The organism is Halorhabdus amylolytica, assembly GCF_004944975.1.
Lineage (GTDB): Archaea > Halobacteriota > Halobacteria > Halobacteriales > Haloarculaceae > Halorhabdus > Halorhabdus amylolytica.
In genome coordinates, this window is sequence record NZ_SPQG01000003.1 from 154592 (window position 1) to 269934 (window position 115343).

Sequence of the window (115343 nt, forward strand, 5' to 3'; positions counted from 1 at the left end):
CTCCGTATCAGTCGATCGCCGATCTTTGGTCCGGTCGGGGGAAGCCCTTTCATCGCCGACCGGATACCGATGGTATGAACTTTTTCGAAAGCGCTCGCGCCGTCGCGGACGCCTCAGGGACGGGCCCCATCGACTGGGATGCGGCAGCCGAGGCGGCGACGGCCGCGACGGATCCCGGAGACCTCTCGCTCACCGAAACCGAGGGGGAAGCCTACGCGGCGGACGTTCGGGCTGCCACCGAGGCGGTCGGCGACGTTACCGACGTCAGTTTCGAAGTCCCCAAATCGATCCAGATTCTCAACCGCCACCACTGGATCGAGGCCAACGTCGAGACCTTCGAGCGCGTCATGGCCCCGGTCGAAGCAGAGGCCCAGACGATCCCGGGGATCGCCCGGACGCTGAACACCGGCACGATGGCCGTGACGCTCTCCTTTCTCGGTCGGAACGTCCTCGGGCAGTACGACCCCGTCTTGCTCGCAGAGGACCCACACGAACTGTACTTCGTCCATCCGAACATCGTCCGTGTCGCCGACGAACTCGACGTGCCGATCGCGCGGTTCCGTCGCTGGATCGCCTTCCACGAAGTTACCCACGCTGCCGAGTTCGGTGCTGCACCCTGGTTGCCGGACTATCTCGAATCCCGACTCGAAGGCACCGTCGAGGATCTCTCGGCGGGGAAACTAAACCGAGAGGCGTTCCGGGAACTCGACGCCGCGATGACTGTCGTCGAGGGATACGCCGAACTCCTGATGGATCGCGCGTTCGACCGTCCGCATGCGGATCTGCGGAATGCCCTCGACCGACGACGACAGAATCGGGGGCCGATCGCCCAGGCGATGGTCCGGCTACTCGGACTCGGTCTGAAACGCCGTCAGTACGAGCGCGGCAAGGCGTTCTTCGAAGCCGTCGAGGCGGATCGGGGGATCGAGGGTGCAAGCGCCGTCTGGGAGGACCCCTCTAATCTTCCAACCGACGAGGAGCTCGATAGGCCTTCACAGTGGCTCGGACGTGTCGAGCTCTAAGCTCACGCCAATCGCTCAGTAAAAACCACGTTCGACGTTGTCGTCGATCAGGTCCTCAAGTTCGGCGTCCAGCAACTCCTCGGCCTCCTCGAAGGTGTCGGTGAGGTCGTCCATCGCGTCTGGACGGCCGTGCGTGTCGAACTCCATCGGACCGTAGGCCGGGCTGTCCAGGGCGTCCATCATGTCCTCGAAAAGCGCGCCCGGCGTCGTCGGTGCCTCGGCGTGGGCTTTGACGACTTCTTCGAGTTCGCTGGCCTTCTGCTCGGCCTCGCTCTCGTCCTCGAGGGGTTGCTGAACACCGAACAGTCCCGACCCGTCCTCGGGGAACAGCGGCTCGATCTCGTCGTCGAGTTTGCGAGCGACCTCCGTGCCGACACCCTGCACCTCGAAGGGGTTTTTCGCGTAAGTCTTGAGCTGATAGACGCCTACCGAGGGGTGGCCCAGATAGAGATCCTCGCCGATCCCGCCGGTGCGATCGCCGCCGACGGCACGCCACCCGTCGGGATCCCTGTCGTTCTCGACCACGTCCGCGAGGATGTCCTGCCAGTCTCGAACGCGCATAGATGTGGCTAGTCGGTTCGTCAGGATGAACGTGACGGTCTGGCGTGAGCGACGGTGTATAACTCTGTAGTATTAGTAGATTATAAGGCGATCGAGTCCCACGTCTCTCCCATGGCTTTCACCGACGATTTGGAACCGATCGCCGACGAGTACTGGGGGGCGATCGTCGACCATCCGATGGTCGCACGGCTGGGCGATGGGACCCTTGACGAGGAGCCATTCGAGTACTGGGTCCGCCAGGATTACGTCTACCTGATCGAGTACGGGCGGGTGTTCGCGCTTGGGGCCGCGAAGGCATCCTCGATCGCACGGATGGGACAGTTCGCCGAGTTGCTCGACGCGACGATCAACACCGAAATGGATCTCCACCGGGAGTACGCCGCCGAGGTCGGGATCAGTGAGGCCGAACTCGAAACGACCGAGCCATCCCCCACGACCCGCGGATATACGGACTTCCTCGTGCGGACGGCCTCCATCGGGACGTTCGGCGACACGGTCGCCGCGCTATTGCCGTGCATGTGGGGCTTCAACGAGACAGCGAAACGGCTAGACGTACGAGGCCGCCCCGACGAGGAGCGGTACGCGGCCTGGATCGATACCTACGCCGGCGAGGAATTCACGGACCTCACGGAGTGGTGTCTCGATCTGATGGACGAAGTGGCTGTTGAGTCGACGACCGAGGAGCGCGAGCGGTATCAGGAACTGTTCGAGACGTCCGCGCGCTACGAGTACCGGTTCTGGGATGCCGCCTGGCGACAGGAGGCGTGGTCGATATGAACGACACCGACTCCGCTGGCGAGGTTCCGGACACCTTCGAGGCATACGTGGCCGGTCGCTCCGACGCGCGGTTCACCGACTGGCTCCGCGCCCGGGCCCAACCCGACTGGTCTTCGGCGGTCGAACACCGGTTCGTCGAGGAACTCGCGGCAGGGACACTCGAGGACGCCATCTTCCGACGCTACCTCCTGGGGGATTACGCCTTCCTCGATTCGCTGACCGGGGCGTTCGGCCACGCGGTCGGCGACGCGCCGGACATGGCGGCCCGCTCGAGGCTCGTCGATTTCCTCGCCGTGCTGACCGACGACGAGGACGATTACTTCGAACGGTCCTTCGAAGCGCTCGATGTGCCCGCGTCGGCGTATACCGACCCCGAGCAGACCGATACCACGCGGGCCTTCGAGGATCTGCTCGGACGCGCGGCTCACGAGGGTAGCTACGCCGAGACGCTGGCCGTCCTCGTCCCGGCTGAGTGGATCTACCTTTCGTGGGCCGACCAGCACGCCGACTCCGAGCCCGGAACGTTCTACCTGCGGGAGTGGATCGATCTCCACGCCAACGACGAGTTCCGGTCGTTCGTCGGGTGGCTACGCGAGGAACTCGATCGTGAGGGGGCGGCCGCCTCGCCACAGCGCCGGGAGCGTCTCGACGAACTGTTCCGGCGGACGGTCGAACTCGAAGTCGAATTCTTCGAGACGGCCTACACGGACGGTTCCGAGCAGTCCTCGGGTGGTGAGGACGCGTGGTGAGCACCGCGCTCGCGCTCGGGCTTACGGTCCTGACGCTGGTCGCCTTCTCAGGACTGGGCATGTGGCACTCCCGGGGTCGAGTTGGGTCCGTTGAGGATCTGATCACGGCCCGCGATTCCGTCGGCCGCGGGCGGATGACGGCCACGCTCGTCGCCTCGGTGATGGGCGTCTGGATCCTGCTGTCGGCCCCCGAGGCAGGCGCAAGTTTCGGGATCGCTGCCGTCGTGGGCTACGCTGTCGGCGAGGCGCTCCCGATGCTGGCTTACGCGAAGATCGGTCCGCGCGTCCGGAAGGTCATCCCCGACGGCCATTCGTTGACGGAGTACGCCCAGGCCCGCTACGGGCCGGCGATGTACGCCTTTGTCCTCGTCGTGAGTGCGCTGTACATGTTCGTCTTTCTCGCGGCCGAGTTGACGGGTATCTCCCGGGCGCTCGCGATGATCGCCGAGGTTCCCCAGTGGCAGACTGCCGTCCTCGTCGGTGGTTTCGTCCTCCTCTATACGGGCTATGGCGGCCTCCGAGCGAGTATCTTTACCGACACAGTGCAGGCGATCGTGGTCCTGCCACTCTTGGTCCTCGCGGCGGCCGGCGCGATATTCGCCCTTGGCGGCCCCGGTGCGGTCTACGACGGGATCGCGTCAACGAATCCCGCGCTGCTCGATCCAGGCTTCTGGCCGGGACTGCAGTTCGGTCTCGCGCTCGCCTTCGCCGTCCTCGGGGCCGAACTCATCAACCAGACGTGGTGGCAACGAATATACGCCGGCGAGGACGGCGAAACCGTCGCCGGTGGCTTCCGAAGGGCCTCGCTTTTGAACGGGTTGATCGTCTTCCTCGCGGCGCTGTTCGGCGTCGTCGCCGCGGGTCACGCGAACGTGGTCACCGACGCCGCGAGTGCGAACTACAACGCCGACGTCGCCTTTTTCCTGCTCCTGGGCGAGGCGTTCCCCGAGTGGCTCGTCCTGGCTGTCGTCCTCCTGGCACTGTTGTTGGTGATGAGTTCCGTCGACACGCTCTTCAACGCCCTCTCGAGTCTCGTGACTGCTGACCTGCCGCGCCTGCTCGACGATCCCGACGATCGGACGCTGGCACTCGGTGCGCGGGCCTTCACTGTTGTGGTCGCCGTGGCGGCGATCTACGTGAGTCTCCGGGCCCGGAGTGTTCTCCGGTTGTTCTTCTTCGCGGACCTGCTCGGGGCAGCCGTGGCGTTCCCGCTCGTCTACGGACTGTACTCCCGGCGACTTACGGGCATCGGGGCTCTGATCAGCAGCCTTCTTGGCCTGACGTTCGGCCTGGCGTACTTTCCCGATCTCCGGGAGTACATCACTGCGGTCCCGATCGTCGGCGACGCCCTCCCGGCGGCCGATCCGCTGTATCTGACGTCCTTCGGCGGCGCGTTCGTCCTCTCGACAGTACTGACACTGGTGGCTGCCGGACTGTCCCGCCCCTCGTTCGATCACGACAACCTCGGGGGCGCCGTCCGCCGGATGGACGGCGAAGACGTGGCCGACTGACTGGCGTCTGCCGCTGTGACGACGATTGATAAGCGTAGTTATACGTCGAGTCCGTCCCACATGGACACGGAAACGACTCGGAGATTCCACTATCGTCGGCTATTGACTCCGATAACTGTACTATATATTAATGTGTCTCGGCGATCGATGTATAATCATGCGTGGGGTTACCAGGCAGGCGGTTCTGGGACTCGGTGGCGCGACGATCGCGACGCTTGCCGGCTGTAGCGGGGGATCAGGGTCGCCAACCGAGACGGCCACGGCAACGGGAACGGAGACGACCACGATGGCCACCCAGCCGTCATCGCTGTCGATCGAGAACGTTCACTTCTGTAGGGAACAGCCGACAGGCTACCGTCAGTACACAGAGCAACCAGGGGCGACGTACGAACCGGGAGATATCGTCTGGGTATACTTCGAACCGTCTACCGTGGGAACTGAACCCGCGGGTGAGGGCGAGCGCCGCTTCTCCTACGAGCTGACATGGACGGTTCGCGGTCCAGAGGGTGAGGAGATCGACACGATCACGCGGACGATAGACCAGACCGCCCTTGAGTCGGCCGATTTTTCGGACGTGTTCTTGACGCTAAGCTTCGACCCACCGATGGACTTCGCTCCGGGTACCCATCGGATGGAGATCGACATTCGGGACGCGATCGCCGGGACCGAAGCGTCGACGGCTGTCGAGTTCGCGGTCGAGCGGGAACTGAGCCGGACGGACGGCTCGTTTGGCATCCCCGAAATCGTCTTCACGACCGACGAAGCGAACGGGTACGACGACTACACGCGCCAGCCGGACGCCGAATACGGACCGACCGAGTCTGGTATTACTACGAGATCGACGGAGTCCACTACGAGAAGACCGACGGCGCACTTCTGACGGATATCTCTGTCACCGAGACACTGACCGGCCCCGACGGGGAGGTCTGGAACGAGGCTGACATTCCGATCAGCAATCAGTATTCGCCAGAGATCAACCTCTCGACGCTGTTCGTGACCGATCACGTGGCCCCGACTGCGGAGTGGCTCCCCGGACCGTATACGATCTCCCTCGAAGTGACTGACGGCTATACTGACGAGACGGCCAAGCAGACAGGAACGTTCACCGTCGTCGAGTGACGTGGTGCCGTCCCGGCGACGCTACGCCCCATCCAGCGCGGCCGCGATCGTCTCGAGTTCACCTTTCCGGAACGCCCGTTCGTGATTGCGCTCGTCGTCGAGACCGTCGATCTGCTGGGTGATCCCCGCCCGCATGTCGGCTTTGGACGGGAGTCGTCCCGTCTCAATCTCGTGGCCGACGCTCCCGCTGATCGCCGCGAGACTCTCCTTGGTGAAACCGGTCGATCCCCGGCGTTCGAACCGATCGACTGCCAGTCGGATCTCGTTGCGGAGTTCGTCGACAGTTTTCGCCATGTCCGGGGAGAAGTTCGGCCCTGTCCTGTAGATTGCGGTCGTCAGTTTGACTCACCACTCGGTTCCGAACCGTCGCCCACCGACAGCGTTTTTCCCGCCGCCGCCCAGTCACCGGTGTGCATCTCCGCGGGCCAGTCCTCGAAGTGAGCGAGACGAAAACCGTCAGCACGCAATACGGCGAGCGCGATCTCACTGAGGTCACGATGGGCCCTGAGGACGGCCACGCGGACTCAGTCACCGTCACGCTGTGGGGCAAGTGGACCGAGACAGCTGACGTGCTGGCAGCCGGGATGGAACTCGCTGTCTACGATGCCGAACAGCGCGACTATCGTGGCGAGACGCAGTACACGACCGGCGAGGACACGATGGTCGTCGTCGAACCCGAGTTCATCGTCGATGTGACCGACGTCCGCTCGTGGGTACAGTGCCCTCGCATGTACTACCTGAACAAACTCTCGGGGACGCCGCTGGCCTATCCGGTCGTCAAAGGGACGATCGTCCACGAGGTCTTCGGCGACCTGTTGCGCGGACGTGACGTCGCGGACGCCGTCGCCGAACGCGTCGAGGAGGTCGGTCTCGAACTCGGCCTGCTTGAACGGGACGCCGAAACAGTTCGCGAGGACGCGCTCGATCACGCAAGCGCGATCGAAGGCTGGCTCCAGCAGGGCCACCTGACCGACGGTGGACAGACGACCTTCGGCCCCACCGAGAGCGAGTGGCGATCAGAACAGACGCTCATCAGCCAGCGCTACGGCCTGAAGGGGCGGGCTGACGCCGTCCGGCGAGGCATGCCCGTCGAACTCAAGACCGGCAAGAACACGAACCGGGAACCCCGATTCCAGGACAAGATCCAGGCCGCCGCCTACGCCCTCATTCTGGGCGAACACGGCGACGAACCCCCCAACACCGGGACGCTCCTCTATACCAAGAACGCTGCCGTCGAACGCACTGAGGAGGGAGGGGATCTCTCGCCGGCCAAGGAGTTCTCGATCGGCTCGGGCCTGCTCGAATTTGTCCTCCGGACGCGCAACGAGATCGCCGCGATGGAACACGGCATGGATGTCCCGACTGGCTACGAGGCTGACGCCAAATGTGAGTACTGCTTCGAGCAGGACACGTGCATGGCCGTTTCCGGTCGACTCGACCAGGAATCGAAGGCCGGCCAGGTCGGGAGTCCGATCCCCACGGACGAACGCGATTATTTCGAGCGCAACTATCGGGCGATCGAGGCCGAACGTCGGGCCGCCCACCGAGAGTACGCCAAACTCTGGCGCCAGGACAAAGAGGAGCGGGCCGACGACGACCGTGCGCTGATCGACCTCGAACCGGTTGGTCAGCGGGAACTGGCGGACGGCGGCTGGGAGTTGCGAGCCAAAGCGACCGGCGCGACCTCGAAAATCCGCGAGGGTGACGTCGTATTGGCGAGTGACGGCGACCCGATCGAGGGTGACGCGGAACTCGCTCGGGTCCAGCGTATTGCCGATGAGATCGTCGTTACAGCCGACGAACCGGTCGAAATTCGGCGCCTCGACATCTATCCGTCGGAACTCTCGACCGACCGGATGCTGACCGCTATCCACGACGCGCTCCTCCGGCAGTCAAGCGAGGAGAAAGCCGTCCTTTTCGGTCGGCAGGAACCCGAATTCCGCGAGATCGAGGAGACGTTCGTCGAGAACAACCCCGCCCAGGACCGGGCCGTCAGGTGGGCCGTCGGCGCGGAGGATTTCGCGCTGATTCACGGCCCGCCAGGGACCGGCAAGACCTACACGCTTGCGATGCTCGTTCGGGAACTGGTCGAACGCGGCGAGCGCGTCCTCCTGTCGGCGTTCACCAATCGCGCCGTGGACAACGCCGTCGAGGCGATCCTCGATCAGGAATTCGAGGGCATCGTCCGGATGGGGACCGAGACTGGCGTCCGTGAGGATCTCGCTCACGTCAGGCTCGACCCGGCGGGCGATCCCGACGAGCGGGCGGCCGAACTGACGGACGCGTCCGTGGTCGCTGCGACGACCGCAACCTGCGGATCCCGAGTCATGCGCGAGCAAGCCTTCGACGTGGCCGTCATCGACGAGGCCGGACAGTTGACCGAACCCGGCGCGCTCGCGGCGGTTGCCAGGGCCGACAGGTTCGTTCTCGTCGGCGACCACCAGCAACTTCCGCCGGTCGTGCGTAGCGAGGACGACATCGCCGACCGGGAGAGGGCCGCCGACCTCTCACAATCGCTGTTCGAGCGTCTGATCGACGCCCATCCCGACGCTGGCGTGTTGCTCGACCGGCAGTACCGGATGGCCCAGCGAATCCAGGCCTACTCCTCGCGGGAGTTCTACGACGGGCAACTCCGTCCCGCCAGCGGCGCGGTCGCGGGCCAGACGCTCGGTGATCTCGACGGCGTCGACCCGGACGTCTTGCCTGATCATCTCAAAGGCCGGGTGACCTTCGTCGATCCGGACGGCCAGGCATCGGGGAATACGAATCCCACGGAGGCCGCGACCGTCGCCGAGACTGTCGAGTCGTATCTGAGCGCGGGCGTCGATCCGGGCGACGTGGGCGTCATCGCTCCGTATCGGGCGCAGGTCGCCGAAATCGGAAAGCGCGTCCCCGACGGCGTGACTGTCGACACCGTCGATCGCTTTCAGGGATCGAGCAAGGAGGTCGTCGTGGTCTCGTTCGTCGCGACGGGGAATCTCGACGGCCCGATCTTCGAGGACTACCGGCGGATCAACGTTGCACTGACGCGGGCGAAGCGTGCCCTGGTGCTGATCGGGGATGCCGATACGCTCTCCACGGACGACCGTTATCGGCGGATGGTCGAGTGGGCGCGCTGAAGAGGATCGATACCGAGAAGGTCCATCCGGCGCAATCGCCCCTCGTGTCACCTGCCACAGACGGACCGACGGTCGCCGGCAAGTGCGAACCCGAACCCGACGCGCTTACAGCCGCGGCCGATCGCGGGTTCGATGTCGTCGAACTCTATCTCGAACGCGAACATCTCGATGATTTCGAGCGGACTGTCGAAACCGTTCGGGACGCGACCGTCTCGGCCGCCTCAGTCCACACGCCACACGTCACGCCCGAAGAGCGCGAGTACTATGAACTGACCGACCGCCTCGCGGTCGCCCTCGACGCCTATCTCGTTTTGCACTCGAAGTACGTCATGCACGCCTTTGCTCCCGATGTGGCGGCGATCGGCTTTGACGCGTCCCACGGCCACGAGAACAACACCGGCGCGAGCATCCTCCACTTAGAGGAGATGATCCTCGCGCGTGACAACGATCTGGTGCTGGATACGGCCCACCTCTATACGGCGGAGCGGGACTATCACGACGCGCTCGAATACCTCCTTTCGACGTACCCGGATCAGATCGGACTGATCCATCTCACTGACAGCACCCGACGGAACGACGGGCTGCCCTTTGGCGACGGCGAGATCGACCTGAGGGCGACGGTCGAGACGATCCGAGAGTCCGCGTTCGACGGACCGATCGTCCTTGAAGTCATGCCCGACGCACAGGCGGACGCACGGCAGGCGTTCGAACGGTACTGGGCGGATTGATGGCGACATCGTGTGTTGACTCCATATTTTTCAGAACTTCATTCGGGTGATCACCCCGAACACTGTTGATCACCGACCGTTTCGCGGTCCCAGAGGGAACCTCTTTGGGGCTTGCCGTCCTTCGTTTCGGAACGAATGACGTTCAACGTTCCACGCGGCGAGGGATACGTAGAAGTAGATCTCCCGGATTGCGACGTGACGATCGCCGAGTTGCCCGGCGGCGAGCCGGTCGACGTCCGCGAGGCGGCACAGGAGGCGGTCGCCGATCCCCACGGTCCACCGCTTTCCGAACGCGCCGGTCCCGACGACGAGGTCGCTATCGTCGTGACCGATGTAACTCGCGACGCCCCGGACGGTGTCATGGTCGACGTGCTCTTCGAGGAACTCGAAGCGGCGGGCGTCGACCGCGAGCAGGTCCGAATCGTCCTCGGGCTGGGCCTCCATCGCCCGATGGACGACGACGAGATCGAAGCTGAACTCGGCGAATACGCCGACCTCGCGGAGAATCACGACCCCGACGAGACAGTGACTGTCGGCAAAGTCAACGACGTGCCGATCGAAATCTATCGACCCGTCGCCGAGGCCGATCTGGTACTCACGACCGGCCAGAGCGAACCCCACCAGTACGCGGGCTTTTCCGGCGGCGCCAAGACGGTCGTTATCGGTGCCGGTGGCGAGTCGTTCATCAAGTACACCCACGGCCCGGAGATGCTCAGCCAGGATGAGGTCAAACTCGGCAAGATCGACGGCAATCCCTTCCGCGAGGCCGTCGAGGAAGCGGGCGAGATGCTCGGCCTCGATTTCTGCCTGAACGTCACACCCGGCCCGAACGGCTTTCTCGACGCTGCAGCGGGTGACTCGGGTGCTGTCGTCCGCGACCTCGCCGAGACCGCCCGCGAGGCGCTGGCCTTCGAGGTCGACGGCGAGTACGACGCCGTGGTGTCCGGTGTCGGCGCACCGAAGGACGCCCAACTGTACCAGACGACGCGGGGGATCACCTACGTCGTCCTCTCTGACGGCGCGCCCGTCAAGGAGGGCGGCCGCGTCGTCGTCCCCGCAGTCCTCGACGAGGGCTACGGTGCGGGACGCGGCGAGGAACGTTTCTACGAGTGGCTCAGTGGCGCAGAGGACGCCGAGTCCTGCTACCAGGCGATGCTGGAAGGCTACGAGCCAGGGGCCCAGCGCGGGTTCGTCACGGTTCGGTCGCTTCGTCATGCCGACGCCTACGTCACGAATAGCGAGGACCCCGAACTCGTCGAGGAGTGTCTGATGCACGCCGCCGAGACCGTCGAGGATGCGATCGAACCCGGCAGCGACGTGCTCGTGGTGCCGAAAGCACCCAAGACGCTATTAGTGTGACTCGGCAACGCTGACTCTGATCACTCCGCCACAAACGCTTCCTCGGCCAGTTCGTCGTCGATCGCCTCCTGGACCCGATCGTGGAATTCCTTGAGAACGGCCGATTCGTCCTCCGCCAGGACGACGTCGCTTGCCATCAGAGTCGCCAGGCCGAAGGCCCGCGGCGTCGGCGAGTCGACGCGGGTGGAAACGACCTCAACCTCGCCGGCCCGGATCGCGCCGAGCACGTCCTCGATCGCATCGACGTTGAGTTTGTCTTCGGTGATCTCCCGGTAGGTCTCTTCGATCACCGCGAAGTCCTCCAGGTCCTGGGCGAAGCCCAGCAACATCTCGCTGTTGACCTGCTGTTCGCTGGCGGATTTCTCGTAGCCCTTGTAGCGTTTGAGGATCATCAGCGAGCGCGTCGCGTTGATCCGGAAATAACGGTCGAGCAAGTCTGTTCCCTCGAGGCTGGCTCGCAAGTCCGCCCGCACGTCGGCCGGATCGATCGATTCGAGAATGCCCAACACGTCGACTTTCCGGTTGAGCGGCATCGAGAGGGTAAAGCCGTGATCCGCGACGGCAACCTGGACGTTCGCGGTGGCTTCCTGGGCGACGCGATAGGCCAGCAGTCGAGAGAGACCGTCGTTGAATCGCCGGCCGTAGTTCGAGTGGACGTAGTATCGCCGTTCGTACTCTTCCCGGTCGCGCTCCTCCTCGATGACGAGGCGCTCGTCGGTGCTGACGCTGTCGGGGCCCGCGTAGCGCAACTGCCGGTCGAACATCCCGACGATTGCACGAACGCTGTTCTCGTCGAGGGGGAACTCCCGCAGCCACAGCCGGGCCGCCGACTGGCCGCCCCGCTCCAGCGTTTCCAGCAACTCTCCCTGGAAGGCCAGGATCTCCCGACCGAGGTCGTAGCTAAGGGGCAACCGTTCGGAGTACCAGGAGGGAACGGTCGGCCTGGCGCTCGTCAGATCGACGTAGACCTTCGACCCTCGTCGATAGCGATACTCGTACCGGTCGCCGCCAAGGACGAACACGTCACCCGATTCCAGGGTATCGAGATACGACTCGTCGAGTTGTCCGACCCATTCACTGTCGCCGCGAGTGAGCACATCACACGTGAAGGAGTCGGGAATCGTCCCGATGTTGGTCATGTAGATGACCCGCGCCAGCCGGCCGCGCTTACCGATCAGCGTCTCGCCGACGGGGTATTCTTCGTAGTGGTACTCGCCGTCGGGCGGATCGTTCGTGTCCCGCCAGATCTTCGCGTAGACGTTCTCCTCTTCCATGCCGGGATAGTCGGCAGTGAGATAGCGGACGAGTCCCTCCCAGTCGTCGTCAGTGTAGTTGCGGTAGGGATACGCTCGACGGAGGATGCCCGTGATCTCGGATTCGGGACGGATATCGTTGATCGCCATGCCGTACACCTGCTGGGCAGCCACGTCCTGTGCGTTCTCGGGGACGAACACCCGGTCGACGAACCCCTCTTCGGCCTTCTTCAGCATGACCGCACACTCGACCAGCTCGTCGCGATCGAGCGCGATGACCCGGCCGGCGACAGTCTCGCCGAGCTGGTGGCCGGCCCGCCCCACACGCTGGAGTAAGGCCGCCACGGACTTGGGCGAGCCCACCTGTACGACCAGATCGATGTGGGGCATGTCGATCCCGAGTTCGAGGCTCGTCGAGGTCGTCACCACGTCGATGTCGCCGGATTTGAGATCCGATTCGATGGCCTCGCGTTTGTCCTTCGAGAGGCTCCCGTGGTGACACCCCGAGTTGGCCTCGTCGTAGTCGTCGAACCGTTCCCGGAGGTTGTGCAGAACGCGCTCGGCACCGGAACGCGTGTTCGTGAACACCAGCGTATTGGTGTGATCCTGAATCAGGTCGTGTAACTGGTCGTAGAAGCGGTCATTGATCGTCGACTGGGGCGTGTGAATGAGGTCGTCAGTCGGCGTCGTGAGTTCGATGTCGAACTCGCGGGCGAAACGGGCGTCGACGAGTTCGTATTCGCGGGGATCGCCACCCGGCTGTTCGCGCCCGACCAAAAACTCCGCCATCGTCGCCAGGGGTTCGACGGTCGCCGAACAGCCGATCCGTATCGGGGAGGTCTCGGCCATCGCTTCCAGGCGCTCTAAGGAGACCGAGAGATGGGTTCCCCGTTTGTTCGCCGCGAGGCTGTGAATCTCGTCGACGATGACGTACTCGACGGTTTCCAGCTTCTTCCGAAATTTCGGGGAGTTCAGCAGGATCGCAAGAGTCTCCGGCGTCGTGTTGAGGATGTGGGGTGTCTCTTCGAGCATCGCCTGGCGATCGCTGTCTGACGTGTCGCCGTGACGGATCGCGTGGCGGATCTCGACGTCCTCGTTGCGCTGTTCCAGTTTCGTGGTGATCTCCGAGAGCGGAACTTCGAGGTTGCGGTGGATGTCGTTGGCGAGGCTCTTCAGCGGCGAGACGTACAGGCAGTAGACGGAGTTCTCCAGTCCCTCCTCGCGATCCCGGCGGAACAGTTCGTTGACGATCGCGGCGAAACTGGCCTGGGTCTTGCCCGAGCCCGTCGGTGCGGCGATCAGCGCGTTCTCGCCCTCGTGGATGTGTGGGATGGCTTCCTTCTGTGGCGGCGTGAAGAAGCCGCCGTTGTCAGGGACGTACGGCCCGAATTCTTCGACCCACCACTCGCGAACGACCGGCTCGAAAAGCTCCAGGATGTTGCCGTCGTCGATCGCCACGGTCTCGGGATCAAATCCGAGATCCACGTCCGCATCCGTGAGCAATTGCCGTCCTCCCATGGGCTACCCGGAGCAACGTGCCGGATCGTCTTGTGTACTCGGGTCGTCGCTGGCGATCAGGCGAGTGTCACCTGAACGACCGCGAACGCGAACAGCGCCAGCGAGATCGCAGCGAGCCCCGTCAACACGAACGTCGTCACGCCGGTGATCGTCCAGGGGCGGTCGCGGTTGACGGCGCCAGCGAGTCCGACGGGAAGGATCGTCGCGACGAACGGGACAGCCCGGTCGACGCTCGCCCCGTCGAGGACGAACGCCATCGGGGCGTAGGCGACGCCGATGACGGCGCCGACGTGGACGTGTCGGCGGGGATCGATCCCAAGAGCCGTGACACCGACCAGCAGTCCGAACCAGATGACCGCCAGTTCCGTCCCGAACGCAAGCAAGAGGTTTGCCGTCGGGTCCGCGAACGGTTCGACGCGGTTCGCGATCGGCATGATGTCCAGCGGGGCAAGGAAGGCGGGGGGCTCGCCGGTCAGCAGGTCCGTGAACGGGTGGACGAGAAGTCCGAGCAGGGCGGCTCCGCCGATCGCGCGCGCCGGGAGTCCGATCTCGTCGGCGACCGTCGCAACGATCACGCCGCCGGTCGCGAACAGTACCATCACGGCGCCGGCAACTACCCCGTCCGTTACCGCGGCCAGCAGAACGATCCCGGAGAGGGCCAGCCAACCTGCCCATCGTCGGCGAACCCACAGCACGAACCCGAGGCTCCCGAGAACGGCCACGACAAGTGAGTGGGTCGTCGTTCGGTGGCGGTCGTCCGTCGCCGCCCAGAAGTGATCGAACGCCGTCGAGTCACCGGGGAGCGAGACGACCTGGAACGCGGCATGGACGACGTCGACGTCCGGCAAAGAGGCAAACAGCGCCGCTGCCAGCCCGACCCCGACGGCGTATCTGAGTGCGATCCTGCCGGAAAGTATCGACGGGCTGTCGGTGGGTCCGAAGCGTCTCGCGAGGAGCGTCGCGAGCCCGAACGCGAGGAATGCGTGTCCGACGAACACGACACAGCTTGGCGACCGGCGTATATGAACGTCACTCTCCCGGCGGGTCGGAACCCGTCTGGACTCCAACTGCATCGAGGATCTGCGTGACGAAGTCGTTGAGATAGACTGTCCCCCACGTCGCGACGATTGCAGCCCCGATCGTGTTGAAGATCAGGTCTTTCATCGTGTCTTCGAGACCGTACTGGGTCAACACCGGCGACCCGCCGATAGCGGTGGCGGCGGCGCTCGTCGTGAACTCGATGATCTCCCAGACCACACCGAAAGCGAGCACGAACATGAGGATGAACACGAAGACGAATCGATCGGGTAGCTGGACGTCGTCCCAGTGTTCGTCAAGCGCGCGGATCGTCGCATAGCCGACTCCGGCGACGACCGACGCCGACAGTGCGTGTGTCAGGTGATCGTATCCGGGGATCGATCGGTAGAACCCTTCCCCACCCGGAACGCCGACGGTGCCAAGCGAGTGGAGGAAGACGGCGGTCGTGATCCACAGAGTCAGGCGCGGATCCATCGAAACGCTGTAGTCCCGTTCGAGCAATGGGGGGATCTGTAACACGATCAGGCCGATCGCTGCATTGATCGAGATGCCGAGCGACCGGCGTTCGAACCCGATAAACAGCAGCCCGATCAGGATGAACTCCATTACCCATGTGAGTTGCTGCTGGCGGTACTCGCTGAGACGGATGCGTTCGCGGAGGCTCACATCTGTTCACCTCCCGCTTCGGGAACACCCGCATACCGACGCACGTACAGTTCGAAGACGCCCCCGGCGAGCAGCCCGGCGACGGCCGAGGCGATGAACTCCCACATGAGGTGTTCCTCGATCACTTCCTCCTCGAGGGCGGGATCGAGCAGCAGCGTCGTTCCGAGATAGATGTCCGACAGCCATCGAGAGACGGCCCACAACCCGGCGAAGGCCAGCGTCGAGACGACGACGAACAGCAGCGCGAACTGGTAGTTCATCTCCACGCTCGTGAACAGTTGGAGTTCCACGGCGACGATCAACGCGAGCGCAGCCACCGAGAGGTACGTTGCGACCTCCCGGAAGGCGACGTTCACCCCGAAGGTATAGCCCAGCAGCGGCAACGCGGCGAGGACGAACACCTCCCAGGGGATCATCACGAGCGGATCGCGGTGGGCGACCGGCGGCAGGATCGCCAGCCCGCCGACAATCGCCGCGAAGCCCGCCCACAGCGGGTTCCCGAGAACGACGTTCCCCACGGCCGTCAGCGCGATCACGCCGGTCAGAAGCCAGCCAATGGCAGCATTGAGCCGGGAGGTCCGCAATAGCGTCACCAGATCCGAAGCGGTCGATGCCATATGTTGTCTCTCGGCTCCGGACGGGGAAAAACTAGTCCCGTTGCTGTCCATGGGGCCCACGAGTAACGGACGACGTCCCGTCGTTCACTCCCGGACGTTGTTCAGTCGGTCAGCCAGATCGAGGTCGGCGTCGGTGATCCCGCCCGCGTCGTGGGTGGTCAGCCGGACCTGGACTTCCCGCCAGCCGATCGTCATCTCCGGGTGGTGAAACGCTTCCTGAGCGAGTCCACCCGCAGCGGCCGCGAAGCCGACCCCGTCGAGGTAAGCGTCGAACTCGAAGGTTTTGACGATCTCGTCACCCTTTCGCTCCCAGCCCGCCGGAAGCCGCTCGTCGATCTCTGTATCACTCAGTAACTCTGTCATGCGTGGACACACGCCATTCCGCCGGAAGAACGTTCTGACCGGGGCGAAAGCGCCCGGATCGTCGGTACGGTCGACAGTCGGCACTCGCAGTCGTCAGTCGTCGTCGGCCATCGCCGAGAGGCGAGCCTGGATCTCCTTCTCGGCGGGGATCGAATCGGGTGTGTCTTCATTGCCGAAGTCGGGATCGAACAGTCGCAAGGCGGTGTCGATGGTCGTCCAGTCGTCTTCTTCGGCGGCGTTCCGGAGGGACTCGGTCGGTGCCGCAAGCAACTGATTGACCAGCGAATCGGCCATCGCCTCGAGGACCTCCTGTTCGTCGGCGTCGAGGTCTAGCTTTCCGAAAGCGTCCTGCAACTCTCGGGCTTTGATCCGCTCGGCACCCTCGTACATACTCGAGATCACGTCGTCAGCCCGGGCACGCTTGTATCGGGTGAGAAGATGTTCGAACTCCGTCTCGATGATGGCCTCGACCTCCTCGGCGGCCACCTTGCGGCTGGCTCGCGTCTCGGCCGTCACGGCCTCGAGGTCGTCGAGGTCGAAAACGTCGACCCCGTTGAAGCCGTCTGCTTCCCGGGGAACGTCCCGCGGCTGGCCGATGTCGACGACGACCGTTTCTCCGGTGTCGTCGAAGACATCGATATCGACGATCGGGTCGGGGCTTGCAGTCGCTGAGACGAGTAGATCGACCCGGTCGACGGCCGACGGGAGGCTGTCCAGCGCGATCGATTCGGCCGGGACTTCCACCATCGAGGCCACGTGCTCGGCGTGTGGGACAGTCCGGTTGGCAACCAGAAGCTGGTCGATATCGGTACGGGCGTCCAATGCTTTGGCGGCCAGCGTGGCGATTTCACCCGCGCCGACGATCAGCGCCCGCCCGCCGTCCAGTCTACACTCCCTGTCAGCGAGTTCGACGGCCGCACTCCCCAGCGAGACGACGCCCTCGTTGATGGCTGTCTCGGTGCGAGCGCGTTCGCCGACGTGGATCGCCTTCGTCACAGCCTCTTCGAGGACTGGCCCGAGCCCGTCGGCGTTACGAGCGTCTTCGTAGGCATCCCGGACCTGACCGAGGATCTGATCTTCGCCCGGCACGAGCGATTCCAGTCCCGCAGCGACACGCAGGAGATGTCGCAGGCTCTCCTCGTGGCCCATCTCGACGATCGACGACGCCGGGGCGTCCGGCGTCGCCCTAGCGAGTGCCGCCCGGCCCGCCTCGGGCTCCTCAGTGACGACGTATCGCTCGGCGCGGTTGCACGTCTGGAGGACGAACGCTTCGGCGACGTTCGACTGCTCGAGTAACTGTTCGACCGCCTCGCCCTGGCTGTCGGCAGACACTGCGTCGATTTCCTCGACGATGGCGTGCTGGTGGGCGACGCTCAGTCCCGAGACGACGGCTGGCTCTCGCGTCACGCTGTATCACCGATCACGTCAGAGATCACGCTCACTGCTCTCTCCCGTGGGTTGGATCCGCTGGTATCTAAAGCCTTCCAAACCCCCTCCGTCTTGACGACGTCCCGGAGTACTTCACGGCGGGTCGCCGGATCGATACCTCGGTCACGCAACTCCGTCCGTAGCTCACTGGACAACTCGGCCATCGCACCGGCGCTGTCGACACGCGGGTCGTCTTCGAGGTGTTCTCTGAGTACGCGACTCAGTGCCGGACTCGTTGCCCCGGTTGCAATCGCGATCGTGACCGGATCGCGCCGGATGGTCGCCGGGACGACGACGCTTCCCGCGTCGCGTTCGCCGCTTTCATCGGCCCGATTGATCAGAATTTCCCGGTCGCGGGCCGCCGATTCGATCGCGTCGTTGAGTCCCTCGTCGTCGGTGGCGGCGACGACCAAGACCGGATCGACTCGATCGAGCCAGTCTTCGACGGCTTCCGGTCCGGGCCGGGCCCGCACCACGTCCGCACCGCCGAATTTGGTGTCTGCAAACTCCGGACTGATGACCGTCACGTCGGCCTCACGGGCGAACCGTCTGGCTTTCCGGGCACCGACGCTGCCGCCGCCGAAAATCACTACGCGTTCGTTCCTGAAGTCGTGAAAGAGTGGAATCATCGATTCGTCGCGTTTCAGTTACTCTCGTCTCTTCGTCGGCGTTCGACCCCTATAAGCGTCGCCCCGAACGTCTCAGGGTGCCTCGACGTCTACAACTTCGTAATCCGAGCCATCGAGGTCCTCGAGGATCGCCCCGGTGTCGGCGCTGTCCTCGTAGTAGAAGACGACGTCGAAGGTCCCCTCGCGGAGCAATTGCTGGCACTCCCAGACGAACTCGTCGCCCTCGATCGTCAGGCCCTGGTGCTGGTTGAGTCCAAACTCGGGATCGTCGGTACCGGAGTAGACGTACGTGTCGGCGTCAGTCTCGGCGTGTTCGGCGATGGTTTCGCCGACCTCGATGGTTACCCGATTGAGTTCCGCCTCCTGATCGTTCTTCAGGTCTGTGTGGACGACTACCCCCCGGAGTTCGATATCGCCGGGCTCCAGCAACTGTCGGGTCTGTTCGTAGATGTCCTCACCGGTCGCGTCCATACGTTCCCGTTTCTCCGGGGAGTAATACGACTCACGGTCGACGTCCGGCCGACGAAGCGTTCGCTTGACGGGTCAGCACCGTCCGAGGGCGGAGCAGTCGCTGATCGACGTCGAGAGCGGAAGAAGACGGGCGGGTCCCGCCGTCAACCGTGATTACTCGTGAGAACCGTCCCGACTGCGTTTACAGTCGCGTGAGGTTCTTCGCACGCGGGCCTTTCTCGGCTTCTTCGATCTCGAACTCGACTTCCTGACCCTCTTCGAGATCAGGGCCACCGACGTCTTCCATGTGGAAGAACACGTCCTCGTCGGCATCGTCGGTCTCGATGAAGCCGTAACCACCCGTGTCGTTGAAGAAGTCCACGGTGCCTGTCGCCATGCTTACAGCCTCGTGAGATTCTTCGCGCGCGGGCCCTTCTCGGCCTGCTCGATCTCGAACTCAACCTCTTGGCCTTCCTCGAGGTCAGGACCGCCGACGTCTTCCATGTGGAAGAACACGTCTTCGTCCGCGTCCTCAGTCTCGATGAAACCGTAACCGCCAGTGTCGTTGAAGAAATCAACCGTACCGGTCGCCATTGCACGTTGGCAGTGTAGGCCTACGTATTAAAACCCTGCGGGTCGGTCACTGTCCGCTCGAACAGAAGACTCATGCGCGCCCGGAGTGTCCGCTCAGGTGATGCGTTCGTGGTTCCGTCGTCACGCGACACGCGCGTACGAGCAACTCCTGAAGCGGGAGCTGGATGGCACGCCGACCCACGTCGCCGTCATCCAGGATGGCAACCGTCGATACGCCCGCAAGCAGGGTGGCGACGCCGCCGACGGCCATCGGGCGGGGGCCGAGACCACGGAGTCGGTCCTGGAGTGGTGTGACGAACTGGGAATCGAGGAATTGACGCTGTATACCTTCTCGACGGAGAACTTCGACCGGCCGGCGGATCAGCGTGCGGTCCTGTTCGACCTCATCGAGGACAAGCTCTATGACTTCGCAGATACCGATCGTGTCCACGAGTCGGAGGTGCGTATCCGGGCGATCGGTGAGACCGCGCGCCTCCCCCAGCGCGTCCGCGACGCTATCGAGTACGCCGAAGGACGTACCGAGGGATACGAGCGTTTTCACCTCAACATCGCGCTCGCGTACGGCGGTCGGGCGGAACTGCTTGGGGCTGCAAGGGAGATCGCGAGCGAGGTCGAACGCGGTGATCTCGATTCAGACGCCATCGACGTCGAAACGGTCGAGAACAGGCTCTACGAGGGTCCGACCCGGGACGTGGACCTGATAATCCGGACAGGGGGAGACGAGCGAACCTCGAACTTCCTCCCCTGGCACGCCAACGGCAACGAAGCGGCGGCGTACTTCTGTGCACCGTACTGGCCCGAGTTCCGCAAGATAGACTTCCTGCGGGCCATCCGCACCTACCAGCACCGCGAGGAATCCTGGCGGCGCAAGCGCGCGCGTCGTGCACTCGCGCTCGTCCGGGCAGTCAGCGGACAGGAACTGAGCGACGCCCGTCGGATCCTGGATCGGTTCCGGGGCTCGCTCAGCGCCCGGGAACTCGAGAACGTCGAGTTGCCCGCCGAGACGGACCACGAACCGGGCGGCGACTGAAACCGTTCCCGTTCAGGCGCTTGCCGACTGTATCCGCTCGTGGGTCTCCTCGAGCAGGGAGATGATCTCTAAGTGCTGTGGACAGGCCGGTTCGCACTCCCCACAGGCAACGCAGGCGTCGGCCCTGGCGGATTCGTCCATATCTTCGTATTCCGCGACGATCGCGTTCGGATCGTCCCCCATCTCGATGCGGTTGTACAGATCGAAGTTACGCGGGATCTCGACGCCAGTCGGACACGGCGTACAGTAATCACAGCCGGTGCAGTCGACGGCCATCAACTCCTCGAATCGCTCGCGGGCACGCTCGACGATCGTGTGATCGTCGGTGGAGAACTGCCCGACGCCCGAATTCGCCGCGATCTCGACGTTCTCTCGGACCTGCTCCAGCGTGGACATGCCCGAAAGTACCGTCGAGACCTCCGGCTGATCCCAGAGCCACTGCAGAGCCCATTCGACGGGGGACCGATCGGCGTCGGCGGCTTCGAAGGCTTCCCGGACGGGATCGGGGAGATCTGTCGCAAGCATGCCGCCACGGAGGGGTTCCATGATCACGACGCCCAGCCCCCGCTCGGCGGCGTACTCCAGGCCGGCGCGACCCGCCTGATACTCCTGGTCGAGGTAGTTATACTGGATCTGGCAGAAGTCCCAGTCGTAAGCGTCGACGATCTCCTCGAACAGATCGCGATCATCGTGAAAGGAGAACCCGATGTGATCGATATCGCCCGCCGCCTGTCGGTCCTCGATCCATTCGAAAATGTCTATTCCCTGGTAGGTTTCCCAGTACTCGTGGTTCAACGCGTGGAGCAGGTAGCACTCGACGTGGTCCGTCCCGAGTCGGTCGAGTTGTTTCTCGAAGTACTCGTCGAGGTCGGCTCGCGTCTCGAGTTCCCAGGATGGCATCTTCGTCGCCAGGTTGACCTGGTCGCGGTAGCCGTCATCGAGCGCCTCACCGACAACACGCTCGCTCTCGCCGTCGTGATACGGCCATGCGGTATCGACGTAGTTGACGCCCCGATCGATCGCCGTCCGGATCATCCGGATAGTCCGCTCCCGGTCGACATCGCCGTCGTCGGTGGGCAAACGCATCGCGCCGAACCCGAGCGCCGAGGGGCCCCAGTCGATCGACGTCCCGAACTCTCGGTATTCCATGTCACCAAATACTGACGCAAGTATCGGTAATTATTGTTTGGTTACGTTCTTCTTCACGAAATTCAAGACGCGATGACGTGACGCCCCGTCAGGTCTGTCGGCTGGTTCGATCGCCTCCGAAACCGACAACGGGAACGCAATAACGGTACCGCGATCAGATGTCCTGGCCGATGCTTCGACGGACGCGATCGTACATTTCGTCGGGCGGATCTACTTCTTCGGTAACGTCTGCGCCGTCGAAGTCCGAGACGCGAAGCAGAGTCGGCCCGCCCGCGCCGATCTGCCAGTAGAACGTATACCGCTTGGTGCGGGTCTTGACGGCCTTATCCGGTGTTTCCTCCGTCGAGATCTCGTGTGTCGTGAACGACGTCGTTGACGGGTTCGAGCATGACGATTTGCAGCTCATATTTCTAAGTGAAACTAAACAGTTCCAGACTTATAAATACCTAGATCCGAACAGTATTTGCTGTCGTGTCACCATTGACCATGGTAGTGATTACACCGGGTATAACGGCGATGATAGCGAGAGATTTACCGTGAAGGATTGTCAAAGATTTCCCAGGCGTCATAAAAACATATGAAAACAATCAAATTCAGAAGACGGTTATAGACATTTTTCTTATGCTAATAACAGAGTAATTTTCTGGAGAAGTCGTGGGCAGGGTTCGAGACGCTCGTGGGTGACGGGATGTAAGCGAGAGTCGGTCGAGACATCGTGGTTAGGCGTCGAACCGACAGTCATTTTAATCCCCCTACGGAACTATGAGGTGCGAGTTAATCGCAGGAAGCGCGTGGGTAGCCAAGCCAGGCCAACGGCGCAGCGTTGAGGGCGCTGTCCCGTAGGGGTCCGCCGGTTCGAATCCGGTCCCACGCATCTTCTGAACGAGTGGACACAAGTGAAGAGATGCATCTCGAGCGGATTCGAACCCTACGAGGAACGCGCAGCGACCACCGGGAGCGAGCATTTCTCGGTCCGGTTCGAATCCGGTCCCACGCATTTTTGTCACGAGCAAACTCGCGAATGACAAAGTCGTGTTAAATATTCGAAATGGGGAGGAGACGCGCACAGCGACCATCGGGAGCGAGCATATCTCGGGCTCGTTCGAGTCCAGCTCCATGCGGCTGACCTTCGGAACGATCAGTCACTCATCGATTATTCGACTGCCGCCGGGTGGAAGGAACTCCTGGATCAGGTCGGGGCTGGCGACCTTCCGGACGAAGGTGTCGTCGGCAAAGCGGGACTTGAATTCGCGGTAGAGTTTCTTGGCGATGTCGTTCTGTGCGAAGCGGCCGGGTTCGACTTCGATCGCCGTCTCCGCACGGTCGACGATAGCGCTCGGTGGGCCGCCGATCACGCGCGTCTCGGGTTCGCAGGTGATCCCGACGGCGACGCCGACTGGCGTGTCCTCGTCGTAGGTGCGATCGCCACGGATGGCAAAACTCCCTTTCTGTAAGTACTCGCCGCTCTCGGGGGTTTTCGTCACCTGGTCGGATTCGACGTAATAGACGTCCCCGGCGTACTTACCTTCCTTCCAGAGCGTCGAGTAGGAAATCGCGAACTGGGCGGCCTCTTCGCGGCTCGTTTCGGGGATCGTCAGGTCGTCGGGCGTGGCCTCGCTGGGATCGCTGGCCTTCAGAATCGTCGCCGGAGCACCGTGGGCCTGCGTGTGGAAGAACAGGTCGCCGCGATCGAGGTACTTCTTGACGAGTTCCTCGTTCTGGTCGGCGTTCCGGCCGCCGATCACGAGGAAGTCATCGCTCGTGTGGAACCACCGAAAGCGATCGTACCACTTCTCGCCCGATCGAACCGGGATCGACTCCCGTTTGAGCCAGTCGACGTCCTCCTGTTCGTCATCCTCGTCTTGTGCCTCACTGTCGTCGGCCTCCCACTGTTCGCGGCGTTGCTTGACGGCTTCGAGTTGTTCGCGCGTGTCCGCGATGGCTTCCTCGGCGCCCGCCTTCTTCTCTTCGATGCGCTTTGCTTCCTGGTAGAGTCGATCAGCATTCTTCTCGACGCCCGTGTCGGCTTCGAGTTCGATCCGGTGATCATCGATTTCGACCGTGACCGTCCCCTCGCTTCCGTCGACGTCCCGGACTGCGTCGGCGGCCGGGATCCCTTGGTCTTTGCCGGCCGCAAGCGTCGATTCGATCTCCTCCCAGGGGGTGTCGGCCGCCCGGGCGTCCTGAATTGTCGAGAGGACCTCGTCGACGAGGTCGTAGTTTGCATACAGGAGTTCGGCCTTCTCGCGTTCCCGTTCGGCGTCGGCCTCGAAGTCCTCGATAGCCTGTTCTTGCTGGGCGATGATCCGTTTCTGTTTTTCTATCTCCGCCTCGAAGTCCGGTCGATTGGAACCGGTCTCTTCCTCGTCAGGTTCCTGTTCTAAGCTGTGGAAGTACTCAGCCAGCGCATCGTTGAAGCTGTCGAAGGACTCGCTCGGCCGGTCCTCGTACTCGACCAGCGGGACTGGCGTCACATCGAGGACTGTCTCGCGGTCCTCGGTCTCGTAATAGAGTCGCGGATCGAGGTCGCCGTCGCGAAGCCGCGTCGAGAGATCGTTGACCGCGTCGTACAGTGCCTCGAACTCCGCGTCGGTGGTCTCCTCGATGGCCTGGTTGTAGGGCACATCGGCTCGCGAGCAGAGTTCCTCGCCGTAGAGCCCGCCGAAGTTGAGTTGCGTTGCCAGCGTCCGCACTACGTCGGCGTCCGATTGGGCCATTCGTTCGACGAACGTCTCGTACTCGACGGTTAGCGGGTTGAACCGTGCGGAGGGGAATTCGTAGCGCGACCCCGGCGTGACAGTGCGGGATTGCAGGCGAACAGTCGAAAGCGAGTCGATGACGGTCTCGGTCTCGTCGAGCACGGCGAGATTGCCGTCACCGAACAACTCGGCGACAATCGTCGTGTGGTCGTCGCTCCGCTCGAAGCGGAACTGGAGGATGCGGTCGAACTCGAACTGCTCGACGCTCGCCAGTTGTGCGCCCTCCAGGCGGTTGCGCAGCATCATCGCGAAGTTCGGCGGCCGTTCTGGCGCATCAGGGACGCGTTCGGGGGCGACCGTGTGTACGCGCTTGGGATTATCGACCTCGATCAGCAGTTCGAGCCGACCGAAGTTCGGGCCGCTCAACTTCAGGCGAAGCAAATCGTCGTCGTAGAGATAGGATTTCTCGTGGTACGCGCCGACGTACTCGCCCAGTTCCCCGGCGAGTGCAGCACAGTCGACGCTCGTCAGTTCCCGCTTGCGATCCATGTCGGGACTGGTCGGGGCCGCGTGGTAAGCGTGTCGCTCGCGTACTAGCCGGTTGCGCCGAGGCTCGACGCCTCGCCGCAGGTCGTGTCCGTCTCCTGTCCGTCGACGAAGATCCCGGTCTGTAGATTGCAGGTGTAGCCAGCTGGCTTCTCTTCGGGCACATCGACGGTGAAATCGCCGACGCTGAACACCAGCTGCAGTTCCGTTCGAACCTCGGTCCGCTCGTCTTGTCTGACGTGACTCCGGAACCACTCGTCGATGCGGTCGTTGTCCATCTCGACGGCGTAGACTGCCTCTGTGGTCTCCCCGGGCATGAGGACCCGTCGATCGATGGACTCGCGGAGCGTGAAGTCTCCGGGATTCGCGAGTGACGTATCAGCTCCCCGAGCGGAGAACATCTCGACGTCGTTCATCGCGATGTCCACGCCCAGGTTCTCCGGCTCGGCGGGAACCGGGACAGTCTCGCTCGGGTTGTGCAACTGGAAGTGAAGGCGCAGCGTGGTCGTGTTCTCCGCGACGTCACCCCAGGTCGCCCAGCCGCGCCTGATCTCGTACCCGACAGTCGTGGACCCGTCCGAACCGGGGAGTACTCCATTGGCGTCCAGCAGTCCCGACCCAACCAGCGAATCCCGTTGGCTACTCGTGAGATCACTCAGCGTGTACTGCCCTTCGAGACCACTGGCGACCTTCGAGAATGACGTGACGATCGGCGTCGAATCCGACAGTCCCGTCGTCTCGTAGCTCGGGAGGTCGGCCGCGGTCGAGACCAGCCCGTCGATCCGTACCGTCGGCTCGGCACGGATATCGATCGTCTCGTTGTTCTCTACGAACGCCACCCACCACGCCGACAGTTGCTCGTTGTGGATGGACGTCGACGCCTCGATAGTGTTGTTGCCCGGTCGGACGTTGATTCCCTGTGTCGTTCCTTCGGCCAGTTCGACATCGTTCATTTGCAGGCGATAGTCAACTGCCACCGAATCGCCCAGCGACAATCCGATCGGGTTCGGGTTCTCTACCCACAGCGTCGTGATCACTTCCGTCCGTTCCTCGGTGACCGTTCCCCAGTCGCCGACGTCCTCGATCCCCGCCGATGGGGCGCCGAGCAGTCCCGTCACGAGTGCCAGCGCGATCGCAGCGACGAACACGACGAGCACGGCGACCGCTTTCAGGACGGCCCGGCGGCGTGACATACACCGGACAATCGGAGCGGTAGGCAAAACTGTTCTGGCCACGGTAGCCGGTCGGAATTGCTTGGGCGCATGGAGACGACCCGCCAGCTGTAGTCGTCACCGGCCCGATCGCTACCGGCTGGATCGAGCGACCGCACCCGACGGTCAGGCGGCGTCGATCACTCGGAGAGGCGCGCCATGGCATCCCAGGCGGGATCGCTCCTCGGCGGCTCGACCTGCTCGCCGTCGAGGTGGACGGCTCCCTCGCCGTCGGTCGCTTCGACCGTCCCGATGATCCCAGCCGGCGTCCCGCTCGCTTCCATCGCCTCAACGATTGCCGTCGCTTCCTCCGGAGGTGCCGTCAGCAGGAGACTCCCCGCGCTGGAGACGGTCCAGGGATCGACCCCGACGGCCCCACAGACAGCCCAGACGCCCGGCTGGATCGGCGCGGGGTCGCGCTCGACGACGAACCGGACGCCCGCCCCCGTCGCCATCTCGGCAAGTCCACCCACCACCCCGCCCTCGGTCGCGTCGTGCATCGCGTGTAAGGTTCCGGCCTCGTTGGCTCGTTTGGCGTCGGCGACGCCGAGAATATCCTCGACCCGTTCTTGTGCCGTCGCGACGGTCGTCGCCGACAGATCGAGCGCGTCCGGGAACAGCGTCGCGAACAGCCCGGTCGTCTCCGCGCCGGGGCCGGTCGTGAGGACGATAGCGTCGCCCGGCTGTGCGCCGTCCGGCCGGACGATATCCGCCGGGTCGCCGACGCCAAGAGCGGTCCCGCCACCGACCCACGAGTAATCAATCCCCTCGTATCGTGCCGTGTGACCGGCGACGACGCTCACGCCCAGCGACTCGGCATGCGTGGCCATGCCGTTCCAGGCCAGGGCGAGTTCGTCGTCGGTCATCTCCGTCGGCAACGAGAGACTGACAGTCACGTGCGTCGGGGCGATCCCCGAGACGGCCACGTCCGTCAGAACGATATCGAGCGCCATGCGCCCGGCCCGCTCGAAGCCCAGCGCCGGGAGGATCGAGATCGGATCGGTCGCCGTTACGATTGCGTGTTCGTCGACGGATAGCACACCGAAGTCGACGCCGTGTTGTGGCCCGAGCGCCACGTCCTCGCGTTCGGCGCCAAGCCTGGGTGCGATGACCTCCTCGAAAGTCGCGTCGTCGATCTTTCCGCGATCGGGCATTAGCTCCAGTAAGTCCGTCGCCGTCATATCGTCGGCGCTTTCGACGGACTGCTGTGGGTCTCCACTTCCGACGTGTTCGGAAGTGTCACTCGGACCTAACGACAGTCACGTCCGTGGCGTCGAACCCGAGTGTGACGTTTTCGCCCTCGGGCGCACGCTGGGTCCTGGCCCGGATCGAACGGCCGTTCCACGCACAGTGGACGCGGTAGGCGTCCCCGAGAAACTCGACGTGTTCGACGGTCGCCGAAAGGGCGGTCTCGCCGGGCCCAAAGTGGACGTCCTCGGGACGAACACAGACAGTCAACTCGCCGCGCTCGGGCAGCGATTGTGGGAGTTCGATCGTTTCGTCATCGATCGAGACAATCGTGTCGTCGCCGATCGTCAGGGTTCGGCCGTCGCCGTCGACCCGCGCGTCGAAGACGTTGTTCTCGCCGACGAACTCCGCAACGAAACGCGTCGCGGGGTCACGATAGACGTCCTCTGGCGTTCCGATCTGTTCGATCCGGCCATCGTTCATGACGGCGATCCGGTCGCTGATCGCCAGCGCCTCTGCCTGGTCGTGGGTGACGTAGATCGTCGTGATCCCCAGTTCGCGCTGGATCTCCCGGACCTCGACCCGCAGCTGTTCGCGCAGTCGCGCATCCAGCGCCGAGAGCGGTTCGTCGAGCAAGAGGACGTCCGGGCCGGGCGCGAGTGCGCGGGCGAGCGCAGCGCGTTGTTGTTGTCCGCCGGACAGCGACTCCGGCCGTCGATCCGTCAGGTCGGCCATGTCGACGAGTTCGAGGAGGTCGGCGACGCGCTCGTCGGGGCCGACGTCGCCCGGCGGCGACCGGTACCGGAGGCCGTAGGCGACGTTCTCTTCGACGGTCATGTGCGGGAACAGCGCGTAGTTCTGGAAGACGATCCCCACGTCGCGTTGCTCGGGCGGAAGGCCGGCGACGTCGCGGCCGCCGATCCGGACCGACCCACTCGTGGGCGTCTCGAACCCGGCGACGGTCCGGAGCGTCGTCGTCTTGCCACACCCGGAGGGGCCGACGAGCGTGAAGAACTCACCTTCGGCGACCGACAGCGTCACGTCCGACAACGCGGGGACGTCACCGAAGGTCACGGAGACGTCTTCGAGTCCCACGCCCCCCTCAGTCGACTCACCTCTTGTATCGCCCCCGATGCTCGACTCACCCATCGTATCGTCCCCCGCTGCTCGACTCACCCATCGTATCGTCCCCCGACGCGATCGATGACCACGAAACTGGCGGCTGTCACCGCGAGCACAACGGACCCCATCGCTGTGGCGGGGCCAAGACTCGGCCCGATCGAGCGGTTACCGACGTAGCGTTCGAGCGCGACCGGCATCGTGTGACTCGCCCCGCCCTCCGCGAGCAGGACAGTCGAATCGAACTCGCCGATACTGATCGCGAAAGCGAAGGCCGCCCCGGCCACCAGCGGGGCGGCGATCAGCGGAACCGTTACCGTCAGCAGGGCTCGCAGCCGCGAGGCCCCCAGCGACCGCGCCGCGTCGACGACCCGGTCGTCGATGCCAGCCAGGGCGGGAGTTACGTTGCGCGTCACGAACGGGTAGGCTGCGACGGCGTGGGCGGCCACGACTGCGAGCCAGCCGGTCACGGTGAGCCGGTAGCCGAACACTTCGACGCCGAAGACGAGCGTCTCTAACAGTCCCAGGCCGACGACGATGCCACTGACGGCGAGCGGCGCGGACAGGAGTGCCTCCGCGAGGCGACTGCCCCGGCCCCCGCGGGTCGCGACCAGCGAGACGATCACGCCCATCGGGACGGCGACGGCCAGCGTTCCCAGGGCGAACAAAAGCGAGTTGCGGATCGCCGTGAGGGGTGCGATCGTCCCGACCGCGGTGGACGCCTGCCTGGCGAGCAGGAACTCGTAATACGCCATCGTCAAGGCCCCATCCGGCCCCGTGATGCTTTCGATCAGTAGACTGAGGACCGGCCCGAGGAAGACGACACCCGCGACCACCCCGTAGGCGAGCACTGCCAGGCGACGGGGATCGCTCACCGTCCGCCACCCGGCAAGTAGCGATCGTCGCGCCCGGGATAGTCTGCCGGAACGTGAGGCGATCTGCCCCGACTCGTACCGGAGATAGAGGTACATGAGGCCGAGCGAGAGTATCGATTCCAGCACGGCAAGCCCAGCGGCCGCTTCCAGTTCCAGTGACTGCACCTTCGCGTAGAGCCACACCTCGACTGTCTGTAATTCCAGGCCGCCCAGCGCCAGCACGATCGGGAAGGACATGAACGAGAACACGAACGCCAATAGCGTCGCCGAGAGCAACGATGGCAGCAACTTGGGAACGACGACGTCACGGAACGCACGAACCGGCGTCGCACCCATTGCCCGGGCGGACTCGATTTCGCGGGCGTCGACCCCCTCCCAGGCACCCGTCACGAAGCGGGTGACCAGCGGCGCGTTGTAGAACGCGTGGGCGATCACGATCGCCGGCAGCGTGTAGAGTACTTCGATCGGTCCCAGGCCGACGACCGCAAGGAGATCGTTCAACAGTCCGGTTCGTCCGAACATCGCCTGAAAGCCGACCGCCACGAGAATCGACGGGAGCACGAACGGGACGATCGTCAGCGACGTGAGCGTTCGTCGTCCCCAAAAATCGTAGCGAGCGAGGACGTATGCGCCGGGAAGGCCAAGCGCGACACTTGCAAGTGCTGACAGCGCCGCCTGGTAGGCCGTAAAGCCGAACAACCCGAACTCGAAAGCGCCGAGCGGTGCCCCGTCGGCCAGCCACGCGAGAACTCCCGCGGGTACACTCGCAGGATTGGTGAAGACGTGGTGAGCGACGCCGACGTAGAACGGATCTGCGAGTACGTCCCCGATCGGTGCCAGCGGGGACCCGGCGGGATCGATCGCGGCCAGGAGCACGCGACCGACGGGGTAGTAAAAGACGACGACCAGTACCAGCAGTGTGGCCAGGAGCCCGACCGGGAAGACGATCCGATCCGACGACGGCCATCTCATCCTCACGCGCTGACTTCGCGGGCCCAGTCCTCTATCCATCCATCGACGTTGCCTGCCAGTTCGTCGTAGGTGAACGTGACGGGTTCGTCGGGCTCGTAGGCGTACTTCGAGAAGGCTTCGCCGGGATCGACGCCCGCGACCGCGGGGAACTGGACGTTCCGGACCGCGATCTCGGCCTGGGCCTCCGGCGAGAGCACGAAGTCCATGAACTCCCGGCCCAGTTCCGGCGCGTCGGCGTCGGCGAACAGCCCCATCATCTCAGGGTTGGCGTAGCCCTGATCGTTGATGAAGCCGACCTGATGGCGCGACATGTCGACACCCTCGCCGTGGTAGTAGACCTGATCGGTCGAGTAGGAGACGACCATCGGAGCCTCCTCGTTCTGGTAGGCCTGGTAGGCCGGTTCCCAGTCCGAGAGTATCTTCACGTCGTTGTCGAGCAGATCACGCCAGTACTCCAGGTAGCCGTCCGGCCCCTTCGCGGCGATTGTCCAGAGGAGAAACGCCCGGCCGGGATCGGACTGCTGGGCGTTCTGGGCGATCAGATCGCCACGGTACGGGTCGGTCGTGAGCGCGTCGAACGTCGCCGGGTTCTCGACCTCGTTCTCGTCATAGACCAGGGCGATGTACCCGGTGTCGTAGGGAATCGTTCGTCCCTCCGGGTCCGTCTGAAGCCCGTCTTTGACGTTTCCGGCACGCTCCAGGTCGGGCACCGCAAACAGCGACTCCTCAAGTTCCTGGTCAGCCCGCACGAGTTCGCTCGTGTTCAGCCCCACGTAAGCGTCGACGTCCAGCGGCGCTCCCTGCTGGCGACGGAGGATATACTGGTTGAGTCCACTCTCCGGTGTGACGAACTCGACGGTTACACCGTCGTGGGCCGACTCGAAGGCGGACTTCAGCCAGTTCCCGGCGGTGTCTTCCCCGGTGAACGAGGAATACGTCGCCACCCGGAGCGTCCGCTCGGACGTACTCGTCCCGGTTGTCGTTCCCGTCCGGGTATCGGTGTTCGTCTCGGTTGTCGTGTCTGTTTCAGCCCCGGTCGGCGAGGACCCATCGTCTGTCTGTTCTGCGTCCGTACAGCCCGCAAGCGCCGTCGCACCGACGACGCTGACGCCGGCCGTGCGAAGGAACGTGCGTCGTTTCACCACCTGGTTGTTTGACTGGGTGGTGATGTTCCTTGTGGTTTCGGCCGCGGGTGCCGCTGTTCGACTGTCGAGACACCAGTGTTCGACCGAACAACTCGGGTTCGCCAGGCCGTGGAGAAGGTGCGTCTCCGATCACGACTGCTCGTCGCTTGTAGTCAGAGTCGTTTGCTCACGTACGGTCCGTCTTGACGATAGCCCAGTTGCTCGCGGTAATACTCTCGCGCGCCGATTCCGCTGAGGACGGCGATCTTCCCGTAGCCGGCGTCAGCGGCGAGTTCCTCGGCGCGTTCGATCAGTCGGCGACCGTAGCCCTGGTGTTGCCAGTCGTCGCCGTCCTCCCCGATCGGGATCTCGCTGCCGTAGACGTGCAATTCCCGCACGACTGCGGCGTCTTCGAGTTCGGAGCGGACAACTTCACCCGGGAAGCGCAGTCGCGAGAATCCGACCAGCAGGTCCCGATCGCGGTCCTCGAAGCTGATGAAGTGCTCAGTCCCGCCCGCGACCTCGTAGGTCTCGATGTCGAGAGTGACGTTCTCGGGTTCCTCGTCGCGATGGCCGACTTCCCGGCATCGGATACAGGCACACGACTCACCGCGGGATTCCATGCGCTGTCGGGCGAGCTGGCGGAGATTGGATTTCTGGACGCCGGCCTCGATCAACGGGGCGGGGATGTCACGTTGGACGCGCTGGAGACGCGTGTAGCGCGGGATCTCGGGCTTGACGTCGGCGACGAGATCGGCGGCTTCCTCGCTCGTGAGTGGTTCGAACTCTCCGCGGCGGTGCATGTCGTAGGTGACGGTCCCGCCGACGACGAGAGTGGGGTAGATCTTGAGGTAGTCCGGCCGCCACTCGGGGCGCTCGAACAGCCGACGGAAATCCTCCCGGACCATTTCCTCGGACATGCCTGGCTGGCCGGGCATCATGTGGAAGCCGACCTTGAAGCCCGCATCGCGCAGGCGACGGTTGGCCTCGATGCTGGCGTCGACGCCGTGCCCACGGTGCATCTCGCGGTTGATCGCCTCGAAGGTGGTCTGGACGCCGACCTCGACCTTCGTCCCGCCGAGCCGGAGCATCCGGTCGACCTGTTCCGGTCCGCACCAGTCGGGTTTGGTCTCGAAGGTGGTCGCGACGTTCCGGATCGATCCACTCTCGTTCTCGGCGATGACGTCCTCCAGGTAGCGAAAGTCGTACTCTTCTGGATCCTGTGCGAAACTCTCGGTCTCGGAAGGCTGGGGATCACAGTCCGGATCGTACTCGTTCATCGCCTGCAGTGCACGCTTGACGAACCACTCCTGGTAGTCGTGGCTGCGGGCGGTCATTGTCCCGCCCATCAGGATCAGTTCGACCTTCCCGATCGGGTGGCCGATCTGTCTGAGCTGATGAAGTCGGAGTGTTACCTGTCCGTAGGGGTCGTAGTCGTTCTGGACGCCCCTGGCGGCTGCGGGTTCCTGGCCGGTGTAGCTCTGTGAACTCTCGAACTCCGAGTCGGGGCCGCCGGGACAGTACAGACACTTCCCGTGGGGACAGTTCTCAGGCGAGGTCATGATCGCGACCGGTGAGACGCCCGAGGCCGTCCGCATCGGTTTCCGGCGGACGACGGCAGCCAACTCCTCACGGCGACCGTCGGGCGCACGGTCGAGCAGATCCGAATTCTTGGGCACCTTTCGTGCGCCGTACTCCGAACAGACATCCCGCTTTGCGGCCTCCAGACCGTCCCGGTCGAGGTTCCCCTCGAGGATACGCTCGATCAACTCAACGCATGCATCCTCGAAGGCGTCGGTCGCGTCCGTGGCGTCAGCACTCATCAGGTTGTCTCAAATCGCCGTCTCGGGCGAATAAGCGTGTCGTTCGTGGCAGCGTGTGTGAATGCAACGACGGCTTCGCGGCAGGGGACTTATAACGACGCGGCGAGCGCTTCGAGGACGGCCTCGCGGACCCCCTCGCGCTGGCCAGCGAGGAACTCGACGCGGTGGCTACGCGTGCTCAGCGCCTCGAGGTCCGCATTCTCGACGGCCTCGTTGGCCGAATCCGCGAGATCCCGAACGTCCACACGGTGCTTGCTCCGGACGTGGAGTTCGTCGGAGTCGAGTCCGACGATCGCGTCCAGTTCCTCTCCCAGTTGACGATAGAGTTCGTCGAGCAACAGCGTCGCGGGTGGGAAGTCGTAGCCGTGGGTAAACTGTTCGAGGTCCAGCACGCCGATGGTCGTCCCGTCGACGGGACGACGCTCGAGGTTCGCCTCGGCAGTCTCGACGGCCACGTCGACGTTCTCGCGGAACTGCTCGCTGACGTGACTCGCGAGCCCGCGGATGTCCTCGTCGGTCACGTCCCGCTCGCCGAACAGCAGGTCCGCGACGAGTTCGCGCTTGTCCTCGTAAGACTGGTAGTACGCACCCAGCGCGATCGCTTCGCGGATCTCCCCGATCGTCGTGGCGTCGTATCCCGCGTCGGCGGCCGCTTCCGCGTAGGATTCCGGAACCTCGCCCCAATAGCTCACTGCGGGGAGGTGGACGAGGTCCTCGCGGACGTCCGAGACGTGGGCGGCGACTGTCGCGGCCATGACCGTCGCTGTCGGTCCGCGTGTCGTCCCGTCTGCGATGTCGATGGCCGTCGCGTCCGCGGTCGGTGCAAGTGCCGTCTCGACGACGTCGGCGACGGCTGGCTCGACGACCGTGTCGATCACTATTCGCGGGGCGTCATAGACGTCAAGCAGTTCGAACCCGTCGGCGGATTCGGCAGTGCCACCGGCGGCAACGAACACGAGCAATGGAAGCTTCTCGTCGTGGCGCTCGCGGTCGGATAGCATCCGCGTGACGTCGGTGGTCGCGTCATCGAGACCGTAGACATCGCCCTCGATCGGCCGGCGGTCAATGTAGTGATACTCGGCGTCGTCGCGGTCGTGGCGCTCGCGAACCAGTGGGAGGACGGCACGCTCGATCGCCGCACCGCCGACGTAGCCGTCGGCCGTGGCGCTATGGCGGACGATTACCGGTCGATCTTCGAGGATGGCCCGGCGGATCTCCTCGACGGCATCCGCAATCGTTTCGCCCTCGGCCGTGACTGCCTCGTCGTCGACCAGCGGTTCGATCTCCTCGGGGCGAGCCCGTTCCCGGATCGCCGTTTCGATCTCTTCGAGAACGCTTTCACGCTCGTCGTCTTCCAGTAACGTCAGCGCCTCGGTCTCGACCTGAAGGTCGCCGCGTCGTTCCCGGACCTCACCGTCAATCTCGACGACTGCGCCCTCGTCGACGCTCGGATAAGCGCGGACGCCAGCCTCGACGAACGCGGCGCAGTCGACCGATCCGGTCCCGTCACGGAGTTCGAAGACAGTCGGGCCGCTGGTCTGGCGCGCGACGACGATCTCGCCAGTCACGCGAACGTTCTCGCCGATCCAGTCGTTGAGATCGCCGACGTCGACGGCAGGTGGTTCGGGCTCCCGTTCGGCTTCGGCCGAGTCAGTCGTAGCGACGTCAGTTTCGTCGGTCTCCTCGGGCGCGATCTCGTCGGTATCCCCGACGGTACCGACAGTCGCGTCCGATTCCGATCGCGTGCGGACCGACCCGGTTGTCGGTCGATCGGACGTCTCGGCAGTCGCTTCCTCGGCTTCGGCAGCCCCGGACGCTTCGGCAGGTTGGTCGTCGGACGACGGCCGGTCGTCCGCAGTTTCGTCACCCTCGTCGGTCTCCTCGGGGAGCAACTCGTGGTCGGCGTCGGGATCGTCGATCAACACGCCGCGGAACTCCTCGTCGGCCTGGCGGATCGACCAGCTGAGATCGACGTTGCCGTTGTCCCGGACGTTCGTGACGCGCACGTATACTGTATCGCCCGGTTGCCAGTCGAGGCTCTCGAGGCGGCTGTCCAGTTCGCTCTGGTGGAGCAATCCCGTCACCTCTTTGCCGATGTCGACGAACACGCCGAACTCCGCGAACCCGTCTACCGAACCGCGATAGTACCGCCCCGGCGTGAGTTGCTCGGGGGAGTCACCGCGGAACTCGAAGACGGCGTCCTCTTCGTGGACGTCACAGATGTGCCCGTCGACAGACGTACCGCAAATGATACACGAACCCATTGGGTGAAGCAAGCGGGTCCCGCCTAAAACGGTTGTCGAATCATTGCTGTGGAGCGACCCCCCGCCGATCGCTCACAGGAATGCACCGGCGGCCTCGAACCCGCGGAACGCGACGCCGAAAAGCAACACTCCCGGGATCACCCCGGCGATCGCCCCCTCGTGGTATTCGAGGTCGTGGACCGTCGAGAGACCGATCGTCAGCAAGATGGAGCCATAGACTGCACAGGCGACTTTCACACCTGCCACTGGGACGCCGGCGAAGACACACGGCGCGGTCGCGTACGCGAGCACCTGAACAGTCTCGCTCACGCCGGCCCGGTCCTCGGTGATCGGCCATAGGAGGATCGTCTGGATGGCTGCAAGCAGGTGCAGGCCGATCGGAGCTACCAGGACAACGGTCAAAAGCAGGACGAACGCGACTGTCGCTATGGGTCGGCCGTCGAAGACGGGCGCCGCTCCATCGACGAGAGCGTACCGACTGACTTCCTCGATTCCGACGACGACAGCCAGAAAGACCAGTCCAGGGGCCTGATCGCCGGGTGCCACGGCCGAACGGAAGAACTGTCGCGGTGCGAACAGGACGGCCAGCCACGCTCTGACGAGACCGACTAGGCCGCGCGCGCGTCCCTTCCCGGCCGGCTCAACCCATTGCGTCACGATCGTCAGTTCGCGTGCCGGCGGCTTGTCGGTTTGGAAAGCAGTTATCCGCGCGAAAGCGGTGGAACTCGCTGACGCCGGCCCGACCTCGATGTCCGGCCACAGGAGGATCGGGGGATGATCAGTCGTCGGCACCGACGTTCTCGGCGCTCTCGAAGGACGCGGGATCCGGTTCGATGTGGGCGTACTGGACGGCTTCCCTGCCGAGGACCTCGATCATCTCCCGGAGTTCCTCGTCGACCAACTCCCCGCCCTCGTAGGCGCTCGACGCCCGCGGGATCGCCACCTGGTGGGGGATGACCCAGGCGTCGAGCGAGCGCCCGACGGTCCGGAGCTGTTCGAGGGCAGTGATCGGGAAACGTCCGCCAGCGACCGCGAGCAACCCGATCGTCGTCTGTTCGAATTCGTCGAAACCACAGTAGTCCAGGGCGTTCTTCAGCGGCGCGCTGAACGAGCCGTGATAGACCGGTGTCCCCAGAAGAACGGAATCCGCCGCCCGGACGCGCTCGCGGAACAACTCGGCGTCGCCCGCACTGTCGTCGTCGGCGTCGTAGACAGGTAGTTCCCACTCACGGAGATCGAGTAGTTCGGTACTCGCGCCGGCGTCCGCGGCGGCGTCGAGGGCGATTCTGAGGGATCTCCGGGTGTAACTACCGTCTCTCAGGCTCCCACAGATTGCGATGACGTGCGTCTCGGTCATGGGGAGGTACACTGACGCGCGGATGAAAGGTTTCGCGGTTATCGCACACGGTCGTCGAACTGGGTCGCCGGAGTCGTTATCGGACGAGAACAGAGATCATGATCACCTCACGGGCGTGAACCATTCTTCGTGTTCGTCGATCGGCCGGACGTAACACGACGCGAGGTCCTGGCGTCGAATCAGGTCCAGTGTCGCCGCCGTCAACTCCTCGCGATCGTCTTCGATCCCCAGGTCGTAGACGGCTGCCGAGTCGTAGAGACGATCCAGGTGGGCGCCCCACCGGAACAGCGCCGGGCCGTCGTTCGTCTCGTAACAGCGGACGCCCTCGAAGACACTCGTCCCGTAGTGTAGCGCGTGGGAGAGAACGTGAATCGTCGCCTCCTCCCAGGGCCGGAACTCCCCATCCATCCAGACAGTGTCCAGTCCGTCGAACGCCTCACGCTTCGCCTCGAACCCTGCCGAAACTGTTTTCTCGGCCATACTCGGCCCGAACCCTGAAGGGGTGAAAATAATTCCGGCTATTTACACATATTGGGTAGATATGAATAGAATGTACCGGGAATAACCGATCAATATCCCGAAATCGACGAGACTATCTGTTCGAATTGAAAAGATAGACGTATGCCGGCAGCGATCGACGACGAGACGCGCAGCGAGATCGTCTTTCGGGCAGCGCAGGGATATACTCGTTCGGAGATCGCAAAGACGGTCGGCATCTCCCGGACGACCGTCCGAAAGTATCTCGAAAAGACAATTGAGGTCACGGAGGACAGCGATCGTCCACGCGAGACACTCTGTGCGATCATCCAGAATGACTACGACTGGGATCGTACGGAGGGAAAGACCGACCTCGACATCGACGGCGTCGACTTCATGTCCATGTAGGCACACTCGATACCGGCCGTCAGTCAGCTGCTCGCTCGTGATCCATGGGTGAGGCGTCGCGAAAGCGTTAACGGGGATCTGCTCCGAATCCGGTGCGTATCTCCGTCCCAGAATGAGCACAGACGACCACGTCGACATCGAGTACATCGAACGGTATCGTGACACGGTCGAGCGACCGCTGTGGCAGCTGTTCCAGCGCTACGGCCACGGCAGTCGCCGGTGGTTTCTCCTCGGCATTCTGGCATCGATCGGCTCCCGGTTCGCATCGCTCGTGCCGCCCGTCCTGCTCGGCGTGGCGATCGATGCCATCTTCGGGGACCAACCCTTCGAACTCCCGCTGGTCCCGGACGCGTAGCTGCCGAGTGACGGGGCCGAGCAGTTCTGGTTCGTGATCGGCCTGATGGCCGTGTTCATGATCGGCCAGTCCGTTCTCAACTTCGTCCGGCAGTCCTCGCTGAACCTCTTCTCCCATCGCGTCAAACACGAGGTTCGGACGGCCACCTACCAACGGATGCAGCGTCTGGACATGGACTTCTTCAACGAAGTCCAGACCGGCGAGTTGATGTCGATTCTTTCGAACGACACCAACCGCTTAGAGCGGTTCCTCGACAACATGTTCGGGGAGTCGATCCAGCTTGGCGTCCTCATCGTCGGCATCTCAGTGATCCTCTTCTGGTTCAACCCGCAACTCGCCGTGATCACACTCGGGGTCATCCCGGTGGCGGCCGTGTTCACTTACTGGTTCATGCGACTGGCCGAGGAACGCTACACTGACGTCCGCCAGTCGGTAGGCGACCTCAACAGTCGCTTGGAGAACAACCTCAACGGCATCGAGGTCATCAAGTCCGCCAACACCGACGATTACGAGGACGAGCGCGTCCGCGAACACTCCTATACGTACTTCCGGCTCGACTGGCTCGCGTTGCGGTTGAACTTCATCTACCGGCCCGGGCTCCAGGCGCTGACCTCCATCTCGTTCATCGCGACGTTCGTCATCGCTCACCGCCTCTCGACGGTCTGGGACGCCGATACGATCCTCGTCGTCGAGGACGGCCGGATCGTCGAGCGCGGTACCCACGACGACCTGATCGACGCGAACGGCCTCTATGCCAACCTCTGGCGGGTGCAGGCCGGCGAGATCGGCGCGCTCCCCGAGGAGTTCCTCGAGGAAGCCAGTCAGCGCGTCGCCCAGCAGGGGCTGGACGGGGAGTGATCGGAGCCGATCGTTTCAGTCGTCAGGCGTCGTCCGACAGATCACTGAGCCGGCTATCGGAGTCGAGCGATCGGTTGATCGTTCCCTTCCTTGATCTCGACGAGTCCGTCGTCCGTCAGGTCCTCGAGGAGGTCCCGGAGCCACTCCCGATCAGCCTCGCCGTCGCCCTCCGGCGCGTAGTCTACCCGCACTTTCGGGCCGAGGTCGTCGATCGCCAGGTGATCGTGTTCCCTCAGCGCGCCGATCACGCGCCCGCGCATCTGGCGGCGACTGCCCTCGAAGGTCGTCTGTTCGGGCACGTCGGGCGCCGAGAAGTCGCCGCTCGCGTAGGCGTCACACCACTCCCGCCAGGGACAGCCCGCCACGTCACACCGGGGCGTCTTCTCGCAGGCCACGCCGCCGAGTTCCATGATCGCGTTGTTCCAGACCCGGGACTCCCCGTCGGGCATGAGTACCTTCGCGGTGTCTTCGAAGGCCGCGTCCTCGTCGGGGATGGAGAAGGCCCGATACAGCACGCGCTTGACGTTGGTGTCCACGACGGCCTCGCCGTTGTTGAATGCGAAACTCGCGACCGCGTTGGCAGTGTAGGGACCGACGCCCATGAGTTCGGATAATTCGTCGGGCGACTCCGGGAACTCACCGTCGTATTCGGAGACGACCTGGGTCGCTGCCTCGTGGAGGTACTTCGCGCGGTTGTTGTACCCGAGGCTGTGGGCCGACCAGAAGGAGACGACGTCGGCCCGGTCGGCTCCCGCGAGGTCCTCGACCGTCGGCCATCGATCGAGGAAGTCCGCCCAGGCGTCGACGACGCGTTCGAGTTGGGTCTGCTGGCTCATCACCTCCGAGACGAGGATCGCATAGGGATCGTCGGTCTCGCGCCAGGGATACTCGCGGTGATCGACCTCGTACCACTCTATCAGGGCCGACCTGATCGCGTCGAGATCGTCGGGGAGATCGACGACGGCCTCGTTCATCGTCGCGCCGTAGGCTCGTCGAGAGTTTATCTTTGGCGTCCCCGACAGCGACCGACGTAGTTCTGCCTCGGTCATCGCTCGTCGATATCTGCCTGTCGCTGGTGCCGAGTCGAAAGGAGTTTGCGCTCCGATCGTCAGTTTTCGATATGGGACTCGATGCACTATCCGAAGACGTAACCGAGTCGTACGGTGCGCTCGGAGAGGAACTGACAGTGGCTCTCGATCGGGAGACGCGAAACGAACTCGCGATGCTCGAAGCGACACTGGACCCGGAGACGACTGACGAACTCCTTCGACGCGGGATCCACCTGCTCTTTCAACGGACGGTCGAAACGGGATCGCTCGACTTTCACCTCAGAAACGAGTACGACGTTACCTACGACGAATATCTTTCGGGGATGACCTTCGACGAGATGACCGGCGGCGGACAGTATCAGAGTAGCGGCGATCCGGACGACCGACGCTACCAGTTTTGATCGATAGAAGGGGCCAACCTAGAGGTCGACGTACTGTTCTTCCCAGTCGCGACGCGCCTCGATCTCCCGACGCCCCCGTCGAGTCAGACTGTAATAGTTCGTCCGGCGATCCCGCTGGCCCTTCTCGACGAGACCCTTGTCGACGAGTGTATCCAGGTTCGGATACAGACGGCCGTGATGGATCTCCTTCTCGTAGTAATCTTCGAGCTCTTCTTTGATTGCCAGACCGTGCGGTTCCTCCTCGCCAGCGATGACATATAGGAGGTCTCGCTGAAATCCTGTCAGGTCGTACATCGGTAATGTCCATGTAAGGGTTATTATCCAAATATCTTAAACATGTCGACTCGGGACCGCGAGGATTCCGCGAACAACGCGCTGTGGCCTGTGAGCGAGGTCCACGAAAGATATCCCCTAGTGAGGGGTGTGGCGTGGATGTCCGGGAGGTGGTACGTCGGATCGTCGATTCTCAATCGAGAGTGGTAATTTTCGTTTGCATAGAGTGTCGCTCGGCGTATCACGTCGTTTGAACGGGGTTGAACTGGAACAGCACGGTCGTCGATCGGATCGAACTAAACGGATCAGACGCCCCTCAGAGTGCGTGTGTGGACGAAGCCATTGCTCCGAACACTGAACGTGTCACGACAGACCTACCGGTGAGGGATTCGTTATCGAAAGAGTGGAAAGCGGTTCACGCGGGAAACCCGCGTGAACGCTTGCCGCCCTGAATTGGTCCCCGCTGACGCTTCGGCCCTCCAAGCGAAGCGTCATCAGAATATCGATGGTGGTTTCACTTAAACTTACCGGCCTCTTTCCTTCACACTGCTCGACCGGTCAATCGCCCGAAAGAGGAACGGCGCGAGGATGGGCCGTCCGGAATGGGGCATATGGGTTAAAAGCGTTCGCCCGCTCACCCTGGATATGAAGATACGCGGCGAGCGCGAGTGCAAGGACTGTGGCGCCAGGTGGTCGTATTACGAGACGGAGTCGGTCGTGTGTCCGGATTGCGGGAGCCTCCACAGCGTCGGCGTCGCCGACCGTCAGTTGCACACTGCAAGCCCGGTCGAGCTGGATCTGACGGCCGCCAGAGCCGATCTGGGCTCGGAGCCCCTCGGCATCGTCGCGCGACGTGCGAGCGAGACGGCGGCGGCGTTCGTCCGCGAACACGGCTTCGTCCACGCCGGCGAGTTGCAACCGCTCGACGCGCCGTTCGTCGCGGCGACGGAGCTGTGGCACGCGGGAGCGGAACTCGCCCGCTCGCTCCGGATCGACGACGTGGAGGAGGCCTACCTGCTGGCGCTGCTCGACGGCGCCGAGTCCGGGCAGCGACCGTCACCCGATGACATCCCGGAGTCGATGGCCGCAGTACGGGGACTGGCCGCGGCCTCGTCTGTCGCGGACTACCATCGTGATGTTCGGCGATATCTCGCAGATAATCCCGACGCGGACGCCCGGAGAATCCTTGGACGGATCGAGGACCATCGCACCCGCGTCGAGGCGCTCGACGGGGCGGTCCCGCCCGAGATGGCCGACGCGCTCGTCGAGGGGGTCCAGGCCGTCGGGACCTATCTGATCGAGGATAGCGCGACCCTCGAAGCCGCTCGCGAGCGACTGGACGAGTTGGATCTGGACGGTCCCTGAGGGACAAAAACGGACGTCGCGGGAGTCAAGGGAGGGAGACGTCCACGTCGTGTTTGCTGGCGGCGGCCTTGACAGTGTTGTACAGGAGCATGGCGCGAGTCATCGGGCCGACGCCACCCGGGACAGGCGTGATGGCGCCTGCCTTCTCTCTGGCGCTCTCGAAGTCGACGTCACCGACCAGTTCGTATCCCTTCTCGGTGTCGGCATCGACGCGGTTGATCCCCACGTCGATCACGACTACGCCTTCGCTCAACATCTCGCCGTCGATCATTTCCGGGACGCCCGCGGCCGCGACGACGATGTCCGCCTCGCGGGTCTGCCCTGCGAGGTCCTCAGTTCGGGAGTGACAGACGGTCACGGTCGCGTTGCCGCCCTCGGCTTTTTGCATGAGAAGGTTCGCCATCGGCTTGCCGACGATGTCCGACCGCCCGACGATCACGGCGTCTTTCCCCTCGGGGTCGACGCCCGCATCTTCGAGTAACTTCTGGATACCGTGGGGCGTACAGGGCTTGTAGCGCGGGTCGCCCGCGACGAGTCGGCCGACGTTCTCGGGGTGGAACCCGTCGACATCCTTCTCGGGGTCGATCCGCCGTAGAACCGACTGTTTCTCGACGTGCTCGGGGACCGGCATCTGGACGAGGATTCCGTCGACGTTCGAGTCGGCGTTCAGGCGATCGATCTCGTCGAACAGTTCCCGGGCAGGCGCGTCGGGTTCGATCTCGACGTCGAGTGCCTCGATACCCACCTCCGCACAGTCGTCCTGTTTCATCGAGACGTACGTCTCGCTGGCCGGATCCGTACTCATCAGCACGGTCGCCAGGGTCGGGGTAACACCTTTGGCTTCGAGCGCCGAGATGGCGTCGCCGAGGTCGTCCCGTATGGCCGCCGCGACCGCGTTGCCGTCGATGATCTCGGTCATAAGTGAATCGACGGGACCACGTCCCTTCAACGTCCCGGAACGGGCGTCCTACCCGGCGCTCCTACGGCCCGGTCGCGACGAGTCCCGCCGTCGCCTCCAGGTGAGGAAACACCAGAATGGTCATCTGGAAGAGCGCGATCGTCACTACCGGAATCCAGACTGATCGTGTCCGCTCGTGTCCCCACGCGGCAATCGCGAAGACGACGAACCAGGTGCCGGCAGTCAGTAGTTCTCCCGCCGTCGTCGCCCCCGAAAGCACGTCGACCGCGACTGTGAACGAGAGAAAGATGGCGAAGACGAGCGCGACCGCACTCGTCGGTGAGACGGCGTCGCGTATCGATACGGCGTCGCGCATCCGGGACAGTTCGACGACGGCGAGTGTCGTCCCGACGACGAAGACGAGTGCGATCACCAGAAGGGCGTTCGAGCGGGCGAGGCGCCAGATCGGGTCGACGAACCAGTGATACAGTCCCGCGAGTGCAGTGATGGCGAGCCACACCTCCCGGGACTCAAACGTCTCCCGGAGCCCGCCCCAGATTGCCCCGTAGAACAGAACTCCGTATCCGAGACCGACCAGTGTACCGGGCACGACGGCGTTCCACCAGAGGAAGCCGAGCGAGAGGTCCGGGATCGCAGCCCACGACCCGGCGTCGGCAACCGAGGTCCCGATGGCCTGAACCACGAGGAAGTATCCGGCGGCCACGAGCAGGGGGCCGACGACAGCGACGCTGGCGGTACCGACGTCGTCGCGGCCCGGTAGCGTGATCCGGATGGGAAGATCGTCCACCGCGGCGTATCCGGCACCGACGACGACCATTCCGACCGCAAGCCAGAACCACGACCGACCCACGACGGTCCCCTGGGAAGGGCCGGGCAGCCAGGACGGTACCAGATTCTGCGCGTGAAAGGCGATCTCCGGGGCAATCAGGTCCAACAGCGGCATCGTCGCGAGGACGACGAACGTCACGCCGAATTCGATCACCTCGCGATGACGGTCGAACGTCCTGTTCAGGGCAGACCGACGGAGGGACATATCCGTCCTATTCCACCGACGGGCAAAATAATAGTTCGGAACAATCCCGAGGAACAATCCCGTCCTCAGAGGACCCCGTGTGACTCCTGCACGTCGCGGTAGAGGTCGAGATACGCCTCCAGGATCTGACGGTGGTCGAAGCGAGCGAAGTCCTCGTCGATCGTGCGCCGCTCCAGATCGCCCGACTCGACGATCGCATCGGCCAATTCCTGGGGATCGGTGACGCGAAAACTCCGGCGGTGGTTCTCGATGAGTTCGTGGGCGCTGGACTCGGCCTGATACTCGACGATACCGACACAGCCCGCGGCGAGCGCTCGAAGCAACTCGCGGGCGAAGTACTCCCGATAGGCCGTCTGGACGAAGGTGTGGGCACCGCGATAGATGGCGATGCGCTCTTGCTGGCTGCATTCCCCGGCGAATGTGATGCGGTCGTCGATCCGGAGATCGGCGGCCTGTCGTTCGTAGTCGGGCCGGAGCGGCCCGTCACCGACGACTGTCACCGACCAGTCCCGGCCGCGCAACTCCGCCAGCGCCAGCAGGAGGCTGTCGAGGTTGGCCGCCTCGTCGAGCGGATGGGCGAAGGCGACTTCGATCTCCTCGCCGGGTTCGGTATCCTCGATCAGCGAGAAGTCGATCCCGTCGGGGATCTCGTGGGACCGTTCGTCCGCGACGTCTCGCTCGCGGACCTGCGTCCTGACCATCTCCGAGGGCGTGACCACGGCGGTCGCTTCCCGGAGGAGGAGTCTCACAGTCCGTGAGTCGGCCAACTCCTCGTCGCCGTACCATTCGAGGACGAGCGGCGCGCGCGCGAGCGTCCCTCCGGAACTGGCTGCGAAGACGGCTCGCGGCGGACGGGGTCGGACGTGGATCACGTCCGGCCGGTAGCGAGCCAGCAGGACGGGGAGTCGTGCCGCGAAGGAAGTCGGTGCTGGCGAGACGGTCACGCCGTGATAGGTGACACCCTCGATCGTCCGTTTGTCGCGGTAGTCGTCCCACCAGGCCGCACAGAAGACGGTGACATCGTGGCCCCGGTCGGCGAGCTGGTGGGCGAGGCGTTCCAGTCGTCGGTTTCCCTCGGTGTCCCGATGACGGGTCGTGGTCATCGACACGAAGGCGACCCGCATACGTCCGCCGAGTAGGGCCGGTGGCAAAAAGCCCCCGTCTTCGGTGGCTTCATCTACACAGCGTTTCGAAACCGTACTCGATTCAGCTGAACGACCGCCGTACGAAGTCGTCGGCCGCCGAAGACGGCTCGGTACCGGCCCCGGGTTCAGATCACGCCGGTGACCGCGGCTGCCTCGCGGGCGGCCGGTTCGTTCATTCCGTTGCCAAGTATCGTGTAGCGATCACGGATCTCGTGAGCGGTCGTCAACGCCTCGATCACCGTCGTTTCGTCGATCCCGAGTTCCGCGGCCGTCGTCGGCGCGCCGATGGCCCCAAGGGCGTCCCGGATGTCGCGCCACTCGCCGTTCTCCCCGCTGTGAAGGTATTCGACCATGATGGCCCCGACGCCGACCTGATGGCCGTGTAACGCCTGGCCGGGCACCAACCGGTCGAGCTGGTGAGAGAAGAGGTGTTCGGCGCCGGAGGCCGGTCGGGAGCTCCCGGCGATCGACATGGCAACCCCGGAGGAGACCAGGGCCTTCACGACCATCCATGCCGACTCTTCCAGCCCCTGTTTGATCGAACTCGCGTGCTCGACGAGGAGTTCGGCCGTCATCCGCGAGAGTGCGCCGCCGTATTCGGAGTAGGTGACGTCCTGTAGGCGGCGTGCGAGTTCCCAGTCCTTGACTGCCGTGTAATTCGAGATGATGTCGGCACAGCCGGCCGTGGTGAGACGCCAGGGGGCGTCGGCGATGATCCCCGTGTCGGCGACGACCGCCACCGGCGGGTTGGCGGCGACGCTGTGACGCGTGTCCTCTTCCGGGACCGATGCCCGGCCGCTGACGATCCCGTCGTGGCTGGCGGCCGTCGGGACCGAGACGAACCCGACGCCGAGTTCGTCGGCGGCCATCTTCGTGATGTCGATCGGCTTGCCGCCGCCGACGCCGATCAGATAATCCGCGTCTGCGTCCTCGGCCGCGTCGATCACCCGCTGGACCGCCTCGAAACTCGCCTCGTCGACGAGCGTCTCGGCCGGATCGTGACCCCAGTTCTCGAACTGTTCGCGAACGGCGTTGCCCGCCACCTCTCTGGGGATCTCGCCGGTCACGATCAGCGGCCGGCCGGTGAGGTGGAGTTCTTCGACGGCGGCGACGGTCTCGTCGAGGACGTTGTGGCCCACCAGCACGTTCCGGGGCAACCGGATCCACGTCGACTTCTCGAACATGTCCCGACACTCGCCGCCGCCGTTCATAATCCTTTCCGGCAGCCAAACCCGGACCCCTCTGTCAAAGCGTTCTGTCTTTCCGACCCACATTTCCGGAGCCGAACCGGTTCGCCGACACGCTTTCCGGTGGGAGCGCCCGATCATCGGTATGATCGACGCGGAAAGCGCTGACGCCGAGTCCCGGCCGGTTGCGGATACCGTTCACGAGAACTCGTGGTCGGCGAACCTCGAACTGGAGGCACACGCCGACGATCGCGACCGGATCGTCGAGGACGCGCTCTCGGCGATCGAACACACTGCATCCGGGTATCACGTCAACCTCGTCACCCACGCCACCCACGGTCATCCGGAAACCTATCTCTATGACGTCCTCGAACGAGAGTACGACGACCTGACGTGGGAGTACGTTTCTCAGTGTGGCTGTGGAGGACACGTTCTCCGGGTTCACATCCCCTGACTGACGCGTCACGCGCGACGTCTCGATCCGACCAGACGACGGCCAGCCCGAACCGATCTGGAGGCGAACGAGTTCGGGACAGGATGAATACAGGGCACAGACCAAACGAGGCCATGGAGAAACAGGCCGAGGCGTACGAATCGACGCTCGACGCACGGGAGATCGACGGCGAACCGTTCGGCGACATCATGTCCGCACTCGAAGAACTTTCCGCCGACGGATCGTTACTGCTGATCAATAGTTTCGAACCCGAACCGCTGTACGACGTCCTCGAGACGCGTGGATTCACCCACGAGACCGAACAAATCAGTCCCGAGGAGTACCACGTCGAGATCCGGCGGACCTGACCGAACCGTCGAAGGGTTTCTGAGGGGACGGGACCGACTGCACCTATGGCCACGATCGAACGACTCTGCGTGTATCCGCTGAAGGGTCTCGACGGCATTGACGTTGTGAGTGTCCGCGTTCTCGACGGCGGCACATTCGAACACGACCGTGAGTTCGCCCTCTTCGACGCCGACGGTGACGTGCTCAACGGCAAGCGGACCGATCGGGTCCACGAGTTGGATACCGACTTCGATCCGGAAGATGGCGTGTTGACAGTCGAGCCACCGGACGGCGACAGGACAGTGTTCGACCTCGACGCGGAGTCGGACCGTCGGCGGGCGGAGACGTGGTTCGGCGAGTTCTTCGGGAAGAATCTGCGATTACGTCGGGACGAGTCCCTCGGGTTCGTCGACCGCCGGGAGATGGGGCCGTCGGTCGTCAGCACGGCGACGCTTTCGGAAGTCGCGTCGTGGTTCGACGAACTGACTGTCGACGGCGTCCGTCGACGCATCCGGGCGAACGTCGAGGTCTCGGGTGTGCCTGCGTTCTGGGAGGATCGTTTCGTCGGCGAAGGTGCCCCAGCCTTCGAGGTTGACGGCGTCCGCTTCGAGGGCGTGACCCCTTGCGGGCGGTGTGTCGTTCCGGAGCGCGATCCTGACACCGGTGAACCGACGCCGGAGTTCCGCGAGCGGTTCGTCGAGATGCGCGAGAAGACGTTCCCTGAATGGGCCGAGGAGGGGGCGTTCGATCACTACTACACGGTGATGCTCATCGCGTCGATCCCGGAGTCCGACAGAGGACGGGAGGTCGTAGATGGCGATCCCGTCGAGGTCGTCGAGTGACCCCGAGCAATTGATTGGGAGAACATATTCGGGAGAACCTCTTCACAGGCATATCCCTGACCGACAGATATGCCAGCAACGACACTGGATCTCAGGGACGTCCCGCCACCGGAACGCCATCCGAAGATTCACGACGCCTTCGAGGACCTGGAAAGCGGCGAAGCGCTCGAAATTGTCAACGACCACGAACCCAAACCGCTGTTCTACGAGTTCCAGGCGGAAGTCGAGTCCTTCGACGCTGACAACTATGACGTCGAACGCCGCGGCGACGGCGAATTCGTCGCGACGCTACCCAAAACGTAGCGGCCCCGTTTTTGATACGGCAGACCCTGAGCCGAGGCATGTGAATGGAGGCGCGCCCGCGCCATCGTGATAGTCAATCATACCGAACGTATCGGCAATGTGTGACGTGCGTCCGGATCGTCAGGTTGACGCCGGCGACCCTCCCCCTTGCCCGGCGCTCCGTCGGCCGTCCTAACGTAGGTTTCACGACTCCGGCACGGGCCCGCAAGGTCACGGAGGGATGTGGCGACGAAGCGTATATTCGGCCGAAGGTTTAGAGGGATCGCGATCCTGTAACTATCCGGTATGGTATCTTCAGGCGACACCGCACCGACGTTCGAAGCGACGTACAGGGGCAGCGATCACGAGACGTTCGATCTGGCGGAGCATCTCGGGGACGGCCCTGTCGTCCTGGCGTTCTTCCCGGGCGCGTTCACCCCGCCGTGTTCGAACGAGATGGTCGCACTCCAGGATCACTACGACCGTTTCGAGGAGGCAGGGGCGACACTGTTCGGCATCAGCGCGGACTCCGCGTTCTCTCAGGGCGCGTTCGCCGAGGAATACGACCTCGAATTCGACCTCGTCAGCGACATGGCCGGTGACGCAATCGAGGCCTACGGTCTCTCGATCGACATCCCCGAGCTCGGACTCCACGGGATCGCGAACCGTGCCGTCTTCGTCCTCGACGACGAGGGCGTCGTCACCTACGCGTGGGTGGCTGACGATCCGACGAACGAACCCGACTACGACGAACTTCTCGACGCCGTCGAAGCTGCGGCGTAAGGTTGCCGGCAACGGATCGTCGAGTAATCCCAGTGGCCGAATGAACCGGTCCGGGATGCCCTCGTAGCGAGTACTGCTCTCGGTGTTTTTCAGTCGTCGCTCAGGACCCCTTCCGCGACGGCCATGTCCTCGACGTCGGGATCATCGGATGACTTCCGGAGGACGAACCGTTTGCGGAGAAGGTCGGCCGCGTAGATCACTGTTCCGAGGATGATGAGCGTGTCACCGGGCAGGCGCGCCCAGAACAGGTTCTGGATCAGTGGCTGGTTGTAGAACGCAAGACTTCGTCCGGCGGCGTACGTTCCAGTGAAGATTTCCTCAAGCTGAATAAATCCGACTGGCAGGACCGAGACGAACACCATCAGCGCCAGTCCAATGTTCCAGCACCAGAAGGCCGCTCGTAACCACGAGCCGTCCCAGCGCTCCGGTTCGATCGACAGCTGGAGCATGTACGTGACCATCCCCAGCGCGAGGAGCCCGAACGCGCCGAACATTGCGGCGTGAGCGTGGCCGACCGTGAGGTACGTACCGTGTTCGTAGTAATTGATCAGCGGGAGGTTGATGAAGAAGCCCAGCACGCCGGCCCCGACGAAGTTCCAGACGCCGCTGGCGACAATGAACGTGAACGGGAGTTTGTACGGGAATGCGGCGGTGTCCATCGCCCGGTACTGGCCCAGGGCTTCATAGAGGATGAACACCAGCGGGATGAGTTCCAGCGTCGAGAAGACGCTCCCGATGGGTACCCACAGGTCGGGCATGCCGATCCACCAGTAGTGATGGGAGACCCCGATGACGCCGGTGCCCATCACCAGCAGCGCCTGCAGCATGACGGCCTTCTCCGCGCTGCGTCGATCGAGGAGATTCATCGACACCAGCGTCAGGCCGATGATGGCGACGATGAAGAACTCGAAGGCACCCTCGACCCACATATGGACGACCCACCAGCGCCAGAACTCCGTGACGGCGATGTTGGTCGTGGGTGTGAACATGAACCCGGCGGTGAACAGCAGCGCGATCGACCCGCCGGCATAGAGGATCATATGGCCCAACCCGTAGATCGGTTCCCGGTCGAGCAGCGGCTTCAGCCCACGGACCGAGAGCGCGGCCCACAGCAGGAAGCCCGCGAGCAGGCCGACCTGCCAGAGCTTGCCGACTTCCAGATATTCCAGGCCCTCGTTGCCGATGAGCCACCACAGCGCGCCGTCGAGGTAGCCGTTCGCGCCGAGCCAGATGCCGCCCATCCCGCCGACAACGACCACCACGAGCGCCCCGAGCAACGCGTTGACGTAGGTGGACTGTCGCTTGGGTTCGTGGCCGGTCAGTAGCGGCGGGAGGAACAGTCCCGCTCCGAGCCAGGTCGTGGCGATCCAGAGGATCCCGAGGTCGATGTGCCAGGTCTTGGCGATAGCGAAGGGCAAGATCTGCAGAATGGACACCCCGGCTATCTGCTCGATACCGAAGAAACCGGCCCGCTCGATGTAAAAGTGCGCCAACAGGCCGCCGAGTAACACCTGTGCCAGGAAGAGACCGGCCGCGATCGGGACGAACCGCAACGCGGCCCGCTGACTCGGGAAGATCTCGATGTCACTCGGTTTCGGGACGGAGATCCCCTCGGCGGACGGTTCGGGGAGGCTGACGGATTTGTACAGCCAGATCGCAAAGCCGGCCCCGGCGACCAGCAGGATCATGGCGATGACACTCCAGGTCATCGCCGATCCCGTCGCGTCGTTGCCGGCACCGGGCTGGTAGGGCCACTCGTTGGTGTAGGAGTGGTCACCGCCGGGCCGATCCGTGTGAGAGAACCACGCCGTCCACATGGCGAAGTCCGCGAAGTCCCGTGCGTCCTCTGGGGACTCGATCATGCCTTCAGGCACGCCGCGCTCGTGACTGCCCTCGTGGTAGCGCTCGACGTACTCCTCACGCACCTGCTCGTGCGCGTAGAGTTCCGCCGCGGAGTACTCGATGTCGCCCCCGCCGTAGCCCTCGCTCATGTCCTGCTCGACGACGTCATTGATCGCCGCCTGGCGCTCGGAGGGCAACGACTCGTAGGCCATCCCGTAGCGCTCCTCGGCGTAGTAACCCCGCATATACTGGGTCTTTAAGTTGAGGGAATCAGCCGTGTAATCGGGGCCGTAATAGGCGCCGTTGCCGAGGATCGATCCGTGGTTCATCAGGCCGTTCTGCTGGAATTGTGCCTTGCCGTCCTGGATCTGTTGATCGGTAACGACGGTCTCGCCGTCGGGGCCGACGATCTGTTCGGGAATCGGCGGGGCTTCCTGGTACGCCAGCCAGGCACCTGCCCCCATCACGACGAGGTTGAAGACGAACGCGACCGCGATGACTTTCGCGATCGTTTTGCGTGTGAGTTGCATGCGAACTGGTGTTCTGAAACGCCAGTATTCGACTATCCGGACGATTCTCAGACGGTGGGTATGGGTGGGAAGATATTCCCGCGGTAGTTTTTAAGCCAGCCAAAAAAGTATCCTTCTGAGAACCATTTCGAGCCGACTGGATAGTTCTCGACCGCCCAACCCACTTTGGGTGAAACCGATCGCTCTGACCTGGCCGCGAAACGGATCTATTCGGGAATGGGAATCCATTTTGGCCGCTCGTCTGTGTTGGGTTGGCGTCGAGTCGAGAGTGCACCGCCGGTCTTACTGCTCAAAGGAGAGCACTCGGCCACCAATGTCAGTTTGAGCCAGCGCATAGACGAGCAGCGAGAGAACCACCGTAGCCCCCACGGCGATCACGACCCGGGCGATGACGATCTCGATCCCGAAGAACGCGAGTCCAAAGGGCACACGACCGAGCCCAATCAGACTATACCCGATCAACATCATCAGCATCGCGGGATAGCTTGCGCCACGATCGGCAACGCCCCGGATGATCGGGTACGTGGCGTAGGGACCACCCGGGAGAAGGCCGCCGATCAACCCGGACAGGATCACGCCACGCGCTCCTGCGCCGTCACCGATCAACCCGGCGAGTGCATCCCTGGGAAGGAGCGTCTCTATCGCACTGGCGATAAGCAGCGACGCGAGGATGAGCGTAAACATCTGCACGAAAGTCCCGACCCCCGAGACGGCGCTTGCCTGTGCAGTGGCAGGGTCGCTGAGTGCGAGCCAGGCGTAGACGACGATCGCACCGATCACGACGATACGCTGGCCCCACTGTCGGCCGAAGACGAGATCGATCACGCCAAAGAGATCCGTGCCGTCGATCCATTCTCGAAGACTCATACGGCGAGATACACCCCCGCAGCGATCATCACAGTGGCCGGCACGGCGATTCCGAGCCTGAGCGCGACCGTCTTCGTGTCGAAGAACACGAGGCCGTACGGGACCCGTCCAATGCCGATCATCCCGTAGCCGATCAACAGTGCGAGAACGGCGGCGATCCCGGCACCCGCCGCCTGGACGCCGCTCACGATCGGGTAGACTGCGTAGGGACCGCCCGGGAGACCACCGCCGACCACGCCAGCGACGATCGCCCCACCGACGCCCGCTGTGTCACCGAGGATCTGCTGGACCGTCTCGGCCGGGATCAACGCTCCGATCGCCGACGCTAGCAACAGGGCGGCGAGGATGAGTGTGAACATCCGAGCGAACAGTTTCAGTCCGTTCTTGATCGCTTCGATCGCATCGGTCGGGCGTTTCACAAACAGGTAGAGGTACATGGTTACTGCACCGAGGACGACCGCACGCTGTCCGGGACCGCTACCGAGCAGCAGATCCAGTGTTGACGCCATTGTCATGCCGTACGACGAGTGCCGGATAAAACGACACGATATGCTGGTCGCTCCGCTCTCGAAAGCAGGAGACACCATAGCGAACGTCCGGACCTGCCAGTTGAGTCCGGCGTTCGAGGATATCTGCCGACTGGAGCGCCGAGTTTTTCAGAGGTATACAAAAGGGGAAAGATATTTTGGTCGGACACCCACCAAATCGTCCCGATGTCGGACGAAACGCCAGAATTTCTCGACCAGTTGATCGAAGCGGATCCGGAATTCGGTGAACCAGTTGGAGAGGCATTCGAACAGGCGCTCACTGACGGTGAGCTCCCTCCCAAAATGAAGCTCTTGGTCATGATGGCCCTCGACGCGGCGGCGGGTCACGAGGAAGGCGTCGAGAACCTCGCGGAGCAAGCGCGGTCGGCAGGGGCCTCCGAAGCGGAGATTCTGGAAACGATCGAGGTCGTGACGATGACGAGCGGGTTTCAGGGTCTCGCGACCGGCAGTGCGGCCTTGAAGTAATCGACACCGTGGGGGTATCATAGCAAACGTCGCATAGTTTGTCCATCCAAGTTTTGTTAGGCTCGTCTGCGAGAGCCAACGTATCACCTCACCGAAGACAGTCTCCCAGTTTTAACGAGCAAGCGGGTCTCTGTCTCCGAAGGAAGCCAGATAGGGTCTTACGGATCGCGTTTCTCGACACCAGTAATCTCGGATCTCGCATCGCCAATCGCGCTGTCACAAGCGTCTGCTCGAAGCAGTCGCGGTTCTGTTGACAGCATTCGCGGTGACGGTGCTTAGTGAGGGATTCGAACTCCTTCGATCGCAATTCCAGCGATCGCCGTGTTTGTCGTATTCGTGTGCATCCTCACGGTCGAATGTCTCGACGGAAGCGATACACGTCACCTGTTGGTCGGCGACGTTCCCCCACGGCCTGGAGGCAGTCATCTTCACCGGCTCACCCAGGTGTCGCGCCCGTCGGTTGGCCGGTCGTTGTCGGCCACAACGTGGCGGCAGTCATCATCATCGGTCCACCTCTCCCATGATGGCGTCGAGGCTCCCGATGGTGGCAACGAGGTCGGCGACGTACTCGCCCTTTGCCATCTCCGGGAGCGCCTGGAGATTCGAGAACGACGGGCCGCGAATCTTGAACCGTGCGGGTTTCTCGGTGCCGTCGGCACGGATGTAGATTCCGAGTTCGCCCTTGGCACCCTCGACGGCCCGGTAGCATTCGCCGGACGGTTTCAGCGTGCGGGGCACATTGGCCTGGATCGTCCGATCGTCCTCGGGCCAGTCTTCCAGCAGGTCGACGCACTGGTTCACGATAGCTGCCGACTCCTCGATCTCCTGTAGTCGGACGAGTACGCGAGAGAAGTTGTCACAGCCGTCGTCGGTGACGACATCCCACTCGAGGCGGTCGTAGTACCCGTACGGATCGTCCTGCCGAAGATCGTAGTCGATACCGGAGCCGCGAGCGACTGGGCCGGTCGCTCCGTACTGCTTTGCGACCGTTGGTGGCAGTTCACCGGTGTTGAGACAGCGGGACTGGAAGACCTCATTACTTGTCAACAGTTTGTGGTATTCATCGAGTTTCTGCGGTATATCGTCAGTGAGCGCGCGCACCTCCTCGAAAAACGTCTCGCGCGGTTCGGGGACATCCCAGGCGACGCCTCCGATCCGGAAATAGTTGAACATGAGCCGCTGACCGGTCAGATCCTCCAGAATATCCTGAACAATTTCTCGATCCCGGAACCCATACATGAAGGTGGCGGTGAACTCGCCGCTGACGTCCAGCGCGTACATCGCGGTCGCCAGGAAGTGCGAGAGGATCCGCGACAACTCGGCGCTCATCGTCCGGAGGAGTTGGGCGTACTCGGGCACGTCGACATCTGCAAGGTCCTCTATGACGCGAGCGTAGGCCCACTCATTGAGCAGGCCCGCGCCGCCCCAGTCCCAGCGGTCAGGATAGGGCATGATCTGGTGGCGGTAGGTGCCCTGCTGACACATCTGCTCTTCGCATCGATGGATGTAGCCGATATCGGGCTCGACATCGGCCACTTCCTCACCGTCAAGCGTCGTCTCCAGGTGAAGGACGCCGTGCGTTGAGGGATGGTGAGGTCCGATGTTGATGAACATCGTATCCGATTTCTCGTCCCGAGCGTCCTCCTGCAACGGGTTGGCGTGTTCGCGTACCGGCACGATCTGAGAAGTAGTCCGGTCGTAGTCCTCCCGAAGTGGATGACCTTGCCAGGTGTCCGGCAAGAGAAGCCGGCGCAGGTCTGGATGGCCCTCATATTCGATACCGAGTAAATCGTAGGCTTCTCGTTCATGCCAATCGGCTGTCCGGTAAACCGGCGCGGCTGACTCGCTAACGGGATCGTCCTTCGTCGTCGGGACGACGACCGATAGTTCACGCGTTCGGTCGTGGTAGCTCGTGAGGTGATACACCGTTTCGAAGCGGTCGTGGTACTCCTGGGCAGTCACACACGAACAGTGGTCGAAACCCATCTTCGAGCGAAGTGTCGAGAGAACTGTCTGGACGCGATCGGCTCGAATGACGAACGCAGGGGCGTTCTTGTGGGATTCAAGCCCGACGATGGCGTCGTCAGGGAGGGCTGTGACCGCCTCGTCCACGAACTGTTGGGCGGTCGAACGTCGTTGCTGTTGCATCGTCTGCTGGGTGGCAATTCTCGGCGTCGGACAGTAGGCGACCTGCCTCACCAGTGTTGCAATTTATATATCGAGTATCCGTGGCGATTTACTTCGACGCGCTCCAAGTCATGGCATGCGATATCTCTCACTGCTGGTCAAGCCAGAGGGAGACGGGGCCTTCCACCCGCTCGGTGGGCAGCTTACGGCCGAGCCGTCCATCAAGCGGCGAGCTATTCATCACGTCGAACTGCTTGGTGACGATACCGTATTGCTGTTTGCCGAGGCAAGTGGCAGTCAAGACCGGTATCGGGAAATCATGGAGGAGTCGCCACAGGTCCTTGAGTATCTAACCGCGGGCGAAGAGCGCTGGATGGCTGTCAGTCAATTCGAACCGACCGAGGAGATCCACTGGGCGTTGGAACTTCAGCGAGAGTCGTTGCTGGTGGTCGACACACCGATCCTCTTCACGTCCGAGGACAACCTCAAGGTCACGTATCTCGGGACCGACGAGATATTCAGCGAACTGTACGAATACGCCGAGACGGTCGACTACATGACGATCGAAGTTCTCGAAACTGGAGAGTACGAGACCGATGGTTCGTCATTCAGCAGGGTGATTACATCTCGACAAGAAGAAGTCATCGAGACGGCAGTCGATCTGGGATATTATCGCGAACCGCGACAGGCGTCACTCGAAGACATCAGTGATGTCGTCGGAATCGCACCCGGAACGGTCGGCGAACATCTCCGGAAAGCCGAGGAACGGGTGTTTCGCGAGATCGTCTCCTAACTCTCTCGCCCGACACGATCCGGATCGCCACGTTACTTAAAAGAACCCTCACCAGTGTGGCAGTCGGCAGACACTGTGCCACCATGTATTTTGCCTCACTGCTCCAGTTCGGCGTCTGGGAACCGACACGTTACCGATTCGATCCACTACCAATGTCTGTCACGAAATCACGCATCAAAACGGATGCATCGCTCCTCGCCCACCACGATGTCGAATCCACCTATCGGGATATCAACGATGTCCAGTTACACGTCGTAGCCGCTGGCAACGCCGACGCACCATTAGTCATCCTGCTGCACGGCCATCCCGATTTCTGGTACGGCTGGCGGGATCAGATACCCGCGCTCGTCGACGCCGGATTCCGTGTAGTCGTCCCGGATCAGCGAGGCTGCAATCTGAGCGATGCACCCGCCGGCATCGATGCGTATCGGCAGTCAACACTCTCTGTGGACGTTTGCGAATTGATCGAGAGTGAAGGTCGGGAGTCGGCCCACATCGTCGGGCACGACTTTGGCGGCTTTGTCGCCTGGAACGTCGCTCTCCGGCACCCCTCGATGGTTGATCGGCTCGGAATCTGCAACGTCCCACATCCGACGGTGTATCGCGAGACTCTCCGTTCGAGTCCCCAACAAATCGCCCGGAGCTGGTACGTTTGGTTCTATCAAGTGCCGAAACTCCCCGAATGGCTCCTGGGTCGAAACGACATGGACAATATGGTCGACTCACTCGAAATCACGTCGAATCCTGGGACGTTCGACGACGAAACGATTGCCCGCTACAAGGCCGCTTGGCAGCACACCGGCATCGAACCGAGGATCAACTGGTATCGTGGATTCCGGGGGTCAAAACGCCCCTCCCGCAGCACTGTTCCACAGCCGACGCTGATTTGTTGGGGCGAAGATGACATCGCTCTCGTCCCCTCGATGGCCGAAAAGAGCGTCAATTACTGTGGCAACGGACAGTTACAGATGTTTCCCGACACGTCTCACTGGGTCCATCACGAGCGTGAGGAAGTGACAGAAGCGCTGCGTAATCATCTGTCCGAGACACCTCTCTGACTCGAATATCCGATACCACGCGCTTCAAATCGGAACTAATAGCACAATTCTATATGACTGTACAAATGATGTTTCGGATAGTCGTGCCCAAGCGTTACGCATTTTCGAGTATCTCGACTGTCTGTCGAGAGACAGCCGACGCTTCCCGCGCGATTGCCGTCGCGATAACGTAATCAACGACGCTTGGATCGAGATGCGAAACAGCCACCTCGCCCTCGTGTTGGGCGAGTTCCCAGTCAGCATTGGCAACTCGCCAGGCCGCACTCGTAACGACCGTTCGCGTCAGCTCCGGTGCCGGACCCTCCGCAAGTGCAGCCGTAATCGCGTCGTAGGCAGTCGATCGAATCTCCCGGACCGCCTCGGCGCTCTCCGGCCGGGACAGTTCACCATCGTCGATACGCTGCTGTAAGCGGTCCAATGCCCGGAACTGGGTGAGTCGTCGATTCGCGTCGATCACGGCACTGGCCGGCCCGTTCGCGTCATCGATCCGCGAGATCCCATAATCAGCGTCCTGGCGGAGGTCACCGATCACCCGGTCAGGCAGATCCCACTCTTCGGCGGTCGGCTCGGGTGGCAGTTCCGAGCTTCGCGACCGGACATCGGCAAGCAACGTTTCGGCTGCTTCAGTGAGCCTCTCCTCGATCGTACCGACCTCGGCGGACAGCGATGCAGTGAATTGCTCGTCGAGATGACGTGCGTCGTCGAGATGGGCCCGTGCTGATTCAGCTGTCTCGCCCCACTCTGCAACGTGCAAAAGGAAATTCTCCTCCGCTCTGGGCGTTTGGCCGTCGATCACTCGCGCCAATAGGTCCTCGATACGACTGTGAACGAGGGCTGCCCGGACAGGATCGCTCCCGACGTACTCATAGTCATCCCGAACTGAACGGGCGTCCGAGACCGCCTGCCTGTGCTCTCGCTGAAAAGGTTCGACGGAGAGGCCCCGATTTGCGACAGCCCAGCCAGCGGCCGCGTACCGAGCTTCGGAACGGGCCCGCTGGATCGAGGAAAGGGCCGTTAGCTCCGTCGGAGCGTCGCGTGCATCATTGAGTTCGGTCGTGGCATTGCTGGCAGCGTCGGAGAGGCGCTCGCGGATATGGCCGTTCGGGATATCTTCAGGCCCTAGCGGCGTCGGAAGTTCCGCGAGTAGCGTCGCGACCCTGTTTCGGGCGGCGTCGAAGTGGTCAGGAGCGATCTCGACGGGGACTGATTCGGACACAACTGGCTGCCGATCCTCGTCGGGATCGATGTCCGGCAAGTCATAGGCACGTATCGTCGGTTCCGCTCCATTTCCTAACTCCGCGAGGCCGTTACAGCCGGCGAGGAGAGTCGTACCGGCCAGGGCCAGCACCCCACGGCGTGTCATTCGGCCCCACGCTGTCGTGGACGCACTATCTTGCTGCATCACTCCTCACCTTCGGCGTCGATCGTTGTCGCTTCTGTTCGGGTATCACTCTCGGTGACAGACGCGGGACCAGCCCCTCCGTCTCCTTTGGCAGCCCCTTGGCGTCGATCACAGGCGCCGGCCCCGATCGAGGACGAATAGCTGTGTACGTCGTCAGCTTTGATCGAATCGGGAATACGAATGAGACGGGCCTCGATGACCGACTTGTCGGCTTCACAGCGATCCGTATATGGTCGACTCCGACGAGTGTAATCCGTCGAAATCTCGGTTGCTGACCAGCTGACATGGCAGAGTTCGAGACGGAAACACTCCTCGATCTCGCCCATTTCGACGTACACCGTCTCGGTCGCAAAGTCAGTCGCCCCGAAGAACGACCCGACCCGTTCACGGTCGATGTTTTCAGCAACTTTGAGACGATCAGCGCGGGTCGAATCGTCGACGATGATGGAATCACGCCAGCGATCACGCTCGTTTGCGGTCGGACGACCGCCGGGTTCACCGTCCGACTCGGCAAGCCACACCGGCGGGCGATCGGTATCGACGCGAAGGAGGAGAGACTCCGGATCCGTCGTCGATCCGTGCGCAGGATCGTTTTCAGTGGCGACGCGTGTTGGCGTGGCCGTCGATTCAGCGGAATCACCGCCAAGCCCACTACATCCAGCAAGGACGGCAGTGAGCCCTGTGGCTCCGTGGAGGAAGCTTCGACGTGTCAGGGGGACCATGTCTAGGGGCGTGTCGGACAGACCGAGTGAAAAAGGCATTCATCTGTCTATCTGCACAACACTAGCCAGTCCCCTCCGTTTCCATTTGCTCGTTTGAGCATTCGACTGGAGTGGCGCTCGTTCGACGACCAGACGAATCCGGAACGCACTGGGGGACACTCACGCCGACGAGACACGATCGAGGGGTTTCGACGGAGACCGGCTGGAAGACCGATGGCAAGGCCACCCAGCTCACGGGATCCAAGCGGAGACAACTCGGTCGGTTCCGACGTAAGTACAGTCGCGGGCGGTTTCGATCGAAGAGAAAACCTCGCTCACGGCCGTCTCTGCATTCCTCGCGGCAGTCTCCGTCCTTGCCGAGCTTGCTGGTTGTCTGGGATCGGTTTGCGGGATACGAGGAACTCGACCGACTCAGGCAAGCGTGCTTTCGAGAGGGGTAGCCAAACGACTCGACGGGATTCAATCGGCCGGATTTTCTGCCATGCTCTCGGGTAGCGGTCCGTCGTAGCCGTCGGGAACGTATCCACACAGTGGGTCGCTCGCCATGGGGTCGCCCGTGGTCGCAAACGCCCGTGAGCGACTGCCGCCACAGACAAACCGGAACTCACAGGTTCCGCACTTTCCCGAGAGTTCGTCGGGATCGCGGAGTCGTTCGAACAACTCGGCGTTCCGGTAGATGTCGACAACGGTCCGGTCACGAACGCTGCCGGCTGATTCGGGGAGAAAGCCCGACGGGAACACCTCACCAGTGTGGCTAACGAACGCGAAGCCGTTGCCGGCGGTGATCCCGGTCGAACGATCGCCACTTGAGGAGTCGGGTTTCCCACCCGCGGGCGGCTCGCCACCCGAACCCACCTGTCGCTTTTGGAGTGCGACCCGTCGATAGTGAGGTGCTTCGGTCGTTTTGATCCCGAACTCGGCCTCGCGCTGGACGCCTGTCAGCCACTCCATGGCTTCCTCAGCACGATCGGGCGTGATCGGATCGAGCACCGTCCCGCGACCGATCGGGACGAGGAAGAACACCGACCACAACACCGCGCCGAGATCGGCCACCAGATCGGCGATTGCCGGCAGGTCGTCGACCGTCTCCCCGCAGACAGTCGTGTTGACCTGCAGGGGCAGGCCACGATCGCGCGCGGCACGAGCGGCCGCGATCGTCTGCTCGAAACTCCCGTCCTCCTGTCGGAACTCGTCGTGAGACTCGGCGTCAGGGCCGTCCAGACTCACCGCCATCCGCCGAAGGCCGGCACTGGCGAGGTCGTCGATCCGCTCTGGGGTCAGCGATGCCGTGCCGCTCGGGGTGAGCGTCATCCGGAGTCCCTGGTCGGTGCCGTATTCGACGAGTTCGGCCACGTCATCCCGATAGAGCGGGTCGCCGCCCGAGAGAACAACCAGTTGGTCGTCACCGAACTCGGTTGCGTCCGCCAGTAGTTGCTTGCCCTCCTCCGTCGTGAGTTCGTCGGGATGGCGGAGATCCTCGGCTTCGGCCCGGCAGTGTTTGCAAGCCAGGTCGCAAGCCTGGGTAAGTTCCCAGATGAGTACCACCGGCCGCTCGCTCGGGTCCACGTCGGTCGGTCGCACGTCAGTCACCTCCCGGTCGCAGTACCGACACCCGTCGAGATCCATCCCCGTACGTCCCGTCGTAGCGATCCATATACGGGACTTTCACTCGCCGGTCAAATCCATCTCCCCGAACACGTTCGTCTGCCGGTCAGTGAACGTGGGCTCGGTCTGCCTTCGTGATGTCGGCTCGTGCGACGTAGAGGGTTTTTACCTCCGGAATAGAATCCAGAGCGTGGAACACGTCGATAATGGCGTCTTCGCTTTCGATCCGGTCGGGATCGACGATCAGCCAGACCGCGTTCGGGCCGACGAACAACAGTTCGACGGGATCGTCGGCTCTGTCTTCGATGAGCGTGTCGAGCGTCCGCCTGACTTCCGTCGAGATGGTCTCGGTGGTCATGATTGGAAGTCGGGGCACGTGCGATCGCGGGAGGCCGTCGTCGGAAGTGTCATGATCAGAGTTGTGGGGGTCGGTCACGCGATCCCGTCGGGTCGGCTCCATCGGGAGCCATTCCGCCGGGCGGTCCCGACATCGAGTCGCTTCCATCCAGTGCGTGCGCTGCGGTCTTGGCGACGACAGACTCATCGTCGTCCCGGAGGTCATCCAGAGCGCCTTCGGTGTCCGGGTGCTCGATCCGCCCGAGTAGTTCGGCGACCCACTCCCGAACCCGGTCGGACTCGTCGTCCGTCAGTGCGAGCAGTGCCTCCAGGGCGTCATCGCCCCGACCTTTCCACAGCGAGATGACGGCGTTTCGCCGGACTGCATGGTGGTCGTCTTCTAGTGCAGCCGCGATCCGTTCGGCGTGTCTCTCTCGATCGAGGTGATCGAGAGCGACGATCGTCTCTGCGCGAACCCACGGGTCGGGGTCGTCGGCGGCAGCTACGACTGCGTCCGGCGTCGACTCCGCCAGATCACCGAGCGCCTCGACGGCGAACTGCCGGACGAGCGGTTCGGGATCGTCAGCCGCGAGGTCGGCCAATACTGCGAGCGCGTCCTCTCCCGGATCGCGCTCGGCCAGTGCCAGGACGGCCCGCTGGCGCTCGGTCGCATCGTCTCCGTTCAGTCGTTCGAGCAGATCCGTCTCGCTCTCGTCGGCGACGGGATCGGTGTCCGCCGCCGCGAAGTCGGCCTCGCTCGCCTCGCCCATCTTCACGTCGTCACGGCTGACAGTAACGTCCGGATGGTACCCCTCTGGGTCTGGGCTGCGTTCCGATATCGGGTCGTCGTCGCGCTCAGGCATCTATCACACCTCCGGGGAGTGCTCCGACCAGCAGAGCCAGAGCGAGCACAAGCGCGAGGGCACGGGGGACCGTCGCGGGGATCCCCGCGAACAGCAACAATCCCGTGCCGAGCGCGGCAGCGTGGTGGCGCCTCCGCAGTGCGGCGCTCGCGGTCGTCGTCAGTCCGCCGACGGCAAGCGCCATAACGGGGACCGACGCGCCGACGATCGCGCCCGCGACCAGCCCAGTCGCGCCGAGCAGGAACGGGGCGATCACACCAAGTGCGACCAGCAGACCGGCTCCCAGCGCACCGAACAGCCAATCCGCGCGACCGCGCGCGAGAAACACCGGCGTCCCGGCGATCCCCAGCAACGTCAACTGCGAGCCGACCGAGCGGGTCGTGGCAGGCTCGATACCGAAGGTTCCGATCAGGGAGGCGGTCAGTCCACAGACGAGGAGTGACGCGACCAACGTCGGGCCGAGCCGACGATCCCTGACCGCGAGGAGTCGATCTCCCGTCGCGAGGGCCGTGCCGGCGACGATCGCCACGACGGCAGGGACGTATGCCGGTCGGGCGATCGTTCCGGCCATGCCGAAGACGCCGACGAAGGCCAGCCCGACCGTCTCGTGGCCTTCGCCATCCAGAACAGCGATCGCGAGTAGTGAACCTGCACAGACGAGCGCTGTTAGGGGAACGAGCCACTCCTGGAGCGCGACCAGATCGATCGGGATCGCCCCACGGGCGTTGATAGCGATCCGGACGCCGAACAACGTCGCTGTCGCCAGGACGGCCGGTGTGGCGAGGACTTCCCGGTCCATTCCGTTGCTCTCCGTCTCGCGAAGGGTCGTCGGCACGCCGAGAGAGTCCAGGGCTGCGACTCGCCCGCTCATCACCAGGTCACCTCGCGTTCGTCAGTCGTCGACGCCGAATCGAGTCCGTCAGCCAGGTCCGCGTGATCCGCTGCGAGCACTCGATCGAGGAGGAGCGCCAGATCGGCGTAGACGCCAGCGGCATCCATCTCGGCGAGTTCCTCGCGCAACGACGCCGCGAAGACTGTCAAATGTCGATCCAGTAAATCCCGGCGTGCGGCCGCGGCGTCGTCCTCGCCGAGTGCTTCCCGGCGGGCGAGATAGCCTGCGAACTCGAGTTGCAGGCCGAGATTGTCGTGGTGGTCGCGCTCGTCTTCGTCGACCGAGAGGCCGTAGTACTCGTAGGCACGCGCCAGATCGACGTTGACCGTCTCCCAGGTCGCGTCGTCGCGATGGCCGGACTCGTACAGCGAGACGACCGGCCCCTCCGTCTCGACTGACCCGTCTGTTCGGTCGGTCACAGCCGCCATCCCGAGAGCGAACAGCCGGTTGTACCGGGCGCTGAGATTCTCGTAGTCTTCCCCCGGAGCGAGATCCGGTACGGAGACGTCGAGGGACGTCTTCGTGACGGTCTCGCGGAGTCCGTCCGCTATCTGGCCGTCGGCGAGACTGGTGTGGAGTTCCTCGGTTGGGTGCTCGAACGCCCGGGTGAGAGTCTGATAGAGGACGCCCCGTGCGGCCGGATCGGCCCGCACGTCGTGGGGATCGAGTCGATCGTCCCCGCGCGGGTCCACAGCGGTGTTCGTATCGCTCATCACGATTCACCCTCCTCTCGGGTCCGCCGGACGCTGATCGCAGTGACGGCGATCACCAGCGCGATCGCGACGCCGGCGACGGCCCAGAGAATCGTCTGGAAGGGCGCACCGCCGTCGTCGGGTCCGAACGGGAAGTAGTACCACTCGCTGACGGCCTTCTGGCCGGCACGCTCGCTGTTCTCGCCGTTCCAGATTCCGACGGCGACGCTTACGTCTGCGTCAGCGGCGAGTTGTGTCCGATTGTCGACCGAGGTGTCCAGATCCCGCGTGAAGACGACACTCCAGCCGTCCCCTTCGCCGACTGTACTCCGTGCGGCCTGCGTACTCACTTCTGGCTGCTGGAAGACAGTCGTCGTTCCGGGACCACCGGCGAGCAGTTCCTGGGTGTTGTTGGTCGCCGACCATTGCCAGACGTTCACGAGGTTGTTCGCGCTGCCCATCGCGATCGCCGGCTGGGTCGTCGCGTTGACCGGGAACTGCAGCGCCGCCATGTCGGCGAATGCACGCGGCGAACTCGCCGAGCGATCGTCACTCGGATCGGCCCAGCGCAGGCGGACGAACAGCCGTTGGTCGGTCTGTGCTGCCTCGACCTCTACCTCGCGGACGGTCGTGTCGTCGGCGTTCGGAACGCCGCTGGGCGCACTCGCCAGCGGCACGGTTGCCGCTGGGACGTCGCTCCAGCCCTCGGCACCTGGGTCAGCCAGCGACTCCTCGACGTCCTCAACGGGGATCTCCCTGGCCGGGCGGGCGTCGGCGATCAGCGGCGCGAGCGCGGCGCTTGCGACAAGCAGCCCCGCGAGCAAGCCGGCGACGAGTAGCGGTCGCCTCCCGCGAACGATTTCACTCATCGTTGAACACCCCCAGACTCGCTTCGCTCGTCTGGTGAGATTGCGGATAACTTCCTGTCGTCAGTCATCTGCAAACACCTCCAAACGGTACTGTTGTGCCGGATTCTTGTCCTGGAGAATCTCCATGAGTTCGCTGTGGCCGCCGCGTTCGACCTTGGCGCGCTCGCGCTCGATGGTGTCCAGGGCATCGTTGACCTGCTCGCCGAACAGCTCTTCGAGGTACGACCGCGGGATACGCTCGACGTCGACCGTCTCGCCGTCCTCAGAGTGCTGTGGCGGGGCGACAGGCGGAATGTAGTAGACGTTCGGCGAGGTCTGATATTCGGGGTGCAACGGGAGTGCGACCTCGTATTGCTCGACGAGCTTGTAGATCGGCCCGTCCTGATCGTCGAGGTACCCGACCAACCGAAGTTGCGTCGTACACTGGTCCGCGCAGGCCGGCGGATGGACCTCGTCGTCGGGTCCCTCGCCTTCGATGCGCGGATAGCAGAAGACGCACTTCTCGGAGCGCTTCGTGACAGCGTTGTAGTAGACCTTCTTGTAGGGGCAGCCCTCGACGCAGTAGCGGTAGCCTCGACAGCGCTCCTGATCGACCAGAACGACGCCGTCCTCCTCACGCTTGTAGATGGCCTTCCGGGGGCACGCTTCCACGCAGGAGGGGTGCGTACAGTGGTTGCAGATCCGGGGGAAGTAAAAGTAGTAGTTGTTGGGATGCTCGCCGGCACCCTGGTCCTCGTCCCAGTTGGGACCCCATTCGGGATCCGTGTTCTCGGGTTCGAGGGCCTTGTCCTCGCCCTCCTTGAGGATGCCCTCGTGGTCGAACTCCCAGTTTTCGCCGTAATCCTGCTGGGACGGAATCTCGCCGACGGAGCGGTTGATGTGTTTCTCGGACTCCCAGCCGCCGCCTTTTTCTTCCCAGTCTCGCGGATACCCCTTCCCGGGGCGGGTCTCGACGTTGTTCCAGTACATGTACTCGGTGCCCTCCCGCTCGGTCCAGAGCGTCTTGCAGGCGACCGTGCAGGTCTGACACCCGATGCATTTGTTGAGGTCCATCACCATCGCGACCTGGTGGTCGACCCCCTCTGCGATGTCGACATCGTCGTGGGCCATCAGTCGTCACCCCCCTCTTTGGGCCTGATGTCACAGCGAACGTCGTTGTTGACCCCAGTTGGGCCCCAGAAGTTGGGGAAGAAGTGGAGGTGTTCGCCCGAATCCTCGGGGTACTGGACGAGCTGGGTGGGTTTCATGTACATCGGGATCAGCGAGTTGAAGTTGTTCCGGCTCGGGTACTGGTAGCGCTCCCAGGCGAAGTAGTGCCGGACGGTCCCGGGTTCACTGGCCGGATAGATCTTGGCGTTGGCCTCGATCGTCGCCAGGTCGTTGTAGATCTCGACGGTGTCGCCGTCCTCGATCCCACGATGCTGGGCGTCTTCAGGGTGGATGAACACCACTGGCTCGCCCCGGTTCAACTGGAGCATCTTCTCGCTGTCGCGCCACGTCGAGTGGATCGACCACCGGCCGTGGGGCGTGTTGTACCGTAGCGGATACTCGCTCCGATCGTTTGTCTCGACCGGCCGTTTGTGGGTGGGCAACTGCTCGTCGACGTCGAGGAACCAGTCGTGGTCGATGTAGTATTGCTGGCGCCCCGTGAGGGTTGGCCAGGGTTCTTTGTCCTGAACGAAGTCCTTCCAGGGCGCGTAGGCCGTGCCGTCCTCGATGTCCGAGGTCCAGTGGTCGCCAGCGGCCTCGAAGCGCTGGGGTTGTTCGACGGTGTCGGCGAAGGTAATGTGGCCGCCATCCTCGGGGTTGGTCTCGGTAGAGTGTTCGAGGACCGCCTCGCAGGCTGCCCGGTCCTCCTCCAGAGCACCGTCCTCGCCGGTCACCCAGTCCCGGACGTAGTCGTCGTAGAGGGACTGAAGATCGATCTGGCGGTCGAATTTACGGTCGTCGATCGGGTCGATGTCACGCTGTCTGGCGATCTCCTGGATCTTCTGAGCGAGTGCCTTGAAGATCTGCCAGTCGGATTTGGCCTCGCCGAGGGGCTCGACGGCGGGTGTGAACGGATGCACGTAGGTGTGCATGTCCGTCATGTTGAGGTCGTGTTTCTCGTAGTGGCTGGCCGCCGGGAGGACGATGTCGGCGTACAGCGCCGTCGAGTCCAGCCGGAAGTTGATGTCCACGACGAGGTCGAGCTTGTCCCAGAGGACCTCCTCGACGGCGACGTTGCCCTTCGCCTGGTTGAAGAAGTTGCCACGCCAGACGAACATCGTCGTCGGATCGGGCCGGGTGCCGTCCTCGCGTTCCTCGGGATAGACCGGCATCCAGCCTTTGTCGACGGCTTCCTCGATTTTCCGTCGGGTCTCAGCGTCAGTGTTATCCAGGATTCCGGCGTGGTAGTAGGTCCACAGCGTCGTCGGGACGCCTCGCACGCTTCCAGTCGGGAACGAGAGTGATTTCCAGCCCTTGAACGTCCAGATTTTCTCCTGACCGACGTAGTGATCGACGCCGGTGCCATTCCGGCCGATGTGGCCCGTCAGCGTGACGAGCAACTGGATCGCGCGGTTGCCGAGGTCGTTGTGATACCAGTCGTTGACGCCCTTGCCGTGGATGATCTTCCCGCGATCGACGTCGGCGAATTCCCGGGCGATCTTCTGGTGGGTTTCGGTGCCGACGCCGGTCTCTTCGGCGACGTACTCTGGCGTGTAGTTCGCCAGTTCCTCCCGGAGGTTGTTCCAGACCGAGGTGACTGAGACCTGCCCGTCGGTCGTCTGGACGGTATCGTCGACGGCCAGTTGCGGATCGAAGTCGAGTTCGATCGACAGCGAGTCGTCGTACTTGGCTTCCCGTTCACCGAGCGATCCTGGCGCAGCACGGAGGTCCCCGTCCCTGTCCTGCATGACCATGACTTTCTCCGGCTCGTCGGCGTCGACGTCGAGGTCCGGCACTTCATCCGCTCGGAGGAACTTGCCCGTGTCATCCCGAACGAGCAGGGGCATGTCTGATTGCTCTTTCAAATGTTCTTCGTCGTAGAGTTCCTCTTCGACGATGGTACGGGCCATCCCCAGCGCCAGTGCGGTGTCTGTCCCAGGATCGGGGGCGATCCACTCGTCGGTGTGGATCGCCGTCTGGGAGTAATCGGAGAAGACCCCGACCCGCTTTGCGCCCTCGTAGCCGGCGTCGAGGAAGTACTTCGCGTCGGGGATGCGCGTGACGTTGATATTGGACCCCCAGGCGATGATGTACTCGGCGTTGTGCCAGTCGGCGCTCTCGGCGTTGTCGGTCTGGTGGCCCCACGTGATCGGTTGGCCCGGCGGGAGGTCCGAATACCAGTCGTAAAACGAGTGGGAGACGCCGCCGAGCAAGTTGACCAGCCGGGTCCCCGAGGCGAAGGAGACCGGACTCATCGCCGGGATCGGCGTGAATCCGGAGATGGCGTCGTAGCGCCCTTCCTGGACTTCTTCGATGACGTGTTCGGCGATTTCGGTCAGGGCCTCGTCCCAGGAGATGCGTTCCCACTCGCCGGCCCCGCGCTCGCCGGTCCGGCGCATCGGGTACTGGACACGCTGTTCGGCGTCGACGTAGTCGTTGTAACAGGCTCCCTTCTGGCACCCTCGCGGGTTCGGATCAGGCAAACTTTCGTCGAAGCGGGGGTAGTCGTTGGCCTGTTGCTCACGCCAGACCTGGCCGTTCTTGACGTAGACGTCCCACGAACAGGAGCCGGTACAGTTGACCGAGTGGGTCGAGCGGGCGATCGAATCCCAGTCCCACTCCTCGCGGTAGAAGTCCTCCCAGTCGCGGTACGGGTAGTTCCCGATCGGGTCCTCGACGGTTTCGAGGCCGTCGAGCGCCTGGTCGGCGACGGTCAGGCCGGTCGCACCGACCACGCCCGCCGCGCCGGCACCCAGCAGGAAGTCGCGGCGAGAGAGGCCGTCTGTACTGTCGTTCGTGTGTTCGGAGTCGCTCATTGGTTATCGATGAAGACGGTTGCGGTCGCGAGTGTTGCACCTATCACGACGAGCGTGACTCCGGCGGCGGTCGTCGGCCCCACTTCTAGGGCCGCGGTCACCAGTGCCATGCCGCCGAGTTTACTCGCCGTATCCACGCGTCGATACGTCCGTCCGGACAGCGCGGGGAGATGCTCACTCATCCTCCGGCACCTCCACCGGATCTGTCATGTTGTCAGATTCGGGTGGTGATTCCGCTGTGTCATCGTCCGGTTGTGAGGACGACGCCTGATCGGCCTCGTCGTCCGGTTGTTCCGGCGTGTCAGCAGCCGCCCGTTCACGAGTGATCGTCCAGTGGACGATCCCGAATGCGGCGATCGGTCCAAGTATCATCGCGAGCAGGAGCGGCAGATTGACGACGCCGGTCGACGTGCCGATCGCTTCTGCGAGCAGGTTGTTCATGCCCGCAATCGAGGCGATCATGATAAAGACGACACCGGCGACGCCGACGCCAGTCTGGACCGGCCGCTCGAAGGGATCGGCCGTGAAGTGGACGCTCTCGCGCCGCCGGTCGATAAAGGGCCAGGCGAAGACGGCGAGAAACACCAGCGACGGCAGGGCGACGCCGCCGAGGAACTCCGCGCTGATCTCGATCGGCCCGAGGTGGAATCCCAGCGAGGAGGGGAGGACTTTCAGGAAGCCATAGAGCCACATGAAAAACCAGTCGGGCATGATCAGCGCGGGCGTGCCCGCCGGGTTGTTCGGCCCGTATTCAGCAATGTTGTGGACGGGCAGGAATCCCGCGAGCAGCGACAACGTCGCCAGCGTGAGGAAGAACACGACGGCACTGACCGCGGCCTGATTGGGGAACGCGGGCAACCCGACGACGACGCTGTCGTCCTCGGCATCGACCGTTTCACGGCCCTCACTGACCTGTGTGGAAGAGCCTGTGACTGGCTCGACGCCGCTCTCGCGCTGGGACTCGGTGTGTTTCTGTCGGACGAGCAGGCCCATGTGGACCGCCAGCCCGACGGCGATCAGGACAGGAATGATGAAGACGTGCAGGAAGTACAGTCGCGGAATCGTCGCGCTGGAGGGGAAGTCCCCGCCGAAGACGATCGCAGCGATCGGGTCGCCCAGAATCGGGATCGAGCCCGCGATGTTGTACCCGATCCCGGTCGCCGTCGAAGCGAATTCGTCGAACGGCAGCGCGTAGCCAGTGTAGGCCGCCCCCATCGCCAGGATCGCCAGCGTGGTGCCGACGACCCAGTTGATCTCCCGTGGCTTGCGGTAGGCACCGTGGAAGAACACCCGCAGCATGTGCAGGCCGATCGAGGCGACAAAGAGGTGGGCCGCCCAGTGGTGGAATCGGCGGATGAACATGCCGAAAGGCACGTCGTAGGTCAACTGGAGGACGCTGCCAAAGGCCGCCGGCAGCGAGTCGCCCTGGAACTGTGCGACGCTGCCCTCGTAGGTCATCTCCGTCGTCGAGGGCTCGTAGAAGAACCCGAGGAAGATACCCGTCAGCACGAGCATCCCGAAGGAGAAAAGCGCGACCTCCCCGAGCAGGAACGAGTCCTCGGCGGGGAAGGCCTTCCCGAGGAACGCCTCGGCCTCGTCGAGGTCAAGGCGGTCGTCGAACCAGTCGTAGACGCGCTGGCTCCGGGACATCACTCACCCCCCGCGCCGACGGATCCCTCGAAGTCCCCCGTCGCGATCAGATGGCCCTCGCTGGCGAGCGTGATGGGGAGTTGCGGGAGTGGGCGAGGTGGCGGCCCGCCCGTGACTGTCGCGCCGTTCGTCGGGTCGAATTTCCCGTAGTGGCACGGACAAACGAGCGTGTCGTCCTCCCGGTCGGAGACCGTACAGCCTGCGTGCGTACAGACCTTCGAATAGGCGGCGTAGCCCTCGACAGTGTAGGCGAGTTCGGTCGCATCCCCGTACTTGGTCTCGGGGAAGCGGACAAGCAACGTCGGCGCATCCCCGATGCCCGGTCGGGGCTCGGGGAAGACCGTCAGCTGTTCGCCCTCGGCGAGACGGTCGGGCGTAATTCGGTTGCCCTCGCCGTCCACGAGCGGGATCCCGTCGCCGTAGATCGGGCCGGTGTACGTGCGCTGGAAGACCTGCTGGAGGCCCGCAAGCGGCGCGGCGAGGCTAGCCAGGGCCGAGAGCCCGCCCACGGTCGCGAGTAGTTTGGCGATGTCGCGCCGTTCGACCTCGGCTCGGTCGTCGGTATAGATACTCGGCCGAGCGGGGCCGTCCGCCTCCCGTTCGCAGGGGCATTCATCACTCACCGTGACCCCTCCGTTCGGCGACGGCGACGTGAGGCATGAACCAGGCGTAGTACGCGACCGTGAGCAAGGCCAATGAGGTGAACAATCCGGTCGCGTACAGCCCGAAGTACTGGGTCCGGGCCAGCGTGAGATACTCGCCGGTGAACAGCGCGGCGAAGGCGATCGCGAGCACCGTTAGCCCGGCCATCGCGACCAGACCCTCGATCGAATCGGGGGCGTCTTCGTAGGCAACGAGCCAGCGATCCTCGGTCTCGAACCAGGGGAGTACCCCATCTGGGAGCGAGGGGGAATCACCCGGATTCGAGCGTCTCACCGCCCGGTTCATGAACTGATGAGCTCCGGCCAGAACGCCGACGAGGGCGAGCAGGACGACCCAGACAATCACCCCGACCTGGCTAGGTGATAGTTTGTTCGGCGTATCGATCAGCCCCTCCAGTGGCTGCATGTCGGAGACGCTGTGATCGATCGCGATCTCTTCGGCGGGTGGCTCGCCGTGCAACGCCACGAACCACATCGGCAGGAGAACGGCGAGTACCACGACCGCGATGACGAGTGTGGACCGTTTCATGATGATCACTGTGTGCTGAGGCGTCCCACCACCAGCGACTGAGGAAACTGGTAGGGTGGAGACGCCGGTCCTCTAGACGATGGTGGTTGTCCTCCATAGCGTGGGACCCTCAACGCTGAGGGGTTTTATGTTGGATAATTGTGAAATATGTTCGGGGAGAGCTTTATATGTAGTCACAGGGGATATCCCGAACCAGTTCGGGCCAAACGAAATATAGGCAGTCCGGTTGTATATGACATAATGGAGGGGATTCGGGCGGAACTCGTCGTCGAGGACCCACACCGCTGTGACGTGGCCGCGGCCTCCCGCGACTGCGGGCCGGTCTCGTCGGTTTCCCGGAGTGTCGTCCCGGACGCTGAGGGGCGCGTCCACGACGAGTTCACGGTTCGGGAAGGCGATCGTCCGGCCACACTCGGCGATGCGACAGCGATCTTCCGGGACGACAGACGGACCATCTATCGACTCCCCCGACCGCAAGGAAAGGGTTGTGTCTGTGAGTGTATCGAACGCGAAGGCTGTACTGTTCGTGACGTACAGGTTGTGGACGGAACGCTGTTTGTGACTGTGCTCGCCCGTGATCTCGACGGGATCAGGGCGATCGTCTCGACGTTGCGGGAGGCCCAGGACGGGGTCAAAGTGGGGAAACTTCTCAGAGCGCCGCCGGAGGACGACGAGGGGCGGCTGTGGGTCACCGATCCGGAAGATCTGACTACCCGCCAGCGCGAGGTGCTTGAGACCGCCTACGAGATGGGCTACTTTGAGTATCCACGGAATGCAAGTGCTGAGGTGATCGCGGACGAACTCGGGGTCGCCACACCCACATTCACCGAGCACCTCGCGGCCGCCCAACGCAAACTCCTCGAAAGGCTACTGGAGAACTCGAACTGTCGATCGGACGCAACTTCGAGGCAGGGCTCCCCCAAAGAGCGGCAGTGAACCGGCGCTGATCACTGCTCGGTCGGGACGGCCGGTTCTCGCGGTTATTTCTCCGCTGCGTCCGTGGAACATCCGTTGCCCTCGACGGCGAAAAGGGTCGACGCCGTGGGAGAGAGTGCCGAGTCGTCTCGCTCGGCACGCTCGCACAACCGGCGCGCGACTGCGTCCGGATCGACGTTCTCATCGCCGCTCGCTCGGGACGTGGTCGGAGTGACTAACTCTCCCACGAAAAGCCCTGTAGCGAACAGGTTGGCTCCGAGGGGGCCTCCGTCCGATAGTCGTGGCACTTTGGTCAATCCTCGAACAGCGTTCGCGCCGCTGCCAGGTCCGCTCGCGTGTTGACATTTTTCACCGAGCGCTCGAGATCGACGTCTTCCGGTGATCCCTCGGCCGATACGACCACGACGGAGAGTCGGTCGACCAGCGCGTGCAGGCTCCGTTCAGATCGGTCAGCTTCGAGCACGTTCGCGACTGCTTCCCGCTGATACCAGGCATGGAGTGGGTGGAGTCCGTCCGCAGTCCGCGGGACGACCACGTCGGTTTCTCCGGTCCGCTTCTCGGCGAGCCACTCGATCGTCGCTTCGTCGACCAGGGGCATGTCACAGCCGAGGACGAGCGACCACCGGGCATCGGACGCCCCCACGGCGCTCGACAATCCGGCGAGCGGTCCCTCCCGTTCGGGAACGTCAATCACGAACCGGACCGGTGCGTCCAGTACGTCGGCGTAGGTCTCCCGTTGTTCGGTCGTCGCGACGGCAACGATCGGCGTCCTGTCGGTGACCGCTCCGGCGACGTCCACGACGCGCGCGAGGAGTGTCCGGTTCCCGACCGTCGCCAGCGCCTTCTCACTACCCTCGAACCGACGACTCCGGCCGCCGGCCAAGACGATCGCCCCCGCGTTCTCAATCGACGGCATACCCAGTCAGTCCCTCGAACAGCCTCTCATCGTCGAGACGTTCGGCGAGACGAGTCACGGTCGGTTTGTCGACTCGATCGGACGCGGCGACGATACTCACGGACTGAGCGCCGAGTCGCCGGAATCCGAGATCACGTCGGTCGGCGGTCGTCGCTAATCCGAGTCCTGCATCTGCGCTTGCCCGTTCGATCCGCCTGGCAGGACTCTCGATACCCTGGGTCTCGACGCCATAGCCGGTGATCCCGTCCCGAACCGCTGGGGGATCCTCACAACGGTCGATGGCGGCTTCGAACGCATCCCGCAAGCCCGAGTCGCGACTGCGATTGACGAACCGATAGTCCCCGTCTGCAAGGGCAACGACGCTCTCGACGTCGACCTCATCGGCGAGCAACAGTCCCCACTCTCGGGTCCAGCGGCCGAGCGTCTCGACGGCCGGCCCCGTGGGCGGGTCGCCGGTGAGGACGGCCACGTCGGCGATTCCGTCGGCTAGCCACCGATCCCCGCCCACCGATCCAGGGGTCCGATAGCGCGTCCGCTCGATCCCTTCGATAGCCGTCAGAAATCCGGGATCACGTTCGCCGACTGCGAGCAGTTCGGGCGGGCGATCGGCCGTCGAAAACAACTCGACGGTGACGGTCTCGCCGCCGTCGAGCCGTCGCGTGTCGGCGGCCATCTCGACGACGCCGTCGGCGTAGGCCAGGCTCGTCGTCGCACCGCTGCCCCGATCGACCGGGTAGATCAGCAGGTCACCCGCCCCATCCCGGACGAGGCCGACCGGTACGGCACGGTGGCGACCCTCGTCATAGCGTTCGGAAACGGCCAAGCGGCCCGTCAGGGTCGTCGTCTCGCGTTCGGTCCCGGCCCACTCTCGGAGTGTCGGCGCGACGAACAGCCGGAAGATCGACAGCGCGGAGACGGGATACCCGGGTAGTCCCACCAGCGCCGTCTCCTCGTAGCGGCCGACGATCGTCGGCTTTCCGGGTTTGATCGTCACGCCGTGGATGGGCAACTCGCCGTCGGCCTCGACGAGGCGGTAGAGCACGTCGCCCCTGCCCGCGCTGGTCGAGCCGGCAGTCAACAACAGATCACACTCCGCTGCCGCACGCGACAGGGTGTCCCGCATTTCACCTTCGTCGTCAGGCAGGATGCCGTACCGAACGGGATCGCCGCCGGCCTCTCGGACCGCGTTCGCGATTGTCGTCCCGTTCACGTCGTAGATCTCCCCTGCCTCGGGAGCGAGTTCGTCGCCGGGCGCGACGAGTTCGTCGCCGGTCGGCAGGACGCCGACGGTCGGCTCGGATCGGACGGAGACCGTCTCACGACCGATCGCCGCCAGTAGCCCGATGGTCCGTGGGGCGAGGTGCGTCCCGACGTCCAGCGCGCGATCGCCGGCAGCCACGTCACTGCCCGCGACCATCACGTTCGTACCCGGGGCCAGTGCTCTCTCGACCGCGACGGTCTCCCCTCGTTGCTCACACCGTTCGACCATCACGACGGCGTCGGCGCCGTCGGGAAGCACCGCGCCGGTCGCGATCTCGATCGCCGTCCCCGGGTCGACGCGATCGTCCGGTTCCTCGCCAGCGTCGATCCGTCCGGCGATCCGTAGTTCGACTGGATCGACCTCGCTCGCTGCGGTCGTATCGCTCGCCCGGACGGCATAACCGTCCTTGCTCGCCCGATCGAACCCCGGCACGTCGATGGCCGCATCGACTGACTCAGCGAGTACGCGACCGTTCGCCCGATCGACCGGAATCGATTCCGTCCCGGCGGGCGACTCGAAGCCCGCGATCGCCTCACGTGCACGTTCCGGTGACGCCAGCTCACGCATCTCGCGTCGATCAGTCATTGGCTGGCATACGGTGGAGCCACGAAAAAGTCCCTCGACAGCCACGCCCTTCGACCGGACACTCCGAACCCGGATAACGGTCCGCTCTCGTCTGGAACGTGGGCGAGTACTGTCGAGGCCCGCCTCCGGCCGCAAACGGCGAGATCGAAAACGTTCACCGACAGATTCGAACGGGACTGACCCTCATCGACAGTTCTGACAGGTCCTTCGATCTTCCGGGGACGAGCACTACAGAACCGATATCACGCGGTCGTGAAGACCCTCCTCTATCGACTCGTGGTGATCCTGATCACGATCGGCGTGGCATTGGCCGTGACCGGGGAGGTCGATCAGGCATTGAGCATCGGTCTCGTGACAAATGTCGTCAAGACCGGGACATCCTACGGCTACGAGCGCCGCTGGGATCGGATCGCCTGGGGAGTCGAGGAATAGGCCACTCCCGACGTTCAGTTCGGGGAGGCTCAATCGGTCCAGCGCCACGCTTCGATGGTGACCGTCTCGCCCGCCGAGTATCCCTCGACGGATTCGGGAACGACGACCCAGCCGTCGGCGTCGGTGATGCTCGAGAGGACGCTGGCGCCCGCGACTCGGAGCGGCTCGACCCGTCCCTCCCCGGCGTCGACGACGCGCACGAACGTCCGGACGCCTGGCTCGCTGGCGATCTTCCCTGTGAGTTCCGCTTCCCGGGTGTGGATCGGCGCCGGCTCGAACTCACCGGCACGGGCGATCGCTGGACGGAGCAACTGCGTCGCGCCGACGATGCAGGAGACGGGATAACCCGGTAACGCCAGGATCGGCGTTCCCCCGACCACGCCGAAGCCGAGAGGGTGGCCCGGTTTGATCGCCACTCCGTGGACGTACAACTCGCCGACCGACTCCAGCACATCGGGCAAGAGATCGCGATCACCCACAGATGAGCCGCCCGTCGTGACGACCAGGTCGTCAGTCTCGGCGGCCGTCCGGATCGCGTCGGCCAATCGATCGAAGTCGTCGGTGACGATCCCCCCCTTGCTCGCCTGGCCACCCCACTGTTCGAGCAGGCCCGCGACCATCGTCCCGTTGGTCTCGACTATCTCGCCACGGTCCGGGTCGCCTTCGACGAGTTCCTCGCCGGTCGGGATCACGCCGACGGTCGGTGGGTCGCGAACCACGACGGAGCCGACACCCGTGGCCCGGAGGAGTGCGATGTCGGCCGGATCGAGTCGCCGACCCGGATCGAACAGTCTCCGCCCTTCCGGGACATCCTCGCCGACCGGCGAGACGTTCTCGCCCGGCGCGAGCGCGCTCGTGACGTCGATCACTCCGTCGCGCTCGGTGATATCCTCGATCATGACGACGGCGTCCGCACCTTCGGGCAGCGGTTGCCCCGTGTTGATCCGGACTGCCTCGCCACTCGCGATGTCGTCGGTCGTCGGATCGAGGCGTCGCGGGGAGCGCTCGGATGCGCCGTGGGTGTCCGCTGCCCGGACGGCGTAGCCGTCCATCGCCGCCCGTTCGAAGTGCGGGACGGGTCGCTCGGCGTCGACTGTCCCGGAGAGTACACGACCGAGGGCGTCGGCGGCTTCGACTCGCCCGGTGGGTCCGTGTGGTTCGACGACCGATAGTAACTTTTCGCGTGCGTCCGCCAGGCGCGTCACCGATCCGAACCCCGTGGCGTGATCGTGGGTCATACCCACAGTGGGGCCCGACGGATCAAAAACCGGCCGGAACGACGACCGCCGTCGCAGGATTACGATTCAGCAGTCGATTTGACAGTCTTCTCGACGACCCGGATGTCCCGGATCGTCGTCTCGGGGTACGAGCCGTCGTCGTCCTTCTCGCTAGCCTTGACCATGTCCCAGACGACGTTCAGACCAGTCGTCACACCCTCCAGTGCCTCCATCTCACAGCCTGTCTGTCCCGTCGTCTCGACCGCGACGCGAAAATGTACTACAGCGTCTTCGATTGTAAACGTCGTGTCGACGTTCGTGATCGGAATCTGATGACACAGCGGGATCGTCTCCCAGGTGTGCTTGACAGCCTGGATCGCGCCGACCCGGGCCGTCGCGAGAACGTTGCCCTTGCCGATCTCGTCTCCCCGGATTGCCGCGATCGTCGACGGCGTGAGGACGATCTCCCCCTCGGCGACTGCTCTGCGCTTCGATGCGGGTTTCTCACCGACATCGACCATGTCGGCCGCACCGTCCTCGACGTGTGTGAACTCCTCGGTCATGACTGGCTGGTCGGCCCTCGGGATGTTGTAAGTTCCGCCCAATGATCAGTAGAAAGCGCGCGGACGTTATCGCGTCGCCATCGCGACGAGGTGGGCGATCTCGGGGAGGATCAGCTCCTCGATACCCAGCCGGGCGGCGTTCTCGCTGCCGGGGAGACAGAACACCGGGACGCCAGCCAGCACACCTGCAGTCGCTCGCGTCGCCATCGCCCGCGTGCCGACCTCCTCGAAGGAACGGCGTCGGAACTCCTCGCCGAAGCCCGGGAGATCGATTTCCAGAACACGGTTGGCAACGTCGATCGTCACGTCGTCGGGTGTGATTCCCGTCCCGCCGGTGGTCACGACGGCGTCGACTTCGGGCGCGTCGACCAGTCCCAACAGGGCGGCCTCGATCGCGTCGGCGTCGTCTTCGATCAGTCGACGCTCGACGACGGTGGCACCTGCGTCCTCGACTGCCGCGGCGATCGCGTCGCCGGCCGAATCGTTCTCGAGCGTACGGGACGTGGAGATCGTTATGAGTGCAATCCCGACCTCACTGATGTCGTGATCGTGATGGTGGCTCATGCGAGCACGATCGGGTGCCTACGTTATATGGTCGCCGCTCAGATCGGATCGAGAAGTATCTCTTCGCTCTCCCGATCCGGTCCCTCGTCCTCGCCGGTCCGACCGCTTTTGCGATGTTCCGTGACTGTCTTTGCGAGCGCCTTCTCGTGTGGCGTCGACTCCCACCCGAGCGCGTGAAGTTTTTCCGTCGATAATAGGTGAGGACTGTCACGATACAGGGGGAACTCCTCGGGCGCGAGCATGGCCGTGGCGAGTTCGTTGGCGCTGGCGCCGACGGGGGTAACGGGGCGATCCATCGCGTCCGCGATCAGCTCGATCCACTGGCCGAGTGTCGGTACGTGGCGGTCGCCGACGTTGTAAGCCTCGCCGGCTTCGCCCCGCTCGGCGACGATCCGGAGGGCGCTCGCGACGTCCTCGACGTAGGCGAACTGCCAGAGACTGAGGCCGTCGCCCGGGACCACGACGCGGTCGTACTCCGCGACCCGATGCAACCAGTAGTCCAAGCGCTCGGTGTAGTCGTGGGGACCGTACACGACCGTCGGCCTGACGGCCATCGCGTTGACGCCGTTCCCGGCGGCCGAAAAGACCGCACGATCGCCCGCTGCCTTCCTGTTGGGGTAGGTTCGCGGTGAGTCGTCGACTGCCTGCTCGTCGTCGCAGGGTTCCAGGGGCGTCTCGTCTTCGCGCTTGGGGACGCGCTCGGCACCGTAGGACGCACCGCTGGAGACGTAAACGTAGGCCGAGACGTCGGCGAAGATGTCGGTCGCGACGCGGACGTCCCGCGGGTGATAGGCCACACAGTCGATCACGATGTCCGGGGCGACCGTCTCACGGGCCCGTTCGAGCGCCGCGTCGTCGGTCCGGTCGCCCCGGACGTGATCGACGCGGTCGTTTCCGGCGAAGGGATTGTCGTGGTTCCCGCGGTTGAACACCGTCACGTCGTAATCGTGATCGAGAAATTCCTCGACAGTGTGGCGACCGATGAACCGCGTGCCGCCGATGACGAGTGCGCTGTCCATGGCAGAGAACAGGGGCGGACGAGACAAACCCATGTCGCTCCGACACCCGCTGGTCACTGCACCGCCGTCACATCGAGACGAGCGGCTCGTTCGGCGTCTCCAGGCTCGGCGGAAGGTCACTCTCTCCGGTGAGATACAGATCGACGTGCCGGGCGACGTCGCGGCCGCTGCCGATCGCCCAGACGATCAGCGATGGCCCCATCTTCGCGTCGCCGGCCGCGAAGACGCCCTCGACGTTCGTCATCAGGTCCTCGTCGGTGGCGAGTGTGCCGTCGTCGTTGATGTCGACGCCCAGCGGCTCGAACGGACTGGACTCCGGGGCCTCGAACCCGATAGCCAGGATAACCAGGTCCGCGGGGATCTCCAGGTTCGATTCGCTGACCTTCTTCTCGGGCGGCCCCTCACCGCCCTCCTCCCAGATGACGCGGTCCGCCTCCAGAGTGTCCACGCGGCCGTTGTCATCGGTATCGACGAAGGCGTTGGTATCGACGCAGTACTCCTCGATCGCACCCTCCTCCTGGGCGTAGGTCTTCTTGTATGTCTGTGGCTGGTCGGGCCACGGGTTGCCCGGCGGCCGCTCGACCGGCGGTTTCGGCAGCAGTTCGATCTGGACGACCTGCTCTGCGCCCTGTCGATGGGCCGTCGAGACACAGTCCGCACCGGTGTCTCCCCCGCCCAGCACGACGACGTTCTTGCCCTCGGCGTCGATGTCCGGGCCTGGAACGTCTTTGCCGGATTGGCGACGGTTCTCCTGGGTTAGATAATCCATCGCGAAATGGATTCCCTCAAGGTCGCGACCAGGCAGGTCGAGGTCGATCGGTTTCTGAGACCCGACTGCGATGATGGAGGCGTCGAAGTCCTCCTTTAAGCGTTCGACGGGGACGTTCCCGCCGACCTCGGCGTTGGTCTCGAAGGTGATGCCTTCCTCGCGCAACTGATCGACGCGGCGCTGTACGCGGTGTTTGGCGAACTTCGCGTCCGGGATGCCGTAGCGCATCAGCCCGCCGATTTCGTCGGCCCGCTCGAACACCGTCACGTGATGGCCTGCCCGGTTGAGTTGCTGGGCCGCGGCCAGACCGGACGGACCGCTTCCGACGATCGCGACCTCGTATTCGGTACGCATTTCGGGCGGTTCAGGCTCGATCCAGCCCTCCTCCCAGCCCTTGTCGGCGATGGCGCGCTCGATGGACTTGATCGTCACCGGATCGTCGTTGTACGCTAACACACAGGAGTTCTCGCAAGGCGCCGGACAGTTGTAACCCGTGAACTCCGGGAAGTTGTTGGTCGCATGGAGACGTTCGAGTGCTTCCTTCCAGTCGTCGCGGTGGACGAGATCGTTCCAGTCGGGGATGATGTTCCCGATCGGACACCCGCCCATGCAGGTCGGCGTCCCGCAATCCATGCACCGTTCACCCTGCTCGGCCAGGTGTTCCTCGTTCCACTCGGGTTCCCACACTTCCTCGAAGTCCCCCTTTCGTTCTTCCGGGTCGCGCTTGCCGATCGACCGGCGACGGTGGCGGCGGTAGCCCCCAGGGTGGCGTTCGGCCATCAGTCGTCACCCTCCGTTGGGAACGTCGGTGTACTCGGCTTCGGCGGCGGCGAAGCCCTGACGTCTTCCCCCTCCGCGAGGCGTTCCTCGACGACCTCGGCGAAGGCATCGGGCATCACCTTCACGAACTGGGGGACGTACTCCTCCCAGTTGTCGAGGATCTCCGTTGCTCTGTCGCTGTCAGTGTAGCGGGCATGGTTCTGGACCATCCGTCTGACCATCTCGCGGTCGCGTTCGTCCAACTCCTCCAGATGAACCATGTCCGTGTTGACCCGATCCTCGAAATCACCGGCCTCGTCGAGTACGTAGGCTTCGCCGCCGGACATCCCGGCACCGAAGTTCTTGCCCGTCTCGCCGAGGATCACGGCGACGCCGCCGGTCATGTACTCACAGCCGTGGTCGCCGACGCCCTCGACGACCGTCTTGACACCGGAGTTGCGGACGGCGAAGCGTTCGCCGGCCTGGCCGTTGAAGTAGGCCTCGCCCTCGGTCGCGCCGTACAGCGCGACGTTGCCGGTGACGATATTCTCTCCCGCCTCGTAACCCGCTTCTTCGGGCGTCTTGACGATCAGTTTCCCGCCCGAGAGGCCTTTGCCGGCGTAGTCATTGACGTCACCCGTCATCTCGATGGTAATCCCGGGCGCGAGGAACGCGCCGAAGGACTGGCCGCCGGTCCCCTCGAAATCGAGCGTGACCGTGTCGTCGGGCAGTCCGGCCTCGCCGTACGCTTTCGAGATCTCCGAACTCAACATCGCCCCGACCGTGCGGTCCTCGTTGGTGACCCGTCCACTGATCTCGACGGATTCGCCCCGCTCGATAGCTGGTTGGGCTTCTGATAAGAGCTCTTGGTCGAGTTTCTCCGCCAGTCCGTGGTCCTGTTCCATCGTCTTCCGCGGGTCGTCGTCGTAATCCGGCCGCCAGAGTACCTCTGAGAGGTCGACGTGTTTCGCCCGCGGGTGATCGACGTTCTTCTGTTCGAGCAAGTCGACCTGCCCGATCATTTCGTCCATCGTCTCGACACCGAGTTCGGCCATGATCTCTCGCACCTCGCGGGCGATAAAGCGCATGTAGTTGGCGACGAACTCGGGATCACCGGGGAACTTCTCGCGTAACTCCTCGTCCTGGGTGGCCACGCCGACCGAGCAGGTGTTACAGTGGCACTTCCGCAGCATGACACACCCACACGTGATCAGCGGCGCCGTCCCGAATCCGTACTCCTCCGCGCCGAGCAGCGCGGCGATAGCCACGTCCCGGCCAGTCTTCATCCCGCCGTCGACCCGGACGCGGATCCGCGACCGGAGGTCGTTGTTCAGCAGGATCTGGTTGGCCTCGGCGATGCCCAGTTCCCACGGCAGGCCAGCATTCTTGATCGAGGTCTTTGGCGAGGCGCCGGTCCCGCCGGACTGTCCCGAGATCAAGACTGCATCGGCCTTCCCCTTCGCGACACCGGCCGCGATTATGCCCACGCCGGCCTCGCTGACCAGTTTGACGTGGACGTCTGCGTCGGGGTTCGAGCACTTCAGGTCGTGGATCAACTGGGCGAGATCCTCGATCGAGTAGATGTCGTGGTGTGGCGGGGGTGAGATGAGGGGCACACCGGGCGTCGTCGATCGCGTCTCGGCAATCAACTCGCTGACCTTCTCGCCGGGCAGGTGACCCCCCTCACCGGGCTTTGAGCCCTGGGCCATCTTGATCTCTAAGTGCTCGGCGTTGGCGAGGTAGTTCGACGTGACGCCGAAGCGGCCGGAGGCGACCTGTTTGTCCGCACATTCTCGCTCGGTACCGAACCGTTCGGTCGGTTCACCACCCTCGCCTGTGGAGGCAAAGCCGCCGACGCGGTTCATCCCCGCGGCGAGAGTCTCGTGGGCTTCGGGCGAGATCGACCCGAAGGACATCGAGGCGCTGAAGAAGCGTTTCGTGATCTCCTCGACGGGTTCGACCTCTTCAAGCGGGATCGATTCCCGTCTCTCGGTGTCGAAGTCGAGGAGGCCCCGGAGGGTTTGTAAGCGCTCGTTCTGCTCGTTGATCATCGCCGCGAACTCACGGTAGGCCTCGTAGTCGCCGTGGTTGGTGGCGTACTGGAGCTTGCCGATCGTGTTCGGATTCCACTGGTGAAACTCCCCGTCACGACGCCAGTAGAGTTCCCCGCCCTGATCGAGTTCGAGGTTGCCAGCGACCGACCTCTCGAAGCCCTGTTCGTGTCGTTCGAGTACGTCGGCTTCCAGTTGCTCGATCCCGATCCCTTCGGTACGGTTCTCCGTCCCTTCGAAGTACTCTGCGATGAAATCCGAGTCCAGCCCGACGGCCTCGAAGATCTGGGCCCCCTTGTAGCTCTCTAAAGTGGAGATGCCCATCTTCGCCATGACCTTCTGGATGCCGTCCTCGATGGCGTGGCGATACTGATCGAGGGCAGTCTCGCGATCCACCTCGAGGACGCCGTCGAAGGCCAGTTCCTCGATGGACTCGTAGGCCAGATACGGCGTCACGGCGTCGGCCCCGTAGCCCACGAGCGTCGCGAAGTGGTGGACTGCGTTGGGTTGACCGCTCTCGACGACGAGTGCGGTGTGGGTTCGTAGCCCCTCCCTGACGAGGTGATGGTGGACGCCACCGACCGCAAGCAAGCTCGGGATCGGAACGCGATAAGGGTCGGTTTCGGTGTCCGAGAGGATCAGCATCTCGGTATCGTCTTCGAGTGCGTCGACTGCCTGCTCGCGGATGTCCTCGACTGCTGCTTCCATGTCGATCTCTGCCGGATTGTAGGTGATGTCGATGGTCGCCGACGTGATCCCGTTCTCGTCGATGTCGGCGATCTTGGCGTGCTGATTCCGGGTGAGGATCGGCGAGTCAAGTGCCAGTTGCCGGCAGTGTTCGGATGTCTCGCCGAGCAGGTTGTTCTGACGGCCGACGTGTTGTTTCAACGAGGTGACCGTCTCCTCGCGGATGTAGTCGATCGGCGGGTTCGACACCTGAGCGAACAGTTGCTTGAAGTACGTAAACAGCGTCTTGTTCCGGCTTGAGAGCACCGACAGCGGCGTGTCGTTGCCCATCGCGCCGATTGGATCTTTGCCGTCCTCGGCCATCGGCTCGATCAGGCGCTCGACGTGATCGAGGGTGTACCCGAACGAGCGCTGGTACTTCGTGATATCGCCGTCGACGTACGTCGGCGTCTTGGCTGTACCCTCTTCGACGTCCGCTAGGGTCAGACGGTTCTTTTCGAGCCACTCGCCGTACTTCTTGTCGGTTAGCCGGTCGAAGATTTCGTCGTCGGGAACGATGCCGTCCTCGGCGTCGGCATAGAACATCTGGCCTGGTTCGAGGCGGTCCTTCCGTTTGACTCGGGAAGGATCGACCTCTATCGCGCCGGTTTCGCTGGACATGACCAGCCGATCGTCCTCCGTGACGAGGTACCGACAGGGGCGCAGGCCGTTCCGGTCGAGGATCGCGCCGACGCTGAACCCGTCGGTGAACGCGACGAGAGCCGGGCCGTCCCACGGCTCGTTGATCGTCGAGTGGTACTGATAGAACTCCCTGCGGTCCTGATCTAAGTACTCCGACTCCTCCCAGGCTTCGGGGACGAGCATCCGGAGGGCGTGGGGAAGCGACCGTCCGCCCTCGACGAGCAGTTCGAGGACGTTGTCGACGACGGCCGTGTCGCTTTGGCCCTCCTCGGTGATGGGCTTGAGCTTCTCGATGTCCTCACCGAAGACCGGGCTGGCGAGGTCGGCCTCGCGGGCGTGCATCCAGTTGAGATTCCCGCGGAGGGTGTTGATCTCGCCGTTGTGGATGATGTTCCGGTAGGGGTGGGCGAGATCCCAGGCGCCCAGCGTGTTCGTCGAGAACCGCGAGTGGACGAAAACCAGACTCGTCTCGACACGCTCGTCGGCGAGGTCCTCGTAATACGTCCGGACCTGGGCGTTGGTCAGCAGGCCCTTGTAAACGAGTTTGCGGCGGTCGAGCGAACAGATATAGAACCGCTCGTGGCCCGTCGGCTGTTGTTCGTCGATACGGGACTCGATGACGTTCCGGAGGACATACAGCGCCGTATCGAGTTCCTCCGGCCCGAGGTCCTCGCGAGGTTCGACGAAGAACTGCCTCACGTCGGGTTCACTCTCCAGGGCAGTCGCCCCGAGCCCGTCGTTGTCGGTTGGGACGTCCCGCCAGGTGATCACGTCGAAGCCTTCCTCGTCGGCTACTGCTTCGATGCGGTCTCGAAGCTTCGTGGCGGGTTCGTCCTTCGGCAAGAAGACTTGGCCGACACCGTAGTCGTCGAAGTCGTGGTCTGCGAGACTATCGACCTCGTCGCTGAAGAAGGCATGTGGCTTCTGGATGAGGATCCCTGCCCCGTCGCCCGTGTTCTCTTCTGCACCCCGGGCGCCGCGATGGTCGAGGTTCTCGAGCAGCGAGAGCCCCTCGGAGACGATACCGTGTTCTTTTTGCCCCGAGAGGTTGAGCAGGACGCCGACGCCACAGTTTGCCTTTTGCTGTGACTCGTCGGCCAGGCCCCGCTCACCGTCGGGTGCCGTTGGCGTATTCATCATGTGACTAGTTCGCACAGACAAGCATAAGGGGCGGGGTGCGTGCAGGAATTGCGCACCCCCCACTGTCTCTCGGACGACCGGCCGGTATTTTGGCCACCCCTCGCGTGATCGTCCCGATTTCGCGTCCGATCCCGGACGTTCGGTCACTGTGTCGACGCACGACCGAAAACTATCATGATCGAGGTTGTACGACTGTCGACAGATGGTGTTTTGCCCTTTCGTAACTCTGCCGTCGGACGACATCACGACGTGCCTGTCGACTCGTCATCGACTGTTCGCGAACTCGATCAGTTCGACATCCCCTCTGGTGGCCTGACTCGTCAGTTCTCGGGCGACTGCTCGATGGATTTCACCAGCCTCCTGGCCGGTAAGCCGTGCCAGTCTGTCTCTCCCTCTTGTTCGAAGCCCTGTGTCTCGAAGAACCCGGCGGCGACAGTCGGTGCACTGACACACAGTTCTGTGAGTCCGATCTCACCTGCGCGCTCCTCGAGGCGGTCGACGAGCACACTCCCGAACCCTTCCCCCTGATAGTCAGTGTTCGTGGCGATCGATGGTACTTCCCCGGTGTCCTCGGCGAGAACGGCGTAGGCGACGGGCGTGATCTCGGTCTCGGCGACGAGGACGGTCGTCGGGTCGTCGTCGATCCAGGTTCCGAGGTCCCCTCTCGGATCGGCGACGAGGTCCGCGTACTGCTTGCGATCGTAGACGTCGCTACAGGCCGCCTCGATCGCCTGACCCCGGAGAATTCCCAGACTCGGAACGTCCGTGCTCGTGGCCGTTCGGATCGTGACCTTCATCGCTGGTCTGACCTTTCGGTTCCCGACATATAGCCCCTCGCCGATCCGTCGCATCGTCATTCGATCCCGTACGGTCGCCCCGTTCATGTTGACTGCTGGGAACGTCACCGGGCCGCAGTCTGCCGATCGTCCGACCCGAGTCTGACGGTGATTTATGTATCTCCCTGCGCCAGAATCGCCCGGGGGCACCAGGAACGTCACACGCTCCCCCCTTCCCTTCTGACGACGGAACGTCTTCGAGACGGCCGTCACTCGCACGTGTGCGGCATCTTTACGCGTCAGAACCCTTTTTTATTGCTGTCCCCGAAAGGACGATAGATACGAAGCCAGCACGTCGATGTATCGCCATCGACTCAGCCACCTATGACCGCTGTCCCGACGTCCGAGCCCCGGTTCGAGACCCTGCAGGCACCGCCCGGTGTACACCTCGTCGATCCGATCGATGGTGGCCAGTTCACGCTTCTGACGCCCGAGCCCGTCGAGTGCACACCCTCCTCGACCGACGCGCTGCCAATCCCCGTCGACGGGGCCGTGAGCCTCGACACGGACATCGTTCGAACGCCGTATCTGGTCGGCGTCTGGATCAGGGACGCGGCGTTCGACCTCGTTGCACAGTGTACGGGCGGCGACGAAGCGACGTTTGATCCGGACAGCTACGTCGTCGAGTTCTCCTCCGTTCAGCTCAAACTCTACCTGGGCATCGAGGGTTCCTTTTCGGTCGATGCGACGGGAGATTACGTCGAGTTATCGTTCCCCGAGGCGACCGAGGTGATCGTCGGCATCCGTTCGTATCACGAACAGCCGGCCCGTACCATCACGACGACCGACGACATCGACGACGTGATGACCGCGCTCTCCCAGTTCAGAGCGGCGTTGAAAACGACTTCACCCGAGCGGTCGTTCCCGACGTTGCGCGGACATCCGCCCCTCCTGGAACGGGGCGATGAACTGTCGATCCCGGGCAGTCTCCTCGACCGGGAACCGTCCGTCTCGATCGAGGTACCAGCCCGGTGGAACCGCGTCCTTCCCGTCGCGCCGTTGGCGTACTATCTCGACGCGGACATCCGAGAAGGTACCCGACCGCGATTGGTCGCCGACGGTCGATCGATCCCGCTGGACGGACCGGACGGATTCGAGCGCCGCGTCGCGCGCATCCTGCGACACGTCTTCACGCTGGATTGTGTCACGCGGACGGAGGGGCTGTACAACGTCGATCTGCACGAACGGTCGGTGATCGAGGAGCGGACGACCCTGGACTTCGAGGCATTGTACGACCAGTCTCTCGGGGAGCGTACCGGCACATACCTCGACGTCCCTTTCGAGGTGGTCGAACCTGCCTCGCCAGAGTGGAAGTTGACCGCGGACGTCCAGCCCGAGGTGGAAAACGTCCCGGTTCTCCCGTTCCTCGCGGCCGATCTGGCGGAGATCCGCTGTCCACGCCACGGTGACATCACGCCGCGAGTCCTCGAAGACACGTCACCCGATGTTGAGTCGTTCTTCCGTGAGGAGCCGGTCCTCGTCAGAGGCCCGTCCAGTGCCGTTCGATCTGAAAGCGCCACGAGTCGACCGTCAGTCGAGGATCGCGTGTTCCGTCCCCAACCGACCGATAGTCTGATGCAGACGTTCGTCGGCGACGGGATCCCGATGGGCGCGACGAAGATGACGCTCGACGCCTTCGAGCGCCGTCTCGACTACGAACCCACTGAGTCGGGGCGGATTCGCGTCGATGTCGTGAACAACGAGGAAGCGATGAGTGACGAGTCCGTCGTCTCGGACGTCTACGGCGCCCGGGAGTGGATCGACTTCGACGTCACGATCCACGACGAGTTGACGCAGAACGAACTCGCCGCCGTACTGCAGGAGGAAACAGACTTCTTCCACTACATCGGTCACGTTGAAGATGAAGGGTTCCGCTGTACTGACGGCCATCTCGACGCACGCTCGCTGTCCGATGTCGGCGTGGGGGCGTTTTTGCTCAACGCGTGCAACTCCTACGAACAGGGTCACACTCTGGTCGACGCCGGTGCGTTGGGCGGGATCGTCACGCTCGCCAATATACCCAATCCAACCGCGACAAGTATCGGAATGACGTTAGTTCGGCTACTGAACATCGGATTTTCGCTCTCGACCGCACGAGCCTTGCTGGAGAAAGACGAGCAACTCGCAAGCCGATACATGGTCGTCGGCGATGGACACGCGAACATCGTCGAGAGTCAACTGGGGTCGCCGGTCCATATGGAACTGCAATCCGTCGAGTCCGACGTGATAAAGCTATCAATCCAGGGGTACCCGATATCTGATATTCCGAACGGAAGTCTCCGCGATTGGCACTTCGAGCCGTTCGAAGAGAATTGTCTGATGACTGCGTGCCTCGAACGTATCGAGATGACTAGCGAGGAGTTTGAGCGTCTCTGTGAGAACGGCGACTTTCCAGTACTATACGAGGAACAACTCGTCTGGAGCGAAGAAATTCTCTCCAGGCTTTAGGGGCCGGGATTACCGCTACTGATTGCCGCTGCCGTCCCTCCGAACTGCGTCAGCAACACGAGCAGCATGAACAGGACGCCCATCATTCGCGGGTGCTGTGCGAGGAAGTTTTCTCCCTCCGATTCTGATTGGCTCATAGCCACCTCCAAGTTTATTGCAGGTGTGAAAATAGATTTCTAAAGATATCTAACGATTATATATTTAATATAAAATTAAGTAATATCAAATATATGAATTCGAAATACGGCGTGGAAGCACGCGCTACGCTCTCATTCGCCGGGTCGCACGTATGGATGGCCTCTCCCGTAAGTTACTTAATTGTTAGTATTGTAATCGTTGGTAGGTAACACAGATGAGAGAAGTACTTGCGGTGCCCCCAGGGAGGGTCTGTCTGTGAGCGACGAGCTCTCGCCGGGCGTCGACGCTACTGAAACGCCCTCGAACGTTCTCTGTGTCTGTCCGGCGATCGGTAACGCGAAGAACGAACACTGTCGTGATTTACTGACGCGCGAGGGGCCGCCAGGGACGGTCCTCGGCGTGACGGTCGCGTCCTCGCCAGGCGAACGCATGTCCGAGTGGAGCAATGTGATCGATCCCGTCAGAACCACGCTTTCGTTCGTCGATGTCTCTCATGGCGGGCGCTCGGCCGCGATGTCAGCCGATGGGTTCGGCGGCCAGAACGGCGCGATCGTCAACGTCGTCGAGGTCGAGGACGTCGATCTCCAGCGTATCGGTGCCGAGCTCACCACACAGCTCGAGAACGCCGAAAAGGGTCCCGTCGTCGTCTGTCTCGATTCGTTGACTGATCTTCTGCAGTTCGAAACCGAACGAACGCTCCATCGCTTCCTCAACGTGCTCACTGCACGCGTCGAGCAAGCCGATGCGATCGCACACTACCACATCGACGCTGACGGTCATCCTGACCGGACGTTCGACACGCTCACACCGCTGTTCGACGCGACGATCCGTCCCAACTGCCGTTCAGAGTGAGGCGCCTCAACGGCATCCATTCGTGGGTTCGGTCTACCGACCGCACCCCGATCATTTTTGTCGTTGCCCGTGATACCTCTCTGCACGATGGCCTCGACGCAGGACGCGGTGTTGGTCGCCTCCCCCGAGGAGGAACAACGGCTGTCTATCACGTCGGTTCTCAGAGACCACTGGCCTGTACGGATCGCGACGACGCTCGACGGCGCGCTGGACAGTCTCGACGACTCGATCGCTGTTACCGTCATCGACGAATCTATCGAGGGGGCGCCGTCGGATCTCTTCGCGGCGCGTCTAGAAAACGAGCTTTCTTTTCAGATCCTGTGGCTCGGTGCGTCGGAGGGACCCTTCGCCGATCGTGCTGAGGCAGTCCTCGACCCCGCTCGCGTCGAGGACCAGTCTCTGACGATCGTCGACCGCTTGCAACGGCGGGCACGATACGATCGACTGCTCACCCGGTTTTACGAACTCGCCCGTAGACGCGGACGTGACGACGAGGAATCGACGGCCGAAGGGAAACCAGCAGCCACCGACGCGGAACTCGACTCGCTGAAACGGGAACTCGACGAAATTGTGGCGGAACTCGACGACGAAGACGCCTTCGAGGTCGCACTCGGGGACCGACAAACTGTGGACCGATGAGCGGGATCGACGGCGTTCAGGCTTCTTCGACGTACGGAAGCAAACCCGCAGTCCGCTCTATCTCGCCGCTGTTGGCGCTCATCAGTGCTGTGGTGTCCCAGATGCCCTCGACCAGGGCCTGTCGCTGGGCGTCGTCGACGGTGACGTCGACTGTCTGATCGCCATAGGTGACGGTTTCGCCCTCGACGTCGATGTCGATCTCACCTTCCGGATTCGCTTCGATCCAGTCTTGCAGGTCGGCAATCGTCTCGTGATCGGCCGTTACCGTGGGCATCCCCAACGCGAGGCAGTTGCCCGCGAAGATCTCGGCGAAGGACTCGCCGATGAACGCGTCGATCCCCCAGCGCATCAACGCCTGGGGAGCGTGCTCTCGAGAGGAGCCACAGCCGAAGTTGTCGTTGACCACCATCACGTTGGCATCGCGGAACCGCTCCTCGTTCATCGGGTGCTCTTTCTGGTTGTCCTCGTCGTCGAAGCGCTGATCGAAGAACGCGAACTGACCGAGGCCGTCGAAGGTGACGACCTTCATGAAGCGCGCGGGGATGATCTGGTCGGTGTCGATGTCGTTCCCGCGGATGGGCACGCCAGTACCCGTCACCTCGCGCACTTCGGGGATGTCGGCGTCGAAGTCGCTCATGCGGGCGTCACCTCCGGCAGTTCGCGCACGTCAGTCACTTCCCCGGTGATCGCCGCGGCGGCAACCATCTGGGGGTTCATCAGCACCGTCCGGCCGTCTTTCGAGCCCTGGCGGCCGACGAAGTTCCGGTTCGACGACGACGCGGAGGCCTCATCACCCTCCAGTTGATCCTCGTTCATGCCCAGACACATCGAACAACCCGCGTTGCGCCACTCGAAGCCGGCCTCCCGGAAGACGTCCGCGAGTCCTTCCTCCTCGGCAGCTCTCTGGACGCGCTGACTCCCGGGGACGACCATCGCCCGGACGCTGTCGTCGACTTGCCGACCCTCGACGATCGATGCCGCCCGTCGCAAGTCGGGCAGGCGGGCGTTCGTACACGAGCCCAGGAAGACGATGTCGATGTCGTAGCCCGCCATGGTTTCGCCGGGCTCGACGCGCATGTGTTCTTGAGCGCGTCGGGCGGTCTCCTGTTTGTCCTCGGGCAGGTCCTCGGGGGCGGGGATCGGCTCGCTGATGCCGATGCCCTGGCCCGGCGTCGTACCCCACGTGACGACCGGTTCCAGTTCGCTCGCGTCGATGTGGACCACGTCGTCGTACTCGGCGTCCGCGTCGCTCCGGATGGACTCCCAGTAGGGTTTCAGCTCGTCGAACTTCTCGGGGTTCTCCTGGAAGTAGTCCGTCTCCTTCATCCACTCGTAGGTGGTCTCGTCGGGGTTGACGTAGCCCGCGCGAGCGCCACCCTCGATGGACATGTTACAGATCGACATTCGGCCTTCCATGTCGAGGTTCTCGATGGCCTCGCCGGCGTACTCATAGACGTATCCGACGCCGCCGTCGGTGCCCAGCCGGCGGATGATTTCCAAGATGATGTCCTTGGCCTCGACGCCCGGCCCCAGTTCGCCGTCAACCTGGATCTTCCGGACTTTCTGTTTCTCCATGGCGATGCACTGGGTGGCAAGCACGTCCCGAATCTGGGAGGTGCCGATGCCGAAGGCCAGTGCGCCGAACGCGCCGTGCGTGGAAGTGTGGCTGTCGCCACAGACGATCGTCTTGCCGGGCTGTGTGATGCCCTGCTCCGGGCCAATGACGTGGACGATGCCCTGATCGCCCGTCGTCGGGTCCGAGAACTCGATGCCCGCCTCCCGGACGTTCTCCTCCAGTTCGCTCATCATCTCCTCGGCCGCGTCGTCGCTGTAGGGCCGGGACTGATCGCTCGTCGGGACGATGTGATCGACGGTCGCGTGAGTGAGATCCGGACGGGCGACTTCGATATCGCGCTCCCGAAGCATGCCGAACGCCTGCGGGCTGGTGACCTCGTGGATGAGGTGCAGCCCGACGAACAGCTGATCCTGCCCGTTGGGCAGCGTCGTTACCTTGTGGCGATCCCACACCTTGTCGTACAGCGTTCCTTGACTCATACTCGATCTACCGTTCCGTTCGTTACTGTGCCGCTCGTGTATCCTCGATACCGTGCTTTCATATACTCACTCTGCCTGCTCGTCCCAGGAGAACAGCTCCCGCAGGGACTCGCCGACTTCTTCGATCTCGTGGTTCCCCTCGGCTTCCCGCAGCTGTTTGTAGCTCGGTCGGTTGGTCTGGTTCTCGGTGATCCACTCGCGGGCGAACTCACCGTTCTGGACCTCCTCTAAGATCTGTTCCATCCCTTCTCGGGCCGAGTCGTCGATGACGTACTCGCCCCGGGTCAACCCGCCGTACTCGGCGGTATCGGAGACGGAGTTCCACATTTCCATCAGCCCGCCTTCGTAGATCAGATCGACGATGAGTTTCATCTCGTTTAAGACCTCGAAGTAGGCCATCTCCGGGCTGTAACCTGCATCCACGAGCGTCTCGTAGCCGACCTTCATCATCTCGGTGACGCCGCCACACAGGACGGCCTGCTCGCCGAAGAGGTCGGTCTCGGTCTCCTCGCGGAAGGTCGTCTCGATGACGCCCGCCCGCGTACAGCCGATCGCCTTCGCGTACGCCAGCGCCTCTTCCTTTGCCTCGCTGCTTTCGTCCTGATAGACGGCGACCAGACCGGGGGTGCCCTCGCCGCGCTGGTAGGTCCGCCGAACGAGGTGGCCCGGGGATTTCGGAGCGACCATCGTCACGTCGACGCCCTCGGGGGGTTCGATCTGGCCATAGTGGATGTTGAAGCCGTGGGCGAACTGGAGCGTGTCACCCGGTTCCAGACCGTCCTCGATGTCGTCGTAGACGACCGGCTGGACGTTGTCGGGGACGAGCATGACGACGATGTCTCCCTCGGCGGCCGCCTCTTTGGGCGTCTCGACCGGCAGGCCTGCGTCCTCGGCGACCGGGCGATCCTCGTTGCCCTCGGGCAGGCCAACGACCACGTCGACGCCGCTGTCGTCGAGATTCTGGGCGTGGGCATGGCCCTGGCTGCCGAAGCCAAGGACCGCTACCGTCGCGTCTTCGAGATACGATTCGTCTGCGTCCTCGTCGTAATATACCGTTGCGTCGAATTCCTCTGTCATGGTTTCGTCGTCTTGTGTCTGCATTGGACTGGTGTTCAATCTATCGTGTCTGGGCGATCTCGCGTCCGACGAGTCACTCTTCGCTTGCGTATCCGTTCGCGTCCATCGTCTCCGCGCCGCGTTCGAGCGCCGCTGCGCCGGTGCGGACGACCTCTTCGACATCGAACTGTTCGAAGGCCTCGACCGCGGCGTCGATCTTCTGCTTGCTGCCCGTGATCTCGACGGTCACGGCGTTGGGCGAGGCGTCAACCGCCTGGCCGTTGTACATCTCCGCGACCGACTGGACGTCGTCGGGTTTCTCGGCTCGCACCTTCACCAGAGCGAGTTCCCGCCGCATCGCCTCGGGCTTTAACTCCTCGACAGCGATCGTCGGGATCAGTTTCCGGAGCTGCTTCTTGGCCTGTTCGACGCCGGGCTCGGGCTCTTCGATGACGATCGTCATCCGGGCGACGTTCTTGTCGGTCGTCGGCCCGACAGTGAGACTCTCGATGTTGAACTGCCGGCGACTGAACAGGCCCGACACCTCGGCGAGGACGCCCGGCTCGTGTTTGACCAGCGCCGACAGCACCGCGTGACGGGGCTGGTGGGTCGCTTCCGCTTCTGGATCGATGCGAATACCTTGTGTGTTGCGCCGCCCCTCGGGTCGCATCCGCTCGTCGGGGGCCGGCCCAGGGAGTTCTCCACTGCTCATTGTTAGAGGTTGTCCAGTTGTTCTTCGGAAAGTGCGAACAGTCCGTTGTCGCCGCCGCTCGGAACCATCGGGTAGACGTTCTCGCCGGGGTCGATGATCGCGTCGATGACCGCAGGCCCGTCGTACTCGCGGGCCTTCTTGATCACGTCGTCGACCTCGTCGTGCTCTTCGAGTCGGAAGCCACGTGCGCCGAAGGACTCTGCCAGCAGGTCGAACTCGGGGATCCACGGATACTCGCTTGCCATCCGGCGACCCTCGTAGAACCCGTCCTGCCACTGGCGGACCATCCCGATCGCCTCGTTGTTGAGGATGACGTACGTGATGTCCAGATCTTCCCGGACCGCCACGGACAACTCCTGCATCGTCATCAGGAACGAACCGTCGCCGTCGAACGTGACGACTTCGCGGTCTGGCGCACCCAGCTTCGCGCCGATGGCCGAGGGGACGCCGTACCCCATCGTCCCCAGGCCGTTGGAGGAGACCCAGGTCCGGGGCTCGGTGTACGTCCAGAACTGGCAGGCCCACATCTGGTGTTGGCCGACACCCGTCGTAACGATCGCGTCGTCGTCAGCCAGTTCGGCGAAGCGCTCGACGACGTACTGCGGTTTGAGCGGTTCGTCCTCGGGGGTCTCGTAGTCCAGCGGGTATTCGTCTTTCCAGGTCTGGCATTGCTCGCGCCACGTCTCGGCGTCCGGGGCGTCCGTCAGTTCGTCATCCAGCTGTTCGAGGACGCGCTCGGCGTCGCCCAGCAGCGGGTAATCGGCGTAGATGTTCTTGTTGATCTCGGCGGGGTCGATCTCGATATGGATGACCTCGGCGTCCGGTGCGAAGCTGTCGACGCCGCCGGTCAGGCGGTCGTCGAAGCGCGTCCCGACGCCCAGCAACACGTCGCAGTTGGTGATCGCCAGGTTGGCCGCGCCCGTCCCGTGCATGCCGGCCATGCCCAGCGAGAGATCGTCGGTCTCGGGGAATGTCCCCAGGCCGGGCATCGTCGTGATGACCGGAATCTCGTACTTGCGGGCGAACGCGCGCAACTCGTCACTGGCCTCGCCCTTGACGACCCCGCCACCCGAGAGGATCGCCGGCTGATCGGCGTCCTGCAGGGCTTCGGCGGCAGCCTCGATGACTGCCTCGTCGGCTTTCTCTGGCGGATGGTAGGTGTCCGGCGTTGCGGGGGAGATCGGTTGAACATCGGTCTCGGCCTTACTGGCGTCTTTCGGCAGGTCGACCAGGGTCGGCCCCTGTCGGCCGGCGTCAGCCAGCGCGAAGGCCTCACTCACGTCCGCGCCGAGTGTGTCCGGATCGCCGGCGAAGTAGTTCTGCTTGGTGATCGGCTGGGTGATCCCGACGGTGTCGACCTCCTGGAAGGCGTCGTTGCCGACGAAGTCCGTCGCGACCTGGCCGGTCAGGGCGATCATCGGATCCGAGTCCATCGAGGCGTCGGCGATACCGGTCACGAGGTTGGTCGCGCCCGGTCCGGAGGTAGCCATCGCGACGCCCGGATCGCCCGAGACGATCCCGTAGGCGTCGGCCGCGTGGGCCGCTCCTTGTTCGTGAGCCATCGTGATGTGCTCGATATCCGAGTCGTAGAGCGCATCGTAGACGGGCATGATCGCCCCGCCCTGAACGCCGAAAGCCATGTCGACGCCGGCCTCCTCCAAGGCGATGATCGCCGCCTCGGCGCCCGTCGTCACCTCTCTGGCGTCGTCGGTGGCTTCCTCGTCCTCTTCGGCCGGCGGTTCCGGCTCGGGATCTTGATGGAACGCGCGTTCACTCATGGTCGATACCTCCGTGCTGTGGGTGCCGGCCGCGAACGCTGTGTCTGCGAACGCGGCGTCGTCGAATCAGTGTGTGTCATGGCTGGAGTCTGCTCGCTGGTGGTCACAAAGTCGTACGATCGTCGTCGAGGGTGTGGTACTGTCGGGGCTATAGGGCCCCTACAATACCGACGAGAAGCAGGTCGGACGCGCCGCTGGTGCCGGATCGAGCCCCGGACGGAACCAGCGCGCGCATCGGTACCGGAACGTCGTCGTCGTTCATTATAAACGTTCCGTGAGATGGATCCACGAACGCCGGAGGGAGCGTGGTACAGCAATCGCTGACCGGTCGGCGCGAACGACGTGGACGACATGTCAGGCACTGACCTCCTCGCGTGCCCGCTCGACGCCCACGTCACGTGCGAACCGTTCGAGGACATCCATCGTGACACGGTTGTCCTCGGCCCCGAACTCCTTGACACGGCGCGTGACTTCCCGTACCTCCGTATCGGACGGCGCGAACCCGGCCTCGACCAACCGCTCCCGGACCGAGTGTTGACCGGTGTGCTTGCCGAGGACGAGTTCGCGTTCGGCACCGACCATCTCGGGGGTCATCACGCCCGGTTCGAACGTGTCTGCGTTCTCGATGACGCCCGCGGCGTGGATGCCCGACTCGTGGGAGAAGGCGTTCTCGCCCACGACGGGCTTGTTGCCCGGCGTGTCGACGCCGCTCTTCTCCTCGATCAGCCGAGAGAGCTCTGTGATCCGGGTCGTATCGATACCCGTATCCACGTCGTAAAGGCTCTCTAAGGCCATGACGACCTCTTCGTAGGCAGCGTTACCGGCCCGCTCGCCGATCCCGTTGACGCTGACCTGGGACTGTGCGCCGCCGGCCTCGTAACCCGCCAGCGCATTGGCCGTCGCCAGCCCGAAGTCGTCGTGAGTGTGAACGTCGACGCGTGCGTCCGTGTGGGCGACGACGTTACCGACCATCTCCTGGAAGCGACCGGGCGTGGCGACGCCCGTCGTATCCGGGATGTTGATCCAGTCGGTGCCCGCCTCGGTGACGGCCTTGACGACCTCCAGCAGGAAGTCCTCGTCCGTGCGGGTCGCGTCCATCGGCGAGAACATGCACTCGACGCCCGCCTCCTTGACACGTTCGACGGACTCGACGGCCCGCCGTTTGGCGTCCTCGCGGGTCGCGTGCATCGAGTCCTCGAGCTGGACGTCGCTGGTCGAGACAAACACGTGAACCAGTTCGACGCCCGAGTCGATGGCCGCTTCGACATCTTCCTCGACGACGCGGGCGAGCCCGCAGGTAGTCGTCGTGGTACTTTCGGCGATGTCCCGAACCGCCTCGAACTCCGCGTCGGAGTTGACGGGGAACCCCGCCTCGATGACGTGAGTTCCCATCTCGTCGAGTAGCGCCGCTATCTCCCGTTTGTCTTCGTAAGAAAACGAGGTGCGCGGCGTCTGTTCCCCGTCGCGAAGCGTCGTATCGAAAATCCGTGCGTCCGTGATTTCGGACGTACTATCGAGTGTGCCCTGGAAGAACTCGATCCGCCGGGGATCCCGACGCAACCTCGGATGTGTTGGACATTTGCGTTCGTCTGAATGGCGTCATCGTATTTAAACCTTCTCGAACGCCACGTGTGTATCTGACACACGTGAAGTCGAGAGCCCACTTCCGGCCGGAAATCGAGCGACTGTTTAGCAATTGCTAAATCGTCGATGACGATCCAAAACTGCATTGGCAGTTCGTTCGAACGTGTTCGACGGTATCGGGGCCGGGATTTCGGACACGTCTCGCCAGCCTCGCTATCAAGACCTCACTCCCGCTCTGGTGGCCGATCGAGAGGTGTATTCGGGGCCACCCCTGTGGAGAGGCTGACGCCGCCGATCGACGCAACGACGGCGCCGAACCCCCCACCGCCCTGTCGCACCCCACCCTCGCGATCAGGGTCGGTCCGGATCGCCCCGATGGCGACGGGAGTTTCCCCTGATCGCAATCCGGCTTGGAGATGTCCGGATGTGTATTGGTGGGCTAGATACGTAGACTGTCGGTCGGGCCAGGGGAAAACGCGTTGACGAACGATCGGGCGATCTCTCGTGGGTCCCGAACGTACGTGTCGTGTTCGGTTACGAGAGGCGCTCAGTGTCGCCAGACTCCTCTCGGGACTCGAACAGTCGGCCCAGGAGCGACTTTTCTGCCTTCCGAAGGTGTGAATGGAGCGTCGCCGACGATATGCCGAGGCTTTCGGCGACCTCCTCTGCGTTTGAGTCTCGCGGCCAGTTGAAATAGCCCGCCCGATAGGCCGCCTCCAGTACCTCGCGTTGTCGCTCGGTGAGGTCGTCGAGAGAGGTTTCCGGCAACGCGGTGACGGCCTCGAACGGCCCGCACCGTGGCCGTTTGCCGAGCACCTCTACGTCCTGGAACCTGTCCTGGAGGTGTTCGACTATCGTCCTGGCGTCCGCGTCGGACGTGACGGCGAGTTCGTACTTCGTCCGGCCGCCGTCCGCTGTGACACGATGGACGGTCGCTCCGTGGTCCTCGAGGGCACCCATCGGGGCCACACCGGTGATCTCCCACTCGAGGAGTCCCTCTTTGCCGTCGTCGGACGCACTGATCGTCCGGACGCCGCCGCTGGCCGCGGCCGCCAGCGCCTCTCTGACGCGTTCGACGTCCGTATCCTCGACCGTCAGGTACGCGAGCGGGCCGTTCTCTCCACCGGGGACGACCCCCTCCAGTTCGATCGTGCGGTCCGTCCCCCGTGTGACAGCGACGAGGGGGTCGGATCCGTCCTCGCAGGCGAGATCCAGTTCCACGACCGACTCCGCCGAGAGCATTCGTCGCGTCTCGACAGCGTTGATCGCATGGCCGATCGTCTCACCCAACTCGCCGAGAATCTCGCGCTCGCGTTCCCCGACGACCTCGCGGTCGGTTCGGAACCCAATCGCCCCGTAAACTGTCCGCCCGTACACGATCGGAATGACGGTCCAGTCGGTATCGTCGTCCGCCCGTGTGACTGTCGTGGCCGGACACCCGTTCTCGACAGCGTCACCCGGACCGGCGTCGTCGAACGTCGGCGGTGTCGCCCCGTCGTCTCCCGCGAGTGTCCAGCGGTCCGCATCGCCCGTCCACGTCGGAATGTCCGCGACACAGACCGTCCGGTACCGGTCGGCGTCGGCGAAACGTTCGCAGACGGACTGTTCGATTGCCTCACGACTTCGCGCGGTGACCAGCGCCTGATTGACGCCCCGGATGACGGCGTTCAACTGATTCAACGTGGCAAGTTCGTCGCGCTGGCTCGCCAGTTCGCGTTCCCGTTCGGTACGCGCGGTCACGTCGTGAACGACCAGCGTGTGCCCGATGAGGCGCCCATGTCGGTCGGTAATCGGTGACGTCCGGATCTCGTGGATGCGCCCGCCGGCTTTCAGTTCCGCGAGTGCATCATCAGTCTCGAAGTCGAGAGCGTCGGTCCCGACCATGGAATCGACCGGCTTGCCCAGTGCCGCTGCCGGGTCACACCCGACTACGTTCGCGGCGGCGTCGTTACAGTAGACGATCCGTCGGTCGACATCGACGATGACGATCCCGGTGTCAAGCTGTGCGATGGCGGCGTCCCGGCCGATCTTCCGCGTCGCCGGTACCAGGTCGAACAACTGCCGACGGAACAGCGCGTACCCGAACGTGACCCCAGTGATGGTGAACGCCACAGGCGTGTAGTCGACCTTCGGGCCGCTCGCTCCGACGAACACGTCGACGATGTTGACGACGAACGGTGCGGCGATACCGACAAGCACCAGCGCCGATTGTTCTGTGAAGAGATACTCCGAATGGTAGACGAGACGGATGATCAACGCCATCGAGACGGCGACGAGCGTGTAGCTGTAGATGGTGTACACCCAGAACAGCGAGCCGAACGTCGGGTCCATCAGTGCCATCCCGTCGACGACCAGAACGTCCTGGCGTATCCAGAAGATATGGTGCCACGGGTTCGTCCAGACCGCGATCACCGTGAGCACCGGAATCGTCACGATCGCAGCTATCGTCCGCCGACTGAGAACCTCGTCAAGGCCCGTGTACGTTGCTGCGAACAGGAACAGCGTCACGGTGATGAACGGAATCGCGGTCCACTGGATCCGGAGCAGAACCGCTCGCAACCCGCTATCGCCCACGTGTAACCCGACGCTGTAGGTCAACGACCAGATCGAGAGACAAGCCATCAACGCGGCGAACCACGCCGCTCCCGGCGTCTCCCGCCGACGGTAGGTGACCGCAGCGAGGACTGCTGTCGTTCCGGCTGCGACGCTGAGAACGGCAGTGTGGAGTATCAGTGTGCTCAGTGCCACGGACGGAACCCTCCCGGTGTGAACGTCGTTCGAGCCGGCGTCACGCCCCCCGAAGCGAGAAGGCTGGCGACACTGGCAAAGCTGACACGCTGCAGCATCTGTTTCGAGGCCTATGCCAACAATTGCCACCCCTCGGTTTACTTCTTTTCGTCGTGACAATACTGGTACCCGACTGGGTCCCGTCCCGACGGCCGAAGCTCCCGAGTGATTCTCCCACCTGAGCGACTGACACGGACAGCGTCGTATCACCCTTCTCGAGGTTCGAGTTCATCGAGTAGTGACATTCGTTCCGGAACGTCGCGAAGCGGATTTTGAGACCATTACACGTCAGTATACGTCGGAAGCTATGGACGTACTCTCGCCCTTATTTATCGAACTCCTGTCTCTCAATGTCTCAGCGAGCGAAGTGGAGCATGACTCGGATGAACACTTCCTTTCCGCCGAATTTGAACCGTACGCTACGTTCGTCCCGCTACGTTGTGCAGGCTGTGACTCTTCTGGGGAAAACTCCAGTACGATCTGTCCTTGACGTCCGTTCGTCGCAGGATGGGTTGGGGCGTCCTCGTGAGCGAAGCGAACGAGGGCTCGGGAGAGCGAAGCTCTTCCGGCGGATTTGAACCGCAGTCACTCTCGTTCGCTCGCTCCGCTCGCTCACCTCCCGTTCCCTGCTTCAAATCCGCCAAACGCTTCATATACACGGCGCTCGTAAGTGAGCGCCGCAAAAATCAGTGGGTTGGGGCGGATTTGAACCGCGAGGACTCGCTTCGCTCGTCCTCTGGGCTCAAACCGCCGAAACCATCCGCTCCTCACGTCCGTTCGTCGCAGGATGGGTTGGGGCGGATTTGAACCGCCGACTTCCTCCGTGTGAAGGAGGTATCATAACCGGACTAGATCACCAACCCGGACATTCCAGCTTTATCCAGCACCCAACTTAACAGTTGTTTTCCGATCCCGAAGAGCCTCACAGTTTCGAAAGGCCAGCGATACGATGGCCCCAACCGGTACGAGGGGATACCCGGATACTCCCCACACCGAGTGCTCAGATCTGCTTTGGGAGTTCGACCGTGAACACACAACCTGTGGACTCCTCGGCCACAGTCGCGGCCAGCCCAGCAGGTCGGTCCGAAGCATTCTCGACGGTGACGGTCCCGCCAAAGCGGTCGACGATAGTGTGGACCAGGTAGAGACCGATCCCGGTTCCGGGGCTCTCGGGCCCCATCTCACCTTTGCCGAAGATTCCATCGATGTTCGCGTCAGGAATACCGGGGCCGTTGTCGGCAACGTGAACCTGGACGTCCGTCTCACTCTCTTCGACGTGGATGTTCACCCGGGGTTCGCCCCCGGTGTTGTGACGGACGGCGTTGCTCAGGAGATTGCCGAATACCGACGACAGGAGTTCGTTACCCCTTACTGATACGCTCGGGATCTCCTCGTCGACCGAGACGACGAGATGCTCGTGTCGCCGTTCGGCTTTCTTGACTTCGGATTCCAGGATGGAGCGCAGATTTACGCTCGCGTACTCCAGATCCGTGTCACTGCCGATCGACTCGACGAAGTCACGCGCGATCGTCGTCAACTCCGAGATGTGGTCGCAGGTGTCCTGAATGCGCTCCAGGTAGGCCTGTCCCTCGTCGTCGACGTGACCACTGACGCCATCGGCCCACCCGATGAGCAACTGGATATCGTTGTTGATGTCGTGGCGGACGAGACGATTGATGACTGCCAACTTCTCGGTTCGCTCTTCGAGTTGCTGCTCGCGCCGTTTCTGTTGGGTGATGTCTCGTGTGATCAACTGAAACGAGTCCGCTTCGCTGTCGACACTCACCGGCACGACGATGTTGTGGAAGTGCCGATATCCGACGCTGTCCTGGAACGTGACCGCCGAGTTGATCGTGAGAGCTTTCCGACCCTCTTCTAAGCGCCGGGCCGCCGTCTCTTTTGGTAGAATGTCCGAGAGATGTTGTCCGACCAGCGCCGATTGTGACGTGTCGAACGACCGTGCCATGGCCTCGTTGGTTGCCTTGATCGTCCCGTCGTTGCCGACCTGTGATATCTCGTCTGGTGTGTTGTTTACCAGCAGTTCGTACTTTTCGCGCGCCCGTCGCTGTGCGACGACGTTCTGGATCCGGTTGGCGAGAAGGTCCAGTTGTCCGCGCTCTGCGATCTCTTCTTTACGCAGGTAGTCGTCGACACCAGTACTGATCGCCCGACTGGCGGTTTCCTCGTCGCCCTGGCCGGTCAGTAATACGAAAGGCAAGCCGTACTCCGCTTCGACGCGTTCGTACAGTTCGAGGCCGGTCATCTCCGGCATTTCGAAGTCACTTACGACGCAGTCGATGGCCTCACGTTCGAGCACTTCAAGGGCCTCCGGCCCGGAACTCGCCTTTCGTACCGACAGTGCCCTCGAATCGGCGAGTTTATCCGAGACGACAGTCCGAAAGAATCCACTGTCGTCGACGAGTAACACGTCGATCGACGACGGCTCTATCATATACGATCTCAGCCTGAGATAGTGATATATCTACCTCCGAGGTTTTCGAATCCGATAATCATCCTTTTACTCGGGAGACAGTATACGTCCCAGAGGCCGTTCGAAGTCCGGCTATCGCTTCCCCAAGAGGGGGCTCCAACCGATCACTATCGATCGGTGGGATACTGAACTGTCACCTGGGTCCCGAGTTCGGAGCCTTCAGTTGTCCGATCGATAGTCCTCGATCTTCTCACGGGCGTCCGCGATGGCCTCTTTGGCCTCACCCTCGGCGTTGTTCTGTAGCTCGGTCAGGTCGGCTTTGATCGAATCTAGACGGCTCGGTTCGGGTTCGTCCTCGTTGCCGGTCACCTCGTCGAACCGCTCTTTGATCGGTTCGAGTTCCTCCTCGACACCCTTCTTGGCCGTCTCGCCCGCTCGCTTGAGGTAGTACCGTGCGTCTTCGAAGTGCTTGTTCATACTATCTAATATGCCAACCAGGAACAAAACGGTTGTGGCGACCTGTTCGGTAGCGACCCGTCCATGAACGGCCTTGCTGTCAGCACTCAGTACGTGGGAGACTCCTCGGGGACGCCCTCACGGTGGTTCCGAAGTCGTGCCAGCGCGAACAACAGATCCGACAGTCGGTTCAGATACGTCAGTGGTTGTTCCCGGATCGTTCCTGTCTCCTCGGCCAGCGCGACCGCACGTCGTTCGGCTCGCCGACAGACTGTTCGGGCGTGATGGAGTGCACTCCCCGTCTCAGACCCGCTCGGGAGGACGAACGACTCCAGCGGCGGGAGTTCCGCGTCGAACTCGTCGATCCAGGCTTCGAGTCCCTCGACGTGAGTGACTTCGATAGTCGGGTCGTCCCCGGGACTCGGGTTCGCGAACTCCGCCTGGAGGACGTGCAGGTGGTTCTGGACGCTCCCGAGGACGTCGTCCACGTCATTGTCTCCCGTGGGTCGGATCGTACCAAGCAGGGCGTTGAGTTCGTCGACTGTGCCGTAGGCTTCGATGCGCGATCCCGCCTTCGATACCCGTGAGGCGTCTCGAAGATCGGTATTGCCGTCGTCACCGCGACCGGTATACAGTGACATGGTCTCTCCAAGTGGCTCGAGACTCTTAATCCCGGACGAAAATGGCCGGCGCCCAAACGTTGAGGGTGATCGCCGACCGAGTACAGGTATGGCCGAGACATCGAAACGACACTGCCCGCGGTGTGAGACGACCCGTGCGTTCGTCCGAACCGCTCGCACGACGATGGAACTCGGGACGAAAGTCAAGTGGCGCTGTCCAGAGTGTGGATTCAGCGTCGTCAACATCGAACCGGGTCACTCGATCGAAGCGCCGGCCTGAACTCCGTTCGTTTCCCGACTCGAACTCACGGGGATCCGTCGGCTTTATCTCAAAATACAAGAAGCAGGGGGTCTTACGGTAAATAGTGTCAATGCCCGAGTCGATCACCGTCCTGCTCGTCGACGAAGACCGGGACATTCTCGACATCACCGCCACCTTCCTGGAGCGTGAATCCGAGCGTCTCGATGTCGAGACGGTGACCCGGACGGCACAAGCACTGGACGTCCTCGAGACTGATCCGGATGCCGTCGACTGCGTGGTCAGTGACTATACGATGCCCGGGATGACTGGTGTGGAGTTCCTCGAGACCGTCCGCGACCATGATCCGGAACTCCCTTTCTTTTTCTTTACCGGTCGCGACCGGTCAGAGATCGAGGCACAGCTCGACGCGGACGCCATCGACGGCTATGTACAGAAAGGGACCGGCACTGAACGCTATGCAGAACTCGCTACCGACATCGTCGACACTGTCGACGACTGAGCGACTGGAGACCGTCAACGCACGCTGACGCCGACGACGGAACCCGTCGAACGTATCGAGCCGTCACTCGCCGGTGAACTCGGGATCGCGGTCCTCCTGGAATGCGTCGATCCCCTCGAGTAGGTCGTCGGTGTCCCGCAGGAGGCCGAACGCCCGCGCCTCGATTTCGAGTCCCGCCTCGACGTCGTCCTGACCCCTGTGCATCGCCCGCTTGGTCAGCTCCTGGGCGATCGGCGGGCCCGCCGCGAGTTTGGACGCGAGTTCGTCGACGCGTTCGTCGAAATCGCTCTCAGGAAGCACCTCGTTGAGGAACCCGTAGTCGGCCATCGTCCCGGCGTCGAAGTGATCAGCGGTGAAGACGATCTCCTTGGCGCGTCCTTCGCCGACGAGCCGCTGGAGGCGCTGGGTACCGCCCCAGCCGGGCATCAGTCCCAGATTGTGTTCTGTCTGGCCGAAGACGGCGTCTTCAGTCGCGATCCGCAGGTCGGCGTGGGTTGCCAGCTCCATCCCGCCACCGAGACAGAAGCCGTCGATCGCGGCCACGACCGGCATCGAACACTCCTTGACGGCGCCGAAGGCCTCCTGACCCTTGCGGGAAAGGTCGGCCACGTCGACGGCACTCCCCTCCGTGATCGCCGAGAGATCTGCACCGGCGGAGAACGCCCGGTCACCCGATCCAGCGAGGACGACGGCCCGCACGTCGCCGTCCGTGTCGAGCGCCTCGATCACGTCGGTTAACTCCTCGAGCAGCGTCGGGCTGATGGCGTTCATCCGTTCGGAACGGTCGATCGTGATGCGTCCGATCCCGCCCTCGATGTCGACCAACAGCGTCTCGTAATCGGCGTCGACACTCATGCGTCGAACCCCCCGCTGTCGGCTGCCGTCCGCAGGTACTCGGCGGCGACGTAGCGCTCGGCACCGGTCTCTTCGTGAGCGGCGTCGAGCGTCTCGACCAGGGCCTCCAGTCCGACGTCCTCGGAGAGCGCGACCGGGCCATCGGGGAAGCCCGCACCGAGTCCCATCGCCTGGTCGATAGCGTCGGGCGTCGCCACGTCGTTGTCGAGCAGGGTGGCCGTCTCGTTGGCCATCACGGCCAACAGCCGGTGTTCGACCTCCGCGCGAGTGTCAGCGTCCTCGTAGTCGGCACCGCCGTCGTCGTAGTCGTAGAATCCCTCGTCGGTCTTGCGGCCGAGGCGCTCCTCGTTGACCGCCGCCTCCAGGAGCGGCGCAGGGTCGTAGGCGTCGCCCACGATAGATTGGAGATACTCGAGGATGTGTAGCGTGACGTCGTTGCCGATCTGATCGCTCAGTTCGAATGCACCCATCGGCAGCCCCAGGTTCTCGGTCGCGGTCGCGTCGACTTCCTCGATCGTCCCAACGTCGTTTTCGACCAGCCAGGCGGCCTCGTTAAGCATCGGGATGAGGATCCGGTTGACGATGAACCCGGGGCTGTCCTTGCGGACGCGGACCGGTGTCTTCCCGAGGGCCTCGGCGAGCGCCTCGATGGTTTCGAGGGTCTCGTCGTCGGTGTGTGCCCCCCGGATGACTTCGACCAGATCCATCCTGACCGGTGGGTTGAAGAAGTGCATCCCACAGAATTGCCCCGGCCGCTCGGTCAGTTCCGAGAGGTCCGTGATCGAGAGGCTGGAGGTGTTGGTCGCATAAATCGCGTGTTCCGGTGCGTACTCGTCGACCTCTCGGTAGACGTCTTCCTTGATGTCGATGTCCTCGGGGACAGCTTCGATCACGACGTCCGCACCGGTGACGGCGTCCTCGACCGGAACGACTGGCTCGATCCGGCCCCGGGCGGCATCGGCCTCCGCCTCGGTGATGTACTCCCGGTCGGCCATCTTCTCTAAGCTCCAGTCGATCTGGTCGTATCCGTCCTGGACGAGTTCTTCGTTGATGTCCCGCAACCTGACGTCGTAGCCCGAGAGGGCGGCGACCTCCGCGATCCCGTGGCCCATGGTCCCCGCACCCAGCACCGCGAGCGTGTCGATGTCGTCTACAGTCATGCGTTCGTGAGAACAGTCGACTGGCGAACAGTTGAAAGTTCCCCCAACATAATCGACCATGTAAATATGCCCGCGGGCACGCCGATCGTGTGATCCGGATCGGACGGGTTTAAGTGAGCGTCGCCGCTAGTCCGGACACCCATCCCCGGTCGGCCGGCTAACCCATCACCCGGAAGTGGCCGCTGACCGGGACGCGCTCTCGAAATACATGCTTCAGGAAATACGCGAGGACGTACGCACGGCGAAGGCAAAGGACCCTGCCGCCCAGGGAACCGCGGAGGTCATCCTCACCTATCCTGGCCTCCAGGCCGTCTGGATCTACCGGGTCGCCCACGCACTCTGGAACGGCGGATACAAGCTCACCGCCCGCTTGCTCGCTCATTTCGCCCGCCTGCTGACGGGTGTCGAGATCCACCCCGCCGCCGAAATCGGCGATCGACTGTTCATCGATCACGGCATGGGTGTCGTGATCGGCGAGACAGCCGAAATCGGCGATGACGTCCTCATGTATCACGGCGTCACTCTCGGTGGTAATTCGATGCGCCGCGAGAAGCGCCATCCGACGATCGAAGACGGTGCCACGCTCGGTGTCGGCGCCTCGTTGATCGGGAACATTACGGTCGGCGAGAACGCCACCGTCGGCGCCGGCGCGACGGTCATCGAGGACGTCCCCGCTGAAACGACCGTCGCCGGCGTTCCCGCGGAACCGATCGACGACGGCGCGGCGACAATCGAGGCGCCCGTCGCCGGCGAGGACGACGACTGACCCCGGTCGAGAACGCAACCGATCGGAATCCGTTTTGCTGTCCCGTGCCAATTTTCTCGTGTGACTGACCCGTACGATCACCTCCGTGAGGATCAAGCTTTGGCTCCCCTCGTGGCCGACTACGGCGAGCTCGCTCTCGAACCAGCCGAAGACCCCTTCGAGCGGCTAGTCGTTTCGATCGTCCGCCAACAGCTTTCGATGGCTTCGGCCGACGCCATCGAGGAGCGACTCTTCGAACAGTTCGACGTGACGCCGACGGCGTTACGCGACGTGCAGGTCGAGAAGTTCCGGGATGTTGGCCTCTCGAAACGAAAGGGACAGACGGTTCGCAACGTGGCTGTCGCGTTCGACGAACACGGGTACGACCGGGAGTACTTCGCGGCATATTCAGACGATCAGGTACTCGACGAACTGACGGAAATCACCGGAATCGGTCCCTGGACAGGGAAGATGTTCTGCATGTTCGCACTGGGCCGCGAGGACGTCTTCCCGGTCGAAGATCTCGGGATCAGGAAGGGAATTCAGGAGATCGACGATGATGACCTCGATCGGGACGCAATGATCGACCGGGCCGAACGCTGGCGGCCCTACCGGTCGATCGCGTCGCTATATCTCTGGCGTGCCCTAGACTGAGGAGACGGGCAACAGCGGCCTACAGCGAACTCTTGATCTTCTCGAAAAAGCCCTGCTCGACCTCGATCTCTTCGCCGCTGGCCTCGGCGAACTGTTCGAGGGCATCGCGCTGCTCGTCGTTGAGCGATTCGGGCGTATAGACCTGCACAGTGACGTAGAGATCACCGTTGCCACGGCGACGCAGCCGTGGCATCCCCTTGCCCTGCAGGCGGAACGTCTCGCCACTCTGGGTTCCCGAAGGAACCTCCACCTCGACGGGACCCTCGAAGGTCGGCACCTCGATCGTGTCGCCGAAGGCGGCCTGCGGGAACGTGATCGGTGCGGTGTAGTGCAGATCGTCGCCGTCACGTTCGAATTCATCGTGATCGTCGATCTCGATCTCGATGAGCAGGTCACCGTTCGGGCCGCCGTTCTCACCCGGCGCGCCCTCCCGTTCCATTCGGAGGCTCTGCCCGCTCTCGATCCCGGCGGGAACCTCGACGGACAGCGTCGCCTCGGTGCGGACCTGTCCGTCACCCCGGCAGGTCGAACACGTGTCCTCATAGAGCGTCCCTTCACCCTCACAGCGCGAACAGGTCGTCGTTTGCTGGACGCGGCCCATCGGCGTTCGCTGGACGCGTGTCACCTGCCCACGGCCCCCACACTCCGGACAGGTCCGGCTGTCCGCTCCCGGCGGATGACCGCTGCCGCCACAGTCCGAGCAAGTCTCCGGCCGCGTCACGCTGAACTGTTTCTCGATTCCTTCGTAGGCCTCCTCTAAGTCGATCGTCAACCTGGTCTTCAGATCCTGACCCTGCTGGGGCCGATCCCGTCGACGGCTCCCACCACCGCCGAAGAACTGGTCGAAGATATCGCCCATGTCGCCGAACGGACCACCACCGCCGAAGGGGTCGCCTCCGGCACGGCCGCCGGCACCGGCGCGTCCGGCGCCCCCGCTTCGGTCGTCGAACCCGCCGCGTTTTTCGGCTTGCTCGAAGCGCTCGTGACCCATGCGGTCGTAGGCCTGGCGCTTCTCCTCGTCGGTGAGGACCTCCTTTGCCTTCTTGACCTGCTTGAACTTCTCCTCTGCGTCGGGGTCGTCGCTGACGTCCGGGTGGTACTCGCGGGCCTTCTCGCGATAGGCCTCCTGGATCTCCTCTTCGCCTGCGTCCCGGGAGACACCCAGAACCTCGTAGAAGTCCTCGCTCATTCGTTATCGCGGGGTATGCGATTGAGACACTTCAAAAGCCCGGGTCACCGACGCCGGTCGCTGTCCCACCGCTGCGGGAACACCGAACGCGGACTGTCGTGGAACGATCTTTTATGTCGCACCGGATGCAACGAGGGCGTATGTTCGTCCCACTGGCGTCCGGCGTGGACGCGACGCTGATCAACGTGGCCGGCGGTATCGTCGGGGCTGGAAGCATCCTTCTCGCGTTGGCATGGTGGCGTCATCTCGTCCGGTGACGGGCCTGCTCTACCGTCGACAGTCGATTCAATCACCTGTCTCATCAGGTGATTCGACGCGCTCGCGGAGCCATCCGGCTGCTGCGGATACTGTTCCGATATCGTTGCCCGATAATTTGAGTCGGACGTTTTCCCCCGGATAGCTACCGACCGTCACGTCGAAACGCTCGCCGACCGCTTCGATCCGATCGAGCAGTGCGCTCTCGGGTTCGGCCGCGTAGACCGTCTCGACGTGGATCGACTCCCCCGAGAAGTCAGTCGCTACCTCCCCGAACATCGCTTTCATCTCCTCGGGCACACCCGGCAGAACGTAGACGTTCGCGAGGACACAGCCGGGTGCGACGCCCTCTTGATTTGGAATCATCCGCGCGCCCCGCGGAATGTCCGCCGTCTCCTCGGTGAGGTCTTCCCGAGTGTAGCCGTGATGTGATTCGATCCATTCGAGGGCTGCCTGGTTCCGTTCGAGACTGACGTCGAAGGCCTCTGCGACAGCCCGCATCGTGACGTCGTCGTGGGTCGGACCGATCCCGCCGGTCGTGATGACAGCATCGTAGCGCTGCCGGTAGTCGTCGACCACCTCGGCGATGTCCTCTATCCGGTCCGGGACGACCACGATCCGCTCGACGCGAACGCTTCGCTCGGCCAGTTGCTCAGCCAGCCAGGCCCCGTTGGTGTTGACTGTCTCCCCGGCCAGCAATTCGTCGCCGATCGTGACCAACCCGACGCGCATGTCACGGCGTCGGGACCCGACAGACAAAGGGGTGACGCACGGTCGACGGCCAGGTCTGTGGGCGTCGCGGCGGCTTCCCGATCAAATCGACGGCCGGGGCATCGACTCGATCTCCGCGATCTCACCGGTTTTCTGGACGCGATCGTACTGCCGACGCCAGGCATCCTTCGGGAAGAGGTCGTTCCGGTCGAACAGCGCTCGCGCGTCGTCGGTCAGCCTGTAGAACTTGTAGGGGAAGCCCCGTACGCGATCGCCGGGTTCTACGACGAGTTCCTCGAGCACGCCGGCCTCCTGGAGAATCGAGAGGTGCCGACGGATAGCATCTACTCCCAGACTGGGGTTCATGTACTCGAGTTCTGGGACGCTTGGCGCTCCCTTCGGGTGACCGACGACATCCGCGAGCAGGTTCGCCCGCGTCTCGTCGGTCGCCCGTTGGAGGGCTACCCACGCATCGAATACCTCCCCGCTTCCATCCTCGTGCGTCCCCCCGTTCGATTCCATGTGGAACGACACGTGTTCCTCAAAAATAAAATCACAGTTAGATAGATAGCCGGTGGTGTGCCCGGACGGGGAAACCACACCGTATTAGCCCATCCCGGGCGGCGGTCCGCGATCGCGTGGATCGTCGTCTTCCTGATCGATGTCTAGCCCGAGTTCTTTCCGCCGCTCCTCGAGTTTCAAAATCTGCCGGCGATAGTACACGAGACCGACCGCGCCGACTGTCAGGACGATCCCGGCCAGGCCGCCGAACAGCCACACGTCACGGCCCCGGTAGAACGACACGAGGATCGAATCCCGATCGACTGACTCCCATCTGATCACGACACGATCCCCCACGGTCCGTGTCGTGTAGTCTCCGGGGACGGCACGCGAGACGAACGGGATAGCGATCTCCCGACCGGGTGGCAGGAGAACCTCGTGTGACCCGTCGACGACGACGGGCGTCCGGAAGTCCGGGCCGGATCGCTCGACGGCGAACGCCATCGTTCCGTTCCGGGCCGGCGGCTCGATGGTTATTTTCGATCGCCCGGCATCCACGTCGAAAGCCGAGTTGTTGACCACGGTCCCGTTCTCGTAGCGGAACTGCAGCGCCGAGATCGGCAACGCCTGGTTCGAGCCGAGCGCGTCTTCGAGGTAGAGCTCTACCGACGTCCGGTTCTGCAGGTCGAGTACCGCGGTGTAGTTGTTTGTGTAAATGTGATAGGTTGCCGAGGCGTTGGCTTCCCAGTCGTAGGTCGCGTTCTCTTTCAAATCGGCGTCGCTGACTGGCGAGAGACAGCCAGCGATGGCGAGCAGTACGAGCAATCCGACCGCCGCGAGGGCGAGGCGCGTCCGTCCGGTCATGGCACAACGGCGAGCAGTTCGGCGGGCAGGTACGAGCCGATACTTGCGAGCAGTCCCGGCGGATCCGTCCCTTCGGTGCAGACGATACTCTGTTCGAGCAGGCCGAGGCGTTCGACGGTGACGATGTCCTCGGCGTGTCCGGCCCGGTTGACCGTCGCCCGGACCTCCGCCCGGGTCGCGCTGTTGACGTTGACCCGGCCGTCCCCGCGCGTCCAGTCGAAGAGACGATCGCGCTGGTCGTCAGCCAGTCGTCCCGTCGCGGGCACGTCTCCGTCGGGACCCGATTCGTAAACGAACGTCAGGGGAACGTGCTGGACGAGGCCCAAGCGCGTCCGGATCTGTTCGGGCGAGCCTGCTCCGAGGCCGATCCCTTCAGTCGGGATCCGGATCGGTTCGCCCGCGTCGAGGACGAACCCCTCGTCGTCCCAGGACTCGAGGGTGCCGACGTATCGTTCGCCCGTCTCGAAGTGGGACGTGATCGTTCCCCAGTGCTCCGCCAGCAGGTTCCGGGCGACGGGGGCGTCCTCGCCCGAAAGCGTCACCGAGGGGAAGTCGTCCTCGCGGACGCCGACGTCGTACTCGACCGCGAGGTCCGCGAGGTCGTTGTCCAGTAGCGAGCGAAGCGAGTCCAGCGTCCGGTCGCGAGCGTCACCGCTGACGTAACACTTGGTAGCGAGGACGACCATCAGGCGTTGACGTCGATGTTGAGTTCGTCCGCAAGCGTATCGATGCGTTCGTCCATGGCATCGACTAACGCCGTGTTTTCCATCGATTCCAGGGCGGACCCACAGTCGGGACACTCGAACCCGAAGTCCATCGCCTCCTCGAACTCGAATCGGATCCCACAGTTTTCACAGAGGTAGAACTGGTGGTCGAGTTCGTATTCCCGGCGCTCGACGAGTCCCTCGTGAAGGTCGTGCATCTCCGATTCGAGTTGTTCGGGGATGTTGTCGTACTCGAAGGTCCACAGATACGTCAACCATCCCGAGTCCTCGTCTCGGAGGCGACGGTAACTCGCCAGGTCGTTCTCGTAGAGGATGAACAGCGCCCGGCGGACGTCGTTCAACTCGAGACCGAGTTCCTCGGCGAGTTCCTCGTCGGTCACTTCTCCCTCGGGCGGCGCCGCGGCGACGGGCATGCCCTTCGGTCCCACCAACTCGTGGAGGTACTTCTGTATGACGGGATCTTCCAGGTATTCCTCAAAAGCCATTAGGTGTTCATGAGTCCGTGAGTCGTTTAAATTCACCGAACCGACAGTGGCTGGCTTACCCTTCGGGGGCGTCCTCGGCGTCGACCACGCGCTTGCCGGTCTCCTTCGGGACGACCCGTTGATCGGCGTCCTCGAACTCCTGGTCGAGTTCGGCCCCATCGAAAAGTCGATCGAGGAAGACCGCGAGCGCGGCGATCTCGGAGTGGGGCTGGTTCGTCACGCCGACGTTGTAATCGGCGCGTTCGTATACCTCGAAGGGGACCTTCTCTGCGCCGACGACGATCAGCAGCGGCTCCTCGCGATGGGCCGCCCGGAGATCGTCCTCGACGTCCTGGATCGGTTCGCCGTACATCGTCAGGTGGACAATCTGACCGTCCCAGGAGCGAATCCGCCCCAGCGGTTGATCGGTCACTTCGACATCGAAGGGACCGCCAAAACGGTCGGTGATGTCCGCGATCGTCTCGCGGCGACCCTCGGCGACGTCTTCGAGAACGAGTCGATCGGCCCCCAGTGCCCGGGCTGTCAGTCCGACGTGGGTCGTCGTGCGCTCGTCACGGCCTGGACGGTGACCGAGTCTGAGGACGACGACCGGCGGATTCTCACGCATTGATTCAGGCGTTCGCGAGGGCGTCGTCCAGTGTGCTTCTCACGGCCGACTCGTCGAGCGCGCTGACGATCTGCCCGTCGATGATGAGCGTCGGCGTCGACGTGACGCCCGCCTGGGAGACCGCAGTCGCCGTTGCGCGCACCGCGTCGTCGTAGGTCCCGTCCTCGATAGCGGTCCGGACGGCCTCGATGTCGCTGACGCCGACGTCCTCGGCGAACCCGACGAGTCGGTCGGTCGTCGCCCACGTCTCGCTCGGATCGCCCTGGTTCGCCATCACGTGCTCGTGATACGCCCAGTAGTTGTCCGGATCGGTGTGCCAGACGGCCAGTCCGGCCTCCGCCGCACGCGGGGCGTCCTGTCCCATCCAGGGCCCCTGGTTCGTGTAGGCGAGCGCACGGTGCTGAATAGAGAGATCTCCAGGTTCGACGTACTCCCCGACGATCGTCCCCAGGAACCCCGAGGAAAAATCCGCACAATGAGGACACTTCCAGTTTGCGACGTACGTCGCTGTCACGGGCGCGTCCCCGTCGCCCATCGTCTCGTATTCGTATTCTCCCGGGTTTGCCGGGATCGGAGCACTCGCTACGGCGCCGTCTGGCGGATCTGCGCTCGTTTCCTCGTTGGCACCCAGACAGCCGGCGAGAAGTGCCGTGCCCGCGGCGAGCGCCCCACGACGCGTCATCTTTCGAGTCATTGACCAGCGATTGTAGCTTGCCCCTCTTATGTCGTTCGTCGTCGTCGGCAAGAGCACTCGTCACTCGATAGCGTCCCGGCAGTTCTATACGCCCCACTCCGCTAGGCCAGACCGTGCAGATCGTCGGGTATCGGAGCGCCGTTGACGGACCGGCTGAACTGGTCTTCGCCGAGGACGGAAACGTTCGTCGGGAGCCACTAGATCCGGGAACGGACGTCGCCTATACCCTGGAGCAGCGTCACTGTGCCGGCACGATCACCGACGATCGTCACGTCGTCTGTGACCGCAACGCTGCACCGTATTGTCCCCAGCACACGGACCGCTGGCCCTGTGCCCGCTGTCAGGGGGACTGTGATCTTCCCCTGGAGAGTTGCCGTGAGGAACACGCAATCTATCTGGCCGCCTTCGCCCCCGCTCATTTCAAAGTCGGCGTCACCCGGTCGTGGCGACTGGAGACGCGCCTCCGCGAACAGGGTGCCGACCGGGCAGCCCACGTCCGGACGGTCGAGAACGGCCGGATCGCCCGTCAGATCGAGATGGACATCGCCGAATCAGTGGGAGACAGCGTCTGGGTCGACCACAAGCTGGCGGGGCTCCACCGCTCGGTCGACGACGCGGCCTGGGAACGCCTGCTCGCTGACTTCGACGTGCTCGATCGGTTCGATTTCGAGTACGGCCTGGAGCTGGTCGACCGACCAGTCGCCGAGACACTGTTGACAGGCACTATCCAGGGGACCAAAGGGCGAGTCCTCGTCCTTGAAGGAAACGGAACGGCGTATGGGGTCGACATGCGGAACCTCGTCGGCCATGTGATTGCCGAGAGCGAGACGGACCGAGATCTCCAGACCAGTCTGGGATCGTTCAACTGACGGGATCGTTCAACTGACAGGATCGCTCGATCCAACGGAGAATTATTTCAAAATAGAACGTCCATATCAGAAAATACTTATCGCAAGCATGTGGGGCAGTAGGTATGCGACGCGAGGTGTATCTCGGCGTGGGGGTCGGAATCGCGTGTCTGCTCGCGGTACTCGCGCTACTGGTCGTTCCCGGAACGATCGCCAGCCAGGAGAGCGATGCGCCGGGCAGACTCCACGTCGAGGAGGTAACCATCGCGCCCGGGGACGTCACGGGGAACGCGGCCACCCTGGAGTTCGGCGTCGCGATCAGACACCGCGGCGGTCCGTCCCGGAACGTCTCGCTCTCGATCAGGGCGATCGATAGCGAGTCCGGGCTCCTCGCCGCGGAGACGACGACCAGTCCCGGCCGGGTCACCGGCGACCGCGAACACTGGGTCAGAACGAACCTGACAGTCGAACGCGAAGGGGGCTACGACCTCGTCGCCATCCTCTACGAGGACGGTCGCCGGATCGACGCGGAACGCGGATCTGTCCAGGGCGTCGAGGGGCTCTCCCCGACTCCGATCACGTTCAAACGCTTCGAGACGGGGATTCCGACGATCGCTTACACGATCGAAGAGACGGACGCAGATCGAACCACGCTGTCGGTCCGCACCCATCTCTGGAACAGTGGTGTCGAGTCCGCCGAGGGCGCGACTCTCGAAGTAGTCGCCCGCCAGTCGGAGTCGAACGTCGTCGCCGACCGGGCAAGCGTCGACATTGGGCGGATCGAATCCGGGCAGACAGTCACGCCGACGACGGAGTTAGCGGTCCCCAGTGGCTACGGGTATCACCTCGATGCGGTCCTGAAACACGACGGAGTGATCGTGAGT

The 115343-nt window shown here is 63.4% G+C and carries 111 protein-coding genes, 2 tRNA genes and 2 pseudogenes (1 of these 115 cut by a window edge); 35 read left to right on the forward strand and 80 right to left on the reverse strand.

From position 1 onward, the window contains the following. The first annotated feature begins 74 nt into the window (after positions 1-74). Positions 75-1022, forward strand: a complete 948-nt coding sequence (locus E3374_RS05490; RefSeq protein ID WP_136688019.1) for a zinc-dependent metalloprotease — start codon at positions 75-77, stop codon at positions 1020-1022. Between the two features lie 15 nt (positions 1023-1037). On the opposite strand, the gene E3374_RS05495 is transcribed toward E3374_RS05490, so the two are convergent. Then, complete coding sequence (locus E3374_RS05495) at positions 1038-1583, reverse strand: hypothetical protein (RefSeq protein ID WP_136688020.1); 546 nt, start codon at positions 1581-1583, stop codon at positions 1038-1040. A gap of 111 nt (positions 1584-1694) precedes the next feature. On the opposite strand from E3374_RS05495, the gene tenA reads away from it, so the two are divergent. From tenA to E3374_RS17835, 5 genes are all read left to right on the forward strand, one after another. After that, complete coding sequence (gene tenA, locus E3374_RS05500) at positions 1695-2360, forward strand: thiaminase II (RefSeq protein ID WP_136688021.1); 666 nt, start codon at positions 1695-1697, stop codon at positions 2358-2360. Beyond that, on the forward strand, positions 2357-3109 hold the full coding sequence (locus E3374_RS05505) for a TenA family protein (protein WP_136688022.1): 753 nt from the start codon (positions 2357-2359) through the stop codon (positions 3107-3109). The genes tenA and E3374_RS05505 overlap by 4 nt, the downstream gene beginning before the upstream one ends. Continuing rightward, on the forward strand, positions 3103-4620 hold the full coding sequence (locus E3374_RS05510) for a sodium:solute symporter family transporter (RefSeq protein WP_136688023.1): 1518 nt from the start codon (positions 3103-3105) through the stop codon (positions 4618-4620). Before E3374_RS05505 ends, E3374_RS05510 begins: the two co-directional genes overlap by 7 nt. 157 nt (positions 4621-4777) lie before the next feature. Further along, positions 4778-5500, forward strand: a complete 723-nt coding sequence (locus E3374_RS05515) for a hypothetical protein (RefSeq protein WP_136688024.1) — start codon at positions 4778-4780, stop codon at positions 5498-5500. 113 nt (positions 5501-5613) lie between these two features. Further along, complete coding sequence (locus E3374_RS17835) at positions 5614-5739, forward strand: hypothetical protein (RefSeq protein ID WP_282568434.1); 126 nt, start codon at positions 5614-5616, stop codon at positions 5737-5739. Between the two features lie 21 nt (positions 5740-5760). On the opposite strand, the gene E3374_RS05520 is transcribed toward E3374_RS17835, so the two are convergent. Then, the gene (locus E3374_RS05520; RefSeq protein WP_136688025.1) at positions 5761-6033 is read right to left on the reverse strand and encodes a hypothetical protein; all 273 of its coding nucleotides are present in this window, start codon (positions 6031-6033) and stop codon (positions 5761-5763) included. Positions 6034-6149: 116 nt separating this feature from the next. Between E3374_RS05520 and E3374_RS05525 the strand changes: the two genes are divergently transcribed. From E3374_RS05525 to E3374_RS05535, 3 genes are all read left to right on the forward strand, one after another. Beyond that, positions 6150-8858, forward strand: a complete 2709-nt coding sequence (locus E3374_RS05525) for an AAA domain-containing protein (RefSeq protein WP_136688026.1) — start codon at positions 6150-6152, stop codon at positions 8856-8858. 44 nt (positions 8859-8902) lie between these two features. After that, on the forward strand, positions 8903-9586 hold the full coding sequence (locus E3374_RS05530) for a sugar phosphate isomerase/epimerase family protein (RefSeq protein ID WP_248299397.1): 684 nt from the start codon (positions 8903-8905) through the stop codon (positions 9584-9586). Positions 9587-9721: 135 nt separating this feature from the next. Then, the gene (locus E3374_RS05535; RefSeq protein ID WP_136688028.1) at positions 9722-10945 is read left to right on the forward strand and encodes a lactate racemase domain-containing protein; all 1224 of its coding nucleotides are present in this window, start codon (positions 9722-9724) and stop codon (positions 10943-10945) included. A gap of 20 nt (positions 10946-10965) precedes the next feature. Here the strand turns inward: E3374_RS05535 and E3374_RS05540 are convergent, their stop codons facing one another. The 10 genes from E3374_RS05540 to E3374_RS05585 form a co-directional block, all read right to left on the reverse strand. After that, the gene (locus E3374_RS05540) at positions 10966-13716 is read right to left on the reverse strand and encodes an ATP-dependent helicase (protein WP_136688029.1); all 2751 of its coding nucleotides are present in this window, start codon (positions 13714-13716) and stop codon (positions 10966-10968) included. Positions 13717-13772: 56 nt separating this feature from the next. Continuing rightward, complete coding sequence (locus tag E3374_RS05545; protein WP_136688030.1) at positions 13773-14714, reverse strand: metal-dependent hydrolase; 942 nt, start codon at positions 14712-14714, stop codon at positions 13773-13775. Positions 14715-14745: 31 nt separating this feature from the next. After that, positions 14746-15420 carry a hypothetical protein gene (locus tag E3374_RS05550; protein ID WP_136688031.1) on the reverse strand — a complete coding sequence of 225 codons (675 nt, stop codon included), beginning with the start codon at positions 15418-15420 and terminating at the stop codon, positions 14746-14748. Further along, entirely contained in the window at positions 15417-16037 is a 621-nt protein-coding gene (locus tag E3374_RS05555) for a hypothetical protein (protein ID WP_136688032.1), read from the reverse strand. Before E3374_RS05555 ends, E3374_RS05550 begins: the two co-directional genes overlap by 4 nt. 84 nt (positions 16038-16121) lie before the next feature. Then, on the reverse strand, positions 16122-16400 hold the full coding sequence (locus tag E3374_RS05560; RefSeq protein ID WP_136688033.1) for a 4a-hydroxytetrahydrobiopterin dehydratase: 279 nt from the start codon (positions 16398-16400) through the stop codon (positions 16122-16124). Positions 16401-16493: 93 nt separating this feature from the next. Then, a complete protein-coding gene (gene hemA, locus E3374_RS05565; RefSeq protein WP_136688034.1) occupies positions 16494-17807 on the reverse strand; it encodes a glutamyl-tRNA reductase in 1314 nt (437 codons plus the stop codon). After that, positions 17804-18457 (reverse strand): precorrin-2 dehydrogenase/sirohydrochlorin ferrochelatase family protein, encoded by a 654-nt coding sequence (locus E3374_RS05570; protein ID WP_136688035.1) that lies wholly within the window; start codon positions 18455-18457, stop codon positions 17804-17806. Before E3374_RS05570 ends, hemA begins: the two co-directional genes overlap by 4 nt. Positions 18458-18529: 72 nt before the next feature. Beyond that, the gene (locus tag E3374_RS05575) at positions 18530-18928 is read right to left on the reverse strand and encodes a DUF5778 family protein (protein WP_136688036.1); all 399 of its coding nucleotides are present in this window, start codon (positions 18926-18928) and stop codon (positions 18530-18532) included. A 181-nt stretch (positions 18929-19109) separates the two neighbouring features. Then, positions 19110-19304 (reverse strand): cold-shock protein, encoded by a 195-nt coding sequence (locus E3374_RS05580; RefSeq protein WP_136688037.1) that lies wholly within the window; start codon positions 19302-19304, stop codon positions 19110-19112. A gap of 2 nt (positions 19305-19306) precedes the next feature. Then, a complete protein-coding gene (locus E3374_RS05585; RefSeq protein WP_136688038.1) occupies positions 19307-19501 on the reverse strand; it encodes a cold-shock protein in 195 nt (64 codons plus the stop codon). 100 nt (positions 19502-19601) lie between these two features. On the opposite strand from E3374_RS05585, the gene uppS reads away from it, so the two are divergent. Further along, positions 19602-20531 (forward strand): polyprenyl diphosphate synthase, encoded by a 930-nt coding sequence (gene uppS / locus E3374_RS05590; protein WP_136688039.1) that lies wholly within the window; start codon positions 19602-19604, stop codon positions 20529-20531. 12 nt (positions 20532-20543) lie between these two features. Here uppS and E3374_RS05595 read toward each other — a convergent pair whose 3' ends face one another. Both E3374_RS05595 and E3374_RS05600 read right to left on the reverse strand, forming a co-directional pair. Next, a complete protein-coding gene (locus E3374_RS05595) occupies positions 20544-21680 on the reverse strand; it encodes an aldo/keto reductase (RefSeq protein WP_136688040.1) in 1137 nt (378 codons plus the stop codon). 154 nt (positions 21681-21834) lie between these two features. Beyond that, positions 21835-22086 carry a hypothetical protein gene (locus tag E3374_RS05600; RefSeq protein ID WP_136688041.1) on the reverse strand — a complete coding sequence of 84 codons (252 nt, stop codon included), beginning with the start codon at positions 22084-22086 and terminating at the stop codon, positions 21835-21837. Positions 22087-22469: 383 nt separating this feature from the next. On the opposite strand from E3374_RS05600, the gene E3374_RS05605 reads away from it, so the two are divergent. Further along, positions 22470-22554 (forward strand) — tRNA-Leu (locus E3374_RS05605). A 268-nt stretch (positions 22555-22822) separates the two neighbouring features. Here E3374_RS05605 and rqcH read toward each other — a convergent pair. From rqcH to E3374_RS05660, 11 genes and pseudogenes are all read right to left on the reverse strand, one after another. Continuing rightward, positions 22823-24928, reverse strand: a complete 2106-nt coding sequence (gene rqcH / locus E3374_RS05610; protein ID WP_136688042.1) for a ribosome rescue protein RqcH — start codon at positions 24926-24928, stop codon at positions 22823-22825. A gap of 44 nt (positions 24929-24972) precedes the next feature. Further along, complete coding sequence (locus E3374_RS05615; protein ID WP_136688043.1) at positions 24973-26118, reverse strand: LEA type 2 family protein; 1146 nt, start codon at positions 26116-26118, stop codon at positions 24973-24975. Between the two features lie 158 nt (positions 26119-26276). Beyond that, entirely contained in the window at positions 26277-27290 is a 1014-nt protein-coding gene (locus E3374_RS05620) for an AIR synthase-related protein (protein WP_136688044.1), read from the reverse strand. An 85-nt stretch (positions 27291-27375) separates the two neighbouring features. Beyond that, complete coding sequence (locus tag E3374_RS05625) at positions 27376-28473, reverse strand: ABC transporter ATP-binding protein (RefSeq protein ID WP_136688045.1); 1098 nt, start codon at positions 28471-28473, stop codon at positions 27376-27378. 23 nt (positions 28474-28496) lie between these two features. After that, the gene (locus E3374_RS05630) at positions 28497-30290 is read right to left on the reverse strand and encodes an ABC transporter permease (protein ID WP_136688046.1); all 1794 of its coding nucleotides are present in this window, start codon (positions 30288-30290) and stop codon (positions 28497-28499) included. Between the two features lie 2 nt (positions 30291-30292). Next, complete coding sequence (locus tag E3374_RS05635; RefSeq protein WP_136688047.1) at positions 30293-31432, reverse strand: thiamine ABC transporter substrate-binding protein; 1140 nt, start codon at positions 31430-31432, stop codon at positions 30293-30295. A 155-nt stretch (positions 31433-31587) separates the two neighbouring features. Then, positions 31588-33237 (reverse strand): tRNA uridine(34) 5-carboxymethylaminomethyl modification radical SAM/GNAT enzyme Elp3, encoded by a 1650-nt coding sequence (locus tag E3374_RS05640; RefSeq protein WP_136688048.1) that lies wholly within the window; start codon positions 33235-33237, stop codon positions 31588-31590. Positions 33238-33326: 89 nt separating this feature from the next. Beyond that, the gene (locus E3374_RS05645; protein WP_136688049.1) at positions 33327-35501 is read right to left on the reverse strand and encodes an OB-fold nucleic acid binding domain-containing protein; all 2175 of its coding nucleotides are present in this window, start codon (positions 35499-35501) and stop codon (positions 33327-33329) included. 72 nt (positions 35502-35573) lie between these two features. After that, positions 35574-36293, reverse strand: coding sequence for a YIP1 family protein (locus tag E3374_RS05650; RefSeq protein ID WP_345890579.1), 720 nt, complete (start codon positions 36291-36293; stop codon positions 35574-35576). Beyond that, positions 36280-36858, reverse strand: coding sequence for an NADPH-dependent FMN reductase (locus E3374_RS05655; protein ID WP_136688050.1), 579 nt, complete (start codon positions 36856-36858; stop codon positions 36280-36282). The genes E3374_RS05650 and E3374_RS05655 overlap by 14 nt, the downstream gene beginning before the upstream one ends. A 138-nt stretch (positions 36859-36996) precedes the next feature. Then, positions 36997-37338: pseudogene (locus E3374_RS05660) on the reverse strand (aminotransferase class IV); the annotation flags it as partial. A 141-nt stretch (positions 37339-37479) separates the two neighbouring features. Here E3374_RS05660 and E3374_RS05665 point away from each other — a divergent pair. The 3 genes from E3374_RS05665 to E3374_RS17565 all read left to right on the forward strand — a co-directional run bounded on the left by E3374_RS05665 (position 37480) and on the right by E3374_RS17565 (position 38956). Further along, entirely contained in the window at positions 37480-37743 is a 264-nt protein-coding gene (locus E3374_RS05665) for a helix-turn-helix domain-containing protein (RefSeq protein ID WP_136688051.1), read from the forward strand. Positions 37744-37855: 112 nt separating this feature from the next. Further along, positions 37856-38098: a hypothetical protein gene (locus tag E3374_RS17560; protein WP_248299398.1), complete on the forward strand. Its 243-nt coding sequence runs from the start codon at positions 37856-37858 to the stop codon at positions 38096-38098. Between the two features lie 33 nt (positions 38099-38131). Further along, positions 38132-38956, forward strand: a complete 825-nt coding sequence (locus E3374_RS17565; RefSeq protein ID WP_282568435.1) for an ABC transporter transmembrane domain-containing protein — start codon at positions 38132-38134, stop codon at positions 38954-38956. Between the two features lie 53 nt (positions 38957-39009). On the opposite strand, the gene E3374_RS05675 is transcribed toward E3374_RS17565, so the two are convergent. Further along, on the reverse strand, positions 39010-39930 hold the full coding sequence (locus E3374_RS05675; RefSeq protein WP_136688307.1) for an HhH-GPD family protein: 921 nt from the start codon (positions 39928-39930) through the stop codon (positions 39010-39012). Between the two features lie 146 nt (positions 39931-40076). Here E3374_RS05675 and E3374_RS05680 point away from each other — a divergent pair, with 146 nt between their 5' ends. After that, positions 40077-40406, forward strand: coding sequence for a hypothetical protein (locus tag E3374_RS05680; RefSeq protein WP_136688052.1), 330 nt, complete (start codon positions 40077-40079; stop codon positions 40404-40406). Positions 40407-40424: 18 nt separating this feature from the next. Here E3374_RS05680 and E3374_RS05685 read toward each other — a convergent pair whose 3' ends face one another. After that, positions 40425-40700, reverse strand: a complete 276-nt coding sequence (locus E3374_RS05685; protein ID WP_136688053.1) for a PadR family transcriptional regulator — start codon at positions 40698-40700, stop codon at positions 40425-40427. Positions 40701-41324: 624 nt separating this feature from the next. Here E3374_RS05685 and E3374_RS05690 point away from each other — a divergent pair. After that, positions 41325-42044 carry a DUF7117 family protein gene (locus E3374_RS05690; RefSeq protein ID WP_136688054.1) on the forward strand — a complete coding sequence of 240 codons (720 nt, stop codon included), beginning with the start codon at positions 41325-41327 and terminating at the stop codon, positions 42042-42044. A 25-nt stretch (positions 42045-42069) separates the two neighbouring features. Here the strand turns inward: E3374_RS05690 and E3374_RS05695 are convergent, their stop codons facing one another. The 4 genes from E3374_RS05695 to E3374_RS05710 form a co-directional block, all read right to left on the reverse strand. Further along, positions 42070-42963 (reverse strand): bifunctional methylenetetrahydrofolate dehydrogenase/methenyltetrahydrofolate cyclohydrolase, encoded by an 894-nt coding sequence (locus tag E3374_RS05695; protein ID WP_136688055.1) that lies wholly within the window; start codon positions 42961-42963, stop codon positions 42070-42072. 61 nt (positions 42964-43024) lie between these two features. Continuing rightward, a complete protein-coding gene (locus tag E3374_RS05700; RefSeq protein ID WP_136688056.1) occupies positions 43025-43996 on the reverse strand; it encodes a hypothetical protein in 972 nt (323 codons plus the stop codon). Positions 43997-44061: 65 nt separating this feature from the next. Further along, a complete protein-coding gene (locus E3374_RS05705; protein WP_136688057.1) occupies positions 44062-45120 on the reverse strand; it encodes a glycosyltransferase family 4 protein in 1059 nt (352 codons plus the stop codon). Positions 45121-45266: 146 nt separating this feature from the next. Then, positions 45267-46325: an NAD(P)-dependent glycerol-1-phosphate dehydrogenase gene (locus E3374_RS05710; protein ID WP_136688058.1), complete on the reverse strand. Its 1059-nt coding sequence runs from the start codon at positions 46323-46325 to the stop codon at positions 45267-45269. A gap of 148 nt (positions 46326-46473) precedes the next feature. On the opposite strand from E3374_RS05710, the gene E3374_RS05715 reads away from it, so the two are divergent. From E3374_RS05715 to E3374_RS05735, 5 genes are all read left to right on the forward strand, one after another. Further along, positions 46474-46782 (forward strand): CGCGG family putative rSAM-modified RiPP protein, encoded by a 309-nt coding sequence (locus tag E3374_RS05715; protein ID WP_136688059.1) that lies wholly within the window; start codon positions 46474-46476, stop codon positions 46780-46782. A gap of 113 nt (positions 46783-46895) precedes the next feature. Beyond that, positions 46896-47129 carry a DUF2249 domain-containing protein gene (locus E3374_RS05720; RefSeq protein ID WP_136688308.1) on the forward strand — a complete coding sequence of 78 codons (234 nt, stop codon included), beginning with the start codon at positions 46896-46898 and terminating at the stop codon, positions 47127-47129. Positions 47130-47174: 45 nt separating this feature from the next. Continuing rightward, entirely contained in the window at positions 47175-47951 is a 777-nt protein-coding gene (locus E3374_RS05725) for an MOSC domain-containing protein (protein WP_136688060.1), read from the forward strand. Positions 47952-48020: 69 nt separating this feature from the next. Then, positions 48021-48254, forward strand: coding sequence for a DUF2249 domain-containing protein (locus E3374_RS05730; RefSeq protein ID WP_136688061.1), 234 nt, complete (start codon positions 48021-48023; stop codon positions 48252-48254). A 285-nt stretch (positions 48255-48539) separates the two neighbouring features. Then, a complete protein-coding gene (locus E3374_RS05735) occupies positions 48540-49016 on the forward strand; it encodes a redoxin domain-containing protein (RefSeq protein ID WP_136688062.1) in 477 nt (158 codons plus the stop codon). 89 nt (positions 49017-49105) lie between these two features. Here the strand turns inward: E3374_RS05735 and E3374_RS05740 are convergent, their stop codons facing one another. The 3 genes from E3374_RS05740 to E3374_RS05750 all read right to left on the reverse strand — a co-directional run bounded on the left by E3374_RS05740 (position 49106) and on the right by E3374_RS05750 (position 52764). Further along, a complete protein-coding gene (locus E3374_RS05740; RefSeq protein WP_136688063.1) occupies positions 49106-51388 on the reverse strand; it encodes a nitric-oxide reductase large subunit in 2283 nt (760 codons plus the stop codon). A gap of 282 nt (positions 51389-51670) precedes the next feature. Further along, positions 51671-52255 carry a permease gene (locus E3374_RS05745; RefSeq protein WP_136688064.1) on the reverse strand — a complete coding sequence of 195 codons (585 nt, stop codon included), beginning with the start codon at positions 52253-52255 and terminating at the stop codon, positions 51671-51673. Continuing rightward, a complete protein-coding gene (locus tag E3374_RS05750) occupies positions 52252-52764 on the reverse strand; it encodes a permease (protein ID WP_136688065.1) in 513 nt (170 codons plus the stop codon). Before E3374_RS05750 ends, E3374_RS05745 begins: the two co-directional genes overlap by 4 nt. A gap of 204 nt (positions 52765-52968) precedes the next feature. Between E3374_RS05750 and E3374_RS05755 the strand changes: the two genes are divergently transcribed. Next, a complete protein-coding gene (locus tag E3374_RS05755) occupies positions 52969-53268 on the forward strand; it encodes a carboxymuconolactone decarboxylase family protein (protein ID WP_136688066.1) in 300 nt (99 codons plus the stop codon). Between the two features lie 216 nt (positions 53269-53484). On the opposite strand, the gene E3374_RS18130 is transcribed toward E3374_RS05755, so the two are convergent. Together E3374_RS18130 and E3374_RS05760 are read right to left on the reverse strand one after the other, a co-directional pair. Beyond that, complete coding sequence (locus E3374_RS18130; protein WP_449405155.1) at positions 53485-53694, reverse strand: DUF7562 family protein; 210 nt, start codon at positions 53692-53694, stop codon at positions 53485-53487. A 75-nt stretch (positions 53695-53769) separates the two neighbouring features. Then, positions 53770-55416, reverse strand: a complete 1647-nt coding sequence (locus tag E3374_RS05760) for an NADH-quinone oxidoreductase subunit D (RefSeq protein WP_136688309.1) — start codon at positions 55414-55416, stop codon at positions 53770-53772. A 115-nt stretch (positions 55417-55531) separates the two neighbouring features. On the opposite strand from E3374_RS05760, the gene E3374_RS05765 reads away from it, so the two are divergent. Both E3374_RS05765 and E3374_RS05770 read left to right on the forward strand, forming a co-directional pair. Then, a complete protein-coding gene (locus E3374_RS05765) occupies positions 55532-56188 on the forward strand; it encodes a helix-turn-helix domain-containing protein (protein WP_136688067.1) in 657 nt (218 codons plus the stop codon). 152 nt (positions 56189-56340) lie between these two features. Further along, a complete protein-coding gene (locus E3374_RS05770) occupies positions 56341-57246 on the forward strand; it encodes an alpha/beta fold hydrolase (RefSeq protein ID WP_136688068.1) in 906 nt (301 codons plus the stop codon). Positions 57247-57340: 94 nt separating this feature from the next. Here the strand turns inward: E3374_RS05770 and E3374_RS05775 are convergent, their stop codons facing one another. From E3374_RS05775 to E3374_RS05845, 14 genes are all read right to left on the reverse strand, one after another. Next, on the reverse strand, positions 57341-58609 hold the full coding sequence (locus E3374_RS05775) for a hypothetical protein (RefSeq protein ID WP_248299399.1): 1269 nt from the start codon (positions 58607-58609) through the stop codon (positions 57341-57343). A 38-nt stretch (positions 58610-58647) separates the two neighbouring features. Continuing rightward, positions 58648-59370, reverse strand: a complete 723-nt coding sequence (locus E3374_RS05780; RefSeq protein WP_136688069.1) for a hypothetical protein — start codon at positions 59368-59370, stop codon at positions 58648-58650. A 459-nt stretch (positions 59371-59829) separates the two neighbouring features. Further along, complete coding sequence (locus E3374_RS05790) at positions 59830-60996, reverse strand: TIGR04053 family radical SAM/SPASM domain-containing protein (RefSeq protein ID WP_136688070.1); 1167 nt, start codon at positions 60994-60996, stop codon at positions 59830-59832. Positions 60997-61081: 85 nt separating this feature from the next. Then, positions 61082-61333: a hypothetical protein gene (locus E3374_RS05795; protein WP_136688071.1), complete on the reverse strand. Its 252-nt coding sequence runs from the start codon at positions 61331-61333 to the stop codon at positions 61082-61084. 55 nt (positions 61334-61388) lie between these two features. Continuing rightward, positions 61389-62174, reverse strand: a complete 786-nt coding sequence (locus E3374_RS05800; protein ID WP_136688072.1) for a HEAT repeat domain-containing protein — start codon at positions 62172-62174, stop codon at positions 61389-61391. After that, positions 62167-63045 (reverse strand): hypothetical protein, encoded by an 879-nt coding sequence (locus E3374_RS05805; RefSeq protein ID WP_136688073.1) that lies wholly within the window; start codon positions 63043-63045, stop codon positions 62167-62169. Before E3374_RS05805 ends, E3374_RS05800 begins: the two co-directional genes overlap by 8 nt. Further along, a complete protein-coding gene (locus E3374_RS05810; RefSeq protein ID WP_136688074.1) occupies positions 63045-63779 on the reverse strand; it encodes a molecular chaperone TorD family protein in 735 nt (244 codons plus the stop codon). Before E3374_RS05810 ends, E3374_RS05805 begins: the two co-directional genes overlap by 1 nt. Next, positions 63779-64627: an ethylbenzene dehydrogenase-related protein gene (locus E3374_RS05815; RefSeq protein WP_136688075.1), complete on the reverse strand. Its 849-nt coding sequence runs from the start codon at positions 64625-64627 to the stop codon at positions 63779-63781. Before E3374_RS05815 ends, E3374_RS05810 begins: the two co-directional genes overlap by 1 nt. A 60-nt stretch (positions 64628-64687) precedes the next feature. Beyond that, a complete protein-coding gene (gene narH / locus E3374_RS05820) occupies positions 64688-65737 on the reverse strand; it encodes a nitrate reductase subunit beta (protein ID WP_136688076.1) in 1050 nt (349 codons plus the stop codon). Then, positions 65737-68592 (reverse strand): nitrate reductase subunit alpha, encoded by a 2856-nt coding sequence (locus E3374_RS05825; protein WP_136688077.1) that lies wholly within the window; start codon positions 68590-68592, stop codon positions 65737-65739. The genes narH and E3374_RS05825 overlap by 1 nt, the downstream gene beginning before the upstream one ends. Beyond that, the gene (locus tag E3374_RS05830) at positions 68589-68774 is read right to left on the reverse strand and encodes a hypothetical protein (protein ID WP_136688078.1); all 186 of its coding nucleotides are present in this window, start codon (positions 68772-68774) and stop codon (positions 68589-68591) included. The genes E3374_RS05825 and E3374_RS05830 overlap by 4 nt, the downstream gene beginning before the upstream one ends. Beyond that, positions 68767-70242: a cytochrome b gene (locus tag E3374_RS05835; protein ID WP_248299400.1), complete on the reverse strand. Its 1476-nt coding sequence runs from the start codon at positions 70240-70242 to the stop codon at positions 68767-68769. Before E3374_RS05835 ends, E3374_RS05830 begins: the two co-directional genes overlap by 8 nt. Next, entirely contained in the window at positions 70242-70865 is a 624-nt protein-coding gene (locus E3374_RS05840) for a QcrA and Rieske domain-containing protein (RefSeq protein ID WP_136688079.1), read from the reverse strand. Before E3374_RS05840 ends, E3374_RS05835 begins: the two co-directional genes overlap by 1 nt. Then, complete coding sequence (locus E3374_RS05845; protein WP_136688080.1) at positions 70858-71433, reverse strand: hypothetical protein; 576 nt, start codon at positions 71431-71433, stop codon at positions 70858-70860. Before E3374_RS05845 ends, E3374_RS05840 begins: the two co-directional genes overlap by 8 nt. Before the next feature lie 240 nt (positions 71434-71673). Here E3374_RS05845 and E3374_RS05850 point away from each other — a divergent pair, with 240 nt between their 5' ends. Beyond that, the gene (locus E3374_RS05850; protein WP_169051783.1) at positions 71674-72369 is read left to right on the forward strand and encodes a helix-turn-helix domain-containing protein; all 696 of its coding nucleotides are present in this window, start codon (positions 71674-71676) and stop codon (positions 72367-72369) included. 292 nt (positions 72370-72661) lie between these two features. Here the strand turns inward: E3374_RS05850 and E3374_RS05855 are convergent, their stop codons facing one another. Both E3374_RS05855 and E3374_RS05860 read right to left on the reverse strand, forming a co-directional pair. Then, a complete protein-coding gene (locus tag E3374_RS05855) occupies positions 72662-73285 on the reverse strand; it encodes a molybdenum cofactor guanylyltransferase (RefSeq protein WP_136688082.1) in 624 nt (207 codons plus the stop codon). After that, positions 73272-75131, reverse strand: coding sequence for a molybdopterin biosynthesis protein (locus tag E3374_RS05860; RefSeq protein ID WP_136688083.1), 1860 nt, complete (start codon positions 75129-75131; stop codon positions 73272-73274). The genes E3374_RS05855 and E3374_RS05860 overlap by 14 nt, the downstream gene beginning before the upstream one ends. A gap of 252 nt (positions 75132-75383) precedes the next feature. Here E3374_RS05860 and E3374_RS05865 point away from each other — a divergent pair, with 252 nt between their 5' ends. Further along, complete coding sequence (locus E3374_RS05865; protein WP_248299401.1) at positions 75384-75563, forward strand: DUF2061 domain-containing protein; 180 nt, start codon at positions 75384-75386, stop codon at positions 75561-75563. A 29-nt stretch (positions 75564-75592) separates the two neighbouring features. On the opposite strand, the gene E3374_RS05870 is transcribed toward E3374_RS05865, so the two are convergent. The 7 genes from E3374_RS05870 to E3374_RS05900 form a co-directional block, all read right to left on the reverse strand. Continuing rightward, the gene (locus tag E3374_RS05870) at positions 75593-76801 is read right to left on the reverse strand and encodes a molybdopterin molybdotransferase MoeA (RefSeq protein WP_136688085.1); all 1209 of its coding nucleotides are present in this window, start codon (positions 76799-76801) and stop codon (positions 75593-75595) included. A gap of 59 nt (positions 76802-76860) precedes the next feature. Further along, complete coding sequence (gene moaC / locus E3374_RS05875) at positions 76861-77343, reverse strand: cyclic pyranopterin monophosphate synthase MoaC (protein ID WP_136688086.1); 483 nt, start codon at positions 77341-77343, stop codon at positions 76861-76863. Between the two features lie 66 nt (positions 77344-77409). Beyond that, positions 77410-77907 carry a MogA/MoaB family molybdenum cofactor biosynthesis protein gene (locus E3374_RS05880; protein ID WP_136688087.1) on the reverse strand — a complete coding sequence of 166 codons (498 nt, stop codon included), beginning with the start codon at positions 77905-77907 and terminating at the stop codon, positions 77410-77412. A gap of 38 nt (positions 77908-77945) precedes the next feature. After that, positions 77946-78926 carry an NAD-dependent epimerase/dehydratase family protein gene (locus E3374_RS05885; protein ID WP_136688088.1) on the reverse strand — a complete coding sequence of 327 codons (981 nt, stop codon included), beginning with the start codon at positions 78924-78926 and terminating at the stop codon, positions 77946-77948. A gap of 67 nt (positions 78927-78993) precedes the next feature. After that, on the reverse strand, positions 78994-80475 hold the full coding sequence (locus E3374_RS05890) for a glutamate synthase subunit beta (RefSeq protein WP_136688090.1): 1482 nt from the start codon (positions 80473-80475) through the stop codon (positions 78994-78996). Next, on the reverse strand, positions 80475-85013 hold the full coding sequence (gltB, locus tag E3374_RS05895; RefSeq protein ID WP_394347451.1) for a glutamate synthase large subunit: 4539 nt from the start codon (positions 85011-85013) through the stop codon (positions 80475-80477). Before gltB ends, E3374_RS05890 begins: the two co-directional genes overlap by 1 nt. A 320-nt stretch (positions 85014-85333) precedes the next feature. Next, positions 85334-85810, reverse strand: coding sequence for a GNAT family N-acetyltransferase (locus tag E3374_RS05900; protein ID WP_136688094.1), 477 nt, complete (start codon positions 85808-85810; stop codon positions 85334-85336). 363 nt (positions 85811-86173) lie between these two features. Between E3374_RS05900 and E3374_RS05905 the strand changes: the two genes are divergently transcribed. After that, the gene (locus E3374_RS05905; RefSeq protein WP_136688096.1) at positions 86174-88297 is read left to right on the forward strand and encodes a hypothetical protein; all 2124 of its coding nucleotides are present in this window, start codon (positions 86174-86176) and stop codon (positions 88295-88297) included. Here the strand turns inward: E3374_RS05905 and E3374_RS17085 are convergent. Further along, positions 88294-88434, reverse strand: coding sequence for a DUF7503 family protein (locus tag E3374_RS17085; protein WP_169051784.1), 141 nt, complete (start codon positions 88432-88434; stop codon positions 88294-88296). The two genes, E3374_RS05905 and E3374_RS17085, sit on opposite strands and share 4 nt — an antisense overlap. A 256-nt stretch (positions 88435-88690) precedes the next feature. Here E3374_RS17085 and E3374_RS05910 point away from each other — a divergent pair, with 256 nt between their 5' ends. After that, positions 88691-89287, forward strand: coding sequence for a DUF7504 family protein (locus E3374_RS05910; protein ID WP_136688098.1), 597 nt, complete (start codon positions 88691-88693; stop codon positions 89285-89287). An 87-nt stretch (positions 89288-89374) separates the two neighbouring features. After that, the gene (locus E3374_RS05915; RefSeq protein WP_136688100.1) at positions 89375-89926 is read left to right on the forward strand and encodes a hypothetical protein; all 552 of its coding nucleotides are present in this window, start codon (positions 89375-89377) and stop codon (positions 89924-89926) included. Between the two features lie 16 nt (positions 89927-89942). Here E3374_RS05915 and leuD read toward each other — a convergent pair whose 3' ends face one another. The 11 genes from leuD to E3374_RS05970 form a co-directional block, all read right to left on the reverse strand. Beyond that, positions 89943-90563 (reverse strand): 3-isopropylmalate dehydratase small subunit, encoded by a 621-nt coding sequence (gene leuD, locus E3374_RS05920; RefSeq protein ID WP_136688102.1) that lies wholly within the window; start codon positions 90561-90563, stop codon positions 89943-89945. Continuing rightward, positions 90560-91981, reverse strand: coding sequence for a 3-isopropylmalate dehydratase large subunit (gene leuC / locus E3374_RS05925; RefSeq protein WP_136688104.1), 1422 nt, complete (start codon positions 91979-91981; stop codon positions 90560-90562). Before leuC ends, leuD begins: the two co-directional genes overlap by 4 nt. Before the next feature lie 66 nt (positions 91982-92047). Then, a complete protein-coding gene (ilvC, locus tag E3374_RS05930) occupies positions 92048-93058 on the reverse strand; it encodes a ketol-acid reductoisomerase (RefSeq protein WP_136688106.1) in 1011 nt (336 codons plus the stop codon). 73 nt (positions 93059-93131) lie between these two features. Continuing rightward, positions 93132-93749 (reverse strand): acetolactate synthase small subunit, encoded by a 618-nt coding sequence (gene ilvN / locus E3374_RS05935; protein WP_136688108.1) that lies wholly within the window; start codon positions 93747-93749, stop codon positions 93132-93134. Positions 93750-93751: 2 nt separating this feature from the next. Beyond that, positions 93752-95527 carry a biosynthetic-type acetolactate synthase large subunit gene (gene ilvB / locus E3374_RS05940; protein ID WP_136688110.1) on the reverse strand — a complete coding sequence of 592 codons (1776 nt, stop codon included), beginning with the start codon at positions 95525-95527 and terminating at the stop codon, positions 93752-93754. A 354-nt stretch (positions 95528-95881) separates the two neighbouring features. Continuing rightward, positions 95882-97087 carry a LeuA family protein gene (locus E3374_RS05945; protein WP_136688111.1) on the reverse strand — a complete coding sequence of 402 codons (1206 nt, stop codon included), beginning with the start codon at positions 97085-97087 and terminating at the stop codon, positions 95882-95884. 558 nt (positions 97088-97645) lie between these two features. Further along, the gene (locus E3374_RS05950) at positions 97646-99859 is read right to left on the reverse strand and encodes a histidine kinase N-terminal 7TM domain-containing protein (protein ID WP_169051785.1); all 2214 of its coding nucleotides are present in this window, start codon (positions 99857-99859) and stop codon (positions 97646-97648) included. 827 nt (positions 99860-100686) lie between these two features. After that, a tRNA-Val gene (locus E3374_RS05955) sits at positions 100687-100761 on the reverse strand. A 137-nt stretch (positions 100762-100898) separates the two neighbouring features. Continuing rightward, positions 100899-102350: a response regulator gene (locus tag E3374_RS05960; protein WP_136688114.1), complete on the reverse strand. Its 1452-nt coding sequence runs from the start codon at positions 102348-102350 to the stop codon at positions 100899-100901. A gap of 198 nt (positions 102351-102548) precedes the next feature. Further along, a complete protein-coding gene (locus E3374_RS05965) occupies positions 102549-102806 on the reverse strand; it encodes a DUF7553 family protein (RefSeq protein WP_136688116.1) in 258 nt (85 codons plus the stop codon). 86 nt (positions 102807-102892) lie between these two features. Next, positions 102893-103426, reverse strand: a complete 534-nt coding sequence (locus tag E3374_RS05970; protein ID WP_136688117.1) for a cob(I)yrinic acid a,c-diamide adenosyltransferase — start codon at positions 103424-103426, stop codon at positions 102893-102895. Between the two features lie 88 nt (positions 103427-103514). Between E3374_RS05970 and E3374_RS17090 the strand changes: the two genes are divergently transcribed. After that, the gene (locus E3374_RS17090; protein ID WP_169051786.1) at positions 103515-103685 is read left to right on the forward strand and encodes a DUF7838 family putative zinc beta-ribbon protein; all 171 of its coding nucleotides are present in this window, start codon (positions 103515-103517) and stop codon (positions 103683-103685) included. Between the two features lie 91 nt (positions 103686-103776). After that, positions 103777-104166: a response regulator gene (locus E3374_RS05975; RefSeq protein ID WP_136688119.1), complete on the forward strand. Its 390-nt coding sequence runs from the start codon at positions 103777-103779 to the stop codon at positions 104164-104166. Positions 104167-104229: 63 nt separating this feature from the next. Here the strand turns inward: E3374_RS05975 and E3374_RS05980 are convergent. Beyond that, positions 104230-106181: pseudogene (locus E3374_RS05980) on the reverse strand (3-hydroxyacyl-CoA dehydrogenase NAD-binding domain-containing protein). A gap of 208 nt (positions 106182-106389) precedes the next feature. On the opposite strand from E3374_RS05980, the gene cysE reads away from it, so the two are divergent. Both cysE and E3374_RS05990 read left to right on the forward strand, forming a co-directional pair. After that, positions 106390-106947: a serine O-acetyltransferase gene (cysE, locus tag E3374_RS05985; protein ID WP_136688121.1), complete on the forward strand. Its 558-nt coding sequence runs from the start codon at positions 106390-106392 to the stop codon at positions 106945-106947. Between the two features lie 60 nt (positions 106948-107007). Next, the gene (locus tag E3374_RS05990; RefSeq protein WP_136688122.1) at positions 107008-107580 is read left to right on the forward strand and encodes a DNA-3-methyladenine glycosylase family protein; all 573 of its coding nucleotides are present in this window, start codon (positions 107008-107010) and stop codon (positions 107578-107580) included. A gap of 19 nt (positions 107581-107599) precedes the next feature. On the opposite strand, the gene dnaJ is transcribed toward E3374_RS05990, so the two are convergent. The 8 genes from dnaJ to E3374_RS06030 form a co-directional block, all read right to left on the reverse strand. Next, positions 107600-108769 (reverse strand): molecular chaperone DnaJ, encoded by a 1170-nt coding sequence (gene dnaJ, locus E3374_RS05995; RefSeq protein WP_136688123.1) that lies wholly within the window; start codon positions 108767-108769, stop codon positions 107600-107602. Positions 108770-109054: 285 nt separating this feature from the next. Then, a complete protein-coding gene (locus tag E3374_RS06000) occupies positions 109055-109756 on the reverse strand; it encodes a competence/damage-inducible protein A (RefSeq protein ID WP_136688125.1) in 702 nt (233 codons plus the stop codon). A gap of 81 nt (positions 109757-109837) precedes the next feature. Continuing rightward, a complete protein-coding gene (locus tag E3374_RS06005; protein ID WP_136688126.1) occupies positions 109838-110257 on the reverse strand; it encodes a helix-turn-helix domain-containing protein in 420 nt (139 codons plus the stop codon). Between the two features lie 84 nt (positions 110258-110341). Next, complete coding sequence (locus E3374_RS06010; RefSeq protein ID WP_136688127.1) at positions 110342-111100, reverse strand: DUF5803 family protein; 759 nt, start codon at positions 111098-111100, stop codon at positions 110342-110344. Further along, positions 111097-111786 (reverse strand): DUF2110 family protein, encoded by a 690-nt coding sequence (locus E3374_RS06015; RefSeq protein WP_136688129.1) that lies wholly within the window; start codon positions 111784-111786, stop codon positions 111097-111099. Before E3374_RS06015 ends, E3374_RS06010 begins: the two co-directional genes overlap by 4 nt. Then, the gene (tfe, locus tag E3374_RS06020; RefSeq protein ID WP_136688130.1) at positions 111786-112310 is read right to left on the reverse strand and encodes a transcription factor E; all 525 of its coding nucleotides are present in this window, start codon (positions 112308-112310) and stop codon (positions 111786-111788) included. The genes E3374_RS06015 and tfe overlap by 1 nt, the downstream gene beginning before the upstream one ends. A gap of 55 nt (positions 112311-112365) precedes the next feature. Beyond that, on the reverse strand, positions 112366-112917 hold the full coding sequence (locus tag E3374_RS06025; protein ID WP_136688132.1) for a tRNA (cytidine(56)-2'-O)-methyltransferase: 552 nt from the start codon (positions 112915-112917) through the stop codon (positions 112366-112368). A 4-nt stretch (positions 112918-112921) separates the two neighbouring features. Then, the gene (locus E3374_RS06030) at positions 112922-113611 is read right to left on the reverse strand and encodes a DsbA family protein (protein ID WP_136688134.1); all 690 of its coding nucleotides are present in this window, start codon (positions 113609-113611) and stop codon (positions 112922-112924) included. A gap of 113 nt (positions 113612-113724) precedes the next feature. On the opposite strand from E3374_RS06030, the gene E3374_RS06035 reads away from it, so the two are divergent. After that, positions 113725-114480: a DUF2797 domain-containing protein gene (locus tag E3374_RS06035; RefSeq protein WP_136688136.1), complete on the forward strand. Its 756-nt coding sequence runs from the start codon at positions 113725-113727 to the stop codon at positions 114478-114480. Between the two features lie 104 nt (positions 114481-114584). Next, positions 114585-115343, forward strand: the 5' portion of a protein-coding gene (locus tag E3374_RS06040; protein WP_136688137.1) for a DUF7490 domain-containing protein. It continues 234 nt past the right edge of the window; 759 of the gene's 993 nt are visible here — the first part of the coding sequence; its start codon is at positions 114585-114587; the stop codon falls past the right edge of the window.

Coding starts and splice junctions, on each gene's coding strand:
- E3374_RS05905 (WP_136688096.1), top strand. CDS start 86,174: ATGACCGCTGTCCCGACGTCCGAGCCCCGGTTCGAGACCCTGCAGGCA.
- E3374_RS17560 (WP_248299398.1), top strand. CDS start 37,856: ATGAGCACAGACGACCACGTCGACATCGAGTACATCGAACGGTATCGT.
- E3374_RS05765 (WP_136688067.1), top strand. CDS start 55,532: ATGCGATATCTCTCACTGCTGGTCAAGCCAGAGGGAGACGGGGCCTTC.
- ilvN (WP_136688108.1), bottom strand. CDS start 93,749: ATGAGCAGTGGAGAACTCCCTGGGCCGGCCCCCGACGAGCGGATGCGA.
- E3374_RS05795 (WP_136688071.1), bottom strand. CDS start 61,333: ATGACCACCGAGACCATCTCGACGGAAGTCAGGCGGACGCTCGACACG.
- rqcH (WP_136688042.1), bottom strand. CDS start 24,928: ATGGATCGCAAGCGGGAACTGACGAGCGTCGACTGTGCTGCACTCGCC.
- E3374_RS05800 (WP_136688072.1), bottom strand. CDS start 62,174: ATGCCTGAGCGCGACGACGACCCGATATCGGAACGCAGCCCAGACCCA.
- leuD (WP_136688102.1), bottom strand. CDS start 90,563: ATGAGCGACTTCGACGCCGACATCCCCGAAGTGCGCGAGGTGACGGGT.
- E3374_RS05815 (WP_136688075.1), bottom strand. CDS start 64,627: ATGAGTGAAATCGTTCGCGGGAGGCGACCGCTACTCGTCGCCGGCTTG.
- E3374_RS05630 (WP_136688046.1), bottom strand. CDS start 30,290: ATGAGATGGCCGTCGTCGGATCGGATCGTCTTCCCGGTCGGGCTCCTG.
- ilvC (WP_136688106.1), bottom strand. CDS start 93,058: ATGACAGAGGAATTCGACGCAACGGTATATTACGACGAGGACGCAGAC.
- E3374_RS06005 (WP_136688126.1), bottom strand. CDS start 110,257: ATGGAATCGAACGGGGGGACGCACGAGGATGGAAGCGGGGAGGTATTC.
- E3374_RS05685 (WP_136688053.1), bottom strand. CDS start 40,700: ATGTACGACCTGACAGGATTTCAGCGAGACCTCCTATATGTCATCGCT.
- E3374_RS05570 (WP_136688035.1), bottom strand. CDS start 18,457: ATGATTCCACTCTTTCACGACTTCAGGAACGAACGCGTAGTGATTTTC.
- E3374_RS05825 (WP_136688077.1), bottom strand. CDS start 68,592: ATGAGCGACTCCGAACACACGAACGACAGTACAGACGGCCTCTCTCGC.
- E3374_RS05860 (WP_136688083.1), bottom strand. CDS start 75,131: ATGACTGATCGACGCGAGATGCGTGAGCTGGCGTCACCGGAACGTGCA.
- E3374_RS05640 (WP_136688048.1), bottom strand. CDS start 33,237: ATGAGTGCTGACGCCACGGACGCGACCGACGCCTTCGAGGATGCATGC.
- E3374_RS05680 (WP_136688052.1), top strand. CDS start 40,077: ATGGGACTCGATGCACTATCCGAAGACGTAACCGAGTCGTACGGTGCG.
- E3374_RS05615 (WP_136688043.1), bottom strand. CDS start 26,118: ATGTCACGCCGCCGGGCCGTCCTGAAAGCGGTCGCCGTGCTCGTCGTG.
- E3374_RS06025 (WP_136688132.1), bottom strand. CDS start 112,917: ATGCGTGAGAATCCGCCGGTCGTCGTCCTCAGACTCGGTCACCGTCCA.
- E3374_RS05705 (WP_136688057.1), bottom strand. CDS start 45,120: ATGCGGGTCGCCTTCGTGTCGATGACCACGACCCGTCATCGGGACACC.
- narH (WP_136688076.1), bottom strand. CDS start 65,737: ATGGCCCACGACGATGTCGACATCGCAGAGGGGGTCGACCACCAGGTC.
- E3374_RS05535 (WP_136688028.1), top strand. CDS start 9,722: ATGACGTTCAACGTTCCACGCGGCGAGGGATACGTAGAAGTAGATCTC.
- gltB (WP_394347451.1), bottom strand. CDS start 85,013: ATGATGAATACGCCAACGGCACCCGACGGTGAGCGGGGCCTGGCCGAC.
- E3374_RS05645 (WP_136688049.1), bottom strand. CDS start 35,501: ATGGGTTCGTGTATCATTTGCGGTACGTCTGTCGACGGGCACATCTGT.
- E3374_RS05540 (WP_136688029.1), bottom strand. CDS start 13,716: ATGGGAGGACGGCAATTGCTCACGGATGCGGACGTGGATCTCGGATTT.
- E3374_RS05770 (WP_136688068.1), top strand. CDS start 56,341: ATGTCTGTCACGAAATCACGCATCAAAACGGATGCATCGCTCCTCGCC.
- E3374_RS05585 (WP_136688038.1), bottom strand. CDS start 19,501: ATGGCGACCGGTACGGTTGATTTCTTCAACGACACTGGCGGTTACGGT.
- E3374_RS06010 (WP_136688127.1), bottom strand. CDS start 111,100: ATGACCGGACGGACGCGCCTCGCCCTCGCGGCGGTCGGATTGCTCGTA.
- ilvB (WP_136688110.1), bottom strand. CDS start 95,527: ATGAGTGAACGCGCGTTCCATCAAGATCCCGAGCCGGAACCGCCGGCC.
- E3374_RS05845 (WP_136688080.1), bottom strand. CDS start 71,433: ATGAAACGGTCCACACTCGTCATCGCGGTCGTGGTACTCGCCGTTCTC.
- E3374_RS05960 (WP_136688114.1), bottom strand. CDS start 102,350: ATGATAGAGCCGTCGTCGATCGACGTGTTACTCGTCGACGACAGTGGA.
- E3374_RS05600 (WP_136688041.1), bottom strand. CDS start 22,086: ATGAGCTGCAAATCGTCATGCTCGAACCCGTCAACGACGTCGTTCACG.
- leuC (WP_136688104.1), bottom strand. CDS start 91,981: ATGAGTCAAGGAACGCTGTACGACAAGGTGTGGGATCGCCACAAGGTA.
- E3374_RS05675 (WP_136688307.1), bottom strand. CDS start 39,930: ATGAACGAGGCCGTCGTCGATCTCCCCGACGATCTCGACGCGATCAGG.
- E3374_RS05790 (WP_136688070.1), bottom strand. CDS start 60,996: ATGGATCTCGACGGGTGTCGGTACTGCGACCGGGAGGTGACTGACGTG.
- E3374_RS05720 (WP_136688308.1), top strand. CDS start 46,896: ATGGAGAAACAGGCCGAGGCGTACGAATCGACGCTCGACGCACGGGAG.
- E3374_RS05735 (WP_136688062.1), top strand. CDS start 48,540: ATGGTATCTTCAGGCGACACCGCACCGACGTTCGAAGCGACGTACAGG.
- moaC (WP_136688086.1), bottom strand. CDS start 77,343: ATGACCGAGGAGTTCACACACGTCGAGGACGGTGCGGCCGACATGGTC.
- E3374_RS18130 (WP_449405155.1), bottom strand. CDS start 53,694: ATGACTGCCTCCAGGCCGTGGGGGAACGTCGCCGACCAACAGGTGACG.
- E3374_RS05805 (WP_136688073.1), bottom strand. CDS start 63,045: ATGAGCGGGCGAGTCGCAGCCCTGGACTCTCTCGGCGTGCCGACGACC.
- E3374_RS05515 (WP_136688024.1), top strand. CDS start 4,778: ATGCGTGGGGTTACCAGGCAGGCGGTTCTGGGACTCGGTGGCGCGACG.
- E3374_RS05700 (WP_136688056.1), bottom strand. CDS start 43,996: ATGTCCCTCCGTCGGTCTGCCCTGAACAGGACGTTCGACCGTCATCGC.
- E3374_RS05710 (WP_136688058.1), bottom strand. CDS start 46,325: ATGTTCGAGAAGTCGACGTGGATCCGGTTGCCCCGGAACGTGCTGGTG.
- E3374_RS05755 (WP_136688066.1), top strand. CDS start 52,969: ATGTCGGACGAAACGCCAGAATTTCTCGACCAGTTGATCGAAGCGGAT.
- E3374_RS05750 (WP_136688065.1), bottom strand. CDS start 52,764: ATGGCGTCAACACTGGATCTGCTGCTCGGTAGCGGTCCCGGACAGCGT.
- E3374_RS05580 (WP_136688037.1), bottom strand. CDS start 19,304: ATGGCGACAGGCACCGTGGACTTCTTCAACGACACGGGTGGTTACGGC.
- E3374_RS05505 (WP_136688022.1), top strand. CDS start 2,357: ATGAACGACACCGACTCCGCTGGCGAGGTTCCGGACACCTTCGAGGCA.
- cysE (WP_136688121.1), top strand. CDS start 106,390: ATGCTTCAGGAAATACGCGAGGACGTACGCACGGCGAAGGCAAAGGAC.
- tfe (WP_136688130.1), bottom strand. CDS start 112,310: ATGGCTTTTGAGGAATACCTGGAAGATCCCGTCATACAGAAGTACCTC.
- E3374_RS05555 (WP_136688032.1), bottom strand. CDS start 16,037: ATGGCATCGACCGCTTCGGATCTGGTGACGCTATTGCGGACCTCCCGG.
- E3374_RS06015 (WP_136688129.1), bottom strand. CDS start 111,786: ATGGTCGTCCTCGCTACCAAGTGTTACGTCAGCGGTGACGCTCGCGAC.
- E3374_RS05730 (WP_136688061.1), top strand. CDS start 48,021: ATGCCAGCAACGACACTGGATCTCAGGGACGTCCCGCCACCGGAACGC.
- E3374_RS05970 (WP_136688117.1), bottom strand. CDS start 103,426: ATGTCACTGTATACCGGTCGCGGTGACGACGGCAATACCGATCTTCGA.
- E3374_RS05520 (WP_136688025.1), bottom strand. CDS start 6,033: ATGGCGAAAACTGTCGACGAACTCCGCAACGAGATCCGACTGGCAGTC.
- E3374_RS05855 (WP_136688082.1), bottom strand. CDS start 73,285: ATGCCGTCGATTGAGAACGCGGGGGCGATCGTCTTGGCCGGCGGCCGG.
- E3374_RS05490 (WP_136688019.1), top strand. CDS start 75: ATGAACTTTTTCGAAAGCGCTCGCGCCGTCGCGGACGCCTCAGGGACG.
- E3374_RS05975 (WP_136688119.1), top strand. CDS start 103,777: ATGCCCGAGTCGATCACCGTCCTGCTCGTCGACGAAGACCGGGACATT.
- E3374_RS05655 (WP_136688050.1), bottom strand. CDS start 36,858: ATGACCGAGACGCACGTCATCGCAATCTGTGGGAGCCTGAGAGACGGT.
- E3374_RS05695 (WP_136688055.1), bottom strand. CDS start 42,963: ATGACCGAGATCATCGACGGCAACGCGGTCGCGGCGGCCATACGGGAC.
- E3374_RS17085 (WP_169051784.1), bottom strand. CDS start 88,434: ATGAGCCAATCAGAATCGGAGGGAGAAAACTTCCTCGCACAGCACCCG.
- E3374_RS05900 (WP_136688094.1), bottom strand. CDS start 85,810: ATGAAGGTCACGATCCGAACGGCCACGAGCACGGACGTTCCGAGTCTG.
- E3374_RS05830 (WP_136688078.1), bottom strand. CDS start 68,774: ATGAGTGAGCATCTCCCCGCGCTGTCCGGACGGACGTATCGACGCGTG.
- E3374_RS05575 (WP_136688036.1), bottom strand. CDS start 18,928: ATGGACGCGACCGGTGAGGACATCTACGAACAGACCCGACAGTTGCTG.
- E3374_RS05665 (WP_136688051.1), top strand. CDS start 37,480: ATGCCGGCAGCGATCGACGACGAGACGCGCAGCGAGATCGTCTTTCGG.
- E3374_RS05760 (WP_136688309.1), bottom strand. CDS start 55,416: ATGCAACAGCAACGACGTTCGACCGCCCAACAGTTCGTGGACGAGGCG.
- E3374_RS06000 (WP_136688125.1), bottom strand. CDS start 109,756: ATGCGCGTCGGGTTGGTCACGATCGGCGACGAATTGCTGGCCGGGGAG.
- E3374_RS05620 (WP_136688044.1), bottom strand. CDS start 27,290: ATGCCCGATCGCGGAAAGATCGACGACGCGACTTTCGAGGAGGTCATC.
- E3374_RS05780 (WP_136688069.1), bottom strand. CDS start 59,370: ATGGTCCCCCTGACACGTCGAAGCTTCCTCCACGGAGCCACAGGGCTC.
- dnaJ (WP_136688123.1), bottom strand. CDS start 108,769: ATGAGCGAGGACTTCTACGAGGTTCTGGGTGTCTCCCGGGACGCAGGC.
- E3374_RS05965 (WP_136688116.1), bottom strand. CDS start 102,806: ATGAACAAGCACTTCGAAGACGCACGGTACTACCTCAAGCGAGCGGGC.
- E3374_RS05625 (WP_136688045.1), bottom strand. CDS start 28,473: ATGGGTGAGTCGAGCATCGGGGGCGATACAAGAGGTGAGTCGACTGAG.
- E3374_RS05835 (WP_248299400.1), bottom strand. CDS start 70,242: ATGTCCCGGAGCCAGCGCGTCTACGACTGGTTCGACGACCGCCTTGAC.
- E3374_RS05775 (WP_248299399.1), bottom strand. CDS start 58,609: ATGACACGCCGTGGGGTGCTGGCCCTGGCCGGTACGACTCTCCTCGCC.
- E3374_RS05810 (WP_136688074.1), bottom strand. CDS start 63,779: ATGAGCGATACGAACACCGCTGTGGACCCGCGCGGGGACGATCGACTC.
- E3374_RS06030 (WP_136688134.1), bottom strand. CDS start 113,611: ATGACTCGAAAGATGACGCGTCGTGGGGCGCTCGCCGCGGGCACGGCA.
- E3374_RS05850 (WP_169051783.1), top strand. CDS start 71,674: ATGGAGGGGATTCGGGCGGAACTCGTCGTCGAGGACCCACACCGCTGT.
- E3374_RS05745 (WP_136688064.1), bottom strand. CDS start 52,255: ATGAGTCTTCGAGAATGGATCGACGGCACGGATCTCTTTGGCGTGATC.
- E3374_RS05880 (WP_136688087.1), bottom strand. CDS start 77,907: ATGAGCCACCATCACGATCACGACATCAGTGAGGTCGGGATTGCACTC.
- E3374_RS05715 (WP_136688059.1), top strand. CDS start 46,474: ATGATCGACGCGGAAAGCGCTGACGCCGAGTCCCGGCCGGTTGCGGAT.
- E3374_RS05690 (WP_136688054.1), top strand. CDS start 41,325: ATGAAGATACGCGGCGAGCGCGAGTGCAAGGACTGTGGCGCCAGGTGG.
- E3374_RS05725 (WP_136688060.1), top strand. CDS start 47,175: ATGGCCACGATCGAACGACTCTGCGTGTATCCGCTGAAGGGTCTCGAC.
- E3374_RS05915 (WP_136688100.1), top strand. CDS start 89,375: ATGGCCTCGACGCAGGACGCGGTGTTGGTCGCCTCCCCCGAGGAGGAA.
- E3374_RS05890 (WP_136688090.1), bottom strand. CDS start 80,475: ATGGCCGAACGCCACCCTGGGGGCTACCGCCGCCACCGTCGCCGGTCG.
- E3374_RS05885 (WP_136688088.1), bottom strand. CDS start 78,926: ATGGACAGCGCACTCGTCATCGGCGGCACGCGGTTCATCGGTCGCCAC.
- tenA (WP_136688021.1), top strand. CDS start 1,695: ATGGCTTTCACCGACGATTTGGAACCGATCGCCGACGAGTACTGGGGG.
- E3374_RS17090 (WP_169051786.1), top strand. CDS start 103,515: ATGGCCGAGACATCGAAACGACACTGCCCGCGGTGTGAGACGACCCGT.
- E3374_RS05740 (WP_136688063.1), bottom strand. CDS start 51,388: ATGCAACTCACACGCAAAACGATCGCGAAAGTCATCGCGGTCGCGTTC.
- E3374_RS05595 (WP_136688040.1), bottom strand. CDS start 21,680: ATGGAATACCGAGAGTTCGGGACGTCGATCGACTGGGGCCCCTCGGCG.
- uppS (WP_136688039.1), top strand. CDS start 19,602: ATGCGTTCGTGGTTCCGTCGTCACGCGACACGCGCGTACGAGCAACTC.
- E3374_RS05495 (WP_136688020.1), bottom strand. CDS start 1,583: ATGCGCGTTCGAGACTGGCAGGACATCCTCGCGGACGTGGTCGAGAAC.
- E3374_RS05560 (WP_136688033.1), bottom strand. CDS start 16,400: ATGACAGAGTTACTGAGTGATACAGAGATCGACGAGCGGCTTCCGGCG.
- E3374_RS05870 (WP_136688085.1), bottom strand. CDS start 76,801: ATGACCCACGATCACGCCACGGGGTTCGGATCGGTGACGCGCCTGGCG.